General features: G+C 66.8%; 102 protein-coding genes (2 of these 102 only partly in view). 63 read left to right on the forward strand and 39 right to left on the reverse strand.

Annotated elements, in window-relative coordinates; translation table 11 throughout:
- Nucleotides 1–840: the 5' portion of a LysR substrate-binding domain-containing protein gene (locus H3H55_RS17370; protein ID WP_048246179.1), read on the reverse strand. It extends 111 nt beyond the left edge of the window; only the first 840 of its 951 coding nucleotides appear in the window; the start codon lies at nucleotides 838–840; its stop codon lies beyond the left edge, outside the window.
- A 114-nt stretch (nucleotides 841–954) separates the two neighbouring features.
- Here H3H55_RS17370 and H3H55_RS17375 point away from each other — a divergent pair, with 114 nt between their 5' ends.
- The 7 genes from H3H55_RS17375 (at nucleotide 955) to H3H55_RS17405 (ending at nucleotide 9400) form a co-directional block, all read left to right on the forward strand.
- Entirely contained in the window at nucleotides 955–2706 is a 1752-nt protein-coding gene (locus tag H3H55_RS17375) for an IlvD/Edd family dehydratase (RefSeq protein ID WP_193099540.1), read from the forward strand.
- 126 nt (nucleotides 2707–2832) lie between these two features.
- On the forward strand, nucleotides 2833–3762 hold the full coding sequence (locus H3H55_RS17380; protein WP_193099541.1) for a dihydrodipicolinate synthase family protein: 930 nt from the start codon (nucleotides 2833–2835) through the stop codon (nucleotides 3760–3762).
- 25 nt (nucleotides 3763–3787) lie between these two features.
- Nucleotides 3788–4717 (forward strand): Gfo/Idh/MocA family protein, encoded by a 930-nt coding sequence (locus H3H55_RS17385; RefSeq protein ID WP_193099542.1) that lies wholly within the window; start codon nucleotides 3788–3790, stop codon nucleotides 4715–4717.
- 75 nt (nucleotides 4718–4792) lie between these two features.
- Entirely contained in the window at nucleotides 4793–5806 is a 1014-nt protein-coding gene (locus tag H3H55_RS17390) for an arabinose ABC transporter substrate-binding protein (RefSeq protein ID WP_129516077.1), read from the forward strand.
- Between the two features lie 21 nt (nucleotides 5807–5827).
- On the forward strand, nucleotides 5828–7387 hold the full coding sequence (gene araG / locus H3H55_RS17395; protein WP_193099543.1) for an L-arabinose ABC transporter ATP-binding protein AraG: 1560 nt from the start codon (nucleotides 5828–5830) through the stop codon (nucleotides 7385–7387).
- A gap of 31 nt (nucleotides 7388–7418) precedes the next feature.
- On the forward strand, nucleotides 7419–8438 hold the full coding sequence (gene araH / locus H3H55_RS17400) for an L-arabinose ABC transporter permease AraH (RefSeq protein ID WP_048246172.1): 1020 nt from the start codon (nucleotides 7419–7421) through the stop codon (nucleotides 8436–8438).
- 59 nt (nucleotides 8439–8497) lie between these two features.
- The gene (locus H3H55_RS17405; protein WP_193099544.1) at nucleotides 8498–9400 is read left to right on the forward strand and encodes an SMP-30/gluconolactonase/LRE family protein; all 903 of its coding nucleotides are present in this window, start codon (nucleotides 8498–8500) and stop codon (nucleotides 9398–9400) included.
- Between the two features lie 90 nt (nucleotides 9401–9490).
- On the opposite strand, the gene H3H55_RS17410 is transcribed toward H3H55_RS17405, so the two are convergent.
- Nucleotides 9491–10372 (reverse strand): amidohydrolase family protein, encoded by an 882-nt coding sequence (locus H3H55_RS17410; RefSeq protein WP_413463985.1) that lies wholly within the window; start codon nucleotides 10370–10372, stop codon nucleotides 9491–9493.
- A 188-nt stretch (nucleotides 10373–10560) separates the two neighbouring features.
- On the opposite strand from H3H55_RS17410, the gene H3H55_RS17415 reads away from it, so the two are divergent.
- The 3 genes from H3H55_RS17415 (at nucleotide 10561) to H3H55_RS17425 (ending at nucleotide 14878) form a co-directional block, all read left to right on the forward strand.
- On the forward strand, nucleotides 10561–11388 hold the full coding sequence (locus H3H55_RS17415; protein ID WP_048246169.1) for a p-hydroxycinnamoyl CoA hydratase/lyase: 828 nt from the start codon (nucleotides 10561–10563) through the stop codon (nucleotides 11386–11388).
- A 42-nt stretch (nucleotides 11389–11430) separates the two neighbouring features.
- Nucleotides 11431–12882, forward strand: a complete 1452-nt coding sequence (locus H3H55_RS17420; protein ID WP_193099545.1) for an aldehyde dehydrogenase — start codon at nucleotides 11431–11433, stop codon at nucleotides 12880–12882.
- A gap of 91 nt (nucleotides 12883–12973) precedes the next feature.
- Nucleotides 12974–14878, forward strand: coding sequence for a feruloyl-CoA synthase (locus H3H55_RS17425; protein ID WP_193099546.1), 1905 nt, complete (start codon nucleotides 12974–12976; stop codon nucleotides 14876–14878).
- Between the two features lie 41 nt (nucleotides 14879–14919).
- Here H3H55_RS17425 and H3H55_RS17430 read toward each other — a convergent pair whose 3' ends face one another.
- The 3 genes from H3H55_RS17430 to H3H55_RS17440 form a co-directional block, all read right to left on the reverse strand.
- The gene (locus tag H3H55_RS17430; RefSeq protein WP_193099547.1) at nucleotides 14920–15930 is read right to left on the reverse strand and encodes a PDR/VanB family oxidoreductase; all 1011 of its coding nucleotides are present in this window, start codon (nucleotides 15928–15930) and stop codon (nucleotides 14920–14922) included.
- A 55-nt stretch (nucleotides 15931–15985) separates the two neighbouring features.
- Complete coding sequence (locus H3H55_RS17435; RefSeq protein WP_193099548.1) at nucleotides 15986–17029, reverse strand: aromatic ring-hydroxylating oxygenase subunit alpha; 1044 nt, start codon at nucleotides 17027–17029, stop codon at nucleotides 15986–15988.
- 86 nt (nucleotides 17030–17115) lie between these two features.
- The gene (locus H3H55_RS17440) at nucleotides 17116–17883 is read right to left on the reverse strand and encodes a GntR family transcriptional regulator (protein WP_129517341.1); all 768 of its coding nucleotides are present in this window, start codon (nucleotides 17881–17883) and stop codon (nucleotides 17116–17118) included.
- 256 nt (nucleotides 17884–18139) lie between these two features.
- Between H3H55_RS17440 and H3H55_RS17445 the strand changes: the two genes are divergently transcribed.
- The 4 genes from H3H55_RS17445 (at nucleotide 18140) to H3H55_RS17460 (ending at nucleotide 23083) form a co-directional block, all read left to right on the forward strand.
- Nucleotides 18140–18634, forward strand: a complete 495-nt coding sequence (locus H3H55_RS17445; protein WP_048246163.1) for a MarR family winged helix-turn-helix transcriptional regulator — start codon at nucleotides 18140–18142, stop codon at nucleotides 18632–18634.
- Between the two features lie 286 nt (nucleotides 18635–18920).
- The gene (gene mhpT / locus H3H55_RS17450; protein ID WP_193099549.1) at nucleotides 18921–20126 is read left to right on the forward strand and encodes a 3-(3-hydroxy-phenyl)propionate transporter MhpT; all 1206 of its coding nucleotides are present in this window, start codon (nucleotides 18921–18923) and stop codon (nucleotides 20124–20126) included.
- Between the two features lie 67 nt (nucleotides 20127–20193).
- Entirely contained in the window at nucleotides 20194–21333 is a 1140-nt protein-coding gene (locus H3H55_RS17455) for a porin (RefSeq protein ID WP_193099550.1), read from the forward strand.
- Nucleotides 21334–21361: 28 nt separating this feature from the next.
- Nucleotides 21362–23083: a tannase/feruloyl esterase family alpha/beta hydrolase gene (locus H3H55_RS17460; protein ID WP_193099551.1), complete on the forward strand. Its 1722-nt coding sequence runs from the start codon at nucleotides 21362–21364 to the stop codon at nucleotides 23081–23083.
- Between the two features lie 63 nt (nucleotides 23084–23146).
- Here H3H55_RS17460 and H3H55_RS17465 read toward each other — a convergent pair whose 3' ends face one another.
- Nucleotides 23147–23623, reverse strand: a complete 477-nt coding sequence (locus H3H55_RS17465) for an Lrp/AsnC family transcriptional regulator (protein WP_193099552.1) — start codon at nucleotides 23621–23623, stop codon at nucleotides 23147–23149.
- Between the two features lie 177 nt (nucleotides 23624–23800).
- On the opposite strand from H3H55_RS17465, the gene H3H55_RS17470 reads away from it, so the two are divergent.
- Nucleotides 23801–25033 carry a diaminopropionate ammonia-lyase gene (locus tag H3H55_RS17470; RefSeq protein WP_193099553.1) on the forward strand — a complete coding sequence of 411 codons (1233 nt, stop codon included), beginning with the start codon at nucleotides 23801–23803 and terminating at the stop codon, nucleotides 25031–25033.
- A gap of 29 nt (nucleotides 25034–25062) precedes the next feature.
- Nucleotides 25063–26238, forward strand: a complete 1176-nt coding sequence (locus H3H55_RS17475; RefSeq protein ID WP_129516063.1) for a M20 aminoacylase family protein — start codon at nucleotides 25063–25065, stop codon at nucleotides 26236–26238.
- Between the two features lie 57 nt (nucleotides 26239–26295).
- Here the strand turns inward: H3H55_RS17475 and H3H55_RS17480 are convergent, their stop codons facing one another.
- The gene (locus tag H3H55_RS17480; RefSeq protein ID WP_193099554.1) at nucleotides 26296–27654 is read right to left on the reverse strand and encodes an aspartate aminotransferase family protein; all 1359 of its coding nucleotides are present in this window, start codon (nucleotides 27652–27654) and stop codon (nucleotides 26296–26298) included.
- A gap of 437 nt (nucleotides 27655–28091) precedes the next feature.
- Between H3H55_RS17480 and H3H55_RS17485 the strand changes: the two genes are divergently transcribed.
- Nucleotides 28092–30089 carry a glycoside hydrolase family 28 protein gene (locus tag H3H55_RS17485; protein ID WP_193099555.1) on the forward strand — a complete coding sequence of 666 codons (1998 nt, stop codon included), beginning with the start codon at nucleotides 28092–28094 and terminating at the stop codon, nucleotides 30087–30089.
- A gap of 71 nt (nucleotides 30090–30160) precedes the next feature.
- Here H3H55_RS17485 and H3H55_RS17490 read toward each other — a convergent pair whose 3' ends face one another.
- Together H3H55_RS17490 and H3H55_RS17495 are read right to left on the reverse strand one after the other, a co-directional pair.
- Nucleotides 30161–30670 carry a GNAT family N-acetyltransferase gene (locus H3H55_RS17490; RefSeq protein WP_193099556.1) on the reverse strand — a complete coding sequence of 170 codons (510 nt, stop codon included), beginning with the start codon at nucleotides 30668–30670 and terminating at the stop codon, nucleotides 30161–30163.
- Between the two features lie 410 nt (nucleotides 30671–31080).
- Complete coding sequence (locus H3H55_RS17495) at nucleotides 31081–31728, reverse strand: glycine zipper 2TM domain-containing protein (protein WP_048246153.1); 648 nt, start codon at nucleotides 31726–31728, stop codon at nucleotides 31081–31083.
- A gap of 464 nt (nucleotides 31729–32192) precedes the next feature.
- On the opposite strand from H3H55_RS17495, the gene H3H55_RS17500 reads away from it, so the two are divergent.
- The 3 genes from H3H55_RS17500 (at nucleotide 32193) to H3H55_RS17510 (ending at nucleotide 35174) form a co-directional block, all read left to right on the forward strand.
- A complete protein-coding gene (locus H3H55_RS17500) occupies nucleotides 32193–33392 on the forward strand; it encodes an amidohydrolase family protein (protein WP_193099557.1) in 1200 nt (399 codons plus the stop codon).
- A gap of 67 nt (nucleotides 33393–33459) precedes the next feature.
- Nucleotides 33460–34644, forward strand: coding sequence for an amidohydrolase family protein (locus H3H55_RS17505; protein ID WP_193099558.1), 1185 nt, complete (start codon nucleotides 33460–33462; stop codon nucleotides 34642–34644).
- Between the two features lie 56 nt (nucleotides 34645–34700).
- Entirely contained in the window at nucleotides 34701–35174 is a 474-nt protein-coding gene (locus H3H55_RS17510) for a nuclear transport factor 2 family protein (RefSeq protein ID WP_193099559.1), read from the forward strand.
- 31 nt (nucleotides 35175–35205) lie between these two features.
- Here the strand turns inward: H3H55_RS17510 and H3H55_RS17515 are convergent, their stop codons facing one another.
- From H3H55_RS17515 to H3H55_RS17525, 3 genes are all read right to left on the reverse strand, one after another.
- Nucleotides 35206–36066, reverse strand: a complete 861-nt coding sequence (locus tag H3H55_RS17515) for a LysR family transcriptional regulator (RefSeq protein WP_129516046.1) — start codon at nucleotides 36064–36066, stop codon at nucleotides 35206–35208.
- A 126-nt stretch (nucleotides 36067–36192) separates the two neighbouring features.
- Nucleotides 36193–36882: a nucleotidyl transferase AbiEii/AbiGii toxin family protein gene (locus H3H55_RS17520; protein ID WP_193099560.1), complete on the reverse strand. Its 690-nt coding sequence runs from the start codon at nucleotides 36880–36882 to the stop codon at nucleotides 36193–36195.
- A complete protein-coding gene (locus H3H55_RS17525; protein ID WP_129516044.1) occupies nucleotides 36879–37358 on the reverse strand; it encodes a helix-turn-helix domain-containing protein in 480 nt (159 codons plus the stop codon). Before H3H55_RS17525 ends, H3H55_RS17520 begins: the two co-directional genes overlap by 4 nt.
- Before the next feature lie 465 nt (nucleotides 37359–37823).
- On the opposite strand from H3H55_RS17525, the gene H3H55_RS17530 reads away from it, so the two are divergent.
- Nucleotides 37824–38624 carry an ABC transporter substrate-binding protein gene (locus tag H3H55_RS17530; RefSeq protein ID WP_129516043.1) on the forward strand — a complete coding sequence of 267 codons (801 nt, stop codon included), beginning with the start codon at nucleotides 37824–37826 and terminating at the stop codon, nucleotides 38622–38624.
- A gap of 31 nt (nucleotides 38625–38655) precedes the next feature.
- Nucleotides 38656–39504: a phytanoyl-CoA dioxygenase family protein gene (locus H3H55_RS17535; RefSeq protein WP_193099561.1), complete on the forward strand. Its 849-nt coding sequence runs from the start codon at nucleotides 38656–38658 to the stop codon at nucleotides 39502–39504.
- 76 nt (nucleotides 39505–39580) lie between these two features.
- On the opposite strand, the gene hutC is transcribed toward H3H55_RS17535, so the two are convergent.
- Both hutC and H3H55_RS17545 read right to left on the reverse strand, forming a co-directional pair.
- On the reverse strand, nucleotides 39581–40318 hold the full coding sequence (gene hutC / locus H3H55_RS17540; protein WP_193099562.1) for a histidine utilization repressor: 738 nt from the start codon (nucleotides 40316–40318) through the stop codon (nucleotides 39581–39583).
- Nucleotides 40319–40349: 31 nt separating this feature from the next.
- The gene (locus H3H55_RS17545; RefSeq protein ID WP_193099563.1) at nucleotides 40350–40892 is read right to left on the reverse strand and encodes a helix-turn-helix domain-containing protein; all 543 of its coding nucleotides are present in this window, start codon (nucleotides 40890–40892) and stop codon (nucleotides 40350–40352) included.
- A 143-nt stretch (nucleotides 40893–41035) separates the two neighbouring features.
- Here H3H55_RS17545 and H3H55_RS17550 point away from each other — a divergent pair, with 143 nt between their 5' ends.
- Genes H3H55_RS17550 through H3H55_RS17560 form a run of 3 tightly spaced genes read left to right on the forward strand, consistent with a single transcriptional unit; the run spans nucleotide 41036 to nucleotide 43466 of the window.
- Complete coding sequence (locus H3H55_RS17550; protein WP_193099564.1) at nucleotides 41036–41818, forward strand: aldolase; 783 nt, start codon at nucleotides 41036–41038, stop codon at nucleotides 41816–41818.
- Nucleotides 41819–41868: 50 nt separating this feature from the next.
- The gene (locus H3H55_RS17555) at nucleotides 41869–42765 is read left to right on the forward strand and encodes a dihydrodipicolinate synthase family protein (RefSeq protein ID WP_193099565.1); all 897 of its coding nucleotides are present in this window, start codon (nucleotides 41869–41871) and stop codon (nucleotides 42763–42765) included.
- Nucleotides 42762–43466, forward strand: a complete 705-nt coding sequence (locus H3H55_RS17560) for an MOSC domain-containing protein (RefSeq protein WP_193099566.1) — start codon at nucleotides 42762–42764, stop codon at nucleotides 43464–43466. Before H3H55_RS17555 ends, H3H55_RS17560 begins: the two co-directional genes overlap by 4 nt.
- 13 nt (nucleotides 43467–43479) lie before the next feature.
- Here H3H55_RS17560 and H3H55_RS17565 read toward each other — a convergent pair whose 3' ends face one another.
- Nucleotides 43480–44244: an SDR family oxidoreductase gene (locus H3H55_RS17565; protein ID WP_193099567.1), complete on the reverse strand. Its 765-nt coding sequence runs from the start codon at nucleotides 44242–44244 to the stop codon at nucleotides 43480–43482.
- 398 nt (nucleotides 44245–44642) lie between these two features.
- Between H3H55_RS17565 and H3H55_RS17570 the strand changes: the two genes are divergently transcribed.
- Nucleotides 44643–45350, forward strand: a complete 708-nt coding sequence (locus H3H55_RS17570; protein ID WP_048246139.1) for a YceH family protein — start codon at nucleotides 44643–44645, stop codon at nucleotides 45348–45350.
- Between the two features lie 74 nt (nucleotides 45351–45424).
- On the opposite strand, the gene H3H55_RS17575 is transcribed toward H3H55_RS17570, so the two are convergent.
- The 3 genes from H3H55_RS17575 to H3H55_RS17585 all read right to left on the reverse strand — a co-directional run bounded on the left by H3H55_RS17575 (nucleotide 45425) and on the right by H3H55_RS17585 (nucleotide 46842).
- Complete coding sequence (locus tag H3H55_RS17575; RefSeq protein ID WP_226800273.1) at nucleotides 45425–45718, reverse strand: hypothetical protein; 294 nt, start codon at nucleotides 45716–45718, stop codon at nucleotides 45425–45427.
- Between the two features lie 118 nt (nucleotides 45719–45836).
- A complete protein-coding gene (locus tag H3H55_RS17580; RefSeq protein WP_193099568.1) occupies nucleotides 45837–46259 on the reverse strand; it encodes a hypothetical protein in 423 nt (140 codons plus the stop codon).
- 28 nt (nucleotides 46260–46287) lie between these two features.
- Complete coding sequence (locus H3H55_RS17585) at nucleotides 46288–46842, reverse strand: hypothetical protein (protein ID WP_193099569.1); 555 nt, start codon at nucleotides 46840–46842, stop codon at nucleotides 46288–46290.
- A 390-nt stretch (nucleotides 46843–47232) separates the two neighbouring features.
- Here H3H55_RS17585 and H3H55_RS17590 point away from each other — a divergent pair, with 390 nt between their 5' ends.
- From H3H55_RS17590 to H3H55_RS17620, 7 genes are all read left to right on the forward strand, one after another.
- The gene (locus tag H3H55_RS17590) at nucleotides 47233–48549 is read left to right on the forward strand and encodes a lipase family protein (RefSeq protein ID WP_193099570.1); all 1317 of its coding nucleotides are present in this window, start codon (nucleotides 47233–47235) and stop codon (nucleotides 48547–48549) included.
- Nucleotides 48550–48739: 190 nt separating this feature from the next.
- Nucleotides 48740–49870: a 3-deoxy-7-phosphoheptulonate synthase gene (locus tag H3H55_RS17595; protein WP_226800275.1), complete on the forward strand. Its 1131-nt coding sequence runs from the start codon at nucleotides 48740–48742 to the stop codon at nucleotides 49868–49870.
- A gap of 551 nt (nucleotides 49871–50421) precedes the next feature.
- On the forward strand, nucleotides 50422–50994 hold the full coding sequence (locus H3H55_RS17600; RefSeq protein ID WP_193099571.1) for a fimbrial protein: 573 nt from the start codon (nucleotides 50422–50424) through the stop codon (nucleotides 50992–50994).
- An 88-nt stretch (nucleotides 50995–51082) separates the two neighbouring features.
- Nucleotides 51083–51826: a molecular chaperone gene (locus H3H55_RS17605; protein ID WP_193099572.1), complete on the forward strand. Its 744-nt coding sequence runs from the start codon at nucleotides 51083–51085 to the stop codon at nucleotides 51824–51826.
- Nucleotides 51827–52035: 209 nt separating this feature from the next.
- Nucleotides 52036–54516, forward strand: a complete 2481-nt coding sequence (locus tag H3H55_RS17610) for a fimbria/pilus outer membrane usher protein (protein WP_226800277.1) — start codon at nucleotides 52036–52038, stop codon at nucleotides 54514–54516.
- A gap of 538 nt (nucleotides 54517–55054) precedes the next feature.
- Nucleotides 55055–56062, forward strand: a complete 1008-nt coding sequence (locus tag H3H55_RS17615) for a fimbrial protein (RefSeq protein WP_193099574.1) — start codon at nucleotides 55055–55057, stop codon at nucleotides 56060–56062.
- A gap of 447 nt (nucleotides 56063–56509) precedes the next feature.
- On the forward strand, nucleotides 56510–58600 hold the full coding sequence (locus tag H3H55_RS17620) for an ATP-binding protein (protein WP_319022293.1): 2091 nt from the start codon (nucleotides 56510–56512) through the stop codon (nucleotides 58598–58600).
- Between the two features lie 133 nt (nucleotides 58601–58733).
- Here H3H55_RS17620 and H3H55_RS17625 read toward each other — a convergent pair whose 3' ends face one another.
- Nucleotides 58734–61208, reverse strand: coding sequence for an ATP-binding protein (locus tag H3H55_RS17625; protein WP_319022294.1), 2475 nt, complete (start codon nucleotides 61206–61208; stop codon nucleotides 58734–58736).
- Between the two features lie 377 nt (nucleotides 61209–61585).
- On the opposite strand from H3H55_RS17625, the gene cblR reads away from it, so the two are divergent.
- Both cblR and H3H55_RS17635 read left to right on the forward strand, forming a co-directional pair.
- Nucleotides 61586–62293 (forward strand): cable pilus system response regulator transcription factor CblR, encoded by a 708-nt coding sequence (cblR, locus tag H3H55_RS17630; protein ID WP_193099577.1) that lies wholly within the window; start codon nucleotides 61586–61588, stop codon nucleotides 62291–62293.
- Nucleotides 62294–62625: 332 nt separating this feature from the next.
- Nucleotides 62626–63054 carry a PRC-barrel domain-containing protein gene (locus tag H3H55_RS17635; protein WP_193099578.1) on the forward strand — a complete coding sequence of 143 codons (429 nt, stop codon included), beginning with the start codon at nucleotides 62626–62628 and terminating at the stop codon, nucleotides 63052–63054.
- Nucleotides 63055–63225: 171 nt separating this feature from the next.
- On the opposite strand, the gene dapF is transcribed toward H3H55_RS17635, so the two are convergent.
- Nucleotides 63226–64056: a diaminopimelate epimerase gene (gene dapF / locus H3H55_RS17640; RefSeq protein WP_193099579.1), complete on the reverse strand. Its 831-nt coding sequence runs from the start codon at nucleotides 64054–64056 to the stop codon at nucleotides 63226–63228.
- Between the two features lie 237 nt (nucleotides 64057–64293).
- Between dapF and H3H55_RS17645 the strand changes: the two genes are divergently transcribed.
- The 5 genes from H3H55_RS17645 to trhA all read left to right on the forward strand — a co-directional run bounded on the left by H3H55_RS17645 (nucleotide 64294) and on the right by trhA (nucleotide 70322).
- Nucleotides 64294–65784 carry an alanine/glycine:cation symporter family protein gene (locus H3H55_RS17645; protein WP_193099580.1) on the forward strand — a complete coding sequence of 497 codons (1491 nt, stop codon included), beginning with the start codon at nucleotides 64294–64296 and terminating at the stop codon, nucleotides 65782–65784.
- A gap of 380 nt (nucleotides 65785–66164) precedes the next feature.
- The gene (locus H3H55_RS17650; protein WP_193099581.1) at nucleotides 66165–67034 is read left to right on the forward strand and encodes a DUF6615 family protein; all 870 of its coding nucleotides are present in this window, start codon (nucleotides 66165–66167) and stop codon (nucleotides 67032–67034) included.
- A gap of 186 nt (nucleotides 67035–67220) precedes the next feature.
- Nucleotides 67221–69299 (forward strand): carbon starvation CstA family protein, encoded by a 2079-nt coding sequence (locus tag H3H55_RS17655; RefSeq protein ID WP_048246132.1) that lies wholly within the window; start codon nucleotides 67221–67223, stop codon nucleotides 69297–69299.
- Nucleotides 69300–69311: 12 nt separating this feature from the next.
- A complete protein-coding gene (locus H3H55_RS17660; protein WP_048246131.1) occupies nucleotides 69312–69518 on the forward strand; it encodes a YbdD/YjiX family protein in 207 nt (68 codons plus the stop codon).
- A 183-nt stretch (nucleotides 69519–69701) separates the two neighbouring features.
- The gene (gene trhA, locus H3H55_RS17665; protein ID WP_129516025.1) at nucleotides 69702–70322 is read left to right on the forward strand and encodes a PAQR family membrane homeostasis protein TrhA; all 621 of its coding nucleotides are present in this window, start codon (nucleotides 69702–69704) and stop codon (nucleotides 70320–70322) included.
- Nucleotides 70323–70381: 59 nt separating this feature from the next.
- Here the strand turns inward: trhA and H3H55_RS17670 are convergent, their stop codons facing one another.
- The 3 genes from H3H55_RS17670 to H3H55_RS17680 all read right to left on the reverse strand — a co-directional run bounded on the left by H3H55_RS17670 (nucleotide 70382) and on the right by H3H55_RS17680 (nucleotide 73462).
- Complete coding sequence (locus H3H55_RS17670) at nucleotides 70382–71788, reverse strand: MFS transporter (RefSeq protein WP_193099582.1); 1407 nt, start codon at nucleotides 71786–71788, stop codon at nucleotides 70382–70384.
- Nucleotides 71785–72216 (reverse strand): nuclear transport factor 2 family protein, encoded by a 432-nt coding sequence (locus H3H55_RS17675; protein ID WP_193099583.1) that lies wholly within the window; start codon nucleotides 72214–72216, stop codon nucleotides 71785–71787. The genes H3H55_RS17670 and H3H55_RS17675 overlap by 4 nt, the downstream gene beginning before the upstream one ends.
- Before the next feature lie 109 nt (nucleotides 72217–72325).
- The gene (locus H3H55_RS17680; protein ID WP_193099584.1) at nucleotides 72326–73462 is read right to left on the reverse strand and encodes an FAD-dependent oxidoreductase; all 1137 of its coding nucleotides are present in this window, start codon (nucleotides 73460–73462) and stop codon (nucleotides 72326–72328) included.
- A 65-nt stretch (nucleotides 73463–73527) separates the two neighbouring features.
- Here H3H55_RS17680 and H3H55_RS17685 point away from each other — a divergent pair, with 65 nt between their 5' ends.
- Nucleotides 73528–73992: a MarR family winged helix-turn-helix transcriptional regulator gene (locus H3H55_RS17685; RefSeq protein WP_129516021.1), complete on the forward strand. Its 465-nt coding sequence runs from the start codon at nucleotides 73528–73530 to the stop codon at nucleotides 73990–73992.
- Nucleotides 73993–74043: 51 nt separating this feature from the next.
- Here the strand turns inward: H3H55_RS17685 and H3H55_RS17690 are convergent, their stop codons facing one another.
- Together H3H55_RS17690 and H3H55_RS17695 are read right to left on the reverse strand one after the other, a co-directional pair.
- Complete coding sequence (locus H3H55_RS17690) at nucleotides 74044–74397, reverse strand: DOPA 4,5-dioxygenase family protein (protein ID WP_193099585.1); 354 nt, start codon at nucleotides 74395–74397, stop codon at nucleotides 74044–74046.
- Nucleotides 74398–74526: 129 nt separating this feature from the next.
- Nucleotides 74527–74775, reverse strand: coding sequence for a hypothetical protein (locus H3H55_RS17695; RefSeq protein ID WP_193099586.1), 249 nt, complete (start codon nucleotides 74773–74775; stop codon nucleotides 74527–74529).
- Between the two features lie 113 nt (nucleotides 74776–74888).
- Between H3H55_RS17695 and H3H55_RS17700 the strand changes: the two genes are divergently transcribed.
- Entirely contained in the window at nucleotides 74889–75266 is a 378-nt protein-coding gene (locus H3H55_RS17700; RefSeq protein ID WP_193099587.1) for a hypothetical protein, read from the forward strand.
- Nucleotides 75267–75321: 55 nt separating this feature from the next.
- On the forward strand, nucleotides 75322–75810 hold the full coding sequence (locus H3H55_RS17705; RefSeq protein ID WP_193099588.1) for a hypothetical protein: 489 nt from the start codon (nucleotides 75322–75324) through the stop codon (nucleotides 75808–75810).
- A gap of 213 nt (nucleotides 75811–76023) precedes the next feature.
- On the opposite strand, the gene hpnH is transcribed toward H3H55_RS17705, so the two are convergent.
- Nucleotides 76024–77184, reverse strand: coding sequence for an adenosyl-hopene transferase HpnH (gene hpnH, locus H3H55_RS17710; protein ID WP_048246122.1), 1161 nt, complete (start codon nucleotides 77182–77184; stop codon nucleotides 76024–76026).
- Nucleotides 77185–77196: 12 nt separating this feature from the next.
- Nucleotides 77197–78138 carry a 4-hydroxy-3-methylbut-2-enyl diphosphate reductase gene (ispH, locus tag H3H55_RS17715; protein ID WP_048246121.1) on the reverse strand — a complete coding sequence of 314 codons (942 nt, stop codon included), beginning with the start codon at nucleotides 78136–78138 and terminating at the stop codon, nucleotides 77197–77199.
- A gap of 396 nt (nucleotides 78139–78534) precedes the next feature.
- Between ispH and H3H55_RS17720 the strand changes: the two genes are divergently transcribed.
- Entirely contained in the window at nucleotides 78535–79722 is a 1188-nt protein-coding gene (locus H3H55_RS17720; protein WP_193099589.1) for a glycosyltransferase, read from the forward strand.
- Between the two features lie 90 nt (nucleotides 79723–79812).
- Here the strand turns inward: H3H55_RS17720 and H3H55_RS17725 are convergent.
- The 3 genes from H3H55_RS17725 to hpnA all read right to left on the reverse strand — a co-directional run bounded on the left by H3H55_RS17725 (nucleotide 79813) and on the right by hpnA (nucleotide 83694).
- Nucleotides 79813–81176 (reverse strand): IS3 family transposase gene (locus tag H3H55_RS17725; protein ID WP_193097798.1). Its coding sequence is split into 2 segments (ribosomal slippage): nucleotides 79813–80714 and nucleotides 80714–81176, totalling 1365 coding nucleotides; the frame shifts between segments, so codons are not numbered across the junction.
- A gap of 112 nt (nucleotides 81177–81288) precedes the next feature.
- A complete protein-coding gene (locus H3H55_RS17730; protein WP_193099590.1) occupies nucleotides 81289–82578 on the reverse strand; it encodes a phage tail protein in 1290 nt (429 codons plus the stop codon).
- A 108-nt stretch (nucleotides 82579–82686) separates the two neighbouring features.
- A complete protein-coding gene (gene hpnA, locus H3H55_RS17735; RefSeq protein ID WP_048246118.1) occupies nucleotides 82687–83694 on the reverse strand; it encodes a hopanoid-associated sugar epimerase in 1008 nt (335 codons plus the stop codon).
- A gap of 191 nt (nucleotides 83695–83885) precedes the next feature.
- Between hpnA and H3H55_RS17740 the strand changes: the two genes are divergently transcribed.
- From H3H55_RS17740 to H3H55_RS17750, 3 genes are all read left to right on the forward strand, one after another.
- A complete protein-coding gene (locus tag H3H55_RS17740) occupies nucleotides 83886–84182 on the forward strand; it encodes an acylphosphatase (protein ID WP_034187849.1) in 297 nt (98 codons plus the stop codon).
- Nucleotides 84183–84197: 15 nt separating this feature from the next.
- On the forward strand, nucleotides 84198–85097 hold the full coding sequence (rarD, locus tag H3H55_RS17745) for an EamA family transporter RarD (RefSeq protein WP_193099591.1): 900 nt from the start codon (nucleotides 84198–84200) through the stop codon (nucleotides 85095–85097).
- A 418-nt stretch (nucleotides 85098–85515) separates the two neighbouring features.
- Nucleotides 85516–86640: an OpgC domain-containing protein gene (locus tag H3H55_RS17750; RefSeq protein WP_193099592.1), complete on the forward strand. Its 1125-nt coding sequence runs from the start codon at nucleotides 85516–85518 to the stop codon at nucleotides 86638–86640.
- A gap of 46 nt (nucleotides 86641–86686) precedes the next feature.
- Here the strand turns inward: H3H55_RS17750 and H3H55_RS17755 are convergent, their stop codons facing one another.
- Both H3H55_RS17755 and H3H55_RS17760 read right to left on the reverse strand, forming a co-directional pair.
- A complete protein-coding gene (locus H3H55_RS17755; RefSeq protein ID WP_048246115.1) occupies nucleotides 86687–86893 on the reverse strand; it encodes a hypothetical protein in 207 nt (68 codons plus the stop codon).
- 117 nt (nucleotides 86894–87010) lie between these two features.
- The gene (locus H3H55_RS17760) at nucleotides 87011–88531 is read right to left on the reverse strand and encodes a peptide MFS transporter (protein ID WP_129516012.1); all 1521 of its coding nucleotides are present in this window, start codon (nucleotides 88529–88531) and stop codon (nucleotides 87011–87013) included.
- Between the two features lie 500 nt (nucleotides 88532–89031).
- Between H3H55_RS17760 and H3H55_RS17765 the strand changes: the two genes are divergently transcribed.
- The 7 genes from H3H55_RS17765 to H3H55_RS17795 all read left to right on the forward strand — a co-directional run bounded on the left by H3H55_RS17765 (nucleotide 89032) and on the right by H3H55_RS17795 (nucleotide 96905).
- Nucleotides 89032–89613, forward strand: a complete 582-nt coding sequence (locus H3H55_RS17765) for a cupin domain-containing protein (protein WP_129516011.1) — start codon at nucleotides 89032–89034, stop codon at nucleotides 89611–89613.
- Nucleotides 89614–89792: 179 nt separating this feature from the next.
- Nucleotides 89793–91406, forward strand: coding sequence for a peptide ABC transporter substrate-binding protein (locus H3H55_RS17770; RefSeq protein WP_193099593.1), 1614 nt, complete (start codon nucleotides 89793–89795; stop codon nucleotides 91404–91406).
- Nucleotides 91407–91417: 11 nt separating this feature from the next.
- Complete coding sequence (locus H3H55_RS17775) at nucleotides 91418–92356, forward strand: ABC transporter permease subunit (RefSeq protein ID WP_048246111.1); 939 nt, start codon at nucleotides 91418–91420, stop codon at nucleotides 92354–92356.
- Between the two features lie 13 nt (nucleotides 92357–92369).
- Complete coding sequence (locus tag H3H55_RS17780; protein WP_129516008.1) at nucleotides 92370–93272, forward strand: ABC transporter permease; 903 nt, start codon at nucleotides 92370–92372, stop codon at nucleotides 93270–93272.
- Between the two features lies 1 nt (nucleotide 93273).
- Entirely contained in the window at nucleotides 93274–94266 is a 993-nt protein-coding gene (locus H3H55_RS17785; RefSeq protein ID WP_193099594.1) for an ABC transporter ATP-binding protein, read from the forward strand.
- The gene (locus H3H55_RS17790; protein ID WP_164992065.1) at nucleotides 94263–95282 is read left to right on the forward strand and encodes an ABC transporter ATP-binding protein; all 1020 of its coding nucleotides are present in this window, start codon (nucleotides 94263–94265) and stop codon (nucleotides 95280–95282) included. Before H3H55_RS17785 ends, H3H55_RS17790 begins: the two co-directional genes overlap by 4 nt.
- A 165-nt stretch (nucleotides 95283–95447) precedes the next feature.
- Nucleotides 95448–96905 (forward strand): OprD family porin, encoded by a 1458-nt coding sequence (locus H3H55_RS17795; RefSeq protein WP_129516005.1) that lies wholly within the window; start codon nucleotides 95448–95450, stop codon nucleotides 96903–96905.
- Nucleotides 96906–96960: 55 nt separating this feature from the next.
- On the opposite strand, the gene H3H55_RS17800 is transcribed toward H3H55_RS17795, so the two are convergent.
- Together H3H55_RS17800 and H3H55_RS17805 are read right to left on the reverse strand one after the other, a co-directional pair.
- Nucleotides 96961–97953: a DedA family protein/thiosulfate sulfurtransferase GlpE gene (locus H3H55_RS17800; RefSeq protein ID WP_193099595.1), complete on the reverse strand. Its 993-nt coding sequence runs from the start codon at nucleotides 97951–97953 to the stop codon at nucleotides 96961–96963.
- A 154-nt stretch (nucleotides 97954–98107) separates the two neighbouring features.
- Nucleotides 98108–98377, reverse strand: coding sequence for a hypothetical protein (locus tag H3H55_RS17805; protein ID WP_129516003.1), 270 nt, complete (start codon nucleotides 98375–98377; stop codon nucleotides 98108–98110).
- Nucleotides 98378–99199: 822 nt separating this feature from the next.
- On the opposite strand from H3H55_RS17805, the gene H3H55_RS17810 reads away from it, so the two are divergent.
- The 3 genes from H3H55_RS17810 to H3H55_RS17820 are packed head-to-tail and all read left to right on the forward strand — an operon-like array spanning nucleotide 99200 to nucleotide 101569.
- Nucleotides 99200–99700 carry a GNAT family N-acetyltransferase gene (locus H3H55_RS17810; RefSeq protein WP_193099596.1) on the forward strand — a complete coding sequence of 167 codons (501 nt, stop codon included), beginning with the start codon at nucleotides 99200–99202 and terminating at the stop codon, nucleotides 99698–99700.
- Between the two features lie 19 nt (nucleotides 99701–99719).
- Nucleotides 99720–99977, forward strand: a complete 258-nt coding sequence (locus H3H55_RS17815) for a hypothetical protein (RefSeq protein WP_193099597.1) — start codon at nucleotides 99720–99722, stop codon at nucleotides 99975–99977.
- Complete coding sequence (locus H3H55_RS17820) at nucleotides 99974–101569, forward strand: thioredoxin family protein (RefSeq protein ID WP_193099598.1); 1596 nt, start codon at nucleotides 99974–99976, stop codon at nucleotides 101567–101569. Before H3H55_RS17815 ends, H3H55_RS17820 begins: the two co-directional genes overlap by 4 nt.
- A 39-nt stretch (nucleotides 101570–101608) precedes the next feature.
- On the opposite strand, the gene H3H55_RS17825 is transcribed toward H3H55_RS17820, so the two are convergent.
- Both H3H55_RS17825 and H3H55_RS17830 read right to left on the reverse strand, forming a co-directional pair.
- Nucleotides 101609–101860: a DUF4148 domain-containing protein gene (locus H3H55_RS17825; protein WP_129516000.1), complete on the reverse strand. Its 252-nt coding sequence runs from the start codon at nucleotides 101858–101860 to the stop codon at nucleotides 101609–101611.
- Between the two features lie 371 nt (nucleotides 101861–102231).
- Nucleotides 102232–103635 (reverse strand): GntP family permease, encoded by a 1404-nt coding sequence (locus H3H55_RS17830; protein ID WP_193099599.1) that lies wholly within the window; start codon nucleotides 103633–103635, stop codon nucleotides 102232–102234.
- Between the two features lie 316 nt (nucleotides 103636–103951).
- Here H3H55_RS17830 and H3H55_RS17835 point away from each other — a divergent pair, with 316 nt between their 5' ends.
- The 5 genes from H3H55_RS17835 to H3H55_RS17850 all read left to right on the forward strand — a co-directional run bounded on the left by H3H55_RS17835 (nucleotide 103952) and on the right by H3H55_RS17850 (nucleotide 109720).
- A complete protein-coding gene (locus H3H55_RS17835; RefSeq protein ID WP_193099600.1) occupies nucleotides 103952–105439 on the forward strand; it encodes a sigma-54 interaction domain-containing protein in 1488 nt (495 codons plus the stop codon).
- A 54-nt stretch (nucleotides 105440–105493) separates the two neighbouring features.
- On the forward strand, nucleotides 105494–106021 hold the full coding sequence (locus H3H55_RS17840) for a BON domain-containing protein (RefSeq protein WP_193099601.1): 528 nt from the start codon (nucleotides 105494–105496) through the stop codon (nucleotides 106019–106021).
- Nucleotides 106022–106082: 61 nt separating this feature from the next.
- Nucleotides 106083–106355, forward strand: a complete 273-nt coding sequence (locus H3H55_RS37325; RefSeq protein ID WP_226800279.1) for a hypothetical protein — start codon at nucleotides 106083–106085, stop codon at nucleotides 106353–106355.
- Between the two features lie 103 nt (nucleotides 106356–106458).
- Nucleotides 106459–106758, forward strand: a complete 300-nt coding sequence (locus H3H55_RS17845; RefSeq protein WP_193099602.1) for an H-NS family nucleoid-associated regulatory protein — start codon at nucleotides 106459–106461, stop codon at nucleotides 106756–106758.
- 604 nt (nucleotides 106759–107362) lie between these two features.
- The gene (locus H3H55_RS17850) at nucleotides 107363–109720 is read left to right on the forward strand and encodes a GNAT family N-acetyltransferase (RefSeq protein WP_193099603.1); all 2358 of its coding nucleotides are present in this window, start codon (nucleotides 107363–107365) and stop codon (nucleotides 109718–109720) included.
- Between the two features lie 653 nt (nucleotides 109721–110373).
- Here H3H55_RS17850 and H3H55_RS17855 read toward each other — a convergent pair.
- Together H3H55_RS17855 and H3H55_RS17860 are read right to left on the reverse strand one after the other, a co-directional pair.
- Nucleotides 110374–110925, reverse strand: a complete 552-nt coding sequence (locus H3H55_RS17855; RefSeq protein WP_129515993.1) for a hypothetical protein — start codon at nucleotides 110923–110925, stop codon at nucleotides 110374–110376.
- Between the two features lie 172 nt (nucleotides 110926–111097).
- Complete coding sequence (locus H3H55_RS17860) at nucleotides 111098–111919, reverse strand: IclR family transcriptional regulator (protein WP_193099604.1); 822 nt, start codon at nucleotides 111917–111919, stop codon at nucleotides 111098–111100.
- A 665-nt stretch (nucleotides 111920–112584) separates the two neighbouring features.
- Between H3H55_RS17860 and H3H55_RS17865 the strand changes: the two genes are divergently transcribed.
- Entirely contained in the window at nucleotides 112585–113433 is an 849-nt protein-coding gene (locus tag H3H55_RS17865) for an ureidoglycolate lyase (protein ID WP_193099605.1), read from the forward strand.
- A 131-nt stretch (nucleotides 113434–113564) separates the two neighbouring features.
- Here the strand turns inward: H3H55_RS17865 and H3H55_RS17870 are convergent, their stop codons facing one another.
- Nucleotides 113565–113889, reverse strand: the 3' portion of a protein-coding gene (locus H3H55_RS17870) for a VOC family protein (RefSeq protein WP_193099606.1). Its footprint extends 59 nt past the window's final position; the window shows 325 of its 384 coding nt (coding positions 60–384); its start codon lies beyond the right edge, outside the window; its stop codon occupies nucleotides 113565–113567.

Genomic DNA, 113889 nt, shown 5'->3' on the forward strand with positions numbered 1-113889 from the left:
CATCCGGCAATCCATCTCCAGCGGCAGCACCGTGACGATCCCGTGTCGCGCGTAGTAGCGTGCGACGTCGTCCGCGAGCACCGCGATCATGTCGCTCTGTTCGAGCAGCTGCGTGATGAACAGCAGCGCTGACGTCTCGACGAGGTTCGCGGGCGGCGCGAGGCTCGCGCGCTGGAACACGAGTTCGAAACGGTGGCGCAGCACGCTGCCGGCCGGCGGCACGACCCACGCGGCGCGCTGCACGTCCGCGAGCGACAGCGGCGCCTGTGCGAGCAGCGGATGGCCGGGCCGCACGACGGCGGCTACCGACTCGCCGGTCAGCGGCTCGTAGCGCAGGCGCAGCTTGTCGTGTTCGGCGGAGAGCCGGCCGAGCACGATGTCGATCTTGTCTTGCGCGAGATGTTCGAGCAGCACGTTGCTGGTGTCGATCTCGACCGACACGTGCAGGCCCGCATGCGTGCCCTTCACGGCCGCGACGGCCGGCGGCACGAGCCGCAGGCCCGGCGACGTGATCGCACCCACCGCCACATGCCCGAGATGGCCGGCCTTCAGCGCGGCCAGTTCCTCGTGCGCCTGGTCGAGACTGCCGAGCGCCGCGCGCGCGTGGCGGATCAGCGCGTCGCCGTACAGCGTCGGTCGCATCCCGCGCGGCAGGCGCTCGAACAGCACCGCGCCGATCGATTCCTCGAGTTCGCGCAGCAGCTTCGACGCGGCCGGCTGCGTCATGTTCAGCGCGGCCGCCGCGCGATGAATGCTGCCTTCGTCGGCGAGCGCGACGACCAGCAGGAGCTGGCGGGTCTTCAGGCGGCCGCGGTTTCCCCACGGGCTGGTATCGGGCATCGTACGGGTTTATATCGATATCGGAATCGATATCGTAATCGCCTAAAACGTCATTAGCGAGTTATCAAAATTCTGCCTAGACTGCGCCGGTATCCCGTCACCACAGGACTGACGATGTCGGCAACAAAACCCAGGCTGCGCTCCGCCCAATGGTTCGGCACGAACGACAAGAACGGCTTCATGTACCGGAGCTGGATGAAGAACCAGGGCATCCCCGATCACGAGTTCGACGGCCGGCCGATCGTCGGCATCTGCAATACGTGGTCCGAACTGACGCCGTGCAACGCGCACTTCCGCAAGCTCGCCGAGCACGTGAAGCGCGGCATCTCCGAGGCGGGCGGGTTCCCGGTCGAGTTCCCGGTGTTCTCGAACGGCGAATCGAACCTGCGGCCGTCGGCGATGCTCACGCGCAACCTCGCGTCGATGGACGTCGAGGAAGCGATCCGCGGCAACCCGATCGACGCGGTCGTGCTGCTCGCCGGCTGCGACAAGACGACGCCCGCGCTGCTGATGGGCGCGGCAAGCTGCGACGTGCCGGCGATCGTCGTGTCGGGCGGCCCGATGCTGAACGGCAAGCTCGAAGGGAAGAACATCGGGTCGGGCACGGCCGTGTGGCAACTGCACGAAGCGCTGAAAGCCGGCGAGATCGACCTGCATCACTTCCTGTCGGCCGAAGCCGGGATGTCGCGCTCGGCCGGCACCTGCAATACGATGGGCACCGCGTCGACGATGGCGTGCATGGCCGAGGCGCTCGGCGTCGCGCTGCCGCACAACGCGGCGATTCCTGCCGTCGATTCGCGTCGTTACGTGCTCGCGCACATGTCGGGCATCCGCATCGTCGAGATGGCGCTCGAAGGGCTCGTGCTGTCGAAGATCCTGACGCGCGCGGCGTTCGAGAACGCGATCCGCGCGAATGCGGCGATCGGCGGCTCGACCAACGCGGTGATCCACCTGAAGGCGATCGCGGGCCGCATCGGCGTGCCGCTCGAACTCGAGGACTGGATGCGCATCGGCCGCGACACGCCGACGATCGTCGACCTGATGCCGTCGGGGCGCTTCCTGATGGAAGAGTTCTATTACGCGGGCGGGCTGCCGGCCGTGCTGCGCCGGCTGGGCGAAGGCGGGCTGCTGCCGAACCCGGACGCGCTGACGGTGAACGGCAAGTCGCTGTGGGACAACGTGCGCGAAGCGCCGAACTTCGACGACGAGGTGATCCGCCCGCTCGACCGGCCGTTGATCGCGGACGGCAGCATCCGCATCCTGCGCGGCAATCTCGCGCCGCGCGGCGCGGTGCTCAAGCCGTCGGCGGCGAGCCCCGAGCTGCTCAAGCATCGCGGCCGCGCGGTCGTGTTCGAGAACCTCGAACACTACAAGGCCACGATCAACGACGAAGCGCTCGATGTCGATGCGAGTTCCGTGCTCGTGCTGAAGAACTGCGGGCCGCGCGGTTATCCGGGGATGGCCGAGGTCGGCAACATGGGGCTGCCGCCGAAGCTGCTGCGCCAGGGCGTGAAGGACATGGTGCGGATTTCCGACGCGCGGATGAGCGGCACCGCGTACGGCACGGTCGTGCTGCACGTCGCGCCGGAAGCCGCTGCCGGCGGGCCGCTCGCGGCCGTGCGCAACGGCGACTGGATCGAACTCGACTGCGAGGCCGGCACGCTGCATCTCGACATTGCGGACGACGAACTGCAGCGCCGCCTGTCGGACGTCGATCCGACCGCGGCGCCGGGCGTGGCCGGCCAGCTCGGCAAGGGCGGCTACGCGCGGCTGTACATCGATCACGTGCTGCAGGCCGACGAGGGGTGCGACCTCGACTTCCTGGTCGGCACGCGCGGCGCGGACGTGCCGAGCCATTCGCATTGAGCGGCGTGCGGCGCGAGATGCGCCGCAAACGCGCGCCGCCGCCGTTTGCGGGCCGCGGCTCGCGCATCGTCGAACCGTGAACGCTTGACGGCCGGACACCCTCCACGCCGACGCAGGACCCGAACCATGACTTCGAGCAGCACGCCGCGCTATCGCGGCATCTTCCCCGTCGTTCCGACGACGTTTGCCGATAACGGCGAGCTCGATCTCGCGAGCCAGAAGCGCGCGGTCGATTTCATGATCGACGCGGGCTCGGACGGGCTGTGCATCCTCGCGAACTTCTCCGAGCAGTTCGCGATCACCGACGACGAACGCGACGTGCTCACGCGCACGATCCTCGAACACGTCGCGGGCCGCGTGCCGGTGATCGTCACGACGTCGCACTACAGCACGCAGGTGTGCGCGGCGCGCAGCCTGCGCGCGCAGCAGCTCGGCGCGGCGATGGTGATGACGATGCCGCCGTATCACGGCGCGACGTTCCGCGTGCCCGAAGCGCAGATCTTCGATTTCTACGCCCGCGTGTCCGACGCGATCGCGATCCCGATCATGATCCAGGACGCACCCGCGAGCGGCACCGCGCTGTCGGCGCCGTTCCTTGCGCGGATGGCGCGCGAGATCGAGCAGGTCGCCTATTTCAAGATCGAGACGCCTGGTGCGGCGAACAAGCTGCGCGAGCTGATCCGGCTCGGCGGCGACGCGATCGAGGGGCCGTGGGACGGCGAGGAGGCGATCACGCTGCTCGCCGATCTCCATGCGGGTGCGACCGGCGCGATGACGGGCGGCGCGTATCCGGACGGCATCCGGCCGATCCTCGAAGCGTGGCGCGAAGGGCGCCACGAAGACGCGTATGCGCGCTACCAGGCGTGGCTGCCGCTGATCAATCACGAGAACCGCCAGTCCGGGATCCTCACCGCGAAGGCGCTGATGCGCGAAGGCGGCGTGATCGCGTGCGAGCGGCCGCGGCATCCGATGCCGGAACTGCATCCGGACACGCGCGCGGAACTGCTCGCGATCGCGCGCCGGCTCGACCCGCTCGTGCTGCGCTGGGCGCACTGAACGGGCGCAACAGGAGGAATGCACGATGAGTGATCCGATTTCGCTGGGTGTCGTCGGGATCGGCAAGATCGCGCGTGACCAGCACCTTCCGGCGATCGCCGCCGAACCCGGCTTCAGGCTGACGGCCTGCGCGAGCCGCCACGCGGAAGTCAGCGGCGTGCACAACTATCAGGATCTGCGGGCGCTGCTGGCCGCCGAGCGCGAGCTCGACGCCGTGTCGCTGTGCGCGCCGCCGCAGGTGCGCTATGCGCAGGCGCGTGCCGCGCTCGAAGCCGGCAAGCACGTAATGCTCGAGAAGCCGCCGGGCGCGACGCTCGGCGAAGTGGCCGCGCTGGAAGCGCTGGCGCACGCACGCGGCCTCACGCTGTTCGCGACCTGGCATTCGCGCTGCGCCAGCGCGGTGGAGCCCGCCCGCGCGTGGCTCGCGACGCGCACGATCCGCGCGGTGCAGGTGCGCTGGAAGGAGGACGTGCGGCGCTGGCATCCGGGGCAGCAGTGGATCTGGGAGCCCGGCGGCCTCGGCGTGTTCGATCCGGGCATCAACGCGCTGTCGATCGTCACGCGGATCCTGCCGCGCGAGCTCGTGCTGCGCGAGGCGACGCTGTTCGTGCCGAGCGACGTGCAGACGCCGATCGCGGCCGAACTCGATTGCGCGGATACCGACGGCGTGCCGGTGCGCGCGGAATTCGACTGGCGGCACGGCCCGGTCGAGCAATGGGAGATCGCGGTCGATACGGCCGACGGCGTGCTCGCGATCAGCCGCGGCGGCGCGCAATTGTCGATTGCGGGCGAGCCGGTCGAGATCGGCCCCGAGCGCGAGTATCCGGCGCTGTATGCGCACTTCCGCGCGCTGATCGCGCGTGGCGAAAGCGACGTCGACGTGCGGCCGCTGCGGCTCGTCGCCGACGCGTTCCTGTTCGGCCGGCGCGTGCAGACCGACGCGTTCGGCCGCTGAACCTGCCGGGCGCGCGTTGCCGCGCCCGCGCACGATGAATCATTACGGCCCAGGCCGATACCAAGGAGACACAGCATGACCCGCACGATTCACACGATCCGCCGACACACGTTGCGCGCGCTGCTGGCCGCGCTCTGCATCGCGCCGCTCGGCATGCAGGGCGCCGCGCGCGCCGACGCGCCGCTGAAGATCGGCTTCCTGGTGAAGATGCCCGAGCAGGCGTGGTTCATCAACGAGCAGAACGCGGCGTCCGCGCTCGGCCAGAAGGAGAATTTCTCGGTCGTGAAGATCGGCACGCCCGACGGCGAGAAGGTGCTGGCCGCGATCGACAACCTCGGCTCGCAGGGCGCGCAGGGCTTCGTGATCTGCGCCCCCGACGTGCGCCTCGGCCCGGCGATCGCCGCGCGCGCGAAGCGCTACAACATGAAGTTCGTGACCGTCGACGACCAGCTCGTCGATTCGACCGGCAAGCCGCTCGCGAGCGTGCCGCACCTCGGGATGTCGGCGACCAAGATCGGCAACCAGGTCGGCCAGGCGATCGCCGACGAGATGAAGCGGCGCGGCTGGAAACCCGAGGAAGTCGGCGCGCTGCGGATCACCAACTACGAGCTGCCGACCGCGAAGCTGCGCACCGACGGCGCGACGCAGGCGCTGCTCGCGAACGGCTTCCGCCAGGAGAACATCTTCGACGCGCCGCAGAAGACGACCGACGACGAAGGCGGCTTCAGCGCGGCCGCACCGGTGCTCGCGCGCCATCCGAACGTGAAGAAATGGGTGGTCTACGCGCTGAACGAGGAAACCGTGCTCGGCGCGGTGCGCGCGACCGAACAGCTGCACATCCCGGCGGCCGACGTGATCGGCGTCGGCATCAACGGCGCGGGCGAAGCGTTCGCCGAGTTCCAGAAGAAGGAACCGACCGGCTTCTACGGGACGATCGCGGTCAGCTCGACGAACCACGGCAAGGACAGCACGCAGAACCTCGTCGACTGGATCCGCAACGGCAAGACGCCGGCGGCCGACACGCAGACGAGCGGCAAGCTGATGACGCGCGCCAACTGGCAGGCGGTGCGCGCCGAGCTCGGCATCTGAGCGGCGCGGGGCGAGAACGCGATGACGACGCAGACGATGACGGCCGTGTCCGGTGGCGACGACGTCACGGCCGAAACCGGTACGCCGCCGCCGGGCGGCCCGCTGCTCGCGCTCGACGGCATCACGGTGACGTTTCCGGGCGTGCGTGCGCTCGACGCCGTGTCGCTGTCGGTGCGCGCGGGCGAAGTGCACGGACTGATGGGCGAGAACGGCGCGGGGAAATCGACGCTGCTGAAGGTGCTGTCCGGCGTGAACCAGCCGCAGGCCGGCACGCTGACGCTGAACGGTACGGTGCAGCGCTTCGCGTCGACGCGCGCGGCGCTCGAGGCCGGCATCGCGATCATCTACCAGGAGCTGCATCTGGTGCCCGAGCTGACGGTCGCCGAGAACCTGATGCTCGGGCAACTGCCGAGCCGGCTCGGCGTGGTCGACGAGCGCACGCTGGCCGCGCGCGCGCTCGATGCGCTGGAACGGCTCGGCGAGCACATCGATCCGGGCATCCCCGTGAAGTACCTGTCGATCGGTCAGCGCCAGATGATCGAGATCGGCAAGGCGCTGATGCGCGACGCGCGCGTGATCGCGTTCGACGAACCGACGAGCTCGTTGTCCGCGCGCGAGACGACGCAGCTGTTCCGGATCATCCGCGCGTTGCGCGCGGAAGGCCGCGCGATTATCTACGTCACGCACCGGATGGAAGAGGTCTATGAACTGTGCGATCGCGTGACCGTGTTTCGCGACGGCCGCCGGATCGATACGTTCGATTCGGTCGCCGAACTCGACCGCGACCGGCTGATCGGCTGCATGGTCGGCCGCTCGATCGAGGACGTGTACGGCTACCGGCCGCGCGCGGCCGGCGACGTGCTGATCGAGGCGAAAGGGCTGGCGGGGCCCGGGCTGGCCGAGCCGGTGTCGTTCGCCGCGCGGCGCGGCGAGATCGTCGGGTTCTTCGGGCTCGTCGGCGCGGGCCGTTCGGAACTGATGAAGCTGCTGTACGGCGCGGTGCGCCCGAGCGCCGGGCACGTCGAACTGGGCGGGCGGCGCGTCGCGTTTGCGAGCCCGCGCGACGCGGTGCGCGCCGGCATCGCGCTGTGCCCGGAAGACCGCAAGCAGGAGGGCATCGTCGCGATCGCGTCGGTGGCCGACAACCTGAACATCAGCGCGCGCCGCCATTTCAGCCCGGCGCGCGTGCTGCTCGACACGCGGCGCGAACGCGAGCTCGCGCAGCGCTACATCGAGCGGCTCGCGATCAAGACCCGCGACGGCGATACGCCGATCGGAGCGCTGTCCGGCGGCAACCAGCAGAAGGTCGTGCTGGCGCGCTGGCTCGCCGAGCGCATCGACGTGTTCCTGATGGACGAGCCGACGCGCGGCATCGACGTCGGTGCGCGCGCGGAAATCTACAACCTGTTCTACGAACTCGCGGAAGCGGGCCGCACGGTGATCCTCGTGTCGAGCGATCTGGCCGAGGTGATCGGCGTGTCGGACCGGATCATCGTGATGAAGGAAGGACGGATCGCGGGCGAGGTGGCGAAGGCGCAGGCCACGCCCGACGCGCTGATCAAGCTCGCGCTGCCGCGTTAGCGGCTTGCTGTTCAACCGGAATGCAAATGATATGAGCCAGGCAATGCAACCCCAACGCACTTCTCCGTCCCCTGATGCCGCCGCCGTACCCGCGCGAGCGCGCGGCGGCGTATGGCAGCTGATCAACCGTTCCGGCATCGTGATGGTGTTTCTCGTGCTGTTCGCGACGCTGTCGCTGACCGTGCCGGACTTCCTCACACCGCGCAACATCCAGGGCCTGCTGCTGTCGGTCACGCTGATCGGTTCGATCGCGGTGACGATGATGTTCGTGCTCGCGCTCGGCGAGGTCGACCTGTCGGTCGCGTCGATCGTCGCGTTCTCGGGCGTCGTCGCGTCGACGCTGATCACCGCGACGCACAGCGTGCTGTTCGGTACCGCGGCCGGCGTGCTCGCGGGCGGCGCGGTCGGGCTCGTGAACGGCGTGCTGATCGCGCGCTACCGGATCAATTCGCTGATCGTCACGCTCGCGATGATGGAGGTCGTGCGCGGGCTTGCGTTCATCACGTCGAACGGCGACGCGGTGATGATCTCCGAGGAGCGTTTCTTCGAACTCGGGGCCGGCTCGTTCCTCGGCATCTCGTATCCGATCTGGAGCAACATCGTCGGCTTCGTCGTGTTCGGCTTCCTGCTGCGCAAGACGGTGTTCGGCAAGAACGTGCTGGCCGTCGGCGGCAACGGCGAGGCCGCGCTGCTCGCGGGGCTGCCGGTGATGCGCATCAAGATCGCCGTGTTCGTGCTGCAGGGGCTCGTGACGGGCTTCGCCGGCGTGATGCTCGCGTCGCGGATGAGCCTAGGCGACCCGAAGACGTCGGTCGGTCTCGAACTCGGCGTGATCTCCGCATGCGTGCTCGGCGGCGTGTCGCTGACGGGCGGCGTCGCGACGATCTCCGGCGTGCTGGTCGGCGTGCTGATCATGGGCGCGGTGCAGGATGCGATGAGCCTGCTGAACGTACCGACCTTTTACCAATATCTGATACGCGGCGGAATTCTGTTGCTCGCGGTGCTGTTCGACCAGTATCGTCGCAACCAGCGGCGCGCGATGAAGATCTGACCGGCAGCGCGGCCGCCCGCGAACGCGACGGTCATTCGCGACAGATATCGGGAGACGGCATGCAACAGAAATTTCCGGCCGCGTCGGCGACGCTGCTGGCCGACAGCCGCAACACGCTCGGCGAAGGCGCGACGTGGTGCGATGCGACGAAAGTGCTGTACTGGGTGGACATCGAAGGCGCGCAGTTGTGGCGATGCCGCGCGGACGGTTCGGACCTGACGCCGTGGGCGATGCCCGAGCGGCTCGCGTGCTTCGCGCTGACGCATGATCCGGACGTGTTGCTCGTCGGGCTCGCGACGCATCTCGCGTTCTTCGACCTGCGCAGCGGCGCGTTCACGCGGATCGTCGACGTCGAGCCCGACCTGCCGACGCGCTTGAACGACGGGCGCTGCGACCCGTCCGGCGCGTTCGTGTTCGGGATGAAGGACGAAGGCGGCGAGCCGCCGCGCGCGGTCGGCGGGTTCTACCGGCTCAATCCCGACCTCACGCTCGAACGGCTCGCGTTGCCGGCGGCGGCGATCGCGAACAGCATCGCGTTTTCGCCGGATGGTTCGAAGATGTACTTCTGCGATTCGCTGGTGCGCGAGATTTTCGTCTGCGATTACCGCACGGATGGCGACGTCGCGAACGTGCGGTCGTTCGCGCGCCTGACCGATGCGGACGGCGACCCGGACGGCTCGACGATCGATCGCGACGGCGGCCTGTGGAACGCGCAGTGGGGCGGCCGGCGGGTCGTGCGCTACGGCGCGGACGGCGTCGAGACGGAGCGCGTCGACGTGCCGACCGCGCAGCCGAGCTGCGCGGCGCTCGACGGCGACGGGCGGCTGTACGTGACGAGTGCGCGCGTCGGGTTGAGCGACGATGCGCTGGCAAGCGACGCGCATGCGGGCGGCGTGTTCGTCGCGCAGACGCGGCATGCGGGGCTGCCGACTGCACGGTTCATCCCGCGGCGCGCAACCTGAGCGCCGCGGCGCGGCAAACGCGGCATCGGCGCACCACCGCGCCGGCCGCCACGCTTCGATCGGCGCGTTCATCACTCATCACTCGGCGCGTCACGCGCGTGGCGCGTCGAGTTCCAGCCCCAGTCCCAGCAATTCCACCGCGTTGTCCTTCAGGATCAGCGGATGCACGTCGGGCCGAAACCCGGCGCCGTTGAAATCCTCCAGCCAGCGATCCGGCCGGATCAGCGGAAAATCCGATGCGAACAGCACCTTGTGCCTGAGCAGCGTGTTCGCATACTTGACCAGCTCCGGCGAGAAGTACTTCGGCGACCATCCCGACAGATCGATGTAGACGTTCGGCTTGTGCAGCGCGATCGACAGCGCCTGCTCCTGCCACGGCCACGACGGGTGCGCGATCACGATCTTCATGTCCGGAAAATCGGCGGCGACATCGTCGAGATGGATCGGTTCGGAGTACTTCAGACGCAGCCCGCCGCCGCCGCGCATACCCGATCCCATCCCCGAATGGCCGCTGTGGAACACGGCCGGCAGCCCGTGTTCGGCGATCACCTCGTAGATCGGATACGCGAGCCGGTCGTTCGGAAAGCACCCCTGCATCGTCGGGTGGAACTTGAAACCCTTCACGCCGTGTTCCTCGATCAGGCGGCGCGCCTCGCGCGCGCCGAAGCGGCCCTTGTGCGGGTCGATGCTCGCGAACGCGATCATGACGTCGGCGTTGTCCTGCGCGAACTGCGCGATCTCCTCGTTCGGAATGCGGCGCCGGCCGATGTTCGTCTCGCAGTCGACGGTGAACATCACGAAGCCGATGCGGCGCTCGCGGTAATACGCGATCGTCTCCGGAATCGTCGGCCGGCGGCCCTGCTTCAGCACCGTGCCGAAGTACTTGTCGGCCGCGTCGTCGAAGGCCTTCGCGAACAGGTCGGGCGGCTGGCAGCACGACACTTCGGCATGCACGTGCGTGTCGATGGCCATCAGGTTGCGGACGTCCAAGCGTGTCTCCTCATGTCGTGAAGGGCAGGCGCCGCGCGGCGCGAAACCGCGCGTTCGTGCCCGTTTAGGGGTTTGTCCCGAGCCGCTTCCATTCTACTTTACATATCAGGTTACCTGATAGTAAATTGGCGTCGAGTCGCGCAGGGCGGCACGGTCATTGGAGAACGAAGATGAGTTACGAAGGTCGCTGGAAGACGGTGAAGGTCGAGGTCGAGGGCGGGATCGCCTGGGTGTCGCTGAACCGCCCGGACAAGCGCAATGCGATGAGCCCGACGCTGAACACGGAGATGATCGACGTGCTGGAAGCGGTCGAGCTCGACGCCGACGCGCAGGTGCTCGTGCTGACCGGCGAGGGCGATGCATGGACGGCCGGGATGGACCTGAAGGAGTATTTCCGCGAAGTGGACGCGGGCCCGGAGATCCTGCAGGAAAAGATCCGCCGCGACGCGAGCCGCTGGCAGTGGCAGCTGCTGCGCATGTATGCAAAGCCGACGATCGCGATGGTCAACGGCTGGTGTTTCGGCGGCGGCTTCTCGCCGCTCGTCGCGTGCGATCTCGCGATCGCGGCCGACGAAGCCGTGTTCGGCCTGTCGGAGATCAACTGGGGCATCCCGCCGGGCAACCTCGTCAGCAAGGCGATGGCGGACACGGTCGGGCATCGCGAGGCGCTGTACTACATCATGACCGGCGATACCTTCACCGGGCAGCAGGCCGCGAAGATGGGGCTCGTCAACAAGAGCGTGCCGCGTGCGCAACTGCGCGACGAAGTGCGCGCGCTCGCCGCGAAACTGCTCGACAAGAATCCGGTCGTGATCCGCAATGCGAAGCACGGCTTCAAGCGCTGCCGCGAACTGACGTGGGAGCAGAACGAGGACTACCTGTACGCGAAGCTCGACCAGGCGAACTATCGCGATCCGGAAGGCGGCCGCGAGCAGGGCCTCAAGCAGTTCCTCGACGACAAGAGCATCAAGCCGGGCCTGCAGGCGTACAAGCGCTGACGCGCGACGCGGCACGCAACCGGACTGAGCGGAGACAGCGAAATGCACGAAGTGAGTTTGTTGATCGACGGCGTGTCGCGCGGCGCGTCGGATGGCGGCACGTTCGACCGGATCGATCCGGCGACGGGACAGGTGGCGTCGCGCGCCGCCGCGGCGACGCTCGCCGATGCGGATGCCGCGGTCGCGGCGGCCGCACGCGCGTTTCCCGCGTGGGCGGCGCTCGCGCCGACCGAGCGCCGCCGGCGGCTGCTCGCGGCGGCCGACCGGATGGACGCCCGCGCCGGCGAATTCATCGAGATCGGTCGTGCCGAAACCGGCGCGATGGCGAACTGGTACGGCTTCAACGTGATGCTCGCGGCGAACATGCTGCGCGAGGCCGCCGCGATGACGACGCAGATCGATGGCGCGGTGATCCCGTCCGATGTGCCGGGCAGCCTCGCGATGGCCGTGCGCCAGCCGTGCGGCGTCGTGCTCGGCATCGCGCCCTGGAACGCACCGGTGATTCTCGCGACCCGCGCGCTCGCGATGCCGCTCGCGTGCGGCAATACGGTCGTGCTGAAGGCGTCCGAAGGCTGCCCGGGCGTGCACCGGCTGATCGGTAGCGTGCTGCATGACGCGGGGCTCGGCGATGGTGTCGTCAACGTGATCACGCATGCGCCGCAGGACGCGCCGGCAATCGTCGAACGGCTGATCGCGAACCCGGCGGTGCGGCGCGTCAACTTCACCGGATCGACGCGCGTCGGCCGGATCGTCGCGACGCTCGCCGCGCAGCACCTGAAGCCGGCGTTGCTCGAACTCGGCGGCAAGGCGCCGGTGCTCGTGCTCGACGACGCGGATCTCGATGCGGCGGTCGACGCGGTCGCGTTCGGCGCGTTCTTCAACCAGGGCCAGATCTGTATGTCGACCGAACGCGTGATCGTCGACCGGCAAGTCGCCGATGCGTTCGTCGAGCGGCTCGTCGCGAAGGCGCGTACGCTGAAGGCGGGCAACCCGGCCGCACCGGGCGTCGTGCTCGGCACGCTGGAAAGCGCGGCGGCCGCGCAGCGCATCGCGGCGCTGGTCGCCGACGCGCGTGCGCACGGCGCGGCGTTGCCGCTCGGCTGCGAAGTCGACGGCGCGGTGATGCAGCCGACGATCGTCGACGGCGTCACGCGCGACATGAAGCTCTACGCGGACGAATCGTTCGGGCCGGTCGTGACCGTGCAGCGCGTCGACGGCGACGAAGCGGCGCTGGCGGCCGCGAACGACAGCGAATACGGGCTGGCTGCCGCGGTGTTCAGCCGCGACATCGCACGCGCGATGCAGGTCGCGAAACGGATCGAGTCGGGCATCTGCCACATCAACGGCCCGACCGTGCACGACGAGGCGCAGATGCCGTTCGGCGGTGTGAAGGCGAGCGGCTACGGCCGGTTCGGCAGCAAGGCGTCGATCGCCGAATTCACCGACCTGCGCTGGATCACCGTGCAGACCGCGCCGCGCCACTACCCGATCTGAGCAGGCCGCCGCGGCGCGGCACCGACAACGACACAATGAAGTTCCCGCCGCGCGCCGCGCGCGCGCCGGCGGAACCGACTGGAGACAGACCTTGGATGCGGATCCGACCCAACTGCGCGGCCTCGCCGCCGCGCAGCCCGCCCTCGCCGGCTACCGCCCCGTCGCGATCGGTGCGGCACCGCCCGACATCGCGCAACGCGACGGCTGCTGGACCTTGCGCGCATCGACCGCGCTCGGCGCGTATCCGCGCCGGCTGACCGACCGGCTCGTCAGCGGTGCGCAGGCGCACCCGGACCGCTGGCTCGTCGCGCGGCGCGGCCCCGACGGCGCATGGATCGGCATCAGCTATGCGCAGATGCTCGAACGCGCACGCGCGATCGGCCAGGCGCTGCTCGATCGCGGGCTGTCGGCCGAGCGCCCGGTCGCGATCCTGTCCGGCAACGATCTCGAACATCTGCAGGTCGCGTTCGGCGCGCTGTGGGCCGGCATTCCGTATGCACCGCTGTCGCCCGCGTATTCGCTCGTGTCGAGCGACTACGGCAAGCTGCGCCATGCGCTGGCGCTGTTGACTCCGGGGCTCGTGTTTGCCGCGGACGGCGATGCGTTTCGTGCCGCGCTCGATGCGACGGTGCCACCCGATGTCGAGCGTGTGGTCGTGTCGGCGGCGGACGGGATGCGCGGCGTCACGCGCTTCGCGTCGCTGCTCGACACCGCGCCGGGCAGCGTCGACGCCGCGCACGATGCGATCACGGGCGATACGATCGCCAAGTTCCTGTTCACGTCCGGTTCGACGCGGCTGCCGAAGGCGGTGCCGACCACGCACCGGATGCTGTGCAGCAACCAGCAGATGCTGCTCGAAACGTTTCCGCAATTCGGCATCGAGCCGCCGGTGCTGGTCGACTGGCTGCCGTGGAACCACACGTTCGGCGGCAGCCACAACGTGGGGATTGCGCTGTACAACGGCGGCACGCTGTACATCGACGACGGCAAGCCGGTCACGGGCAAGTTCGACGAGACGCTGCGCAACCTGCGCGAGATCGCGCCGACGGTGTACTTCAACGTGCCGAAAGGCTGGGAGGAGCTGACCGCCGCGCTCGAAACGGACGCGGCGCTGCGCGCGACCTTCTTCTCGCGCGTGAAGATGTATTTCTTCGCGGGCGCGGGGCTGTCGCAGGCCGCGTGGGACCGGCTCGAACGCGTGACGCTTGCGCACTGCGGCGAGCAGATCCGGATCATGGCGGGCCTCGGGATGACCGAAGCCGCGCCGTCGTGCATGTTCACCACCGGGCCGATGTCGGGCGCCGGCTACATCGGCCTGCCCGCGCCTGGCTGCGACGCGAAGCTGGTGCCGGTGGACGGCAAGCTCGAGGCGCGCTTTCGGGGGCCGAACGTGATGGCCGGCTACTGGCGCGCAAGCGGCGACGACGCGCGCGAGGTGTTCGACGACGAAGGCTACTACCGCAGCGGCGACGCGGTGCGCTTCGTCGACCCGCGGCGTCCGGAGATCGGGCTGATGTTCGACGGCCGGATCGCCGAGGATTTCAAGCTGTCGACGGGGACCTTCGTGAGCGTCGGGCCGATGCGTGCGCGGATCGTGTCGAACGGCGCGCCGTACGTGCAGGACGCGGTCGTGACCGGGATGAACCGCGACGACGTCGGCGCGATGATCTTTCCGCGCGTCGACGATTGCCGCCGCCTCGCGGGCGCGGGGCCGGACGCCGATGTGCGCGCCGTGCTGCAGGCGCCTGCCGTGCGCGCGTTCTTTGCGGACCTGCTGCAGCGGTTGAATCGCGACGCGACCGGCAGCGCGACGGTCATCACGCGGCTGTGCCTGCTCGACACGCCGCCGTCGCTCGATCTCGGCGAAATCACCGACAAGGGTTCGATCAACCAGCGCGCGGTGCTGACGCAGCGCGCGGCCGTGATCGAAGCGATGTATGCGCGCGACGCGGCCGATGCGGGCGTGATCGTCGCCGGCGCGACGCGCGGCGCATAAGGCGCGCACGCTGCGGCGCGTCTACCGCGCCGCACGCACTTTCACAGATCCAGCACCAGCAGCGGCGTGACCGCACGCGAACAGCACGGCAGCATCTGATCGTTGGCCGCGCGTTCGTCGTCGGTCAGGTAGACGTCCCGATGATCGGGCGTGCCGGACAGCACGCGCGTGAGGCAGGTGCCGCACACGCCTTGCTCGCACGATACCGGCACGTCGATTCCGCAGCCACGCAGCGCGTCGACGATCGTCGTGCCGGCCGGCACGTCGACGACGCGGCCCGATTGCGCGAGCGAGACCTGGAACGCGTGGTCGGCTCCGTCTTCGCCCGGGGCAACCGCGGCGTCCGAGCCGGCCGCGCCTAAGCCGGTCGCACCTATGCCGGCCGCACCTAAGCCGGCCGCGCCGAAATACTCCCGATGCACGTTCGCAGGATCCCAGCCGGCTTGCGCGGCCGCCGCGAGCACGGCGCCGATGAACCCGCCTGGGCCGCACACGTACAGGTGCGTGTGCGCATCCGGCTTCGCGAGCACGTGCGGGAAATCGATGCGCCGGCCGTCCGGCGCGTCGTCGAACCAGAGCCGCGTGCGGGCCTTGAGCCCGGGCGTGTCGAGCCGGTCGAGGAACGCGGCGCGCGCCGGTTCGCGCGCGCAGTAATGCAGCTCGAACGACTGGCCGGCCTCGATCAGGTGCGCGGCCATGCTGAGCAGCGGCGTGATCCCGATGCCGCCGGCGAGCAGCACGGTGTGCGCGGCCCGCGGGTCGAGCGCGAAGTGGTTGCGCGGCGCGCTGATGTCGAGCGTCGTGCCGGGCTCGCATGCGTGCATCGCGAGCGAGCCGCCGCGCGACGCGGGCTCGCGCAGCACGCCGAGCCGGTAGACGCCCGTCTCCGACGGGCTGTTGCACAGCGAATACTGGCGGACGAAGCCGCCGACGTGGACGTCGATATGCGCGCCGGCCGTAAACGGCGGCAGCGGTGTGCCGTCTGCCGGCGCGAGTTCGAACGCGCAGATGTCGGTCGCGACGGGAAGCTTGCGGATGAGCGTGACTTTCATGGGAATGGTGGGGTAGGGGCGCCGCACCGCCATGCGGCGGCGATGCGGCACGCGGTCAGCACGGCAGCGCGACGGCGCGCTCCTGGTCGATCAGCCGGTCGAGCACGCGTCGCGACTGCACGCCGCCCGCGTCGATGTTCAGCTTCAGCAGCGGCCGGTCCGGCCAGCGCAGCAGGTTGCGCTGCTGCGCCTCGAGCATGTCGAGATCCTCGGCGAAGATCGCGCCCTGTCCGGTGCGGATCGTCTCCGTCAACGCGCGGTCGTCCACCGCGAAACTGCGCGCCATCCCCCAGAAGTACCAGATCGACGTCTCGGTTTCCGGCGTGATGAAATCGACGACGATGCTCGACACCTTGTCGCGCGGGTCCGCGTGATAACCGCCCTTGCCCGCGTGCGCGACGCCCACCTCGATCATCACGTGACTCGGCGGCGTGAAATGGCAGATCTGCCAGCGATCGCAGCGCACGTCGTCGGCGAGCCCGTTGCCGCGCAGCGCGGCGGCCCAGAACGGCGGCGGCACGATGCCTTCCATGAAGCGGCTGGTCGTGACCGTGTCGCCGTTCACTTTCGTCGCGGGCGGCGCTTCCTCGATCTCCGGCTGCCCGATGCTCGATGCATGCACGTAGGTCTCGTGCGTGAGGTCCATCAGGTTGTCGATCATCAGCCGGTAATCGCAGTCGATGTGATAGAGACCGCCGCCATACGCCCAGCCCGGATCGTCGGCCCAGTGCAGCCGGTGAATCGTCGCGGGGTCGGCCTGGGCCGGGTCGCCCGGCCACACCCACACGAAGCCGTGCCGCTCGACGGCCGGATAGCGTCGGATCGCCGGAATGCCGCCGACGCGCTGGCACGGCATGCTCGTGCACTTGCCGTCCGCGCCCATCGTCAGCCCGTGATAGCCGCACACGAGCCGGCCGTCGCGCACGGTGCCGAGCGACAGCGGCGCGCCGCGGTGCGGGCAGAAATCCTCGAGCGCGGTGACCGCGCCGTCCGCGTCGCGAAAGAACACCATGCGTTCGCCGCAAATCTGCCGCCCCAGCGGCTTGCCGGCGAATTCGTCCGGCGTGCAAGCCACATACCACGTGTTTTTCAGGAACATGCGTCTCCTCCATGGCGTGTGCGCACGCCGTGTGTGTCGTCGGATGAGCGGCGCGTCGTGCGCCGCGCGAAGGTGCCGCGTGCCGGTCAGCCGGCGTCGCGGCGAATCAGGTTGCCGCCCTTGAGCTTCGTCATCGCGCGCTGGCTGTCGAGCACGCGCCGCAGGTTGTCGTGCGCGATCTGCGCGTGTTCGCGCATCAGCGCTTCCGCGCGCGCGCCCTGGCGACGTTCGATCGCGTCGAGCACCGCGCGATGCTGGGCTTGCGCGACGATCAGCGTTTCGTGCGCGCGCGGATCGAGCGACTGCACGACGACGAACGCGCTCGCGGACGCGAACGGCAACGTCGCGACCTTGTCGATCTGCCGCGCGACGACGTCGCTGCCGGCCGCGGCCGCGAGCAGCCGGTGGAAGCGGGCATTCGCGTCGACGTAGCGCGAGAACGTGTCGTCGGTCAGCGGGCCGGCGAGCAGGACGTCGATCTCGTCGGCGCACGCGCGCAGGTCGCGCAGCATCGACGGCGGCACGCCACGTTCGGCCGCGAACCGCGCGGCGAGCCCTTCGAGCGTGCCGCGCAGTTCGATCGCATCGCCGATCTCGCGCGCCGAAAACGCGCGTACCGCAAACCCGCCGGTCGCGATCGGCTCGATCAGCCCTTCTTCCTGGAGCCGGATTAGCGCCGCCCGAACCGGCGTGCGCGACACGCCGAGCCGCTCGACGACCCACAGTTCGGAAATGCGTGCGCCGGGCGCGAGTTCTCCGCCGACGATGAGCTCGCGCAGGCCGAGCAGCGTGCGGACCGTTTGCGACGGGGAAGCGGCGCGGGTGTCGGAAGTCGAAGCGTCGAGGTCGGTCATGGCGGATATCGGGGGCTGTGCCGCGTTGCCGGTGCCGGCGTGCGGGGTTATCAGGTTACTTGATAAAATTGTATACATCGCCGCCGCGCGTTCAAGCTGAATCGTGCAAATCAACGGGTAAACCACGATCGAAATCGCCGAGTCGGGTTCGTGCTGTATACAGCGTGCCAGTCACCGCGATTCGGGCGATGCGAGCCTGTCCGCCATGCGGGCCGCGTGAGGTAAGATGGCCCGCGACATTCCTCCCGACACGTTCATGAGTTCGACACCCGTCAAACCGGCCGGCGCGAAACGCGCTGCCCGTGCTACCGAGGCCAGGCCGCCCGTGCGTGCCCAGCAGCGGCTGACCTACCTGATCGGCAATCTCGATCGGCTGCTGCGCCGCCAGATGAGCGATGCGCTCGCACCGCTCGGCGTGACGCTCGCGCAATACACGGCGCTGTCGGTGCTCGAAGCGCGCGGCGCGTTGTCCAATGCGCAGCTCGCGGTGCGCTCGTTCATCACGCCGCAATCCGCGAACGAGGTGATGGTCGCGATGGCGGCACGCGGCTTCGTCACGCGCGAGGCCGATCCGAATCATGGCCGCGTGATCCTGCTGCGCCTGACCGACGAAGGCTCGGCGATCCTGCGCGAATGCGAACGGGTGCTGCGCCCGCTCGAGCGCCGGATGCTCGGCGACGACCTCACCGCCGCCGACGCCGTGCAGGTCCAGCGCACGCTCGAACTGTTCGTGCGCAACCTGCGCGACTGAGGCGCGTTTTCGCGACATTCGACGTTGTGCACGGCCTTGCCCGGCCGGCTTCCGCGCACATTGCGGGTTAACACCGGCGCACCGCGCACTTGAAATATCAGGTTACCTGTTATTAAATCGTCCCGTCCCTCGATGGGATGACGGTCCGCACGATCGGCTGGTCGCGCGGATTTTATTTCGGACAATGAATCAGGCTACCTGATAAATTCTGGCGCATGGTCCGATCACGACAAAGACACCGCGCATGCGTTCCGGCATGACGCGCAGTACAAGGTTTGGAGACGACATGGACACTTCCGTTGCCGAGAGGCCGGCCGTCGCGACGACGCTCGGCCTGTGTTTCGCGATCGCGCTGCTAGAGGGGCTCGACCTGCAGTCGGTCGGCGTCGCCGCGCCGCGCATGGCGCACGAGTTCGGGCTCACGGTTTCGCAGATGGGGCTCGCGTTCAGCGCGGGCACGTTCGGCCTGTTGCCGGGCGCGATGCTCGGCGGCTGGCTCGCCGACCGGATCGGCCGCAAGCACGTGCTGATCGCGTCGGTGTGCCTGTTCGGGCTGCTGTCGATCGCGACCGCGCAGGTGTCGAGCTTTGCGATGCTGGTCGTCGTGCGCGCGCTGACCGGGCTCGGCCTCGGCGGTGCGATGCCGAACCTGATCGCGCTGTCTTCCGAAGCGGCCGACGCGCGCTCGCGCAGCAGCGCGGTCGCCGTGATGTATTGCGGTATTCCGTTCGGCGGCGTGATCGCGTCGCTGATCGGTGTGCTGCTGGCCGGCGACACCGAGTGGCGGCACATCTTCTACGTCGGCGGCATCGGGCCGCTGCTGCTCGCCCCGCTGCTGCTCGCGCTGCTGCCGGAATCGCGCGCGTTCCTCGACGTCAGCGCATCGGGCGCCGCGCGCCCAAGCGTCGGGCACACGCTGTTCGGCGGCGCGCGCACGGGCACCACGCTCGCGCTCTGGCTCAGCTATTTCTGCACGCTGATCGTGCTGTATTTCCTGCTGAACTGGCTGCCGTCGCTGATGGCGGCGAAGGGGCTCGCGCGCAGCCAGGCCGGGATCGTGCAGATCTTCTTCAACATCGGCAGCGGCCTCGGCGTGCTCGGCATCGGCATGTCGATGGACCGGATGCGGCCGTCGCGGGTCGTCGGCGGCATGTACGCGGGGATCGTGCTGTCGCTCGCCGCGCTCGCGATCGCGCCCGGGATCGTCTGGCTGTCCGCCGCGGCGTTCGCGGCCGGGATGTTCGTCGTCGGCGGCCAGTCGGTGCTGTATGCGCTGGCCGCGATGTACTACCCGACCGCGATGCGCGGCACCGGCGTCGGCTCCGCGGTGGCGGTGGGCCGGCTCGGCTCGGTGGTCGGGCCGCTCGCGGCCGCCGAGCTGCTCGCGATGGGCCGCAGCGCGTCGGTCGTGATCGGCGCGAGCATCCCCGTCACGCTGGTCGCCGCCATCGCGGCGCTGGTGCTGATCCGCAGGCCGCAGGCACACGACTGAGTTTCTTTACTTTCAACCACGAGCGCCGGCAGAGCGCGATATCGACGCAGGTCTGGAGACACTAACCATGAAGCACACCAAAGCCTTGCTGGCGGCCGGCGCATGCGCGCTGGCCGCGACCAGCGCGCACGCGCAATCGAGCGTGACGCTGTACGGGATCATCGACACGGGCGTCGAGTTCGTGTCGCACGCGAACGCTGCGGGCGACCACGTGGTGCGCATGCCGGCCGTGACGGGCGAGCTGCCGTCGCGCTGGGGGCTGCGCGGCGCGGAGGATCTCGGCGGCGGTTATCAGGCGGTATTCACGCTCGAAAGCGGCTTCAACGTGCGCGGCGGCGATCTGGGGCAGGGCGGGCGGCTGTTCGGGCGGCAGGCGTTCGTCGGGCTGAAGGGCGGCTTCGGCACGCTCGCGTTCGGCCGCCAGTACACGATGACCTACCTCGCGTTGCAGGGCGCGGACATCATCGGCCCCGACATCTACGGGCTCGGCTCGTTCGACGCGTACGTGCCGAACGGCCGCGCCGACAACGCGGTGACCTACCTCGGCACCTATCGCGGCGTGACGCTCGGCGCCGCCTATTCGTTCGGCCGCGACAGCGCGGGCACCGGCAACTCGCCGGGGCAGGGCACGTGCGCGGGGCAGGTGCCGGGCCACGCGGTCGAGTGCCGCGACTGGTCGGCGATGCTCAAGTACGACAGCGCGTATTTCGGCGCGGCGGCGTCCTACGAGGAGCAGCGCGGCGGCACCGGCGCGGCCGCGAACTTCTTCGACGGCGTCGCGCCGGTCGCGTTCACGAGCAGCGCGGGCAAGGACGCACGGATTCACGTGAGCGCGTATGCACAGGCGGCGGGCGCGCGGATCGGCGCGGGCTGGATCGGGCGGCGCGTGTCGACCGGTTCGCCGGCCGAGCCGGGCGCGCATTCCGACCTGTTCTTCGTCGGGGCGTCGTATGCGGTCAAGCCCGATTTCGTCGTCGATGGCGAAGGCTACCGGATCGTCAACAGCGCACACGACACGCGCGCGACGATGGCGACGCTGCGCGCGACCTATCTGCTGACGAAGCGCACGTCGGTCTACGCGCAAAGCTCGTATCTGTGGAACAGCGCGCACGCACGCTACGCGGTCAGCGGCGGCGGCCCCGGCACGACGCCGGGCGAAGGGATGGGGCAGCTCGGCGCGATGGTCGGCGTCAAGCACATGTTCTGAACCGGCAGCCTGAACAACGGGAGATATCTTGAACAGAAAATCTGCATTCCTCTGCATTGCGCCGCTGTCCGCCGCGATGCTCGCCGGTTGCGGCGGCGACGATTCGGTCAGCTCCGCGCCCACGCACCTGAGCGCGGCGACGCCGGCCGCGATGGCGCAGACCTGCGACGCACTCGCCGCGAAGCTTGCGTATGCGAACACGTCGTTCACGTCGGTGACGACCGCGGCCGCCGGCGTGTTGACGGTGGCCGGCCAGCCGATCGCCGAGCACTGCGTGATCGAAGGGAACATGAACCAGCGCGTGAGCGCGGTGGACGGCCAGACCTATGCGATCGGCTTCGAGATGCGCTTGCCGAAGGCGTGGAACGGCCGCTTCTTCTACCAGGCGAACGGCGGGCTCGACGGCAACGTCGTGACCGCGACCGGCGAGATCGGCGGCGGCGGGCCGCTGACCGATGCGCTGAACCAGGGTTTCGCGGTGATCAGCTCGGATTCCGGGCACAGCGCCGCGCAGAACCCGCTGTTCGGCCTCGATCCGCAGGCGCGGCTCGACTACGGCTACGGCGCCGTCGATGCGCTGACGCCGATGGCCAAGCAGGTGATCCGGCTGGCCTACGGCAAGGCGCCCGATCGCAGCTATTTCGGCGGCTGCTCGAACGGCGGGCGTCACGCGATGGTCACGGCCGTGCGCAACCCGGGCGACTACGACGGCATCATCGCCGGCGATCCGGGCTTCCATTTGCCGAAGGCGGCGATCGGCGAGATGTACGGCGCGCAGCAGTTCGCGAAGATCGCGTCGGCAACGGGATCGAACGGGCTGCCGGACATCCGCAGCGGCTTCACCGATGCCGAGCGCCAGTTCGTCGGCGCGAAGATCCTCGACAAATGCGATGCGCTCGACGGCGTGGCCGACGGGATGGTGCAGGACGTCGCCGCGTGCCAGGCGCACTTCAGCGTCGAGACGGACATCCCGACCTGCGCGAACGGCACGCGCACCGGCGCTTGCCTGACGACCGCGCAGAAAACCGCGCTCGAGAACGTGTTCGCGGGGGCGCACAACAGCGCGGGCACGGCGCTCTATGCGAGCTTTCCGTACGATCCGGGCGTGGCCGGCGGCGGCTGGGCCGCGTGGAAGCAATCGAATTCCATCACGCTCGATCCGGTCGCGATGGCGTTCACGTTCATGTCGCCGCCGAAAAGCACCGCGACGCTCGCGAACCTGCCCGGTTTCGCGCTCGGCTTCGACATGGACAACGATGCGCCGGCGATCTTCGCGACGAGCGGCGTGTACACGCAATCCGCGTGGTCGTTCATGACGCCGCCCGACGAGACGAACCTGGCCGCGCTGAAGTCGCGCGGCGCGAAGCTGCTCGTCTATCACGGCACCGGCGACCCGGTGTTCTCGTTCAACGACACGAGCGACTGGTACCAGCGGGTCGCGCAGGCGAACGGCGGCGATGCGTCGAGCTTCGCGCGCTTCTACCCGGTGCCCGGGATGAACCACTGCGCGGGCGGGCCGGCGGCCGATCAGTTCGACATGCTGACGCCGCTCGTCGCGTGGGTCGAGCAGGGGCAGGCGCCCGCCGCGATCGTGGCCGCCGCGCGCGATGCGACCAACGCTGTGCCGAATGCGGACGTGCCCACGTCGTGGGGAGCGGGGCGCACGCGTCCGCTGTGCCCGTATCCGCAGGTGGCGCGCTACAACGGCTCGGGCGACGTAAATTCGGCGGCGAGCTTCAGTTGCCGCTAACGTAGCCGTGGATGGGAGGCGGCCGGCGCGTGCGGTTGTGCGCCGACCGCTTCATTGCCGCACTCATTCGCCGGGTTCGACCGGCACCTCGAGCCCGACCTTCACGCGGCTCATGCTCACCAGCGTCTTGAACCGCTTCACGTTGTTGTTCGCGAAGAACAGCTCGCGCGTGAGCGCGTTGTACTGATCCATGTTGCGCACCGCGAGGATCAGCACGAAATCCCATTCCCCCGTCACGTAGTAGCACTGCTGGATCTGCGGGCACCGCTCGAAGGACCGCTTCATCGCGTCGAGCTGGTCGATCTGCTCGCTCTCGACCTCGACGTTCACGACGATCGTCAGCGGATGATCGACCTTGTCCGGCGCGACCACGGCCGTGTAGCGCTCGATCACGCCGTCTTCAGCAAGACGCCGCAGGCGCCGGTTCACGGCGGCGGTCGACAGGTTGACGCGCACGCCGAGCTCGGCCTGCGGCGTCTGCGCGTCGCGCTGGATTTCCATCAGCAGCTTGCGATCGAACGCATCGAGCGGGGTGGACATGATGGTCTGGAACCTCGAAAGAATGAGAAATTTTTGCGTTGGAGCGACAGATTTGGCGATTTAATTGATCGGCATGCGCAATATTATTTTCCAACCGGCGGCGCGTGCAACCCGCGCTTGCCCGATCCGACCCACCCGACGGACCGCTCGCGCGGTCCGGCTCCGGAGCCTTTCGCCATGCTGATCGCCAACCCCCGCGCATCGCGCGCCGCCTATCCCAACGCGTTGCGCCGCGTGATGAACATCGCGTCGGCCGACGAAAGCGGCGCGTGGCTCGCGCACTGGCCGCTCGTCGGCAACGCGCGCACGCCGCTGCGCGCGCTGCCGGATCTCGCCGCGCGACTCGGCGTTGCGAGCGTCAGCGTGAAGGACGAGTCGTGCCGCTCGCCGCTCGGCAGCTTCAAGGCGCTCGGCGCGCCGATCGCGCTGGTGCGGCTCGTGAAGCGCCTGCGGCGCACCCACGATCTCGATCCGCAAGGGCTGATCACCGGCCGCTACGCATCGCTGCTGGCCGACCTGACGGTGATCAGCGCGACCGACGGCAATCACGGCCGCGCGCTGGCGGCCGCCGCGCGCGCGATCGGCTGCGGCTGCGTGATCGTGCTGCACGCGAATGTCGACGCCGAACGCGAGCGCGCGATCTCGGCGTACGGCGCACGGATCGTGCGCATCGCGGGGAACTACGACGAGTCGGTCGTCTGCGCGGCGCAGCTTGCGCAGGCGAACGGCTGGTATGTCGTGTCGGATACGTCGTACGACGGTTACGAGGCGATTCCGCGCGACGTGATGCAGGGCTACGGCGTGATCGCCGCCGAGGCCGCCGCGCAGGCGGCGCAGGACGATGGGCGGCCGTTCACGCACGTGTTCCTGCAGGGCGGCGTGGGCGGTCTCGCCGCGGGCGTCGCGAGTTACCTGTGGGAGCGCGATGGCGCGCAGCGGCCGCATTTCATCGTCGTCGAGCCACGCCAGGCCGATTGCCTGTACCAGAGCGCGCTCGCGGGGCGCGCGACCAAAGCGAGCGGCAGCGTCGATTCGGTGATGGCCGGGCTCGCTTGCGGCGAGGCGTCGCCGCTCGCGTGGGATTTCCTCGAGATGTGCATCGACCACTTCATGCTGATCGACGACGACGATGCGATGCAGGCAATGCGCGGCCTCGCGGCCGGCAGCGAGCGCGACGTGCCGCTCGTCGCCGGTGAATCGGGTGCGGCGGGCGTCGCGGGGCTGGCCGTGCTGATGCGCGACCCTGCGAGCGCGCGGCAGGCGGGGCTCGACGCGCATTCGCGCGTGCTGGCGATCAATACGGAAGGCGCGACGGCGCCGTCCGTGTACCGGAACTGCGTCGGCGAAACGGCCGATGCGGTGCTCGCGCGGCAGCGCAACTGGCTGAACCGCGCGGCGGTAGCGGCCTGAACGACACAACGACCGACGAGGCAAGCGCAATGGACACAACGGAAGAAAGCACGCTGCAGGGGCAACTGAAGGCCTGGCGCCGGCATCTGCACCAGTTTCCGGAGACGGGTTTCGAAGAGGTGAACACGTCGGACTACGTCGCGCGCATCCTGACGACGCTCGGGCTCGACGTGCATCGCGGGATCGGCGGCACGGGGCTCGTCGCGAACCTGACGGCGGGTACCGGCCGGCGCGCGATCGGCATCCGCGCGGACATGGACGCGCTGAACATCGCCGAACACGCGCCGGGCCGCGAACACGCGTCGCGCACGCCCGGCAAGATGCATGCGTGCGGGCACGACGGCCACATGTCGATGGTGCTCGGCGCGGCGCAGTTGCTGGCAGAGCGCAAGGATTTCGACGGCACGGTGCGCTTCATCTTCCAGCCGGCCGAGGAGCATGGCCGCGGCGCGAAGGCGATGATGGCCGACGGGCTGTTCGAGCGCTTTCCGGTGGACGCGATCTTCGGCGCGCACAACATGCCGGGCATGCGTGCGGGCACGTTCTCGACGCGCGCGGGTGGCATCATGGCGAGCGAAGACAATTTCGTGATCCGAATCGACGGGCGCGGCACGCATGCGGCGCGTCCGCACATGGGCATCGATCCGATCGTGATCGGCTCGCAGATCGTGCTCGCGTTGCAGACGATCGTGTCGCGCAATCTCGATCCGGGTCAGCAGGCCGTGATTTCGTGCACGGAGTTCATCACCGACGGGCTGCGCAACGTGCTGCCGTCGACCGTGACGATCAAGGGCGACACGCGCAGCTATTCGCGCGACGTGCAGGCGCTGCTGGAAACGCGGATGCGCGAGATCAGCGAAGGGATCTGCCGAACGCACGGCGCGACCTGCACGTTCGACTACACGCACGAGTTCGCGCCGACGGTGAATTCGCCGGAATGGGTCGGCACGGCCGTGCAGGCCGCGGCGCAGATCGCGGGCGCCGACGCGGTGAACGCCGACGTGCAGCCGATGATGATCTCGGAGGATTTCGGCGCGTTCCTGCAGGCCGTGCCCGGCAATTTCGTGTTCATCGGCAACGGCGAAGCGGCCGAGCGCGGCGGCGTGCCGCTGCATAACGCGACGTACGATTTCAACGACGCGATCCTGCCGGTCGGCGCGCGTTATTTCGCAGAGGTGGCGCGGCGCGCGTTGCGGGCCGCGTAGCAGGCAGCGCGGTGGGTGCACGCCAGCCGTGGCCGCCGCGCCGCACCGCGCATCACTTCACACCAGCTCGCCCAGACACGCGTCGAATTGCGTGACGAGTTGGTCGACATCCTCGGCCGTCGTCTGTGGGCACACGAGCATCATGTTGTGGAACGGCGTGATCAGCACGCCGCGATTCAGCAGGTACAAGTGCACGATGTGTTCGAGTTCGCTGTCGAGTTGCGCGCCGGCAAGCGTGCCGTTGCGCGGCGGCGTGGGTGCGAACTGAAACTCGGTGCGCGCGCCGATGCGCGTCACGCACCACGGCAGCCCGTGTTTCGCGATCGCCTGTTCGAGCCCGGCGGCCAGCCGCGCGGCCAGTTCGAACATGTGCGCATACGCGGCGTCGGTCGCGACTTCGGCCAGCGTCGCGCGCATCGCATGCATCGCGAGCATGTTCGCGGTGAGCGTCGTGCCGATCCCCGAATGGCCGGGCGGCGCGTTCAGCTTCGCCTGCTTCGCGCGTTCCGCGAATTCGGCGCTGAAGCCGTACACCGCGCACGGCACGCCGCCCGCGATCGGCTTGCCGACCACCAGCAGGTCCGGTTCGAGATCGTGCGCAACCGCGTAGCCGCCCGGGCCGCTGCTGATCGTGTGCGTCTCGTCGATCACGAGCAGCGTGCCGTAGCGGCGCGTCAGTGCGCGTGCCGCCTCCCAGAAGCCCGGCTCGGGCAACACCATCCCGATGTTCGTCATCGCGGGCTCGGCGAGCACGCACGCGACATCGCCATCCTTCAGCGCCGCTTCGAGCGCATCCAGATCGTTGAATTCGACCACGCGCGTGTTCGCGAGCAAGTCGTACGACTGCCCGAGCAGGCTGTCGCGCTGCACCGGGCGGCCGTCGATGAGATCGACGAACACGTCGTCGACCGTGCCGTGATAACAACCGTTGAACACGACGATCGTGTTGCGGCCGGTCGCCGCGCGGGCCCAGCGCAGCACGAAGCGGTTCGCGTCGCTCGCGCTCAGCGCGAACTGCCAGACCGGCAGCCGGAAGCGGCGCGCGAGTTCGCGCGACACCCACGCGGCGTCCTCGCTCGGCAGCATCGTCGTGTAGCCGCGCGTGGCCTGCTCGACGAGTGCGCGTGCGACCGGTTCGGGCGCATGGCCGAACATCGCGCCGGTATCGCCGAGGCAGAAGTCCACGTAGCGATGGCCGTCGACGTCGGTGAAGGTCGCACCGCGCGCTTCCTTCACGTACAGCGAGAACGGGGTCGACCAGTCCTGCATCCAGTGCAACGGCACGCCGAACAGCAGGTGCTCGGACGCTTCCGCGGACAGCGCGCGGGAGGTCGGCATGGCTTCGGTGAAGGCGCGGCGTTCGCGGTCGAACAGCGCGCGGGCGCGGATGAGGTCGACTCCGTGGCGGGAAGGCAAGTGGGGCTCCGGGGCTGTGAAGATGGGGGAAACGATAGCGCGGGCGACGGGGGGCTGAACAGGGGCGGAATTACGGAGGCGAGTGGGTAGCGGGCAGGTGTGGAGGTTCGATCCGACTGCGACGGCACGACGCGAACTGGCGCAGGGGGGGCGATCGTGGCGGATGGCGAGCAGCGACATCGCTCCGGCAAGCGTCGTCGATTACGGATTTCAGTTGAAGTTTTTGCGTATAAACATACGACAACATATCTCTAAAGATGCGCTCGCAGATGTGAGTGTGCGCACACATTCAATGTAAGAAACCGGTAAAAACAGGGTAAACGACAAATACGTGTCCGGCTTCGATCGCGTCTAGACTGCGCGATGTAGTACGACGACGTATAAATAACGCTCCGCCGCCCGGCGCGTCGATACCCTCATACACTGAAGGAGTGCCCATGGCCGCAAACAGCCGCCGTCCGTTTTCGTTTGTCCGATCGCCCTCGTCGAAGCGGGTGTCGCGCCGCGCATTCATCGGCTGGACCGGTGCACTCGCCGGCGGCGCCGTGCTCGGCGGACCGTTCGCGGCCACCCGGGCGTTCGCGGGAGGCAACATGTCCAACGCGTCGGCGGTCGATCTCGTGTGGGGCGAACATGGCGCGGCGGCGCGCATCGCCGCGTCGCTCGCGCACGTGTCGCGGCTCGCGCTGCGCGGACGCGACTTCGACGTGACGCACTACGGCGCGCGCCCGTGCGCGACGGTCGCGCAGACGTCGCCGTACAACGTCGCGAAGTCGCCGGTGAGCCCAGGTTCCGAACTGACGACCGCGCCCGGCGCATTCGATTCACGCCCGGCGTTTCTCGCGGCGATCGACGCGTGCCGCTGCGAGGGCGGCGGCCGGGTCGTCGTGCCGTCCGGCAACTGGTATTGCGCAGGGCCGATCGTGCTGCAGAGCAACGTGACCTTCCACCTGAGCGCGAACTGCACGATCTACTTCAGCCCGAACCCGGCCGACTACGCGAAGGACGGCCCGGTCGATTGCGGCGCAAACGGCCGCCTGTACTACAGCCGCTGGCAGGCGAACGATTGCCTGAACTACGGCGCGCCCGTCTACGCGCGCAACGCGACGAACATCGCGCTGACGGGCGAGGGCCCGACCTCGGTGCTCAACGGGCAGGCGATGACGTCGTTCTCCGGCAGCGGCGCCGGCAGCGTCTGCTGGTGGACCTACAAGGGCTCGTCGGGCGCGTACGGCGCAGCCGCGGGCGTGCCGAGCCAGGCGTATGCGAATCCGAACAACGTCGACCTGCGGATCGTTGCGCCCGCGATTCCCGACGCGCTCTACGCGCTGCTCACGTCGCCGGTCACGCCGTGGCAGCAGGACCAGAACTACCTGCCCGCGCTGTCCGAGGCCGGCGTGCCGGTCGAGAAACGCATCTTCGGCCTCGGCCACTACCTGCGGCCGTGCATGGTCGAGTTCATCGGCTGCACCAACGTGCTGATGGCGAACTACCAGACGCAGAACACGCCGTTCTGGCAGCACCATCCGACCGCATCGCGCCATGTCGTGATTCGCGGCGTGACGACGAACAGCATCGGCCCGAACAACGACGGCTTCGATCCGGACGCGTGCACCGACGTGCTGTGCGAGGACTGCACGTTCAATACCGGCGACGACTGCATCGCGATCAAGTCGGGCAAGGACCGCGACACCGAATACGGCCCCGCGAAGCGGCACCTGATCCGCAACTGCACGATGAACAGCGGGCACGGCGGCATCACGCTCGGCAGCGAGATGGGCGGCGGCGTCGAGCAGATCTACGCGACCAACCTGTCGATGCTGAACGCGAACTGGCAGACCAACCCGCTGAACATCGCGATCCGCGTGAAGACCAACATGAATCGCGGCGGCTACGTGAAGGACTTCCACGTGAAGGGTGTCACGCTGCCGAACGGCCTGACGCAGAAGGGCGGCGGCTACGGTAGCGCACTGCTCGCGGGCAGCCCGATCAACGCGACCGTGCCGCTCGGCGTCGTCACGTCGTCGGCCGGCAACCCGTCGGCCGCGCAGGGCGGCATCATCACGTTCGACTGCGACTACCAGCCCGCGAACGACGCAGTGCGCACGCGCCCGCCGGTCGTGCAGAACGTGACGATCTCGGGTGTGAAGGCGAGCAACGTGACGCTGAACGGCGTGACCGCGTCGTGCTTCCAGGCGATCGTCGCGCAGGGGCCGGTCGCGTTCGACTACAACGGCACGCCGCCCGCGCCCGCCGTGCAGCCGATCTCCGGCGTGACGATCAGCGATTGCGACTTCGGCACGCCGGTTGCGTCAGGCACGCCGACGGTCACGTCGCCGGGGCCGATCTATGCGTTCAACGTGAACGCGATGACGCTCACGAACGTGACGATCGCCGGGCAGGTCGTCAACACGACGGTCACCGACAAGCGGTGACGTGATGTGAAGGGAGCAGGGCGTGCGCGTGCGTCGATCGATGCGCGCGCACGCAAACCGGATCGAACGCGTCAGGCCAGCGTCTTGACCATGTGGTGTTCGTCGTAGAAGCGGCCGTCGACGAACAGCGAGCGCGGCTCCGTGCCGAACCGGACGAACCCCTGCGACGCATACAGCCGCTCGGCGTTGGCGTTGACCTCGTTCACGCACAGCATCAGTTGCTTGCATTGCCACGCTTGCGCCGCGTGTGCGGTCGCGCTTTCGAGCAGCGTTTGTGCGATGCCTTGCCCGCGATACGCGGGATCGACGAACACGCCCCAGATCGTCGCCTTGTGCGCGATCTTCACGCGCGCATCGCGGCGCACGCCGGTGATGCCGACGAGCGTGTCGCCATCGAACGCGCCGAACACCGCTCGCTCGCGGGTCGGCGTGATGCGCGTCGCGAATTCGTCGACCGGTACCTGCGATTCTTCGTCGAGTGTCGGCAGGAAAGACGTGGGCGCGGTGTCGACCGCACGCAGGCGGACGGTCTGGAAACGGGCGGCGTCGGCCGCGTCGAGCAGGCGGGTCGTGATCGTCATCGGGGGTATTCCGGTTTGGGGGACGTGCATGCCGGCGCGGGCCGTTGCGGCCGCGGGATGCATCGTGCTTATCCTAATAGGAATCCGGATGTCGCGTGGCGGCGTTCGATGTGTGTTGCATCCCGGCCGCGTCGCTCGTCCGAGTGGGATCGCGTTTCGCGGTAGGTGCGCGTGTGACGGCAACGCGGCAGCTCTGAGCGGGCGAGCGGTGCGACGAACGTACGAAACGTCGCGCTGGAAGCGGGCACGCAGGCAGAGGAATGACAGAGTACCGGCGGCGCGTGATGCGCGCCGCGTCGGCACGAAGGATGAGGGTGACGTAAAGCAGATGCGCCGTCGTGCCGTACCCGCACACGACATCACACGCGCAACGTGCGTCCGCTCAGGTTAGAGGGCGCACCGAACCGGTATCAATAGCGCGACAGCTGATTGCCGTTGATCTGCACGCGATCGCCCGGACGGAGGTTGCCCGGCGACTGCACGTCGAACGAACGCGTCGAGCCGTCGCTGACCTGCACGTCGATCCGATAGCTGCTCGGCGGTTGCGCGGCGCCCATCTGCTGACCGATCTGGTTGCCCGCGACCGCGCCGCCGAGCGCACCGATCACGGTGGCCGCATCGCGGCCGTGACCGCGGCCGACCTGGTTGCCGAGCACGCCGCCGATCAGCGCACCGACGACGGTGCCGGCGACGCCCGACGGGCCGACCGAGCCGTTGACCGGCTGGATGTTCGCGACCGTGCCGTACTGCGTGCCGTAGCCGTTGCCGTATTGCTGTTGCTGATTGCCGTACTGGTCATACGGCTGCGACCCGTATTGCGGCTGGTTGCCGTACTGGTCGTACGGTTGCGGCGCCTGGTTCGGATAGGCCGGTTGCTGCTGCACGTAGCCCGGCTGCGAATACGCGGGCTGCGCATAACCGGGCGTCGCGTATTGCTGCTGCGGATAACCCGGCTGCGCACCGTAATAACCCGGCGCGACGCAGGCGGTCAGCGGAAGCGCCGCCACGGCGACGAGCGAGGCGAACAGAACGGTCTTCGTGGAAGGCATGCGCATCATGATGTTTCCTGCATCGGCAACGTGTCCGCCGAAGGATTCCGGGACGGGTGGCGAACTCGGCGTGAGTATAAGGAATGGCCGGATGCGCGTCCGGTGCGGCCGGGTAACAACGTGTAAAGTCTGTTGCCGCGTAAATCGCCGGCCGGGCGGCGCGCGCAAGCGTGGGCCGGCAACGGCGCGAGGCGGCCTCCGGGCGCTTGAATTCCGGTGATGCCGCCGCTGCTCGGCCATCGGCATTTCCGCCGTTTCCACCTCAATCCAGCCCCATCGCCGCGCGACGAACGGCGGGCGCGCGCGCCGTGCATCGCGAAATCGAATGCGCGGCATCGCGACATTTAATTGGCCTCGGGCGGCGGCGTCCGATATCGTGGCCGGATTCCCTGCCAACGGTCGCGCCGCGCCGGCTGCGGTTCCTTCCCCTGTCCGCGCCGGTGTCGCGCAGCGACCGCCCCACATTCCGAGCCATGACCGATCGTATCTTCATCAACGCCGTCGATGCCGGCGGCCAGCCCATCAACCTCGTCGTCCGCGACGGCCGCTTCACCGCGATCGGTGCCGATTGCGCGGCTGCGCCCGGCACGGAGACGATCGACCTCGACGGGCGCGTGGTGCTGCCCGGTTTCGTCGACGGTCACATCCATCTCGACAAGAGTTTCGTCGGCGATCGCTGGGTGCCGCACGAATCGGTCGGTTCGCTGCGCGAGCGGCTCGCGGTCGAGAAGCGCCAGCTCGCGGCCGCACCGCCGATCGTCGAGCGCGCGAACGCGCTGATCGCGCAGGCCGCGGCCTTCGGCACGGTCGCGATGCGCAGCCACGTCGACGTCGATGCGACGACCGGCCTGTCGAACCTGCAGGCCGTGATGGCCGCGCGCGAGCAATGGCACGGGATCGTCGACATCGAACTCGTTGCGTTTCCGCAGGCCGGCGTCGTGACGTGCCCGGGCACCGCCGAGATCCTCGACGCAGCCGTGCGCGAAGGCGCGGACGTGGTCGGCGGGATCGACCCGACGACACTCGACGGCGACGCGGACGCACAGCTCGACATCGTGTTCGGCATCGCCGAGAAGCGCGGCGCGAAGATCGACATCCATCTGCACGAACCGGGCGAGACCGGCATCGCGCAACTGCTGCGGATCGCGGCGCGCACGCGCGCGGCGGGGCTCGGCGGGCGCGTGAACGTGAGCCATGCGTATGCGCTCGGCGAAGTCGGCTACGACGACGTTCAACGCACGGCGGCGGCGCTGGCCGAAGCCGGCGTGTCGATCCTGACGAACGCGCCGGGCGACTGCGCGTTTCCGCCGGTGCGGCAGCTGCGCGACGCGGGCGTGCACGTGTTCGCCGGCAACGACAACATTCGTGACGCGTGGTGGCCGTACGGCAACGGCGACATGCTGCAGCGCGCGATGATGGTCGGCTACCGGTCGGGCTTCTACACCGACGAAGCGCTCGGCATCGCGCTCGACATGGCGACGCATGCCGGCGCACGCGTGCTTGGCAAGGAGAACTACGGAATCGCGATCGGTTGCGATGCGACGTTCGTCGCGGTGCGCGCACCGAATGCGGCGGCGGCCGTCGCGGGCGTGCCGGCCGAACGCTGGGTGTTCCGCCGCGGCGAAAGCGATACCGGCGCGCCGTTCGCCCCCGCGCTGCGCTTCACGCGCTGACCGACCTGACCGCGGGCACGGCACGCGCCGCGCCCGCTTCGCACTGACCGACCACACCGGAACCGACATGACGAACCTGCTGATCCGCAACGTCCGCACGAGCGCCGACACCGCGCTCGACATCCTGATCGAAGGCGATCGCATCGCGCGCGTCGGCCCGTCGCTCGACGCGCCCGCCGGCTGTGCGATCGAGGACGGCGCGGGTGCGCTTGCGCTGCCCGGCCTCGTCGAAGGCCACACGCACCTCGACAAGACGCACTGGGGGATGCCGTGGTATCGCAACCAGGTCGGGCCGCGCCTCGTCGACCGCATCGAGAACGAACGGCACTATCGCGCGACGAGCGGCCATGACGCCGGCGTCGCGTCGCTCTCGCTGGCGCGCGCCTTCCTCGCGGCCGGCACGACGCGCATCCGCACGCACGTCGACGTCGATACCGAAGCCGGGCTGCGGCATCTGCACGGCGTGCTCGCGACGCGCGAGACGCTGCTCGGGCAGGTCGAGATCCAGATCGTCGCGTTTCCGCAATCGGGCGTGCTCAAGCGGCCGGGCACCGACGCGCTGCTGTCCGACGCGTTGGCCGCCGGCGCCGACCTGCTCGGTGGGCTCGACCCGTGCGCGATCGAGGGCGATCCGGTCGAAGCGGTGGACGTGCTGTTCGCGATCGCCGAACGCCACGGCCGCGGGCTCGACATCCACCTGCACGAGCGCGGGTCGATGGGCGCGTATTCGCTCGACCTGATCCTGCAGCGCACGGCCGCGCACGGCATGCAGGGGAAGGTCACGATCAGCCACGGGTTCTGTCTCGGCGATATCGCCGAACGCGAGCGCGATGCGCTGCTCGCGCGGATGGCCGAACTCGGCGTCGCGATCGTCACGACCGCGCCGGCAGCGGTGCCGGTGCCGCCGGTGGCCGCGTGCCGCGCGGCGGGCGTGACCGTCATCGGCGGCAACGACGGCGTGCGCGACACGTGGACGCCGTACGGTTCGCCCGACATGCTCGAACGCGCGATGCTGATCGGCATGCGCAACGATTTCCGCCGCGACGATGCGCTCGAAGTCGCGCTCGACTGCGTGACGCACAGCGCGGCGCGCGGTTGCGGGTTCGACGCTTACGGGCTGCAGCCGGGCAGCCGCGCGGACGTCGTGCTCGTCGATGCGCTGACGTTTGCCGAGGCGGTCGTCGCGCGGCCGGTGCGGCGTTTCGTCGTGTCGTCGGGGAAGATCGTCGCGCGCGACGGCGCGCTGGTCTGAGCGCTGCGTCGCCCCGGTATGATCCGGCTTTCAGCCGAATTTCCCGGGAGACGACGATGCGACGCACGACAGCGGCACGGGCCGCACGATGGATGGCGGCGGCCCTGTTCGCCGTGACGGCCGCGCATGCGGCGGCGGCCGGCCCGAGCGACGCGCAGCAGGAAGCCAATCGGCGGACGGTGCTCGCGTTCTACGAAAAAGGCCTGAACGAGAAAGACGCGGACTCCGCGCTCGCGTATGTCGGCGACCGCTACGTGCAGCACAACCCGAACGCGGCCGACGGCCGCGACGGCTTCCGCAAGTTCGTCGCGTTCCTGCGCGACAAATATCCGCAGTCGCACAGCGAGATCAAACGCTCGTTCGTCGACGGCGACTACGTGATCCTGCACGTGCATGCGGTGCGTGAACCCGGCACGCGCGGCAGCGCGATCATGGACATCTTCCGGCTGGAGAACGGCAAGATCGTCGAGCACTGGGACGTCAACCAGCCGGTGCCCGAGCAGGCCGCGAACGGGAACACGATGTTCTGAGTCGTTCCGGGGTGTGCAGTCCGTCGCCCGATTACTCTTCGTGCTCCAGCATCGCCGCGAGCGTCCTCGTCAGTTCGCTGACCATCGGGTCGGCCGTCGGTCGATGCAGGATCGCGATGTCCATGTGCTCGATCGGCGCGAAACCCTGCTTCGCGGTCAGCACCGTGTGCTCGTCGGTCACCACGCGCGCAGGCAGCACGCTGATGCCGAGCCCATCGGCGACGGCGGCCTGGATGCCGCTCAGGCTCGACGTCGTGAAGCTGATCCGCCAGCGGCGGCCGCGCTCCTCGATCGCCTTGATCATGTCGTCGCGATAGAGCCCGCGCGGCGGAAACACGACGATCGGCACCGGGTCGAGATCGATCGACGGGTGCTGCGCGCTGTCGATCCAGCGCAGCTTCTCGGGCCAGCGCACGACGGCCTCGCGGCTGTCGCGCCGCTGCTTGATCAGCACGAGGTCGAGCTCGCCGCGATCGTACGCCGCGCTGATGTCGCGGCTCAGCCCGCACATCACTTCGAGCTTGACCTGCGGATGCTCGCGATTGAACGCGGCGAGCGCATGGGTCGTGCGGCCCGCCGCGAAATCGTCGGGCACGCCGAGCCGGATCGTCAGCGCGACCGTCGCGCCCGACAGCGCTTCCAGCATCTCGTCGTTCAGCGCGAGCATGCGCCGCGCATAGCTGAGCACCGTCACGCCCGCGTCGGTCGGCCGCACGTCGCGCGTGCCGCGGTCGAGCAGCCGATGTCCGGCGATTTCCTCGAGCCGGCGCACCTTCTGGCTGACCGTCGACTGCGTCGAGTGCAGACGCGCGGAGGCCGTCGTGAAGCTGCCGCAGTCGGCGACCATCACGAGCGCACGCAGCAGGTCGAGGTCGAACAGGGGTCTATTCATTTATGCACTTTTTCGGATTCGAGCATTTCATTTCCAAATGCGTGCGACGATTTTTAACATGACCGGGGGCTGTGGGCAATTGCGGTTTCGCCGGACCTGAGCGGCGTTGCGCGGGCGCGGTAGGTTTCAGCGGGGGCGCGACTTGCGTTCGGGTGGACTACCGGGAAGCTGCCCGAGAAACGCGTCGGCCAGTTTCACGCAATAGTCGAACGACGGCGTGTAGCCGAGTGTCCGGATGTCTTCGAAGCGCGACTTTACGAAGGCACGATGTTCGTTGAGCAGATGCAAAAATGTATCGCGATGCCGAACGAGAAATGCACCGGCATCCATCAGGCTCTCCGGTTCCCGCTCGATGACCAGACACAGATCGAACAGGTCCCGCGCGGTCGGGCGATCCCCACGGTGCCACATTTTCTTGGCGACGATTTCGGCGGAAGTCTCGACCTTGACGACGTGATCCATCAGCATCCATTCGTCGTAGCCGGGCGACATCAGATTTCGGGAGACCACGAAGTCAATTTCGCCGTCGGGCAGCACCAGTTTCACGAAACCGGCGTGTTCCTCGTAGTCCGTCGTGATGTCGGATGCGGCGTCGCTGATGCGGGGATTCACGTACCCGAGATACTGCGGGTCGGGTACGAAGATGTCGACGTCCTTGCTGACGCGATGGCCGTGGCGCAGCATGAGAACCGTGCCGCCGCCGAACGTCCAGAACGGATTCGACTTGCCGTGATTTCGTATCTCGTCGACCAGCGTCAACGCGTGACGGAAAAGGCCCTGCCACGGGCCGTCGGGTAACACGGATGGTGCGGTCATGCCCATACCTCCCGATACAGACGGAGATCCTTCGACCATGCGGCAAGGTTTTTCCAGATGGTCCGAAGCGGCGTGCCCGAGCGCTCGGCAGCTTCCTCTGCTGCCTTCACGACGACAGGCAGCGGCACCTCGTCGAGGATGACGGAGAACTGCGATTCGTATCCTTCCGGAATGTGTCCGGTGGTCAACGCATCGGCCAGCAGTCGTTCGGTCAATTCGCCCTTGTAGCTGACGTTCGCGCTCACGACGGCCTTGTAGAGACCGTTTTGCGCCTGCCGCGGGAGTGCCAGGAGTTCGATGCCGAGCACGCTGAGCAACGGGATCAGCTTGTTGATGCCGAGATCCTTGACCTTGCCGGCTTCGAGCTGGTTCACGGTGAGGCGAGACAATCCGGCGAGCCTCGCAAGCTGGGCCTGCGTGAGGTCGAGCTCCGACCTCCGTTTTGCAACGGCCTGGCCGATTTCATAGAGCTGCATGCCGACCTCCCGACGCTGCTTAAGCGATCTTGAATGTAAGGTATATCTTACATCTCAAGGCGAGTTTTCGTCTCTGAGATTTTCTAATCCGGTATAGGTCGCATCATCAATACAGCCGAAGCCGTATCGGACAAGACTTCGCGCTGCCCGCCTGTATAGACATCGCCATCCTGCCGATATCGGTAAAAACACGCTCTGTGGCAGGCGCGCGTCGCACAGGGTAAACACCCGAAATCTCGACAATACAGCCGAAATTCAAGCCCCACCCCTTCCTTCTCGCCCCCGCCCGGCCTCAATTCACCTCACCCCCGTTCCCGCCACTTGCGCTCAAAAATTGAGCGGTCTAGACTGCAGCGCAGTTTCATCGAAGTCCCGTCTTCCGCGCACCGCGCTGGCATCCCGGCGCGGCGCCATCCACCGGACGCCGGCGGTCGCCCGCCACGTCGAGACTTTCAAGGACCCGCCATGAACCGCACTGCAAAGCTCCTCGTTACCGCGCTGGCGTTCGCGCCGCTCGTGTCGTTCGCGCAGGACACGTCGACGATCCGCTGGGGCATCGATCCCACGTATCCGCCGTTCGAGGCGAAGCAGCCCGACGGTTCGCTCGCCGGCTTCGACATCGACCTGCGCAATGCGATCTGCGAGGAACTGCATGCAAAGTGCGTGTGGGTCGAACAGGGTTTCGACGGGATGATTCCGGCGCTGCGCGCGCGCAAGTTCGACGTGATCATGTCCGCGATGACGGCCACCGACGAGCGGCTCAAGCAGATCGACTTCTCGAACAAGCTGTACGCGTCGCCGGGCGCGCTGGTCGCGCCGGCCGGCTCGAAGCTGCTGCCGACCGCGGCGTCGCTCGCGGGCAAGCGCATCGGGATCGACCAGGGCACGACGCAGGAGGCGTACGCGAAGGCCGAATGGGCGACCAAGGGCGTGACGATCGTCTCGTACCAGAACCAGGACCAGGTGTACCAGGATCTCGTCAACGGCCGCCTCGACGCGACCTTCCAGGACAAGACGCAGGCCGGCTACTCGTTCCTGAAGACGCCGCGCGGCAAGGGTTACGCGTTCGCGGGCCCCGACGTGACCGACGTGCGCATCACCGGTTATGGCGTCGCGATGGGGCTGCGCAAGGGCGACGCCGACATGAAGAAGCGGCTGAACGACGCGATCGTCGCGATCCGCGCGAACGGCACGTACCAGAAGATCGCCGCGAAATACTTCGACTTCGATATCTACGGCGCGAAGCAGCTGACCGCCGCACCGTGACCCCGTGATTCATTCATTCGACAGGCACACCATGACGAGCATCCAGGATCGCGTCGCGAAAGCCGTGACGCCCGAACTGATCGCCGCGTTCCGCGAGGAAGGCGCGGTCTGCATCAAGGGCATTTTCTCGCCCGACGAAGTGGCCGCGCTCCGGGCCGGCATCGACGCGAATCTCGCGCAGCCGAGCGAGCGCGCGAAAGTCGCGAGCCGGCCCGACGATCCGGGCTGGTTCTTCGAGGATTTCTGCAACTGGCAGCACAACGACGCGTATCGCGACTTCATCGTGCGCTCGCCGGCGCCGTCGGTGGCCGCCGCGCTGATGGGCACGGAGCACGTACGGCTGCATCACGACCATCTGCTCGTGAAGGAGCCCGGCACGCGGCAGCGCACGCCGTGGCACCAGGACCAGCCGTACTACAACATCGAAGGCGACGACAACGTCAGCATGTGGATTCCGGTCGATCCGGTGCCGCTCGAATCGACACTGGAATTCGTCGCGGGCTCGCATCTCGGGCCGTGGCTGATGCCGCGCACGTTCATGGACAAGGAAGCGAAGTGGTTCCCGGAAGGCAGCCTCGCGGACCTGCCCGATATCGAAGCCGATCGCGTGGCGTTCCCGATCCGCCACTGGGCGCTCGAGCCCGGCGACATGGTGTGCTTCCGGATGCTCACGCTGCATGCGTCGGGCGGCACGCAGAACCGCCGGCGCGCTTTCTCGATCCGCTTCGTCGGCGACGATATCCGTCACGCGCCGCGCCGCTGGAAAACGTCGCCCGAGTTCCCAGGGCTCGCGGATCAACTGCCCGACGGCGCGCCGCTCGACCACCCGTTGTTTCCGGTCGTGTGGTCGCGCGGCGCGGGGCAGGCCGGCGCGATCTGACTGGCGCGGGTCAGAAACACGACGGCCGTTTCGTGATGAAACGGCCGCCGTGCGCCGTGATGCACGCGATGAAGATTCAGGTCGGGTGGCGCCCGGCGCCCGGCTTGAAGCGCGAGCCGAGCCGGTAGCGGTTGCCCGGATGCAGGAAATGCACGAACGTGACGGGCAGCCCGTTCGTCCAGGTGCGGCGCGTGAGCGTGAGGCACGGCTCGTCGGCGCGCATGTCGAGCAGCCGCGCCTGCTCGCCGGTCGGCAGCGACGCATCGACGACGTGCTCGATCTCCAGTTCGTAGTGCGACACGTTGTTGTACAGGTATTCGGACGGCGGCTCGATCTGGAAATCCTGGTCGATGAAACCGGGCGCGGCGGCCGGATTCACGTAGCGGTCCTCGAGCTGGATCGGGCGGCCGTTTTCCTCATGCACGCAGACCACATGAAACACCGGCGTGTTGACCGGCAGGCCGAACGCGGCCGCGACGTCGAACGATGCGGGCTCGCTCGACTGGCTCAGCACGCGGCAGCGATATTCGTGCCCGCGCGCGCGGATTTCGTCGCGAATGTGCGCGATCATCAGCAGGTTCGACTGCGGCTTCACCTCGGCGACGAAGGTGCCGACGCCCGCGATGCGTTTCAGCACGCCTTCCTCGGTCAGCTCGCGCAGCGCGCGGTTGACCGTCATGCGCGCAACGCCGAACTGCGCGGCGAGATCGAGCTCGGACGGAATGCGATCCCCGGGGCGCCAGTCGCCCGATTCGACGTTCTGGCGAACGAGCGTCTTGATCTGCTGGAACGGTGCGGTGGCCTTCGTGACCATCGGGGGATCCTTGCGCGAAGAAGTGACGAGTCTAGTCGTCGTGACTGACGATGACCAGGATCTCCGCCTGCGCGGCGCCGAGGCTGCGCGTGCGGTGCGGGATGAGTGCGTTGAAATAGACTGAATCGCCGGTCTTGAGTTGCACCGTCTCGTTCGGAAATTCGATTTCGACGCGCCCTTTGTGCACGAACAGGAATTCCTCGCCTTCGTGCTCGCGGAACGTCGACGCGACGAATTCGTGCGGCGGATGCACGATGAACGGCAGCATCTTCTTCGGTGCGACGCCGGCCGCGATGCTTTCGAAGCGGTGCGCGTGGCTGTCGGCCGCCGCGCCCATGGCCGTGCGCTCGCCGGCGCGCGTGACCGTGATCAGCTCGCGATTGTGACTTTCCGAGAACAACTGCTCGACATCGACGTTCAGTGCCTTCGACAGCTTCAGCGCGACCGCGATCGACGGCACGCTCAGGCCGCGCTCGACTTTCGACAGATAGCTCTTGGTGAGGCCGGTCTCGTCGGCCAGCACGTCGAGCGTCCAGCCCTTCTGTTTTCTGAGCAGCTTCAGGCGAATCGTCATGGGGCGCCGGGTGTCCTTCGAAAAACCGATTGTAACGCATGACACACTGTGTCATATAATGGATCATGTGTCACAGCCCGGCGCGAATCCTCGCGCAACGGCTGCGGACGATGCGACACATCCGACCCATTCAGGAGGCGAACATGGCGGAAACGCTGAAGTTGACGAAGGAGGCGCTGGTAGCGCTGGCGGAGCGGCGTCTCGACAACGAGGTGAGCGACAGCGGCTGGTCCGCGCGGCAGAAGGTCGCGCTCACGTGCCGGATCCTGTTCGACGCCGGTCACGACTCCGGCCTGGCCGGGCAGATCACCTGCCGCGCGGGCGCCGCCGGCACGTACTACACGCAGCGGCTCGGGTTCGGTTTCGACGAGATTTCGGCCGCGAACCTGCTGCGCGTCAACGAGGATCTCGACGTCGTCGATGGCGAAGGCATCCCGAATCCGGCCAACCGGTTCCACACGTGGATCTATCGCGAGCGCCCGGACGTGAACTGCATCATCCACACGCATCCGGCGCACGTCGCGGCGCTGTCGATGCTCGAGCAGCCGCTCGTCGTGTCGCACATGGACACCTGCCCGCTCTACGACGATTGCGCGTTCCTGAAGGACTGGCCCGGCGTGCCGGTCGGCAACGAGGAAGGCGAGATCATCTCGAAGGCGCTGGGCGACAAGCGCGCGATCCTGCTGTCGCATCACGGCCAGCTCGTGGTCGGCAAGACGATCGAGGAAGCGTGCATGCTCGCGCTGCTGATCGAGCGGGCCGCGAAGCTGCAGCTGCTCGCGATGTCGGCCGGCGAGATTCGGCCGGTTCCGCCGGCGCTGGCGCAGGAAGCGCACGACTGGATCTCGACGCCGAAGCGCGACGCCGTGACGTTCGCGTACTACGCGCGCCGCGCATTGCGCACGCATCAAGACTGCATCGCATGAGCGCGCGGATCGCTTCCGCCACGTCCGCCCATCATTGAGGAATACGCATCGTGTCTATCCTGTTGCAAGGCATCATTGCCTACCCGGTCACGCCGTTCTCCGCCGACGGCGGTGTCGACCTGAACGCGCTCGACGCGCTGATCGAGCGCCTGATCGCCGACGGCGTCCACGCGATCGCGCCGCTGGGCAGTACCGGCGAGAGCGCCTACCTGTCCGACGACGAATGGGAGGCGGTCGCCACCGCATCGATTCGCGCGGTGCGCCGGCGCGTGCCGACCGTCGTCGGCATCTCCGATCTCACCACGGCCGGTGCGGTGCGCCGCGCGCGCTTCGCCGAACAGGCCGGCGCCGATGCGGTGATGGTGCTGCCGGTGTCGTACTGGAAGCTCGGCAACGACGAGATCGTCGCGCACTATCGCGCGATCGGCGACGCCATCGGCATTCCCGTGATGCTGTACAACAACCCGGCGACGAGCGGCGTCGACATGTCGCCCGACCTGATCGCGACGATCTGCAGGACCGTCGACAACGTGACGATGGTCAAGGAGAGCACCGGCGACATCGGGCGGATGCACCGGCTCGCGCAGTTGAGCGATGGCACGATTCCGTTCTACAACGGCAGCAATCCGATGGCGCTCGCCGCGCTGGCCGCGGGCGCGGCCGGATGGTGCACGGCCGCGCCGAACCTGAACGCGGCGTTGCCGCTCGCGCTGGTCGACGCGATGCGCGCGGGCGACCTGGCGCGCGCCCGGGCGGTTTTTCACGCGCAATTGCCGTTGCTGCAGTTCATCGTCAACGGCGGGTTGCCGGTGACCGTGAAGGCCGGGTTGCGGCTGCGCGGCTTCGACGCCGGTGAACCGCGCAAGCCGCTGCTGCCGCTCGGCGACGCACGCACGCGCGAGCTCGAACGCCTGCTTGCGGCACTGCCGGACCGTGTGACGGCATGAGCGATGGCACACGACCGGCGATCGCGGCCGCCATCGGCGCGGTGCGGATCGGCACGAGCCGGCCGCTGGCCGGCACGCCGCACGCGAGCGCGATCGACAAGCACGCGGTCGATTCGCGTCTGTGGCTGGGCGCGCTCGGCTTCGCCGGCGACGAGCAGGCCGACGCGCGGCATCATGGCGGCCCCGACAAGGCGGTTCACCACTATGCGCACGATCACTATGCGTGGTGGTCCGAGGAGATCGGCGCACGCGACGTGCTCGCGCAGCCCGGCGCGTTCGGCGAGAACCTGTCGACGCATGGCGTGACCGAGCACGACGTGTGCGTTGGCGATGTGCTGACGCTGGGCGGCGCCGTGCTTCAGGTGTCGCAGTCGCGGCAGCCGTGCTGGAAGCTCAACGCACGCTTCGATCATCCGCGGATGGCCGCGCTCGTGCAGCAAAGCGGCCGGACCGGCTGGTACTACCGCGTGCTGTACGAAGGGTGGGTGGCGCCGGGCGATGTGCTGGCGCTGGATGCGCGCCCGTATCCGCAATGGCCGCTGTCGACGGTGCTCGATGTGCTGTACCGGCGCACGCTCGACATGGCCGCGCTCGATGCGCTGTGTGACGTGCCGATATTGCCGCCCGGCTGGCGCAAGATGCTGGAAAAGCGCCGGACCGAGCGGCAGGTCGAAGACTGGACGAAGCGGCTGGAAGGATGACGTGCCGCGTGGCTCAGTTGCCCGGCAGTTCCCGCACGTCGGCCGTCGGCACCGAGCCGAACGCATCGCTCAGCGCATAAGCGATCAGTTGTCGCGCGGCCGCCTCGGGCGTCGCGAGCGCGCCGCTCGACTTCAACTGGTCGAATTTGTCGCGCATCGGGAAGTTGTCTTCGCTGGTCGAGCGGATCGTCGCCTGCATGCCGGTGTCCACGACGCCCGGTGCGACGCTGCAGATCCGCAGCGCGCGGTTCGCGTCGAGTGCGACTGCGCGGGCATGGTGATCGAGCGCGGCCTTGGTCGCGCAGTAGATGCTCCAGCCCGCGTACGCGTTGCGCGCCGCGCCGCTCGACAGGTGCAGGATCCGGCATTCGGTGGTGGCGGCTGCCGCTTGCGCGAGCGCGGCCGACAGCATCAGCGGCGCCGCGACGTTCAGGCCGACCGCGCGCGCGACGATCGCCGGGTCCTGCGCGGCGAGCGGGCCGATCGGGTCGACGATGCCCGCGTTGTTGAACAGCAGCACGATCGACGCGCCGTCGACGAAGCGGCGCAGCGTATCGCCTGCCAGCCAGGTCGCGACGGCCGATGCGTCCGACAGGTCGAGTTCGACTTCGGCGAAACGGTCGCCGGCTTGCGATGCGAGCGACGGATGGCGACTGCGCGACACGCCGAGCACGGCGATGCCGTCCAGCAGCAATTGTTCGGCGAGCGATGCGCCGAGGCCGCGAGTATGTCCGGTGACGATGGCGCGCACGTGCGGCGCGGATGAGGATGCAGTCATGGCAGTGAACCGGTGAAGAGGTAAAGGGTGTCGACGCGCGGCGCGCATGCGCGGCGGCGGCGGTGCGTGCGGGACGGATGATGCGTGGTATTGGCGTGCGAAGACGATCGCGCACGGCGCCGCGAATGTCCGGGTGAACGCGTATCGTAGCGCCGGCCTGCGCGTCGCGCAAACGCCGCCGTATGCGCGAAGGGCGATTCCGCGGTGCGGTGCACATGCATCGCCGTGCGGCACCGGCAGCCGATACGTTGGACGAAAGCCGGATGCGGCAAGTGCGCGCGCCGGTGCGGCAAGCGGCGCCGGGCCGCGCGTCGCGAGCTATCATATGGCTCGCCCGTGCGCGATGCCGGACGGGCCGCGACTGTTTCCCTCCACCTGCTGCACGCTGCGACGCCATCATGAACACCACGCCGGATCTGCCCACGCCACGCGCCCTTCGCGAACTCACGCCTCTCGAGGCCCGCATTCTCGGTGTGCTCGTCGAGAAACAGCACACGGTGCCGGACACCTACCCGCTGTCGCTGAATGCGCTGACCGCGGGCTGCAACCAGAAGACCGCGCGCGCGCCGGTGATGAACGTCAGCGAGGATGAAGTCACGACCGCGCTCGACGGGCTGAAGCACCTGAGCCTCGTGATGGAGGGCAGCAGCAGCCGTGTGCCGCGTTTCGAGCACAACATGAACCGCGTGCTTGGCATCCCGAGCCAGGCGATCGCGCTGCTGACGATCCTGCTGCTGCGTGGCCCGCAGACGGCCGCCGAACTGCGCCTGAACAGCGCGCGCCTGCACGGTTTCGCGGATATCTCGTCGGTCGAGGCCTTCCTCGACGAACTCGCGGCGCGCACGCAGGCGCTCGTCATCCGGCTGCCGCGTGCGCCGGGTGCACGCGAGAATCGCTGGATGCACCTGATGTGCGGCGAGGTGAACGTGGCCGACTTCGCGAGCGCGGATGCAGGCGGTGCGGACACCGTGCCGCCTTCCGAATTCGAGGCGCTGAAGGCCGAACAGAAGCGCCTCGCGGATGAAGTGGCGCGACTGAATGCGCTGGTTCAGCGGATGGCCAGCGAACTCGGCATCGATGTCGACGCGCCGGGCGACGCGTCCTGACGCAATGACCGCGGTGCGTGCGCATCGCGCGGCGTCGTTGCTGCGCGATGCGGATACCGCAACGCCCCGCCGCGTTACTTCAGCTTGACGCCCGGTACGAGATAACGCGCGCCGCCAGGCGTCAGGATCGGCGCGAGCGCGGCAAACGGCGTGTCGAGCTGCGGCCCGAGACACGCGCCCATCGCGTGGCCGATACCGGACACGGCGAACGACAGCTTGCCGGGCGCATCGAGTTCGAACGCAAGATACTGGGGAAACACGTCGGCGCACGACAGCGAATTGCCTTCGCCGTCCGTCGGCCGTCCACCCGGCTCGGCCTTGTCACGCCGCTGCGCGATGAAGCGCGTCAGTGCGGCGCTCGTTTCCATGTTGCCGTCCTTGCCCGGCTGCCTTGCAGCGTTCCCTCGTAGACCGTGCGCGGTGCGGCCTCCGACCCACCGGCGCGCAGCGCGATCAGCATCCATGCGATCCGGATCAACGGGCGCATCACCAGCGGCACCCGGTCTGTTCGGATGCGTCGACATCCAGCGCCCTGCCGAACGCGGTTTTCTTGCCGGTGCGCGCGTTGGTGTAGGTCATCGAATAGATGTTGGCACCCTGGGACATCATTTCGTATCGCCCGTTGATCTTGCCGTCGACCATTTCGACCCAGGTTGTCGTGAACTGGTGCGGGCGATCTTCGGCGAGCTCTTCGTCTTCCTCGTGTTCGATCACCAGCGGGAGGGCCGTTTTGGATTTCGCGTAACGGACCATGCCGCCCGACCATTTGACCGCATCGTCGTAGTAGGTGCGCATCTCGAAGCGCACGGGTTTGTCGCCATCGGTTGTGAAGCAGAGCACGTCGGTGGAAACCTTGGCGAGTGCCGGCAACGACATGCAGAGCAGTACGGCGGCGAGGGTTTTTTTCATGATGGTGTGTGAGCAATGAAGTGGCATTTCAACCGATGCTGATTCGCGTGGCGCCCGCATCGACGAGCCGGAACAGCAGATCCTCGACGGCCGTCTCGGGCGCGGAGCCGAGATCCGCGTTGACGCGCCACCCCTGTTCCGTGCGAACCGGTTCCGACAGGTAGTGAACGATGCCATGCAGGCCGTCTTCGGCCGGCGCATTCTCGTCGTCGACATCGAACCACGCGAGGAACCACGTCTTGAATGCGTCGACCGCCGTGCTTTCGTCGAGACCGTCGGCCTCGATCGACGCCCAGTCCCATACGAACGGCTGGATCGACACGGCCGCCGTTTCGAGGTCGAACGCGAACGGCGCGAAATCCAGTTGCGTGGTCGAATCGACCATCGCGGGCCGGCCGGCTGCTTCGCCTTCGGCCGCGATGGTGTCGGCCCGGCACGGCAGCGCGAGCGGCCCTTCGGTGGCCAGCGTGCCGTCATCCCGCCGGTAGGCCGGTTCGACGATCACCGCCGGTTGCGCGGCCGCTTTCGCGAGCAGGTCGACATAAGGTTGGCGGATGGCGCGGAGCAGTTCGGATACGGTCATCGTGGCGTGTCGGTTGAGCAGGAAACGATCGGTCACGGGCGGGCGGTGTGTTGCGCGACGGGCCGCTTCGGTACCGGACAGCCGTGATCGTACGGCACTTCGGCCGCGCGCGGACAGTCGGCCGAACGGCCGGGGCGACCGCATCGCGCGGTGGCGGATTTAGGCGTTTACCTTCAAACAATGGAAAACGCCCATCGAACGCGTTCTCGTTGTGCTTCAATTAATCCGGTTTGTAGTCCTACTAAAACGACATATTCAGGACAGGCCGGATTATTCATTCACAGGAGACATTCAATGGCTTGGAAACGGTTTTGAAGCGGCAATCACGATGGTTTGCAATACCGCCGAACTTCCTTCGATGAAAGCAGGTTATCCCAGGGGCCCCCACCCATGTCCTCCAAACGTTTCATGACCGTCGCGGCTGCCTTGTCCGCCGCGCTGGCCATCGCCGCACCGCCGGCCAGCGCCGGCGCGCCGACCGTGTCCGATCCGTTCTATACGTACACCGGTTCGACGCCATTGGCATCGATTCCACCGGGCACCGTGCTCAACACGCGTAACGTCACCTATCACGTGGCCGGCATTCCGACCGCGGTCACCGCGCAGCAGTTGCTGTATCGCACCAACAACGCGCAGAACCAGCCGGTCGTCAACGTGACTTCCGTGATCCGGAGCGCGGTCAGCAACGGCCAGGCCATCTCGTACCAGTCGGCCTACGATTCGCTGAACCCGTACGACGAGCCGTCGCAGGTGATCGCCGGCGACCGCGACGTGACCAAGGTCATCAACATCGGCACGTTGCTCTACAGCGCGGAATCGGTTCCGCTGTCGACGCTGCTGCTGCTGGGCTACAACATCATCGTGCCCGATACGGAAGGGCAGACGGCGGACTTCGCTGCCGGCCCCGAATACGGGATGACGACGCTCGATTCGATTCGCGCGGCGCTCAACACGCCGTCGACCGGCCTGAATCCGTCGAGCAAGGTCGCGATGATCGGTTATTCCGGCGGGGCGATCGCGACGAACTGGGCTGCGCAACTCGCGCCGAGCTATGCGCCCGACATCAACAAGCAGCTCGTCGGCGCGGCGGAAGGCGGCGTGCTGGTCGACCCCGCGCACAACCTGCGCTATGTCGACGGCAGCATCGTCTGGGGCGGCGTCGCGGCGGCCGCGCTCGCCGGGCTGGCGCGCGGCTACAACTTCGACCTGACGCCCTATCTCAGCGACACCGGCGTCGCCGTGTTCAAGGACATCCAGAATCAGTCGCTCGCGTACATCCTGCCGAAGTACACGGGGCTGCACTGGGCAACGCTGCTCAAGCCGCAATACGCGAACGACATCAACAGCATTCCGGTGTATGTGACGTATGCGAACAAGGTGAATGCCGGGCTGGCCGCGTCGCCGACGATCCCGATGTTTATCGGCCAGGGCACGGCCGGCGCGCTGGATGGCACGTTCAGCAGCCAGGTGGGCGACGGCGTGATGATGGCCTACGATGTGCGCGCCCTGGCGCAGAAGTTCTGCTCGAGCGGCGTGCCTGTCGTGTACACCGAATATCCGCTTGAACATGCCGGAGCGATCGTGCCGTGGGTGGCCGGCATGCTGCCGTGGCTCTACGACCGCTTCAACGGCAAGGCCGCGCCGAGCAATTGCTGGCTGACGGCGCTCCTGCCGAGCAATTCGCTGGCGCCCGAGACGCTGCACTAGCCGCAACGGGCAACATCGCGAATGGCCGGGCGATCCTCCGCGGGTCGCCTTTTTTCATTCCGCGTTTTGACGCCGGTCGCGTTGCTGTGACCTTGGCCGCTTGCCTTCCCCCGCCGCAAGCCTCTGCCGTCTCTCCCGGGTGCCATAATCGAGCCTGCACATCATTCCAGACGTCCCCCGGAGAAACACCATGCAGAACCTCGACAATCCTTCCCACGATCGCGAGGTAGGCAGCGCCGACGCGACGCAGGACACCACGCGCATCGACGACGTCCGCATCGGCGCCGTGCGACCGCTGATTTCGCCCGCGCTGCTGCTGGACGAGCTGCCGGTGCCGGCCGCCACGCAGACGCTCGTCGAGGATACGCGCCGCGCGATCGGCGACATCCTGCACGGCCGCGACGACCGGCTGCTGCTCGTCGTCGGTCCGTGCTCGATCCACGACCACGATCAGGCGCTCGACTACGCACGCCGCCTGAAGGCCGCCGCCGATGCGCTGAAGGACGACCTGCTGATCACGATGCGCGTCTACTTCGAGAAGCCGCGCACGACGGTCGGCTGGAAGGGCTACATCAACGATCCGCGCCTCGACGGCAGCTTCCGCATCAACGAAGGGCTGCGCGCCGCGCGGCAACTGCTGCTCGACATCAACGCGCTCGGCTTGCCGGCCTCGACCGAATTCCTCGACCTGCTGAGCCCGCAGTACATCGCCGACCTGATCGCGTGGGGCGCGATCGGCGCACGCACGACCGAGAGCCAGAGTCACCGCCAGCTCGCGTCGGGCCTGAGCTGCCCGATCGGCTTCAAGAACGGCACCGACGGCGGCGTGCAGGTCGCGTCGGACGCGATCGTCGCCGCGGCCGCGAGCCATGCGTTCATGGGGATGACGAAGATGGGGATGGCCGCGATCTTCGAGACGCGGGGCAACGACGACGCGCACGTGATCCTGCGCGGCGGCAAGAACGGCCCGAACTACGACGCCGAACATGTCGAGGCGTGCTGCTCGGTGTTGCGCAAGGCCGGGTTGCGCGAGCAGGTGATGGTCGACTGCTCGCACGCGAACTCGAACAAGTCGCACGAGCGGCAGATCGATGTCGGGCAGGATCTCGCGCGGCAACTGTCGCAGGGCGAGCACAGGATCGTCGGCGTGATGGTCGAGAGCCATCTCGAAGCCGGGCGCCAGGACCTGAAGCCGGGTGTGCCGCTGCAGTACGGCGTGTCGATCACCGATGCGTGCCTGAGCTGGACGCAGACGGAGCCGGTGCTCGACGTGCTGGCGGAGGCGGTGCGGCATCGCAGGGTTTATTCGCGGAATGCGTGAGGTAACGACGGCGGGTTAGCGCCCGCCGTCGTCATATCCGGCACGCCAACGAAGATTGGCGCCGAGCAGGTTGTTTCGTCCCATCGGATGCGCGCTCGCCCGTGTTCCCGGCTCCATACCACTTCGCATCGCGCGCTGGCATTCTGCTCGCGCGTTTTCTCGCGTCGATTTCACGGTGGCCATGCTCGTTGGCCTGGTGGCGGCGCGCCATTCAGAAGCCGCTCTCCTCGACGTGTATGCCACGCCGCGCATGGCCTCGTGATGCGTCAATGCGCTCGTACGGCACACGCAATGCGTGCCGCCTCGACAGACAAGCTCGACACGTAGTAATGCCGGCCTTTAGTACAAGTACGAGTTTTTAGGGCAATTCTTATTTTCGGCCGCAACAAAAATATACAGAATTCCTTCGATTGATTCGACGCCCCATAACTCGATGAACCACATCGCCAGTGGCAAAGATCAATGAAGGATTTGCACGGAATGCCAATCCTTGTATTTCAATCGAGGCGCCCTGTTTTTGCGAGGCGCCGCAATCCAAGGTGGGTCAACCTATGAACACGAAAATGATTCTCGCTGGTGCCGTGATGACGGCACTCTCCTCTGTTGTGATGGCCGACACGGTCGACGGTACGATCAATTTCGAGGGCAAGATCGTAAGCGATACGTGCAAGGTCAGTTCGCTCACGGGCGATGCCGGTACCATCAACGTTGCCATGGGCACGATCGCAACCGATCAGATCGGCACTGTGGCAGCGCCGAAGATGATGGTGAACGGATCCGGTTCGGCCAACATCGACATCGTCTGCAAGCAAGGCGCAAAGGTGGGCATGAAGTTCGCCGGCCAGGCTTCCGAGTTGAGCGCGGACAAGAAGTCGATTCGTGTGAACAACGGTGCGACTTCGGCGGGTTTTGCCCAGGGTGTGAGCGTCGCTGTCTATGAGGGCACGGGCGATGGCGCGAAGGCATTCGACCTGAGCAACGGCGATCTGCTTGCGACGACCGACCTGAAGGAGGCGGGCAAAGTTAACGTTCGTTTCTCCGCAGCGTACGTCGCTCAAGATCCGTCGAAGGTCACGGCTGGTGTCGCGAACGCGAGCCTGCCGTTCACGCTGAGCTACGAGTAAGTCCGATATCGGCCCATCGCGCCGAGTTCAATAGGCAGGAGGAGGGCTTCCCTTCCCCCTGCCGCGTTATTTCGCAGATCTTCCCGATATGAAAACACGATACCTCGCCGCAGGCGTGGCGCTTGCGTGCGCGCTCGTCATGTCCGCGACTCATGCCGCGATTTCATTGAGTGCGACGCGCGTCATTTTCGATGGCAAGCACAAGGAAGCGTCCGTCGTCGTCAACAACGACGGCGCAGACGTGCTGATCCAGTCCTGGCTCGACCCGCTCGACGCTGCCGATGGCCAAGCGCTGCCGTTCGCAGTGACGCCGCCGCTTGCCAAAGTGCCCGCAAGTCGGCAGCAATTGCTTCGCGTGCTGTATGAGGGCGTCGGTGTGCCTACCGACCGGGAATCCGCATTCTGGCTGAACGTGCAGGAAATTCCGCAGGCCGCCGTTGGCGACACCGTCCTGCAACTGGCCGTGCGCCAGCGGATCAAGGTCTTCTTCCGGCCGAGCGGCTTGAAGAGCGACCCGCAACAGGCGCCGGCAGGCTTGCAGTGGCGCCTCGACCGCGAATCCGGCAAGGCGGTGCTGCGGATACGGAACCCTGGCCTGTACCACGTTACCGTCGTCGATGCGAAGTGGCATTCGGGTGACAAGGACGTGCCCGTCATCGACGCAAAGATGGTTGCGCCCGGTGGTGCGGCGAGCCTCTCCGTCACCTTGCCGGCGAGCGGCGCCGCGCCCGAGTTGCGCTACGACATCGTCAACGATTTCGGCGGCCGCGAGCACTACCGCGTCACGCTGCCGGTTGGTCAGTCCGCCTCGCCGATTGCCGTCGACAAGTGAGCGACGACCGGGCGATGAAGGTCGCCGTTGCGCCTTCCGCACGGGCAAACCGGTGCATGAAATGGTTTGCGTTGGTCCGCCCCCCTGATTCGAGAACCGCCAGAGCGTAATCCCCGATGCCTAACCGATCGACTCAATTGCTGCCGTGCAGCTCGGACGGGTCGCCTGTATCCGCCGCGCTTCCGCGCGCAACGCCGCTCTATCTTGCGATGTGCCTGACTGTATTCGGCAAGGCCCATGCGGAAACGGCGGAGACGGTCGTCGCGCAGGCCACGCCGATGACGCCGGCCTTCAATACCAGCTTCCTGCGCGGCAGCGGCCACCCGGCTGATTTATCGGCCGTGCTGACGAGCGACAGCAGCGTGCCGCCCGGCACGTACCGCGTCGAAGTGCAGGCCAACGGCGATCTCGTCACGCGTCGCGATATCGTGTTTCGCTTCGACGAGGCGAAGGGCAAGGTCGAACCGTGCCTGACCGCGGAGACGCTTCAGGAGTTCGGGATCAACCTGCACGAGTTGCCGAGTGCGCCCGACACGGCCGATCCGGCGTGTCTCGATGTTGCTCGATTGATGGATCAGGCTGCGGTCGATTTCGACGCTGGCCGGCTGCGGCTCGACTTGAGCATTCCGCAAGCGTTCCTTTCCCGTACGGCGCGCGGCTATGTCGATCCGGCGCTGTGGGATGCGGGCGTTGCGGCCGGGTACGTGAACTATCAGTTCAACGGCAACTACGGCCACGGTGGCTTTTCGGGCGACAGCCGCAGCTACTTTCTCGGCCTGCAAAACGGCATCAACATCGGTCCGTGGCGATTGCGCAACGAGTCGACGCTAAGTGGCGGCACGGGCGGCAAGCTGCAGTTCAAAAGCAATCGCACGCTTATCGAGCGCGACATCACGTCGCTAAAGTCGCAACTCGGGATCGGTGAGCAATACACCGATTCGACGCTTTTCGACAGCGTGCGCATTCGCGGCGTGAAGATCGGTTCCGACGACGCGATGCTGCCGGACAGCGAACGCGGCTATGCGCCGGTGATTCGCGGGCAGGCGTTTAGCAACGCGGTGGTGGAAGTGCGTCAGAGCGACTACATGCTGTATCGCACCAACGTGCCGCCCGGCCCTTTCGAGCTGACCGACATTTTTCCGTCGGGCTCCAACGGCGACCTGGAAATCACTGTGATCGAGGCGGACGGCAGCAGGCACGTCACCCGTCAGGCGTTCTCGAGCCTGCCGCTGATGCTGCGCAAGGGCCGGATGAAGTACAGCTTCTCGGCGGGTCAATATCAGGGCGGCCAGGGTTCGTCGCTCGTGCTGGCCACCGGCTCGGTGGTCTATGGCTTGACCGACAACAGTACGCTGGCCGGGGGCTTCCTGATGTCCAAGGATTATCAGGCGTTCAACCTCGGCGTCGGCACCAATACGCCGATCGGTGCGCTGTCGCTCGACGTCACGCAGTCGCTCAGCCGTGCGCAGGGCGCGCGCCGGGCCGGTCAGAGTGTGCGCGTGCTGTATGCGAAGACGTTCACGCGTACCAACACGAATTTCACGTTGGCCGCATACCGATATTCGACGGACGGGTATCGGACGTTCAGCGATCACGTCAACGACGTTGACATGGCGAGCGGCATTCAGGCCGCGCGCAGCCGCTCGCGGATCGATCTGACGACGAGCCAGGATCTCGGCCCGGAGCGGAAATACGGCAGCGTCTATCTGAACGTCAGCCAGCAGACATACTGGAATCAATCCGGATCGAGCCGTAGCGTGAGCGTGGGCTACGGGAACAACTGGAAGCGGCTGGGCTACAACCTGAGCTTCACGCAATCACGCGATTCGCGATACGGCGAATCGGGATCGAATACGCGACTGATGGCGACGTTGTCGATTCCGCTCGGCAACAAGGCGCGTTCGCCGCGCTTGTACACCAACGTTACGCGGGATGGTAGCGGCACAGCCAACGTGCAGGCCGGCTTGAGCGGCAGCTTTAACGAGCGTACGTCGTATGCGGCGCAATCAGGCTACGCGAACGAGGGGCGCGGCGCGATGGCCGGGGCGAGTGTGACACACAACACCGACGTCGGCCAGCTGTCGGCCAGCTACAACTACGCGCGCGATTATCAGTCCGCGAGTGTGGGTGCGACGGGCGCGGTCGTCGTGCATCGCGGTGGCGTCAACCTGAGCCGCATGCTCGGCGATACCTTCGCGTTGATGAAGGTGGAAGGTACAAAGGGCGTGGACGTGCGGACCGAAGATGGCGTGAGCATCGCCCGAAACGGTTACATGGTGATTTCTTATGCGCAGCCTTATCGCGTGAATACGCTGCGCCCGGATACGCGCAACCTAGGCGCGGATATCGAACTTATCGACACGGCTAAGAAGGTCGTCCCGCGTCGTGGCGCCGTGGTGGAGGCAGTGTTCAAGGCGAACGGCGGGCGGCGCGTGCAGTTCAACGTGGTGCAGGCGAACGGCCGGCCGGTGCCGTTCGGCGCCAGCGTGGAAGACGCGAAGACCGGCAAATCGCTCGGTATCGTCGACCCGGGCGGTAACGCGCTCGTCCTGCTCGAGCAGGGGCACGGAGCGGTGACAGTCAAGTGGAAGGGCGACCGGTGTCAGGCGTCGTATGCGCTGCCCAAGATCGACGTCGGCAGGCACTACGTGAGGCAGGTGCTTCGCTGTGGCCCGGCGCAGCTTCCCTGAACGCTTGTGGGCAAGACGTGCTTGATCTTGCCTTGAATCGCGGGAGTGGGACATGCCACGACTACGTCGCGCTTGTCGTACGAAAACGGTAGGCAACTCAATCAACGAATGGATTTCCGAAGATGGGATTTTTCAATTTCATGGATTACCCGAGACTGGGCTCTCCGCTCATCTGCGCAGTTTCCACGTTGACCGGGACAGCCGCGGCGGATGACGTAATTGGCCTCCCCGAGACCACTATTTCAAACAAGTGTCGCGCCGGCTTTCCTTTCGACTCGGGGCGATCTTCGCTGCCACGGTGTTGGATCCCGCCCGTGTGCCGACTGAGCCGCGGCCTTCTGGTCGTCCTGCATGAAAGCGCAGAAGGAGTCGGGTCGTTCCTATGGACTTGGCGTTGCAATTTCCATGGTGATCGCGTGCGCGTTGGCGCATCGTGCGACGGTGGCGTGTTCCAACATTCTCAGGACGAGGCGGTGCGCAAATACAGACATCGCTTCATGTTTTCTCACGTTGCCGGGCAAAAATGAGGAGGGCGGGCATGCACACATGGTACACAAGGCTGGCGACAGGGCTATTGTTGATCGCGGCAAAGGGGGCATTTGCCTTCACCTGCACGACGGTCACCAAAAACACCACCATTCAGCCGAAGTCGATGGTAATTCAGCGTGACCTGCCGGTGGGTTCGCTCATTGCGAGGGTCGAGTCGGATGTCGTGGATACATTCACATGTTCCAATACCGAGCCCAAGTTGACTCACCAGGAAATGGGGGTCAAGGGATTTGGGACCTACGCAGGCACCTTCGACGGCAAGCGTGTCTGGAAGACCAATATTGACGGAATTGGCTATGCGATCGGCATACTCCCGGTGAGTCAGTGCGACGGTAACGAACACTGGGTCGACGGAAACAACCCGCAGAATGCAGACCACATCGTCGTCTGCAACGTGAACGGCATGTTTGACGTGCGGCCAATGCGAGCCAAGGCGCTGATCAGCTTCTATAAGACGGACTCAACTACCGGTACGGGCTCGGTGTCAGCGGAGTGGGTCGGCTCCTTCATCCTGAAGAATGGCCAGAGTCCGACTGACTGGTTCAAGCCAGAATCCAAGATCAGCATCGCTTCGTTCGATGTGGAAGCGCTTTCGTGCACGGTAAGTAACAAATTGATTCCGGTAGATTTGGGCGAAGTACCCATCGGTGCGTTCAAGGGACCAGATACGTCGCCCTCTGCCGGGACAAAAGCGTTCAGCATCCCGATCAACTGTGCAAAGGACACCAGCGTCAATCTCCAACTGGACGGTGCCGCGTACGACGCAGCTCGAGGGATGCTCAAGCTGGATGCCGGGGCTTCGAGTGCCAGCGGTGTGGCGATCCAGTTGCTCTATGACGACAGGCCGGTGGAATTGGCCAAGCGTTTCAAGTGGCAGACGATACATTCCGATGGCGACTACGCGATTTCCCTCAAGGCACGCTACGTACAGACGGACCGCAACGTCAAGCCAGGCGTCGCCAATGGCAGCGCAACGTTTACGCTTACCTATCAATAATTCGGCTGTTCGGTTCCATAAAGCCCGAACGTCGTTGCTACGAATTCTGTCATGCGACGACGAAATTTCTTTAAGCGGGATTGAAAGCGAAAATTGACGGATTGGTCAGGAGGTCGATGCGATGGTTAGCTCGGAGTCGTCACTTTAGGACAAATCTTATATTCCAATTTTGCATGATTAGTAAGAATGCCTAATCAGGCTATGTGCTGCGTAGTTGGCGTGCCCGGCACGGTGACATGTTTCCGGCGTGCCGCAAGTCAATCGGACGCCGCCCGGAATTTGGCTTGAGCGAGGTGCGGCGGCCCTTCGATGCGTAAGCCAGTGTCGCCTTGTGGCGCCTACACAGTCAGTTACATCCGCGCTCCCGTCAAACGCGCATTGATTATGAAAGCAAGGTTCTCTGGAAATCGCCCGATCTGGCGCATGCTGTGTCGAATGTGGATTATCGTGCTGCTCACCACATCGATCGGTGCGGGCGCCGCGACCGCCTGCGAGAAGCCGGTGTTCACCGACGAGGAGCTTCGGTGGATCGCCGCGCACCCCGTCGTTCATATCGCGGTCGAAGCGAACTGGTATCCGATCGAGTACATGCGCAATCGCAAGCATGGCGGCCTGGTCGCCGGCTATCTGAACGTGATCTCGAAGATGACCGGACTCACGTTCCAAACCGTGCCGGGCACGGAATGGGGCCATGCATACGATGCGATCGCCGCCGGCAAGGTCGATCTTCTGCCGGGCGTGTGGCGCGAGCTGGTTCCGGACCGGGTGGGCGCGGGCGCGCTCGTGAGTTCGCCGTATCTGGTCGGGCGGCTGACCGCCGTGACGCGCAACAATTCCGCGATGATTTTCGGTCTGCAGCGGCTCACAGGTCGGCGCGTCGCTATCAAGGGGCGCGGCGCGGTCGAATTCTTCACGCGGCACAGCGGAGTGAAGCTCGACGTGCTGACGTTCGACACCGAGGAGCTCGCGCTTGCCGCGGTCGCCAACGGCGATGCCGACGCCGCACTCGGCATCGATGTCACGATCCTGCCGATCGTCCGCCGGCAGTTCACCGGCCAGCTCTACATGTCCGGCATGCTGGCAGATCGACCTGTGTCGCTCGCGATGCTCACGCGCGCCGATCTGCCGATTCTCGCGTCGATCATCGACAAGTCGCTCGCGGCGATTCCCGCAAGCGAGGCGGCGGCGATCACGCGTGACTGGGTCGAACTGGGCGACTACGGCAAGCCGACGATCCGCTCGATCCTGCATTATCGTGCGCCGGTGGTGCTAGCAATCGTCGTGGCGTTGCTGACGTTCGCGGTGCTGGCATACATGATGTGGAAATCCCGCGCGGCCGCCATTCGCAGCAAGCGCGACAAGGCCATGTTCCTCGCCTTCGTCAGCCATGAGATTCGTACACCGATGCAGACGGTCCTGTCGTCGCTCGAGTTCCTGCAGCGTTCTCGGCTTTCCGTGCAGCAGGCCGGCCGCGTGGAGGCGGCCACCTCGGCTTCAGGGACGCTGCTGACACTGCTCGACGATATCCTCGAATACTCGCGTCTCGAGTCGCGCAAGGTCGCGCCGTTGCCGCAAACGATCGAGCTCGAGTCGTGGGCCCGGCAAACCGTCGACATGGTGCGCTGGCGTGCCGAGCGAAAGGCACTCGCGTTGACGCTCGATGTTGCGAGCCCGCCGGCATTACATGTCGTGATCGATCCCGTGCGCGTGCGCCAGGTCGTGCTGAACCTGCTCGTCAACGCGATCAATTTCACGACGGCCGGCGTCGTTGCGCTACACGTCCGCTATCTTGGCGCGCGCCACGGACGCAACGGCATCCTGTGCTTCGAGGTGCGCGATACCGGTATCGGCATTGTGCCCGACCGCCTCGGGCATGTTTTCGATGCGTACTGGCAGGCGGATCATTCTTCGCAGGAGGGCGTCGGCGGCAGTGGGCTCGGGCTTGCCATCTGCAGCGAGCTCGTCGGATTGATGCACGGCACGATCACCGTCGACAGCGTGCCGCATGTAGAGACGGTGTTCACGGTGCAGTTGCCGGTCGCTGCGATCGAGGGTGTGCCTGCGCCACGGCAAGCCGGCCCGGCTTCCGCGTGGGAGGAATCATCAGCCGTGCGGGCGAGCGACGATACGCCGCGCATCCTGATCGTCGACGATCACGAAGCGGTCCGGGCCGCGTTGCAGGATCAATGCGAGGAACTTGGCTGCATCGGCGTGCTTGCCGGAACGGGCGACGTTGCACTGCAACGGCTCGCTGACACGCACATCGACATGGTGCTGATGGATTGCAATCTACCGGACATCGACGGCTATACGCTCGCGCAGATGATCCGGCAGGACGAAGCGGCGCGCAAGGTCACGCATGTTCCGATCGTCGCGATCTCGGCCGTTACCGGCGACGCGCACAAGATGCGCTGCTTCGACAGCGGGATGGATGGTGTGCTGAGCAAGCCGCTGCGGCTCGACGCGATGAGGCAGATGATCGCGATGTGGTGCCCGACGTTCGAGGGCGTCGCGACCGATGAATCGTCGGCCGCGTGATGTCGTCGCAAGCCGCTTTCAACGCGTATGGCGCCCACGCGTCGCTTGCAGACGGGCGCTTGTATCGTCGTCGGGCATCGCGCGCTGCTGAATCGGATGGCCGGCGCGTTGCCTGTCCTGGTGTGCATCTCGTCTATGCGTCCGCGCCACCCGGCTCGCGTTCGCCGGAGCCCGGCTGGCCGGTTTCGGCACGATGCCGGCGCCACAACTCGCGATGGAGCGCTTCGACCTCCGATGAAATCCCGCCGGACATGGCGGGCAGTCGGTGCTCGAGTTCGGCGGCCAGCTCGCTCGTTGCGGTATGGCCGGCAATCGCAGCGGCGCCTTTGATCCGGTGCGCCGCGTGGCATGCGCGATCGGTATCGCCGCTCGACAGCGCATCGGCGAGCACGGCCAGATCGGCATCGACACTTTGCCGGTAGATCGCGCGAAAGTCCGGCTTTGCCGGTTGCGTTTCCTGTATCGATGGCTTGGTCATATCGATATCGCCGGCTGGACACCACAAGTCGATCATCTGGCGCAGCGCGTCGAGCCGCAGCGGCTTGCCGAGCACGCCGTCCATGTCGCTGTCGAAGCAGCGTGCGCGATGCGCATCGTCCGTCGATGCGGAGATCGCGATGATCGGCGTGCGCGCCTGCTTGCGCAGTTGTTCGCTGGCGCGCATGCGTTGCGCGACCGTGTAGCCGTCGATGTCGGGCAGGTCGCAGTCGAGCAGCACCATGTCGTACTGTGTGCGCTCGAACTGCTCGAGCGCCTGCTCGCCGTTGCCGGCAACCATCGAGCGGCATGCGAGCGCATCGAGCTGATGCCCGATCGCATGCTGGACGGCCTCGTGGTCGTCCACGACGAGAATCGCCGGTCCCGCGCGGGTACGCAACGGCACGTCGGTTTCCGGTGGTTTGGCCCCGGGCAGCGAGGATAGGGGCTCGGGCGGGGGCGATTCGGGGCTGTCTGGCGTTACCGCTTGAGCGGCACGCCGCGCAGGCAGAATTACCATGAAGATCGTCCCCTTGTCGGGACTGCTGCTGACGGTAATGATGCCCTTCATCAAGTCGACGAGTTCGCGGCAGATCGACAGTCCCAGCCCGCTGCCGTTTACTCGACGGCTTCCCGGTTGCTCGACGCGCTGGTAGGGAGCGAATATGCCGCGCTGACGTTCGGGCGGGATGCCGATCCCGGTATCGCGGACCTCGATCACGAGCGAACCGGCTCGGCCCGGCTTGTCGTCGAGATAGTCGACACGCAACGTGATTGAACCTGCAGACGTGAACTTGATCGCGTTGACGAGCAGGTTCAGTACGATCTGTCGTGTGCGTAGCGGATCGATCAGCACACACAGACCGGCCGGGCATGCGAGTTCGACCGCAAAGCTCAGGCCTTTCTCGTCGACCCGCCACCGCACCATGTCGGCGCTGCGCTGTGCCCACGGCTCGACTTGTGTGGGCTCGGGCGCGAGCGCGACGTTGTGCGATTCGAGCCGCGAGTATTCGAGCACGTCGTCGAGCAGTGTCAGCAGCGATTCCGACGCGGCGATTGCCGCGTCCGCACGGCTTGCCTGCTTCGGCGCCAATTCCGAGCACTGCAACAGTTCCAGCGACGACAGGATCGTATGCATCGGCGTACGGATCTCGTGGCTGATGAACGCGAGGAACATGGCCTTGTCGCGCTCGCTGCGGATTGCTGCGACGCGTGCGCGCCACGAAACGAATGCGATGGCCGCCAGTGCGAGCAGGGTCGCACCGGCCGCCGTGGCCTGCCAGCGGTGATAGTAGAGGATCGATCGGAGCGTTGGCTTGCCGTAGTCGGCCGATTCGATCCACTGACGCGGGATTTCCTCGCTCGAGCGTGCGGGGATCGCCGCCAGGGACTTGTCGAGAATCGACGCGAGCAGCGGCATGTCGCTGCGTGTCGCCATGGCCAACGCGTACGGGCGGTCCGGCAGGCCGCCGGATACGAACAGTTCCCCTTCGAACTGGCGGCGCAGCAGCGGCAGGATCGACATGTCGGGGCCCACGGCGACGTCCGCTTTCCCGTCGGCGACAGCTGCGAGCGCGTCACGCTCGTTGTCGTACGTCATCAGGGTCACGGGTATGCCGCTTTGCCGAATCGCGTATTCGAGTCCGCCGTTGCCCTTGATCGCGATTCGTCGACCGGCCAGATTCCGGAAATTGACGAACTGGTTCAGGCGCTCCGATGCGACGACGAGCATCGTGCCGACGAAGTACGGCTGGCTGATGAGCGTGCCGTTGCGGAACTGCGACGCATCGGTAGTCTTCGACACGTCGGGCACCATGTCGACCTTTCCGGACATCAGTGCGTCGTACGTGTCGGACCACGACACGTCGTCGACATATTCGAAGCGCAGCCCGCTGGCACGCGAAACGGCGTCGAGATACGACGGCACGATGCCGACGATTTTCCCGCGCTCCCGAAATTCGAACGGCCGCCAGTTCCGGTCGACCCGCGTCCGCACCACCGGATGCGCGGCAATCCACGCCCTTTCTTCCGCCGTGAACTGAGGCGTGTTGCTTGCCCATCCGAGCGCGGGCATCAGCCAGACGATCACGCCGGCGAGGGTGGCACGTCGCTTCAAACTCACCTTGCTCACGTTCCTTTCACCAGGTTGTTGGCCGGGTTGCCACGGGACCGCCTGCGGATTCGTATCGGACGCTGCGATGATCGCCGCAACACCGGAAAACGAGGCCGTCATCATAGGTCGTGCATGGTGGAAACGCAACGCGGTGCGGCGACTGGCAATTCATGCGGAAAAGCCCGATGGACACGCATGCATGTGCCGAATCCGAACGGTGCCGGAGGGTCGACGGCACCCGGAAACATGTTCGTCGGTATCCGCCCGGTTTAGCCAGAAGGGTTAAAAAGTATCCGAAAAGCCGGTAAGCTAATCGGGATAACCATGGACGGTATGCCGCGAAAAGAACGAATCCAACCGTCCAGCGCGGTACCACAACAGGGAAAGGGGTAACAATGAGGCCAGCGCACCAGCCGATCCGCATCGTGATTCTGGACGACCATGCCGTCGTCCAGCACGGGATCGCCAGTTACCTGACGGAAAAGACCGGCATTGAAGTGGCGGCAAGCTTCGCGAAGTCGCGCGATCTGATCCGCTGGCTCGAAGCGAATCATGCGGATGTCGTGCTGCTCGACTACACGCTCGGCCCCGGTGAGATCGACGGCCTCAATCTCGTCAAGCTCGTCAATACCCGCTTCCCGGATTGCCGGATCCTGATGACGTCGAGCAGCGATACGCCCGCGACCGTCAACATGACGATGCGTGCAGGCGCGCTCGGTTTTTTCGGCAAGAGCGAGAATCTCGGCGAACTCGCGAATGCGATCCGTGTCGTGGCAAGTGGCCGCTCCTATATCAGTGCCGAACTCGCGGACCGGATCATGTCGGGCGCGACGACCGATCCGCGCGTGGCCGAGCCAAAGCCGGCGAGCGATGAAGATACGCCGTCGTCCGATTCCGGCTCGTCCATGAATTTGCGGCTCAGCCCGCGCGAGCACGAAGTGCTGCGCTGCTTTCTTGCCGGCATGTCCGTGTCGGGTATCGCATCGAAGTTCTCCCGAAGTCCCAAGACGATCAGCGCGCAAAAACAATCGGCGTTTCGCAAGCTTGGTATCCGCAGCGATGCCGAGCTGTTCGCGTCCCGTAAGCTGATCGAGGAAAGCTGAACCGCGTTTATTCGTCGGCGTCAGCGTATGTTGATGCTCCCGACGTGACGCATGACATACGAGTCGCACTCCATCTCGACACGGGTATTGATCTTTATCCGGTTCGACGGGCTTCAAGATGCAACCTGAGCGCACCGTACGACGAATGCCGCTAACATGGTGTGGTGCTGCGCTTTGCGAACCGGCCATGCCGGCTCGTCACACGCACACGCAGCGGCGGTGCGGCCGACCGCCGCTCCATCGAGGAAGCGCGGCGGGACCACCGATCATGACCTTGCCCGCACCGCTTCGCTCCCGGCATCAACAACAACCGAACCGGAGTGCATCACAGCATGCCTTTCTACAAAACCCTCATCGCAGCAACCGTCCTCGCATCGAGCGTCAGCGCACACGCGCAGATCGCCGGCGCACAGCCGCTCAGCGTGACCGTCGAACAATCGCAGGCGCTGCTCGAAGGCTGGAGCGTGAAGAAGAGCGTGCTCGGCAAGGCCGTCTACAACGACCAGAACCAGAAGGTCGGCACCGTGCGCGACCTGATCGTCGCGCCGGACGGCTCGGTGTCGGCGGCGATCGTGTCGGCCGGCGGTTTCCTCGGTGTGGCCGCACATGACGTCGCGGTGCCGATCGCGTCGCTCGATGTGCGCAACGGCAACATCTACCTGCCGGGCGCGACGAAGGATGCGCTGAAGGCAACGCCCGCGTTCCAGTACGCGAAGGTGCCGTCGCCGCCGAAGCCGAAGAAGCTCGACGACAAGCACTGATCGCCGATGCATGGCAACCCGGCGCGCCGCGCCGGGTCTGACGAACCGCGGGCCGTCGATGGCCCCGCGAGTTTGCGCGAACGTCGAAGGCCCGGCGCCGCATCATGGCGCCGAACGCATTGCCTCGACGATCGATGACGATTCCGCTGCGCATCGCGCGCCTGGCGGCGATCAGGTCTCCGACCGTTCCTCGTCCACCCACACCGCGCTGAACCCGAACTCGACCGGCCCGCTCAGGAACACGCTGCCCGCGCCGTCCCATTGAACGGTGACGTCGCCGCCGTCGCATTCGACCCGCACCGTCGCGTCGAGCAGCCCGCGCCGGATGCCGTTGACCACCGCGCCGCACGAACACGATCCCGAACCGAGCGGCACGCCGCCGCCGCGTTCCCAGATGCGCAGGCGGATATGCGTGCGGCTGACGACCCGCACGAAATGCACGTTGGTTTTCAGCGGAAACAGCGGATGCGTTTCGAGCGCCGGGCCGAGCGCCTCGACGTCGATCGTATCGGGATCGTCGACGAAGAACGTGCAGTGCGGATTGCCCATGCTGCACGCGGCCGGTGCGCCCGGCAGCGGGAGGGCGAGTGTGTCGGCTTCTTCCGCGATGGGCACATCCTGCCAATCGACCCGCGGTGCGCCCATCTCGACCGTGATCAGCCCGTGCGCATCGTGCGAACAGAGCAGGCGTCCGCGATTCGTGCGCAGCACGACCGATGCCGCACCGGTTTCCTGCATCAGCTTCCATGCGACGCCGCGCGTCGCGCTGCCGCACGTATCGAGCGTCGAGCCGTCGGGGTTCCAGAATGCGACGCGGGCCGCTGCATCGTCGCAGTCCGACAGCACCGCGAGCTGGTTGAAGCCGATGCCGTTATGCCGGTCACCCATGCGCCGCACGAGGTCGCGGTTGATCGTGAGCGCTTGCTCCGGATCCTGGCCGCGCAGGTCGACGATGACGAAGTCGTCGCCATTCGCGTTCATCTTCTGAAATCGGATCGGCATGGCGGTTCCGGAGTCGATGCAGGCGAACACTGTACGTGGCTTGCCGGAGCCGATCAATCGACGTGATTCGGCGCGGATGCGCCGCTTGGGGCTCACCCCGATTCCGAAGCGAACCGTAAGGCATGTAATATAAATGAAAGATTCGTTTCGGATCTGTCCGCAGTCGGCTATCCCGTGCGTTCGCGTAGCGGATCCGACCCCCGCCACGCGTCACCCGGTTCTCAACAGAAACGCCTTATGGAACAACTCGTCGATTCGATCAACGGTGTCATCTGGAGCCCCGCGCTCATCTTTCTCTGTCTGGCCGCGGGGCTGTACTTCTCGCTGCGCACGCGCTTCGCGCAGGTTCGCCACTTCATCGAGATGCTGCGCCTGATGCGTGGCAGCAAGGCATCGGCGGAGGGCGTGTCGTCGTTCCAGGCACTGGCGCTGTCGCTGTCGGGGCGCGTCGGCACGGGCAACATCGCGGGTGTCGCGACGGCCATCACGTTCGGCGGTCCCGGCGCGATGTTCTGGATGTGGCTGGTCGCGTTCCTCGGCGCAAGCACCGCGTTCGTCGAATCGACGCTGTCGCAGATCTACAAGGTACGGCGCGAAGGCCAGTATCGCGGCGGTCCCGCGTATTACATCGAGAAGGGGCTCGGCATCCGCTGGTACGCGGTGGCGTTCGCGATCGCCACCGTGCTCGCGTGCGGGCTGCTGCTGCCCGGCGTGCAGGCGAACGGGATCTCGTCCGCGATCGAGAATTCGTTCGGCATCGCAAAGCCCGTCACCGGTGCGGTGCTCGTGCTGCTGCTCGGGCTCATCATCTTCGGCGGCGTGAAGCGGATCGCGCGCGTTGCGGAAATCGTCGTGCCGTTCATGGCGCTCGGCTACATCCTGATCGCATGCGTGGTGATCGCGCTCGACATCGAACGGCTGCCGGGCGTCGTCGCGCTGGTGTTCGAGAGCGCGTTCGGCTTCCAGGCCGGCTTCGGCGCGGTGCTCGGCATGGCGATCCAGTGGGGCGTGAAGCGCGGCGTCTATTCGAACGAGGCGGGGCAGGGCACGGGCCCGCACGCGTCGGCGGCCGCCGAAGTGAAGCACCCGGCGCAGCAGGGGCTCGTGCAGGCGTTCTCGGTCTACGTCGATACGCTGTTCGTGTGTTCGGCGACGGGCTTCATGATCCTCATCACGGGCGCCTACAACGTGGTCGCACCGAACGGCCGCGCGCTGTTCTCGGGCGCGGCCGGCATCGAGGCGGGCCCCGGTTATACGCAGATGGCAGTCGAATCGGTGCTGCCCGGCTTCGGCGCGGCATTCGTCGCGATGGCGCTGTTCTTCTTCGCGTTCACGACCATCCTCGCGTACTACTACATCGCGGAGACCAACGTCGCGTACCTGAGCCGCGCGCGCAGCAGCGCCGCCGGCACGTTCGTGCTGCGCGCGGTGATCCTGCTCGCGACGCTGTACGGCGCGGTGAAGAGCGCAAGCGTCGTGTGGGCGCTCGGCGACATCGGCGTCGGGTTGATGGCGTGGCTGAACATCGTCGCGATCCTGCTGCTGCAGAAGCCGGCGCTCAAGGCGTTGCGCGACTACGAGGCGCAGAAGCGCGCGGGGCGCGAGCCGTCGTTCGATCCGGCCGCGCTCGGGATCGCGAACGCGACGTTCTGGGAGAAGCGGGAGGCGGGGCAGGACGCGCGCGATGGTCGGGCGGCGATCGTCGAGGCGTCGGAACGGCAGTCGTAGGTCCGCATAGCGCGGACACGGGCCAACCGCCGGGGGCGGTTGTGCACGTTGCGATATCGATTCATGCGAAACGGCCGGCACATCTGTTGCCGGCCGTTTCTCATTTCGCCGGGCTGCCAAGCCGGGGCGTTTCTTTTCCGTTCCGTACGAACGACGAAACCGGGCCTACGCAATATCGGCGTGTCTGAAAACAGCGCGCTCGATTCATTGCTTTTTTCCGATAACGAGATACGATAAAACGCCATCGATATTGATCCGATCGGATTGCGGGGCTGGCGGGGCGCCTCTCGTCTATTTGAAAGCGAGCGGAAATGATTGGGCCGGTTCGTGGAAAACCGTGCGGCGCGGACAACAATTCAATAATTGAAAAACAAGACCTCATGCTATCAAGACACTTCGAAGATCTCTCCGAGGGCGTATGGGACCGGCTGGCCGATTCGCTCGCGCTGAACATTTCACAAGGCGAAGAAACCATTACGGACAATCTTCTCCTGGATCTCGCGCGGCTCAAACATCCCGGTCTGTCGATGATCAAGACGCCCAAAAACCTCGAATCGGACAAAGGCACCGATTGGGAGTGGTGGATCGGCAATGATAATGACGGTTGGCTCAGATATGCGGTCCAGGCCAAGAAGCTGAATCTCCACGAGCTTCGATACGACACGCTTCGTCACGTCATCCCCGGAAAGCCGGCGGAATTCGATGTATCCGGGAATCTTGTGTCCGCCGCGGTGGCGCCCGCGCTTCAGCACGACGTGCTCAGAGACTACGCAACGGGAAACGGTGCCATTCCGCTGTATGCGTTTTACAACCACGCCATGTATCCGGATTACCAGGATTACTGGCAATGCCCGAATCCGCTTCGGTACAAACTGCTCGGAATATCGGTCACGCCGCTGTCGGTGGTCCAGCACGCGCTGGCGACGCGCGGCGAGCGTTCATTCGAGCGAATGCATGAAAAGCCGCAGACCATTCCGATCAGATGCTTGCTCGAATGCCCGAGGATAGCCGCGATATATCGTGGCGACGCAGGCGCGTCATTCGAGAAGTTCGGTGTTGAGGCACACGTTTACGGACGAGAGGACCTGCCGGTGCTCGACTTCGATGCGATAGCGCCGGACATGCCGCGCGATTACGCGCTCGGTGCGTTTCCTGCCCATGTGTATAACCACGACATCGCGATCTATCCGAAGCGAATCATGTTTGTGAATACGCGGCGATTCGACGATCAGCACATTGGGCGCAAATGATGGAGCTACGTAATTCTACGTAGCCCCGCGTACGTAGTTATCCGCTTGTAAGCCGCCCCCGTCGCACGGAATACTACGGCCCATCGCCTTGGCCTCCGCGAGACCGGGGCGCGACGCATCGACGTCACGCGTGTGCGGCCACTTCGCCGCATGCCAACTAAAACACATTGGAGACCAGGAGACGCTATGAATCGGGCTTCCAGCACCTTGCTCTGGATCGCGGTCGCGCTGCTCGGCGCGTTCTCGTTCGGAACGATCGCACTCGCGCACGGCGAGCGCGTCAGTGCCCTCTGGATCGTGATCGCCGCAGTCTGCGTGTATCTGATCGCGTATCGCTTCTACAGCCGTTTCATCGCCAGCAAGGTGATGCAGCTCGACGGGCTGCGGATGACGCCGGCGGTCAAGTACAACGACGGCCTCGACTACGTGCCGACCAACAAGTACGTGCTGTTCGGCCATCACTTTGCCGCGATCGCTGGCGCGGGGCCGCTCGTCGGGCCCGTGCTCGCCGCGCAGATGGGCTACACGCCCGGCATGCTGTGGATCCTGGCCGGCGTCGTGTTCGCCGGCGCGGTGCAGGACTTCATCGTGCTGTTCATCTCGACGCGCCGCGACGGCCGCTCGCTCGGCGACCTCGTCAAGATGGAGCTCGGCACGGTGCCCGGCGTGATCGCGCTGTTCGGCGCGTTCCTGATCATGGTGATCATCCTCGCGGTGCTCGCGCTGATCGTCGTGAAGGCGCTGACCAATTCGCCGTGGGGCACGTTCACCGTCGCCGCGACGATTCCGATCGCGCTGTTCATGGGCGTCTATACGCGCTACATCCGTCCGGGCCGCATCGGCGAAGTGTCGGTCATCGGCTTCTTCGGGCTGATGGCGGCGATCGCGTTCGGCCAGAACGTGGCCGCGTCGCCGACGCTCGCCGCATGGTTCACGTTCAGCGGCACGCAACTCACGTGGATCCTGATCGGCTATGGCTTCGTCGCCTCGGTGCTGCCGGTGTGGCTGCTGCTCGCGCCGCGCGACTACCTGTCGACGTTCCTGAAGATCGGCACGATCCTCGGCCTCGCGATCGGCATCCTGGTCGTCGCGCCGGAACTGAAGATGCCCGCGCTGACGAAGTTCGTCGACGGCACGGGCCCGGTGTGGGCCGGCAACCTGTTCCCGTTCCTGTTCATCACGATCGCATGCGGCGCGGTGTCGGGCTTCCACGCGCTGATCTCGTCGGGTACGACGCCGAAGCTGATCGACAACGAAACCAACGCACGCTTCATCGGTTACGGCGCGATGCTGATGGAATCGTTCGTCGCGATCATGGCGCTGGTCGCCGCGTGCGTGATCGAACCGGGCATCTACTTCGCGATGAATGCGCCGGCCGCCGTGCTCGGCTCGACGCCGGAAGCCGTCGCGAACACCGTCACGCAATGGGGCTTCGTGCTGACGCCGGACATGCTGACGCAGACCGCGAAGGCCGTCGGCGAAACGACGATCATTGCGCGCGCGGGCGGCGCGCCGACGCTGGCCGTCGGCATGGCGCACATCCTGCACCAGGTGATCGGCGGCGAAGCGATGATGGCGTTCTGGTATCACTTCGCGATCCTGTTCGAGGCGCTGTTCATCCTGACGGCGGTCGACGCCGGCACGCGCGCAGGCCGCTTCATGCTGCAGGATCTGCTCGGCACGTTCCACCCGGCGCTCAAGCGCACCGAGTCGCTGCCCGCGAACCTGGTCGCCACCGGGCTGTGCGTGGCCGCATGGGGCTACTTCCTGTATCAGGGCGTGGTCGATCCGCTCGGCGGCATCAACACGCTGTGGCCGCTGTTCGGCATCTCGAACCAGATGCTCGCCGCGATCGCGCTGGTGCTCGGCACCGTCGTGCTGTTCAAGATGAAGCGCGAGCGTTATGCATGGGTGACGATGGTGCCGACGGCGTGGCTGCTGATCTGCACGCTGACGGCCGGCTGGCAGAAGATTTTCGACGCGAACCCGAAGGTCAGCTTCCTCGCGCACGCCGCGAAGCTGCAGGCCGCGGTGGACGAGGGCAAGGTGCTTGCGCCGGCGAAGTCGATCGCGCAGATGAAGCGGATCATCTTCAACGACTACATCGATGCGGCGCTGGCCGGGCTGTTCATCTTCGTCGTCGTGAGCATCGCGGTGTACGGCGTGATCGCCGTGCTGCGCGCGCGTCGCGAGTCGAAGCCGACCGTGCGCGAGACGCCGTACGAAGCGATGCCGGCCGCGCAGGCGCTCGGCAGCGGACGTTAAGGGGAGGCCGCGATGTTCAGCGATCTTGGCGGCGACCTGCGCAGCGCGGGGCGTTACCTCGGGCAGGCGTTGCGGCTGATGGTCGGCCTGCCCGACTACGATACCTACGTCGCGCACATGCGCGCGACCCATCCGGACCGCGAGCCGATGACGTACGAGGAATTTTTCCGCGAGCGTCAGAATGCGCGGTACGGGTCGGGGGCCGGAAAGTGTTGCTGAACCGGGCCGGTGAAACGGTTCGGTGATCGACAAGGAAGCGCCGCGATGGATTTCGCGGCGCTTTTTCTTTGGGGGCGGGCGGCGCGCATCGTCGCGCCGTTTGCCGGCGCGCAGCACGGCACATTCCGGCCGCCGGTATCATAAGGGTTCATTTTTCCCGATGGACCCGCAGGAGAACACGTCGTGCATGTCGGTGAGCGTTTCAACAGCATTTCCCATCTCGTCGGCGCGGTGCTGTCGGTGGCAGGCCTCGTGGCGCTCGTGACGATGGGCGCGCTCGAAGGCGATCCGTACAAGGTGGTGAGCTTCAGCGTGTACGGCGCGATGCTGATCCTGCTCTATGCGATCTCGACGCTGTATCACAGCGTGCGCAATCCGCGCCTGAAAGCGATCCTGCAGAAATGCGACCATTCGGCGATCTACCTGCTGATCGCCGGCAGCTACACGCCGTTCACGCTGGTCACGTTGCGCGGCCCGTGGGGCTGGTCGCTGTTCGGCGTGAGCTGGGGGCTGGCCGCGCTGGGCATTGTGCAGGAACTGACGCTCGGGCGGCGCACGCGCCTGCTGTCGATGATCCTGTACGTGCTGATGGGCTGGCTGGCGCTCGTCGCGGTGCGCCCGCTGATCCATGCGTTGCCGCCGGTGGGCACCGCGTGGCTCGTCGCCGGCGGCGTCATCTACAGCGCGGGGATCTACTTCTTCATCAACGACGAACGCATCCGCCACGGGCACGGCATCTGGCACCTTTTCGTGCTGGCCGGCAGCCTGTGCCAGTTCGTCAGCGTCGCGATGTATGTCGCGTGAGCGGAACGCGGCGTTGACTTCGTGACGCGGTTCAACGGGCGCGTCTGCCGAAGCATCGGCTAACGGCGCGCGGCGGTCCGCAGGCGCACGGCCGGTTCGCCGGTTGCCGGCGTCGCCCGCGCCGTGATCCACCATATTGCCGCGGCGAGTGCCGACAATCCGGTCGCCATGGCCAGCGTCGCCCGCATCGCGGCCGGAAACGGCTGCAGCGTCGCGATGCACGCGCCGAAGATCGCCACACCGAGCGCCGACCCGCTCTGCCGCGCCGCGTTCAGCGCGGCCGCCGCAATGCCGGCGCGGCGCCGGTCGACGGTCCCGAGCGCCGGCGACGTCGCGGCCGGCGAGATGAATCCCGATGCGAAGCCGATCGCGAGCATCGGCGCGACGGCGAGCCACGCAGGCGTGGTCGCACCCACGCCCGTCATGCCGAGCGCGCCGGCCGCATAGAGCCCGAACGCCGCGCACATCGTGCCGCGTGCGCCGAAGCGCGCCACGAGCCGGCCCGAGCACAGCCCGCCGAGCGCGACCATCGCGGTCATCGGCAGGAACGCGAGCCCCGTGTCGAGCGGGCTCGCGCCGCGAATCTGCCGATAGAACAGGCTGAGCACGAACAGCAAGCCGTAGAACACGAACGCCGACACCATCGACACGAACGTCGACCCCGCGAACAGCCGGTTGCGGAAGAACGCGAGCGGCAGCATCGGCTCGCGGCGCCGCGCTTCGATCGCGATGAACGCGATCCACGCAGCGAGGCTCGTCACGGCGCCGCCGACGATCGGCGCCGAGCGCCAGCCGAGCGACGGGCCTTCGATCAGCGTGCCGATCAGCGCCGCGATCGCGACGATGCCCGCCGTCTGGCCGCTCCAGTCGAAATGCCGCGATGCGTCGACGGCGGCGCGCGTGATCGTGCGGCCGAGCCAGATGCCGGCGAGCCCGAGCGGCAGGTTCACGAAGAAGATGCTGCGCCACCCGAACAGATGGATCAGCAGGCCGCCGATCAGCGGGCCCGACGCCATCGCGATGCCGCCGCAGCCCATCCAGATGCTGATCGCCGACGTACGCGCGGCCGGTTCGGGGAACGCGCGGTTGATCAGCGCGAGCGAGCAGGGCACCAGCATCGCGCTGCCGACGCCTTGCAACGCGCGGGCGATCGCGAGCGCCGGGAGGGTTGGCGCGACGCCGCACAGTACCGACGCGGCGACGAACACGGTCAGCCCCGCGACATAGACGGTGCGGTCGCCGAGCCGGTCGCCGAGCGTGCCGCCCGTCATCAGCAGGCTGGCGAACGCGAGCGTGTATGCGTTCACGATCCACTGCAGGCCGGCCACGCGGCTGCCGAACGTGTGCGCGATGTCGGTGAGCCCGACGTTGACGATGGACGCGTCGAGCAGCACGAGCGTGTAGCTCACGCAGGTCGCGGCGAGCACGCGACGGGCCACGGCCCGGTTCGGCACGGCGGCCGTCATGCGCGGTCGGGCGCCGGCGTGGCGGCCTGCAGAGCGAGGAAGCCGACCCATCCCCAATACACGCGATGATGAACGATCAGCCCGTCGCGGAGATCCATCACCTCGACGAGATCGACCTGGTCGCCTTCCGGCGTTTCGCGCGGATATTCCCACGTGAGCTGGCGGCCATTCGAGAAGAACAATCCGGTCCGGTACCAGCGTCCGAGCTTGTTGCCCGGATTGCGCAGGCCGGCCGCGAAGAACTCGCCGATCGCGGCCTTGCCGCGCAGCACGCCGGAGCCGTGCGCGGGCAGCGCGACGACGACAAGCGGCGTTTCGAGCACCGCGTCGTCGGCATACAGCGACATCAGCGCATCGAGGTCGCGTGCGACGACGGCGGCGTGCCAGTCTTCATGGATGCGCCGGGCATCGGCGTCGGCGTGTGTCATGGTGGGTTCCCTGCAGCGTCGATAACGGAACCCACTGTATGGGCGCGGCGCCGCGAGACGTTTCACGTCAGCCCGAAACGTGGATGTCGATGCGCGGCGCGCGTACCGCTCAAGCCGCGTGCAGGTCGCGGTACCGCGCGAGGGTCAGTGCCTCGGCATCGTGCGAAAGCTGGGTCGCGGCGGCATCGGCGGCCTCCCGCGCCGATTCGGTCACGCGCGCGAACATCCGTTGCTCGAAGGCGGCGACCGCCGCGTCGCGGTCGGCATCGGCGATGAGGCCGGCCGCGAGTTCAACCGCGTCGCGCATCGCGTTGTTCACGCCTTCGCCGCCGAACGGCGACATCACGTGCGCGGCGTCGCCGATCAGCGTGACGCCGCGGCGATGCGCCCAGCAGTGACCGACCGGCAGCGCGAAGATCGGCCGCTCGGCGAAGCGGTCGCCGCTGGCGCGGAACAGGTCGTGGATGGTGTCGGCGAAGCCGTCGAATTCGGCGATCAGCGCGGCGCGCATCGCATCGGGTGCCGCGAAGTCGAAACGCCGCGCGACCCAGTCGAGCGGTACGCGAAAGATCGCATATCCGCGCACGTGCGCGTGTCCGTTGCGTTGCGCGATGATCGCCTTGCCGTTGCCGTGCACGCCGATCTTGCCGCGGCCGACGAGCCGCGACAGCGCGGGATGTTGCCGATCGATGTCGTCGATGCCGAATTCGATGAACGTGAGGCCGCTGTACTGCGGCTGATACGGCGACAGCAGCGGACGGATGCGCGACCACGCGCCGTCGGCGCCGACCACGAGATCGAACGGGCCTTCCGTCCCGTGCTCGAACGCCAGCATTGCCCGCCCGCCGGGCAGCATGCCGACGTCGCGCACCGTGCGGCCCCAGCGCACGCAGTCCGGCGGCAATGCGTCGAGCAGCAGCGCGCGCAACGCGGTCCGGTCGACCTCGGGCCGGTTGCCGCCCGCGCCGTCGTCGTCGAACAGCACACAGCCCGAGCGATCGAGCAGGCGCGAGCCCTGATCCTCGTAGCGCGCGACGGCCAGGAACGCGTCGGCCAGGCCGGCCTGCTCGAGCGCCAGCAGGCCCGACTCCTCGTGCAGGTCCAGCGTGCCGCCCTGCGGGCGCTCGAGCGGGTGCGCGTCGCGTTCGTACACGATCGCGTCGATTCCGCCGAGCGTCAGCAGGCGGGCGAGCGTCAGGCCGCCGGGCCCGCCGCCGACGATGGCAACACGAAAGCGCGTATTCATGGTTCGCTCACGATCTGATAACATAGGTGCCTATATAAAAACATAGCCTCCTATGGAATGTCAACATGAGCGACGCTGACACGAAGACGAATCCGTTGCCGCTGGTCGGCATCACTTACCGGCTGTTCACGCGCGTGGTCGACCGGCCGCTGCGCGACCTGGGCTTCGCGGTGAGCCAGTTGCCGGTGCTGGTGTCGTTGAAGAAGGCGGGCGCGCTGTCGCAGACGGAGCTCGCGCGGCGCGCGCAGGTCGAGCAGCCGAGCATGGCGCAGTTGCTGAACCGGATGGAGCGCGATGGTCTCGTGCTGCGGGTGCCCGACCCGGACGACCGGCGCAGCCGGCTGATTTCGCTGACCGATTCGGCGTCGAAGGGGCTCGCCAGCGGGCGGGCCGTGATGGAAGGTGCGAGCGAGCAGGCGCTCGCGGGGTTGAGCGACGCGGAGCGCGATCAGCTTGCGGCGTTGCTCGGACGCGTGAATGCGAATCTCGAACGGATGGTCGGCAACGCGCGCGCGAACGACATCGACTGATCGCGGGCGGCGGTTGCATCGCCGTCGCCGAAAGCCGCTTTGCTCCGGCGCTTATCCGGCCAGCGCGTCGAGATTCAACGCATACGACTTCCCGATCCATACCGCGCAGTCGCGATGGTCGCCCAGATCGTCGCCGGTATTCGGATGCAGGAAGATGTCGAGCGCGCCGTGGTTCAGCACGAGCCACGGCACGATCTCGTCGAATCGCGCGGCGTCGAACGCGATCTGGTACGACCATGCCGGATGCGGGCCGACGGGGCGTTCGTGAAAGCGGCCGAGCTCGATGACCGCGCCGAACCGTTCGTCGACGACCTGGCGAAACGCCCAGGCCGCGTCGCGGCTGGCCGCATCGAAATAAACGTGCGCGTGCCAACTGTCGATGGCGGTGGTGTCGAGGGCAGCCATGGAAGGACTCGATAAAAAAGGGGAATGCATGAGGCGCCGTTCGAAACGGCCGATGCGTGATTATCGCGCGTCCTTGCCGCGCGCGTCGTGTCGCAATCCGGCAATCCGAAACGAATGATTTGTCCTGTATCAGAAGAACGATTTATCCGATGTAACCGTACCCGTGATATCCGCATGCGCGATATCACGCCGGAAGCCGCGCCGGCAGGTGCGCTGGCCGGCATGGCACAGGCAACACGTCATTTCGGAAATTGAAAAAGCGGTGTGCGCGCCGCTTCGGATCGCCGGAAAAAATGCGATCAGGGCGTTGAATGAAATAAAGAAATTCCAGTTCGGCGGGATTGGCGAATCACGCGGCTCGCGTACCGAATGACGCACCCGAAATTATCAATTGCAGAATCGGCTATTCAAGCGGAATGCGGCGCGACATACGATGGTTTCAACGCATCGACGCCCACGATCGATGCGGGGACAACCATCTGGAGGCCATTATGCGATCCCTCGTTCCCGTTGCCGTGCTTTCCTGCGCACTCGTTGCGCTGCCCGCCGTCAGCTTTGCGCAGTCGGCCGGTGCCGACTGGACACCGAATGCCGCGCGGCTGAGCTGGTCGGCGGCGCGCGCCGAAACCGACGCGCAACTGATGCAGATGACGCGTGCCGGCTATCGCGCGACGACGGCCGGCAACCAGGACTATCCGCTCGCGATGCAGCGTGCGCTCGAGCGTGTCCGGAATCCGGTGCCCGACCGGTCGCGCGAGGAGCGGGCCGCGATGGAAGCGCGCGCCGCGCGCGATGCGCAGGGCGGCCATCCGGTCAAGGCGTTCTTCGTGAAGACCGCGTACTACCTGAAGGGCGAGAACACGTTCTGATGCAGGAGACGAGCATGCGTTGCCAGAACCGATTCACCGCAAGCGGGCGCGACTCATGAAGGCCACCCGGAAAAACCGTCGCCACGTGCCGCTGACGCGCGAGTGGCTGCTGCCGCTGCCGCCCGCGCATGTACGCGACATCTCGCTGAAATGCCACATGGCGCTCGTCGCGCTGCGCGGCGAGCACGGCAACGAGGCGCTGCTGATGCGGTTGCGCACGAGTGTCTACCTGGTGTTCCTGGCGCTCGACGATGCGGTGTGCCCGGAGGCGAGCATCGATCTGTGCGTCAACGCGGAGCGCGCGCTCGATGCGAGCGTGGCACGCGCGGCGCAAAGCGGCGCATGGGCGCTGCGCGACGACGAGTGTGCGGTGCTCGAACGCGTGCTCGCGGCAAACGACACCTGCGTCGCGACGCTCACGCGGCATCGGTTGGCCGAGCTGTGGAGTCACGTCTGCACGTTCGCGTCGAGCGGCCAGCCGGCGCTCGTGGCGGGCGCGGCGGAGAAGATGCGCCCGCACGCGGCCGAATCGCTGGCCGCGTAGCGTCGCGCCGGTTTCGCAGGGAGGATGGAGGAGACAGGGCCGGCCGCACCGGCGCGGGCGAGCAATCGCGCGACTTCGACGATTGCACGACCGTCGCGGCAACACGGCAACGGCGATACACGGCCCAAAACAAAAGCGCCACGGAGCGAACTCCGTGGCGCTTCATTCATGCTCGCGTGCGCGGAGGCTGGGCCCCCGCGTGGCGAAACGCGCTTAAGCGGCCGTTGCCGGCTTCGCCGGCTTCTGCAGCTTGCCCTTGCCGGCGCGCTGGATTTCCTCGAGCTTGATCTCGACGTGGCGCGAGAACACGTACTCGGCCGGACGCTGCTTCGCGATCGAGATGTCCGGTGCGAACGCGCCGTCGGTCTTGATGCCCTTGCGGCTCACTTTCAGCGCCTTCAGCGGGTGCGCGATCGTGTCCATCACGGCGGTGGCCTCGAAGCCGCAGTGGACCATGCAGTCCGCGCACTTCTCGTAGTTGCCGACGCCGTAGTTGTCCCACTCGGTCGTTTCCATCAGTTCCTTGAAGGTCTTCACGTAACCTTCGCCGACCAGGTAGCACGGCTTCTGCCAGCCGAACACCGTACGCGCCGGGTTGCCCCACGGCGTGCACTTGTACGTCTGGTTGCCGGCCAGGAAGTCGAGGAACAGCGACGACTGGCTGAACGACCAGCGCTTGCCGCCTTCGCCGCGCTTCAGGATCTCGCGGAACAGGTTCTTCGTCTTGTCGCGGTTCAGGAAGTGCTGCTGATCCGGCGCGCGCTCGTACGCGTAGCCCGGCGACACCGTGATGCCGTCGACGCCGATCGGCCCCAGCGTGTCGAAGAACTTCGCGACGCGCTCGGGCACTGCATCGTTGAACAGCGTGCAGTTGATGTTCACGCGGAAGCCGCGGCGCTTCGCTTCCTTGATCGCCGCGACAGCCTTGTCGTACACGCCTTCCTGCGACACCGAGTGATCGTGCGCCTGCTGGTCGCCGTCGAGGTGGACCGACCAGACGAAATACGGGCTCGGCTCGTAGTCGTCCATCTTCTTTTCCATCAGCAGCGCGTTCGTGCACAGGTACACGAACTTCTTGCGCTTCATGATGCCCTTGACGATTTCCGGCATCTCCTTGTGGAGCAGCGGTTCGCCACCGGCGATCGACACGACGGGCGCGCCGCACTCGTCGACGGCCTGCAGGCATTCCTCGATGGACAGACGCTGGTTCAGGATCGGATCCGGATAATCGATCTTGCCGCAGCCGTTGCACGCGAGGTTGCAGCGGAACAGCGGCTCGAGCATCAGCGCGAGCGGATAGCGTTTGTTGCCGGACAGGTGCTGGCGCACGATGTATGCGCCGACACGGACTTGCTGGAGCAGCGGAATAGACAAGGGATGTCCTCCTTAAACTTCGCGGGCGACAGCTTGCGTGAGCTTCGCCGGCAGCTTGAATTCGACTTTTTCCTCACGGCCCGCCATCGTCGCGACATCGACGGGCCCCAGCGCGCGCAGCGCGCCGATTACATCCTCGACCATCTCTTCGGGCGCCGACGCGCCGGCTGTCAGGCCGACCGTCTGCACACCCGTGAACCATTCGGCTTTCACTTCCGAGCCGTCGGCGACGAGATAACTCGGCACACCGCTTTCGGTGCCGATCTCGCGCAGGCGGTTCGAGTTCGAGCTGTTCGTCGCGCCGACGACGAGCAGCACGTCAACCTGTTCGCTCAGCTCGCGTACGGCGGCCTGGCGATTCTGCGTTGCGTAGCAGATGTCACGCGTGTCCGGGCCGACGATGTCGGTGAACCGGCGCTGCAGCGCTTCGATGATGCCGCGCGTATCGTCGACCGACAGCGTGGTCTGCGTGATGTACGCGACCGGCGTATCGACCGGCAGCGTCAGCGTATCGACTTCCGCTTCGCTCTGCACGAGGATCACCTCGGCCGGAATCTGGCCGATCGTACCCTCGACTTCCGGGTGGCCCGCATGACCGATCAGGATCAGCCGGCGGCCCGCCGCGACATACTGGCGGCCCTGCACGTGCACCTTCGTGACGAGCGGACAGGTCGCGTCGAGCACGTCGAGCCCGCGCGTTTCCGCGTCGCGCTCGACCGTCTGGGCGACACCGTGCGCGCTGAAGATCGCGACAGCGCCGTGCGGCACCTCGTCGAGTTCCTCAACGAATCGTGCCCCTTTATTTCGCAGATTTTCAACGACATGCCGGTTATGAACGATCTCATGACGTACATAGACCGGCGCGCCGTGCTGTTGCAGCGCGCGATCGACGATCTCGATCGCACGGACAACCCCCGCACAAAAGCCGCGGGGCTGGGCAAGGATGACTCGCATAAGTGAGCGAACTCCGACGACAGACGCCGGGGTTCGAGGAGCTGGCACAGCTCGATCGCCCCGGCTTGAAGTTATGAAGGCAGGAACGAACCGGCTACGCCAGGCCCCGGAACCCCGAATTAATCGCGCATTTTAACCCTATCGGGAAGTCCTTGCTCTGGTGCCGTGTCGGCCGTGTTGCAATTGCGGGATAGCCGCGTCGGCGCTGGCGCGCGCGGAACCCAGTAAACTACGCGGTTTCGCGGGCAGCCGCTCCGGCTGCCCGGCGTCGCGCTCATTTCAAGGCTATTCGATGACCGTCGATTCTTATGCGTATTGCCCGGCCGCCCGTGCGGCTGCAGGCGCTTTGTTCCTGACCCCTATTAAACCTGCCGACGTCCGGCCGGAGGCGTGCCGATGATGCTGGTGCTCGCATTCCTGGTGTCCGGCCTGTCGCTGATGATCTGGATCGTGCTGCTCGTCGCGCGCGGCGGCTTCTGGCGCGCGGTGCCCGCGCGGCCGCTGCCGCCCGACGCGCGCGGCGCCGCGGCCGAGGCCGGCTGGCCGGCCGTCGTCGCGGTCGTGCCGGCGCGCAACGAGGCCGACGTGATCGCCCGTGCGGCGACTTCGCTGCTCGAGCAGGAATATCCCGGCGATTTTCATCTGATCATTGTCGACGACCACAGCGACGACGGCACCGCCGATGCGGCCCGCGCGGCCGCGCTCGCGATCAACCGCGCCGACCGGCTGACGGTGCTGGCCGCGAAGCCGCTGCCGGCCGGCTGGTCGGGCAAGGTGTGGGCGCAGTCGCAGGGGATCGCCGCGGTGCAGACGCTCGGCCTGCCGGCCGACTACCTGCTGCTGACGGATGCCGACATCGGCCATCCGCCCGATGCCGTCGCGCAGCTCGTCACGCGCGCACAGGCCGAGAACCGCGATCTCGTGTCGCTGATGGTGCGGCTGCGCTGCGATTCGTTCTGGGAAAAGGCGCTGATCCCGGCGTTCGTGTTCTTCTTCGCGAAGCTGTATCCGTTCTCGTGGATCAACAACCCGCGCAACCGGACGGCCGGCGCGGCCGGCGGCTGCATGCTCGTGAAGCGCACGGCGCTCGAGGAAGCGGGCGGCATCGAGTCGATCCGCGGCGCGCTGATCGACGACTGCAGCCTGGCCGCGCAGATCAAGCATCGCGGCGACGGCCGTCATCCGATCCGGCTCGACCTGGCCGACCGCAGCGTGTCGCTGCGCCCGTACGACAGCTGGCGCGACATCTGGAACATGATCGCGCGCACCGCGTTCACGCAGCTGCATTATTCGCCGCTGCTGCTGGCCGGCACGCTGCTCGGGATGACGATCATCTATCTCGTGCCGCCCGTCGCGGCGCTCGCGTACGGCGCGCGCGCGTGGCCGGCGTGGCTCGCGTGGGCGTCGATGTGCGCCGCGTATGCGCCGATGCTGCGCTACTACCGGCGCTCGCCGCTGTGGGCGCCCGCGCTGCCGCTCGTCGCGCTGTTCTACGTCGGCGCGACGTTCGCGTCCGCGTGGCGCTACTGGCGCGGCAAGGGCGGCCAGTGGAAGGCGCGCGTGCAGGCGCCGGTGGATCGCTGAGCGTTTCGCGCGCCGCCGGCGCGCGTTCCGGCAGCCGGTAAGCAAACAGCCCGATCGTGAACTGACCCCACGAAGTTGGACAGTTGAAGGCTAGGCGCCCAAGGACTGAGTTCTGTATTGCACGGGACTCAGTCCTTTTAGTTTGAGCTTGATGCGTTCGTGGTTGTAGTAATGGATGTAGCGTTCCAGCGTCTCGCGTAATTGCTCCACGCAAGTGAAGCGCTGCCGCTTGAAGCACTCAGACTTGAGCGTGCCGAAGAAGCTTTCCATCGCGGCGTTGTCGAGGCAATTGCCCTTGCGCGACATGCTCTGGGTCAGCTTGCGTCGCTCCAACTCCCGGCGGAACTCCGGCATCCGGTAGTGCCAGCCCTGATCCGAATGCAGCAACGGCTTGTCCTTGCGTCGGAGTTTGGTCAGCGCCTGCTTCAACATGCCGCTGACCAGCTCGAAGCTTGGGCGTCGCTCCATCTGGTAAGCCACGATCTCGCCGTTGTACAGGTCCATCACCGGCGACAGATACAGCTTCTGCCCGTTGACCTTGAATTCGGTCACATCCGTCACCCACTTCTGATGAGGGCCTGCAGCCTCGAACTGGCGTTGCAGCAGGTTCGGCGCGGCCTTGCCAAGCTCCCCTCGCCACGAGCGGTATTTCTTCGGGCGCACCCAGGACTTCAACTGCAATTGCTGCATCAGCCTTTGCACCGCCTTGTGGTTGACGAGATGACCGGCCTGTCGGATCGCAGCCGTGACGCGCCGATAGCCGTAGCGGCCCTGGTGGCGTTCGAACACCGTCCGGATCTGTGCTTTCAGATCGGCGTGACGGTCCTCAGCCTCCAGCGTCCTGAGTTGGTAATAGAACGTGCTGCGTGCCAATCCAGCCGCCTTCAGGAGTGCCGCCACCGAATGGCGCTGCCTGAGCTCATGCACTATTTGCGTTTTTTCTTTTGCGCTGCTTGCTTCTTCGCTTGCAGCAGCGCATCGAGCTTTTTTAGGTACGCCACCTCCGCGCGCAGATACTCGTTTTCCTTGAGCAATTCCTCGCGCGTGCGCTCGTCCGGCGCACCGGCTTCAGTGGGTTTCGGGGGAAGTGAAGTGGCCATCTTTCTGGGGCGCCCTCGGCGGCGAGGGGACAGTGCATCGATACCGCCGTCATGATACAGGCGCGCCCAGGTTGCCACGTGCCCCGCGCTTCGAATGTCGAACAACGCGGCCGCCTGACCATATGACAGTCCGTCACGCTGGATGCGTTGCAGCACCGATAACTTGAATTGGGCGTCGTAGTGACCGACCTTCCTGCGCAGTCCGGCTACGCCATGCTCCCGGTAGCTCGCCACCCAGCGCCGGATGACCGTGCGTCCAACCCCATAATGCGCCGCGAGTGTGCGTGTGCTCGCGCCTCCATTCAGATATTCCTGAACGACCTGTAGCCGAAACGGCTCGTCATACTTCGCCATGAAAAACACCCCAAAGGTTGGATCGGTCTCCAACTTTTGGGGTGCAGTTCATCGGTGGAAACCGGTCGGGCTGTTTCGTTTTCGGCGGCGCTGCTGACTCGCCGGCCGGCGCTTACCGCTGGGTCAGCATCATGTACATCTGCACCACGACGTCCGGCGAGAACGTGAACGGCACCCAGCCGTAGCCCGTGTGGCGGGCGACTAGCAGGCGATCTCCGTTCGACTGCTTCTGCACGGCCATCATCGGGTTCTTCGTCGTCACGAAACGCCAGCCGGCCGGGATGCCGGGCGGCGGCTCCGGCTGCATCGACGCGCGCGCATGCGCGAGCTCCTCGATCAACTGGCCCAGTTGCTCCGGATGCAGCGTGATCGATGCGCCGTTGATGGTCAGCGTCAGTTCGTTCTGCGTCGGACGCGACACGTGCAGCGTCGACTTGTCCGCCGGGGCGGCGGCGTCGGTTTCAACCACGGTGTCGGCTTGTGCCGTCGCGACGATCGCGGTTTCGGCGTCGGCCGCTTCCACCACAGCCGGCGCGGACGCGTTCACGGCCGGCTCCGCCGCCGGCGTGTCCACCGGTTCGACGCTGTCGGTGGCAACGGCCGTTGCGGCAGCCGCGGTCGTCGCGGCTTCCTTGACGACGGCCTCGACCAGCGCCTCGGCGTCCGCGATGGCCTTCGCATGGTGCTGCGCGGCGGCTTCGGCTTGCGCGATTGCTTCGGTATGGCGTTGCGTGACGGCCTCGGCCTGCGCGGTGGCGTCGGCGTGGCGTTGCGCGGCGGCTTCGGCCTGCGCGATCGCTTCGGCGTGGCGCCGCGTGACGGCTTCGGCCTCGGCGGTCGCGTCGGCGTGACGCTGCGCGGCGGCCAGCGTTTCGGCGATCGCCTGCGTGTGTTGCTGCGCGAGCGCTTCGGCTTCCGCGATCGCGGAAGCGTGGCGCTGCGCGGCCGCATCGGCTTCGGTCGCGGCGGCGTGATGACGCTGCGCGGCGGCCTCCGCTTCGGCGATCGCGGCCGCGTGACGTTGCGACGCGGCTTCCGCATCCGCGTGACGTTGCGCGAGCGCTTCGGTCAACGCGGTGGCTTCCGCATGGCGCTGCACGGCGGCTTCGGCTTGCGCGGTGGCATCTGTATGACGGTGGGCGGCGGCTTCGGCGGCGGCGGTCGCGTCGGCGTGGCGCTGCTGCGCGGCTTCGGCGTCGGCCGCTGCGGCCGTGTGGCGCTGCGCGGCGGCCTGCGCTTCGGCTTCCGCGGCGGCGTGACGTTCTGCGGCGGCCCGGGCTTCCGTTGCTGCTGCGCGCGCGAAGGCTTCCGCGCTGCGTGCCGCCTGCTGCGCGGCGTGGTGATCGTGGAGCAGCTGATCGACGCCCGTGTTGAGCGAATCGATCTGATCGTTCAGGTTCATGCGTGTCTTCTCTGCGTAAGACCCGCGATTTTACCCGCTGCGCCGGTGCGGGGCCGTGCGCGACGTGTAACAAAGTGCGCAATGCGGCGCGAAGCGCGCCGCTTTGTGTTACTTCAGGTAGCCCGCCGAGCCGAACCAGTCGAGTGCATCGCGCAGTCCTTCGCGGTACGGACGCGCACGGTAGCCGAGCTCGCGCTCGGCTTTCGCGGACGTGAAATACATCTTGTTCTTCGACATCCGCAGTCCGTCCACGGTGACAAACGGTTCCTTCTTCGTGAACTTCGCGACCGCTTCGGCGCCGACCGCGAGCGGGTAGAGCGGCCAGCGCGGCAGCGCGATCGTCGGTGCCTTGCGGCCCGTCATCTGCGCGATGTCGGCGAGCATCTGCTGCAGCGGCAGGTTTTCGCCGCCGAGGATGTAGCGCTCGCCGATCCGGCCGCGCTCGAGCGCGAGGAAGTGGCCGTGCGCGACGTCGTCGACGTGCACGAGGTTCAGCCCCGTGTCGACGAATGCGGGAATCTTGCCGAGCGCGGCTTCCACGATGATGCGACCGGTCGGGGTCGGCTTCACGTCGCGCGGGCCGATCGGCGTCGACGGATTGACGATCACGGCCGGCAGCCCTTCGTCGGCGATCATCCGCTCGACCGCGCGTTCCGCCAGCACCTTGCTGCGCTTGTAGACGCCGATCGCCTGCTCGGGCGTGAGCGGCCGGTTCTCGTCGGACGGATCGCCGGCGCTCGTCACCTTGAGCGTCGCGACGCTGCTCGTGTAGACGATCCGCTCGACGCCTTCCGCGCGTGCCGCGCGCATCGTCGCGACCGCGCCCTCGAGGTTCGCGCGCTCGATCTCGTCGGGGTCGGGCGCCCACAGCCGGTAGTCGGCTGCCACGTGCAGCAGGTAGCGCACGCCGCGCAGCGCGGCGCGCATCGATGCCTCGTCGCGCATGTCGCCGGTGACGATCTCCGCGTCGAGATCCGCGACGTTCGTGCGCGGGCTGGTCGGACGCACGAGGACGCGCACCGCATAGCCTTTCTGCTGCGCAATGCGTGCGACGGCCGAGCCGACGAAACCGGACGCGCCGGTGACGAGAACGAGATCGCGGGAGGTATCAGTCATGCGTTTCCTTCAGGGCCGCGCGAGAGCGGCGCGGCGGTTGAGCGTCGGCGAGATTGTACGTGGTCGGCGCGCGCGGCGACGCCAGGCCAGGGCCGGCGCAAGCCCGTTATCGGCGTGAACCGGCCACGGCGTGTATGAAGCGGCCGACGCGACTACAATGCCGGGCTTGAATGCAACGGGAGGGCGACGCGATGAGCCGCAATGAACTGGACGAACGGATCGAGACCTACTACGTGCGGGTGCGCGGCGTCGTGCAGGGCGTCGGCTTCCGTCATGCGACGGTGCGCGAAGCGCATGCGCTGAAGCTGCGCGGCTGGGTCGCGAATCTCGAGGACGGCAGCGTCGAGGCGATGATCCAGGGGCCCGGCGCGCAGATCGACCGGATGCTCGCGTGGCTGCGTCACGGGCCGCCGGCCGCGCGCGTGACCGAGGTGACGTTCGAGGAACGCCGCACCGAACGGCGCTTCGAGCGCTTCCAGCAGCAGTAAGGCGGTCCGAACGATATGACGGGGTATCCGGAAGCCGGGCGCGGCCTCATGCTGTCGGTGATGGCATCGACGTTGTTCGCGCTGATGTCGGCTTACGCGAAACTGCTCGCGCCGCTCACGGGGCTCGACATCTTCGCGTGGCGCGTATTGTGGACCGCGCCGGGCGCGCTCGCGCTGATCGCGCTGCGCGGCCGCTGGCCGGCGCTCGTCGAACTCGTCCGGCGCAGCGTGCGCGACTGGCGCTTGCTGATCGCGCTGCCCGTGAGCGCGGCGCTGCTCGGCGTGCAGCTGTGGCTGTTCCTGTGGGCGCCGCTGCACGGGCGCATGCTCGAAGTGTCGCTCGGCTATTTCCTGCTGCCGCTGACGATGGTGCTCGTCGGCCGCTTCTACTATCACGAGCGGCTCGACCCGCTGCAATGGGCGGCGGTCGCGTTTGCCGCGCTCGGCGTCGCGCACGAAGTGTGGGCGACGCGCGCGTTCGCATGGCCGACGCTCGTCGTCGCGCTCGGTTATCCGCCGTACTTCGTGCTGCGCCGGCGGATCAACGCCGATTCGCTCGCCGCGTTCGCGGTCGAGATCGCGCTGCTGTGTCCGATCGCATTCGCGATGGTCGCGACGAGCACGACGCGCGTCGCCAGCCATCCGCTGCTGTGGGCCGTGCTGCTGCCGGGGCTTGGCGTGCTCAGCACGCTCGCGCTCGCGAGCTACCTGAAGGCGAGCCGGATGCTGCCGATGGCGCTGTTCGGGATTCTCGGCTACGTCGAGCCCGTGCTGCTCGTCGCGGTGTCGCTGCTGCTGCTCGGCGAGACGCTGAGCGTCGCGAAGCTCGCGACGTACGGGCCGATCTGGGTCGCCGTCGCGCTGACCGCGTGGCACAGCGCGATGCTGATGCGGCGTCTGCCCACGCGCGGATAAGCGCCGATCGCGATGCGGCGGCCGCACGGAACGTGCCGCGCATCGCGTCTCGCTCGACGGTCGAGCAACCGTCGAGCAACGACCGAACAGCAGTCGAACGCACCGATGCTGACCGCAAACTGGCGTCGCACTGACGTCGAACTGGCGGCACTGCCCGCTTCGCATCCTCCTCCTCTGCGTTGTAATCGAACAGAAGATTCGGTTGCACTTTGTTACTTAGGGTCTCTCCGGATCGGCCATTAGACTGACCTGACCGACTTCCCTTCGTATGCAGCTTTCCGATGAACGGTCATTCCCGTGCCTGGCCGGCCGGGTCGGCGCGATGCGAGCATACGCGTATCGCCGCTGACCGCGCTCGCCTGCTTCTTCCCGATCCCTTCCCCGGTGCCTGTTGCACCATCGTTGCGCAGGTGCGCTCATGTCGTTGAGCCTGCCGTCTTCCGCCACGCTGCAGCCATCGCGCGGCGGCCGCCTGATCGAAGTCGATTTCTTCCGCGGGCTCGTGCTGCTGATGATCGTCGTCGATCACATCGGCGCGAGCGTGCTGTCGCGCGTGACGCTGCACGCGTTCGCGCTGTGCGACGCGGCCGAGGTGTTCGTGTTTCTCGGCGGCTTCGCGACCGCGAGCGCGTACGGCGCGATCGCCGAACGGCACGGCGCGCGTGCCGCGCAGCGCCGGTTCGTGCGCCGTGCGATGCAGATCTACCGCGCGTTTCTCGCGACGTCGACGCTGATGCTCGTCGTGTCGGCCGTGCTCGACCACTACGGGATCGATGCGCCGAACCTCGCACTCGACGACGTCAGCGTGATGCTCGCGTCGCCGCTCACGGGCCTCGCCGAGCTGCTGACGTTCCAGCGCCAGCCGTATCTCGCATCGGTGCTGCCGATGTACGTGCTGTTCGCGCTCGCGTCGCCGGTGCTCGTGCCGTTCGCGCGCCGTCATCCGTGGCTGCTCGTCGCGCTCAGCGCCGCGTCGTGGATGACGGCGGGCTGGCTCGGCCCCGAGCTGCTGGACACCGACGGATTCCGCTGGAGTTTCAACCCGTTCGCCTGGCAACTGATGTTCGTGGCAGGCGTGCTCGCGCGCTGCCAGCCGTTCTACCGGCGCATCGCGCTCGGGCGGTGGGGCGCCGCAGCGACCGGCGTCGCGTGCGCGGTCGTGCTCGGTTGCGCGAGCTACAAGCTGTTCTCGGGGCTGCCGATGCCCGAAGGCATCTTCAAGCGCGATCTCGCGCTGCCGCGCGTCGTGAGCTTCGCGGGCGTCGCATGGCTGATGGCCGATTGCGTGCGCGTCGGCTGGATCGCGCGGATCGCGCAGGCCGTGCGTCCCGTCGTCGCCGTCGGCCAGCGCGGGCTGATCTGCTTCGTCGCGGGCGCGGCGATCTCGCTCGTGATCGATTCGCTGCTGCATCCGGTCGCGCACAGCGCCGATCTGCGGCATGTCGGCGTGGGCCTCGTGGCCGACGCGTGCGCGCTCGGGCTGATGATGGCCGTGGCCGGTTCGGGAACGTGGATCGCGCGGTGGCGCGGCGCGGCCGCGTGAGCGGCATGGGAGACGGCGCGTGCGGCACGGAACGTGTCGCGCGGCGTCAGTGAGGTGAGCCGATACGGGAGCGGGGCGTGGAGGTGGCGTCGTCGGATTCGGCGTCGTCGCGTTCGTCCTGAGCCGGATCGTCGCGTTCCGCGAGTACCGCGTCGGCCTCGGCTGCGGCCCGGGCGGCGCGCAGCGCGGTGCAGCGCTGCGCGTGCCGGATGTCCGACAGTATCCTCAGGATCCTCGTGGTCTTGCTTTTCATGATCTTCTCCCGCCAGTGCGCATCGCGACGGAGCGGATGCGTTTCCACCAGTGTAGGACGCGTTCGCGTGCCCGGCGGGAGAATGTGGCGTGCATGCCGCACGCCGAGGGATAGTACTTACTGGGCCGACGCGATGGCCTGCGCCTGCAGTGCTTCTTCGCGGCGCTCTTCCGCACAACGTTGGTGCTGGCGCGACAGGCGGTTCATCAGCGGCAGCAGCAGCAGCGCGAGCAGCATGCCGATCGCGGCGAGCCAGCCGAGCTTCTCGAACAGCGACAGGTAGAGCGGCAGCGATTCGGTGGCCGGCAGGTCATGCGACGGCATCTGCGCGAAGTTCGCGACGACGCTGCCGAGATACTGCGACACACCCGTCGCGACGAAATACGCACCCATCATGAAGCCGCTCATGCGCGCCGGCACGTAGCGGGCGATCATCGCGAGGCCGAGGCCGCTCACCAGCAGTTCGCCGAGCGAGTAGAGGCCGTAGCCCCACACCATGAACCACGACGACACACGGCCGTCGACCGCGTAGCGGCCGCTGATCGTGAACACCAGGTAGCCCGCGGCGACCGCGCCGAAGCCGAGCGCGTACTTCGCGGCGACCGGCAGGTCACGCCCACCCTTCGCGACCGCGTTGTAGACCCACACGAGCACCGGGCTCAGCAGCATGATCCAGATCGGGTTCAGCGCCTGGAACTGCGCGGCGCTCCACGTGAACAGCGTCGTGCCGAACAGGATGAAGCGCGGATCGACGTTGCGCAGCGCGAACAGCGTCAGCGACGTCGACATCTGCACGTAGAAGATGAAGAACAGGATGACCTGGCCGATCAGCACGAGTGCCGCGATCAGGCCTGCTCGCTCCGAGCGCTCCGACTTCGCGATCATGTACGCGAAGATCGCGAGGATCGCGAACGCTGCCGTCCACACGCTGGCCACCGCGAGTTGCTTGTGCTGCAGCACGTACAGCGTGATCAGCGCGAGCGCGACGCCGCCCAGCGCGACCGCGCCGAGACGCTTCCAGCGGATCGGCTGGTCGTCCGGCACCGAGCCGACGTGCGCGAGCGTGCGGTGCATCAGCATGAAGTTGAGGATCGCGAGCAGCATGCCGCCGCAGCAGACCGCGAACGCGGCGTGCCAGCCCCAGTGATCCTTGATCCACGGCGTCGCGAGCATCGACACGGTCGAGCCGATGTTGACCGCCATGTAGTAGATCGTGAACGCGCTGTCGATACGCGCGTCGTCGCCTTCATAGATGCGGCGCACGAGGTTCGCCGCGTTGGCCTTGAACAGGCCGTTGCCGACGACGATCACGCCGAGCGACGCATACATGTACGTCAGGTGTTCGTTCGGTACCGCGAGCATCAGGTAGCCGGCGGACAGCACGGACGCGCCGATGATCATCGTGCGGCGGGCGCCGAGCACCTTGTCGCCGATCCAGCCGCCGATCGACGGCGCCGCATAGACGAGTGCGGTGAACGCACCCCAGGTCAGGTTCGCATGGCTGTCGGTGAAACCGAGCCGGTCGACCATGAAGAGGACCAGAAGCGCGGCCATACCGTAGTAGCCGAAACGCTCCCACATTTCGATGAGGAAGACCGTCGTGAACGATCGGGTTTGTGAAACAGGTGAATGCATCATCAATCTCGTTTGAAACGGACGGCACGGATCACGCGTCGTCTTGGGGTCGAACTGGCGCCGGTGCGCAATGTGCCGGGTAGGTCTTGCGCTGGCGATGGAACAGTCGGGCGGATTAGCCCGGGCCGGGGTCTGACGCCGCATGGTAGGGCGGCGAGTGGCCCCGACCGGCGCGCGAATGGTAACGTTCGCCGGTCCGGTGCGTCAGGTATGCGCCACTCAGGGAAACTCCCGATGTGGCGGCAGCTTTCAGGAACATTCGTCTCATCATCTATTTGTAAGCTTTCGTGCCGGCCCTCCGAAGATTCCCGGAGAGCCGCTTGCAGCTTGCCTGTGAAGCCGGCGAGTCTGGCAAGATAGCGCGTCGTTTCTCTCGCTTCGCGCCCCGTTTAGTGCACCGGGCTCAACTCCGAAGGCGTGCGCGAACCCGAAGACTAAGCTATATCGATCTAACTTAGTTATTTTCCATCAAACATTTTTTGACGATCACTTTTCGGCCTGCTATGGTTCCCCCCACTGAAAACTCGCGGTCCGCAGACGCTGCCGCCGCACTGGGCAGCAAGATTCGCGCGTTGCGCCAACGACTCAAGCGCACGCTCGACGACACCGCTACCGCCGCGGGGATTTCGAAGCCGTTTCTGTCTCAAGTCGAGCGCGGGCTCGCGTCGCCGTCATTGACGTCGCTGGCCGGTATCGCGCACGCGCTCGGTGTGACGGTGCAGTACTTCGTGGATACGCCGAGCGAGGAACGCTCGGTCTGCCGAGGCGAGCAGCTGCGCTTCTTCGGGTTTGCCGATTCGGCGAACCTGTTCGCGCGGCTGACGAACGTATCCGAAGGGCGACAGCTCGAGGCGATCCTCGTGAGGTTGCCGCCGGGGCAGAAACGGTCGGAGGTGACGACCCATGCAGGAGAGGAGTTCCTGTATGTGATTGAAGGGGAAGTGTCGCTGACGCTGGAAGGCAAGACGTTCGTCCTGCAGGCCGGCGACAGTTCGCACTATCAGTCGACGGTCCCGCACAGCTGGGCCAACACCGCGAAGGTCGAGTCGGTGGTGGTCTGGGTCGGTACACCGCGGCTGTTCTAACGCACGGGTATTCCTTCGTTTCCAAGACGGGATGCCTGTCGAAAGAAACGTAAGGAATACTAAAATGCTATACGAGAATCACGGGCCTCCTCAATCGCTGCCCCCGTCAGCGTCTCACGCGTAAGCCGCGGCATTCGCCGCGCGACGCTCACCGAACAAACCTTCTCAAGACTGCCACGATGAAATCCTTGCATGCCATGTCGGCCGTGCTGGCCGCGCTCGCCCTGACGACGCCCGCCGCTCACGCCGTTACCGTTCCGTCGAACGTCGCGCTCGCGCCTCAACAGGACCTGACGCGACAGGTGCCCGCCGAAGTCGAGTCGCTCGACCCCGCGCACATCGAATCGTGGACCGGCAATACGATCGGCCTCGACCTGTTCGAAGGGCTCGCCCGCATCGATGCGGCCGGCCAGGTCGTGCCGGGCGTCGCGCTGTCGTGGGAACGCAAGACGCCGCAGACGTGGATCTTCAAGCTTCGCCACGACGCGAAGTGGAGCAACGGCCAGCCGGTGACGGCCGCCGATTTCGTCTATGCATGGCAGCGCCTCGTCGATCCGAAGACGGGCTCGAAATACACGATCCTCGTCGAGTTCGTGAAGAACTCGAAGGACATCATCGCGGGCAAGGCCGCGCCGTCGACGCTCGGCGTGCGCGCCGTCGATCCGTACACGCTCGAGGTGACGACCGACGTGCCGGTCGCGTTCTTCCCGGAACTGACCGCGATGGTGCCGCTCGCGCCGGTGAACAAGGACACGGTGACGAAGCTCGGCGACGCGTGGACGCGCCCGGGCAATATCGTCAGCAACGGCCCGTTCCAGCTGGCCGACTGGCAGCCGAACAACCGCATCGTGATCACCAAGGACGCGAAGTACTGGAACGCGCCGAAGGTCGTGATCAACAAGGTCACGTATCTGCCGATCGAGAGCGACGAGACCGCGATGCGCATGTACCAGGCCGGCCAGATCGACTACAGCTACTCGATCCCGTCGGGCATCTTCCAGCAGGTCAGCAAGCAGTTCGGCGGCGAACTGCGCCAGGGCCTGCAGCTCGCGACCTATTACTACTACCTGAACAACAACGATCCGGCGCTGAAGGACAAGCGCGTGCGCCAGGCGCTGTCGATGGTGCTCGATCGCGAGGTGCTGACCTCGAAGCTCACGCAGGCCGGCGAGAAGCCGATGTACGGCCTGATGCCGAGCGGCACGAAGGGCGTGCAGCCGTTCACGCCGGACTGGGCGTCGTGGCCGATGGCCAAGCGCGTCGACTACGCGAAGAACCTGCTGAAGCAGGCCGGCTACTCGGATGCGAAGCCGCTGTCGTTCACGCTGACCTACAACACCAACGACCTGCACAAGAAGGTCGCGCTGTTCGCCGCGTCGGAATGGCGCACGAAGCTCGGCGTCAACACCAAGCTCGAGAACGTCGAGTTCAAGGTGCTGATGAAGGAGCGGCATGACGGCAAGGTGCAGATCGCGCGCGACGGCTGGTTCGCCGACTACAACGACGCGATGACGTTCTTCGACCTGCTCCGTTGCGGCAGCGCGCAGAACACCGTCGGCTACTGCAACAAGCAGGCCGACGCGCTGGTCGACGAAGGCAACCAGAAGCTCGACGACAAGGCGCGTGCCACGCTGCTCACGCAGGCGCACGACCTCGCGCTGAACGACACGCCGATGGTGCCGCTGTTCCAGTACTCGGCCGACCGTCTCGTGAAGCCCTATGTGGGCGGCTACTCGCTGAAGAACGTGATCGACATGCGTGCTTCGCAGGACATGTACCTGATCAAGCACTGAGCGGAGCGATCATGCTGGCCTACGCACTGAGGCGCACGTTGTGGGCGGTGCCGACGATCCTCGCGGTCGTCACCGTCTGCTACCTGCTGCTGCACTTCACACCCGGCGGTCCGTTCGATACGGAGAAGCAGCTTTCCGCGGCGACGCTCGCGAACCTGAACGCGAAGTACCACCTCGACCAGCCGCTGTGGAAGCAGTACCTGATGTATCTCGACGCGCTGCTGCACGGCGACCTCGGTCCGTCGTTCCGCTACGTCGACTGGTCCGTGAACGATCTCGTGCGCAAGGCGTTGCCGGTGAGTCTCGGCGTAGGCGGCGTGTCGATCCCGATCTCGATCGGGCTCGGCGTGCTGCTCGGCACGGTCGCGGCGGTCCGCCGCGACAGCTTCATCGACCGCATCGTGATGCTGATCGGCAACATCGGCAACGTCGTGCCGCCGTTCGTGCTCGGCCCGGTGCTGGTGTGGATCTTCGCGATCCTGCTGAAGACCTCGGCCGGCAACGGCTGGCTGCCGGCGGGCGGCTGGGGCGACGGCGGCTGGGAGTACCGGCTGCTGCCGATCGTGCTGCTGACCTTCATCAACATGTCGCTGCTCGCGCGCGTGATGCGCGGCTCGATGATCGAGACGCTGTCGAGCAACTACATCCGCACCGCGCGCGCGAAGGGCCTGCCGGGCTCGACGATCGTGCTGCGCCACGCGCTGAAGCCCGCGCTGATGCCGGTCGTGTCGCTGTTCGGCACGGTCTGCATCTCGTCGATCACGGCGGCCGTCGTCACCGAATCGGTGTTCGCGCTGCCGGGCCTCGGGCAGCTCGTCGTGAACGGCGCGATCAACCGCGACTACACGCTCGTGCTCGGCCTCGTCGTGCTGACCACCGTCTGCGCCGTGCTGTTCAACCTGCTGGTCGACCTCGCGTACGCGTGGCTCGATCCGCGCATCCGTTATTGAGCGAGGCACCGCGATGACCCCGACTACTCCCGTCGTCGGCCTGCCCGTGCAGACCGACTCGCCGCCGCGTTCGCGCTCGCCGCTCGCGCTTGCGATGGCGCGCTTCCTTCACAACCGCGCGGCCGTGTTCAGCCTCGTGCTGCTCGCGCTGATCACGCTCGCGTGTTTCGTCGGCCCGTGGCTGCTCGCGGCCGATCCCGCCGCAAGCGACTGGGGTTCGATCAGCCTGCCGCCGACCTGGGCGAACCAGCACTGGTTCGGCACCGACGAGCTCGGCCGCGACCTGCTGGTGCGCACGCTGATCGGCGGCCGCGTATCGATCGAGGTCGGCCTGCTCGGCACGCTCGTGTCGGGCCTGTTCGGCGTCGCGTGGGGCGCGACCGCGGGCTTCGCGGGCGGCCGCGTCGACTCCGTGATGATGCGCGTCGTCGACATGATGTACGCGATCCCGTACCTGCTGATCGCGATCCTGATGATGACCCTGTTCGGCCGCTCGTTCATGCTGGTCGTGCTGACCATCAGCGCGTTCTCGTGGATCGACATGGCGCGGGTCGTGCGCGGCCAGACGCTGTCGCTGCGCAGCCGCGAATTCGTCGATGCGGCGCGCGCGATCGGCGTGACGCCCACGTCGATCGTGCTGCGCCACATCGTGCCGAACCTGCTCGGCGTGGTCGTCGTGTACGCGACGGTCTCGGTGCCGGGCATCGTGCTGACCGAATCGGTGCTGTCGTTCCTCGGCCTCGGCGTGCAGGAGCCGATGACGAGCTGGGGCGTGCTGATCCAGGACGGCGCGCAGAAACTGGAATCGATGCCGTGGCTGCTGCTGGCCCCGGCCGTCATGCTGTGCGTGACGCTCTACTGCGTGAACTTCGTTGGCGACGGCCTGCGTGACGCGCTCGACCCGAAGGATCGTTGAGATGGGTGCACTACTAGAAGTCGACAACCTCGGCGTGCGCTTCACGCGCAAGGACGCGCCGCCGATCGACGCCGTGAGCGGCGTGTCGTTCTCGCTCGAAGCCGGCAAGACGCTCGGCATCGTCGGCGAATCGGGCTCGGGCAAGAGCCAGACCGTGATGGCGCTGCTCGGCCTGCTGGCCGGCAACGGCACGACGACCGGCACCGCACACTACCGCGGCGACAACCTGCTCGAGATGGATACGCGCGCGCTGAACCGGGTGCGCGGCGACCGCATCGCGATGATCTTCCAGGATCCGATGACGTCGCTCAATCCGTTCCTGACGATCGAGCGGCAGATGACCGAGACGCTGCAGCTGCATCGCAAGCTGTCGCGCAAGGAAGCGACCAAGCGTGCGATCGAGGCGCTCGAATCGGTGCGCATTCCCGACGCGGCGCGGCGCATCCGCATGTATCCGCACGAGTTCTCCGGCGGCATGCGCCAGCGCGTGATGATCGCGATGGCGCTGCTGTCCGAGCCGGAAATCCTGATCGCCGACGAGCCGACCACCGCGCTCGACGTGACGGTGCAGGCGCAGATCATCGACCTGCTGCGCGAGCTGAATCGCGAACGCGGCACCGCGATCGTGCTGATCACGCACGACATGGGCGTGGTCGCCGGCCTCGCGGACGACGTGATGGTCATGTATGCGGGCCGCACCGTCGAATACGCGCCGGCCGAATCGATCTTCGCGACGCCGTCGCATCCGTACACGATCGGCCTGCTCAACGCGCTGCCGCGCCTGACCGACGCGCACGATGCGCCGCTCGTCGCGATTCCCGGCAATCCGCCGATGCCCGGCACCGCGCCGGCCGGCTGCGCGTTCGCGAAGCGCTGCACGTATGCGGAAGAACGCTGTGGCGCCGCGCGCCCGGCGCTCGAAACCTATGGCGCCGTGGGCGCGGTGCGCGCATGCCACCGCCCCGTCGCCGATCTGGCGGGAGGTCTGCGATGAGCGTCAATGAACGCCGCAATGCCGGCGCGACGGACGACACGCTGCTGTCCGTCGAGGATCTGAAGGTGCATTTCCGCGTGCCGCTCGGCGGTTATCCGTGGTCGCCGAAGGGCACGCTGCGCGCGGTCGATGGTGTGTCGTTCGACGTGAAGCGCGGCGAAACGGTCGGGCTCGTCGGCGAATCGGGCTGCGGGAAGTCGACGCTCGCGCGTGCGCTGATCGGCCTCGTGCCGATGACGGCCGGCACCGTGAAATGGCGCGGCGAAGCCGTCACGCCCGATCACTTGCGCGGCAACGCGATGCGTCGCGAAGTGCAGATGATCTTCCAGGATCCGCTCGCGTCGCTCGATCCGCGCATGACGATCGAGCAGGTCGTTGCCGAACCGCTCGTCACGCACCAGGCCGGCCTCGGCCGCACCGAAGTGCGCCGCCGCGTGGTCGCGATGCTCGAACGCGTCGGCCTGAACGCGCATCACCTGCTGCGCTACCCGCACGAATTTTCCGGCGGGCAGTGCCAGCGCGTCGGCATCGCACGCGCGCTGATCGGCGAGCCGAAGCTCGTGATCTGCGATGAACCCGTGTCGGCGCTCGACGTGTCGATCCAGGCGCAGATCGTGAACCTGCTGCGCGATCTTCAACGCGAACTGTCGTTGTCCTATCTGTTCGTTGCACACGATCTCGCCGTGGTGAAGGCGATCAGCCAGCGTGTGCTCGTGATGTATCTCGGCCGCGTGATGGAGTTCGGCACGCGGCATGACGTGTACGGCGTGCCGCAGCACCCGTACACGAAGGCGCTGCTCGATGCGGCGCCGACGCCGGAGCCGGCGCGCGAGCGTGCTCGCCGTCCGATGCTGCTGGCGGGCGAGATGCCCTCGCCGCTCAACCCGCCGTCCGGCTGCGCGTTCCGCACGCGCTGCCCGGTCGCGATCGATGCGTGCGCGCAGGACGTGCCGCTGCCGGAAGTGCGGCAGGGGTCGGCGGCGCGTGTCGCGTGCATTCGTGCGGGTGCGGCGTGATTTGAAGTAGCTCGGCAAACAAAACCAAGGCTGGTCAACAGGGGCAGGGGCGGCGCGAATGATCTTCGCGCCGCGGGTACAGGCGCGTCCTTAACCGGGCGCGCCGGGGGGCCGGGAGCGGATCGCGACCGGCGTGGACGATATCAACACAAGACGAGAAATACGATGAAAAAACAGAAGACGATCGGGACGGCATCGAAGATGCTGCTTGCATGGGGACTGCCGGCACTCGCCGGTGTCTCGCTGACGGGCGTGGCGCACGCCGACGACGCGGCCCCCGCGCCGCTGCAGGTCGCGCAGGCCGCACCGGCCAACGGCACGGGCGCACCGACGCAGAACGCCATTGTCAACGCCGAAGCGACCCAGGCCGTCACGCCGCCCGATGAGCCGTCGGCCCAGTCGAAGTCGAAGGGCTTCATTGCCGACAGCCATCTCGACTTCCTGTTCCGCAACTATTCGGACGTGCTCGACAGCAAGGGCGGCCCGCATCGCCACGCATGGGTGCAGGGCGCGATGGCGAACTTCGAGTCGGGCTATACGACGGGCCTGATCGGAATCGGTTTCGACGCATCGCTGTATGCGGCGCTGAAGCTCGACGGCGGCCAGGGCGCCGGCAGCATGGTGCACATCGCGAAGGGCGGCGGCGGCAGCAACCAGCTCGCGTGGGCCTACCCGGGCATCTACGACATCAAGGCGCGCATCTCGAACACGGTGATCAAGTACGGTCTGCAGGCCGTCGACAACCCGTTCATGGAGCAGCACGACAACCGTGCGCTGCCGCCGACGTTCCTCGGCACGACGATCGTCAGCAATGAATTCAAGAACGTGATGCTCGAGGCCGGCAGCTTCACGAAGACCAACGCGCGCGGTCACACGACGCTGACCAACCTGACGACGCAATACGGCGGCACGCGCATCAATCGCCTGTCGTATGTCGGCGGCACGTGGGACTACTCGCCGAACGGCGAAGTCGCGCTGTACGCGAACCAGGCCGACGACGTGTGGCACCAGTACTACGCGTCGGTGAAGCACAGCATCGGCAGCCCGCAGACGATCAAGTGGACGGGCTTCGGCAACGTCTACTCGACGCACGACACGGGCGATGCGCTGCAGGGCAAGATCGACAACAACGCATACAGCCTGTCGGTGGCCGCGCAGCACGGCCCGCACGAGCTGCTGCTCGGCTTCCAGCAGGTGCTCGGCGACCAGTTCTTCGATTACCTGAACGAAACGAACGGCATCTTCCTGACCAACTCGATGGACGTCGACTACAACGCGCCGCACGAAAAGTCGCTGCAGCTGCGTTACACGTTCTACGGCAAGGAAGCGGGCCTGCCGGGCTTCAAGGCGATGGTCTGGGGCGTGACGGGCTGGGGTGCGGACGGCAGCGCGGGCGCGGCGAACGACCCGACCAAGTCGAGCATCTACTGGAGCAACGGCGCGCCGGTGCAGGGCCGTCACCACGAGTTCGGCTTCATCCCGTCGTACACGTTCCAGAGCGGCAAGCTGAAGGACACGAAGGTCACGTTCATCGCAATGTGGCACAACGGCTCGGCACACTACTCGGACGCGACGAACCGCGAGTACCGTCTGGTCGTGAACCTGCCGCTGCACGCGTTCTGATCGAAGGGGGACGCATGGTCCCCCGCATTGCGCGGCCGGCCTGTGATCGGTGCGATCAGGCCGGTCGGTGCAACCCCGCGACCGGATCGTTCGCGGCGGGCATCTCTTCCACGAGCGACGTCAGCTGGCGGCCCGTATCGCGCCAGGCATCGAGGCCGCCGCGCAGCGCGAGCGCATCGGTGAAGCCTGCGTCGAGCAGGCGCTTCGCCATCAGCGCGGCCGTCACTTCGTTCGGGCACGAGCAGTACACGACGAACTTCTGCGAGAACGGATAGCGCGCGACGATGTCGGCAATCTGCCGCTCGTCGGCGAACTGCGCACCGGGAATCGTGAACGGGTCGAGCTTGCGGTGCTCGGGCGAGCGCACGTCGAGCACCACCGGCGCGGCGGCGTCGCGCAGCAGATCGTCGAGTTCGTCGACACCGATCCGCGCGTGGGCGAGCTGGCGGATCAGCGCGCGGCGGCGCATCCAGCGGATCGCCGCATACACGGCCAGCAGCGCGACGATCACCACCAGCACCGCGCGGCCGAGGCGGCTCGCGCCGGCGAACAGCCAGTCGATCTGCCGGTAGAACACGATTCCGGCCACCAGCCCGACGATCGTCCACAGCGCGGCGCCGAGCGCGTCGTAACCGGCGAACGTGCGATAGCGCGTGCCGAGCGCGCCGGCCATTGGCACCGACACGAGCGACAGCCCGGGAATGAAACGGGCGACCGCGAGCACGCGCACGCCGTAGCGGCCGAAGAAGCGTTCGGTCTTTCTCACGCAGGTATCGCGCGACAGCGACAGCCGGCAGATCGTCTTCAGCGTCGCACCGCCGTAACGCCGTCCGGCGACGTACCAGACGGTGTCGCCGATCAGTGCACCGAACACCGACAGCGCCACCACCGTCAAGAGCTGCGAGCCGATCATTTCCGGGTGCATCCCGGCCATCGCGCCGAACAGCACGAGCGTCGGCATCGCGGGCACCGGCAGGCCGATGGCCGCCGCGAGCACGTTGGCGAAGACGAGAAGCGGCCCGTACTGGGCGACGAGGTCACGGAGCATGACGGCTGGCCGAAAAGGGAATGCGTGAGCAGGAAACGCAGATGGGCCGATTATCGGCCATTTTCAAGACAGCGGCGGGTATGACGCAAAGCGCCTGACGGCGGCAGGGAGATGTCGGTGAGCCGGCGCGCTGTGCGCGGCTCACCGTTTGAATTCAGGAGGTGGTACGGGCGAGCGATGCGGCGCCGTGGTTTTCGCCGGGCAGCTCGGCGCCGTGCGAACGGATCGCCGCGATGAGTTCGGCCGGCGTGATCTCGTAGCGGATCTCGCGGTGGATGCCGGGCTTGCGTTCGTCGATCTCGATCAGCAGCACGCTCTTGCCGTCGCCGGTGGATTCGAGCCGGAGCGAGCGCAATTCGCGGCCGTCGGCCGGGTCGTGTTCGGTGAGCAGGGTCATTGCCCCGGATGAGCCGGTAGTGCGCATCGAACCTATCCTCGTATCGTGGATGCCGTAGCGGCAAAGATGTCTTTGTTGAACACAGCTTGACGCAGTTTAACGCGAACGGGCGGCAATACGGAGCATTTTCGTGGGGCGAAATGAGGGTTACACCACCGATCCTTCTGATGTTTGACCCGTGCTGGGCGGGCGTTTCAGCCGGATCGGGCGCGGCCGCGGCCGGCGCCCGGACGGCGTTCGACCGGCGTTCGCGGTCGGCTGCGACTCGCGCGGCAACGTGCGTCGCAGCGGCGGCGTCAGAGGCGGTCGGCACGCGTTGTCGAGTCGATCCTCTAGTGTCATCCGGGTGGTCGCCGGCGATCGCCGGCCGGGCCGAGTACCAACAGGTCATATTTACCGCCATTGGCGGCGTGCGCGGCTTGTCACAGACGTGCAACACGGCGGCGGCGCGGCACGTGTTCGTTCAGCATGACCGTGCCGGTGGCTGCATCGGTGCGCGCGCTTGCGATGCACGGGCCGGGACATCGATACGCATCGGCCCGGCGCAAGCCGGAATGAGTGGACGACACGACATCGAAAGTCGTGCACGTGACGTTGTGTGCGCAACGATTTGGCGGGGCGTGATGCGTGGCGGCGGAGGGTAAGGAATTTCCGATCGCCGCGTGTGGAATCGGTCAGGTTTTTCCGGGTCGCGGCGGGCGCGAGATTGTGTGTCGTTGCGGATACAACGGCATCACGCGACAACGCGACCCCCATGTTTCAAATGCGTGAAATCGGCTAAGCTCGAAACGTTGCTGCGCGTGTGCGCAGTCCGCGCGATCGGCGCGACTTTTCGGAACCGGCCCACCCATGACCGACATCAAGATCCGGCACAGCGAGACGCACGACGTCGACGCGATCCGGCAGATCGCCGCGCATCCCGCGGTGTACATGAACACGCTGCAGTATCCGTTTCCGTCGCTCGAGAAATGGCGGAAGCGGCTCGACAACGCGCACGAGCGCGGCGCGAGCCTCGTCGCCGAAATCGACGGCACGGTGGTCGGCCATCTTGGCCTGGAATCGGAGCCGAATCCGCGCCGGCGCCATGCGGCGGGGCTCGGCATGATGGTCGATGCGGCGCATCACGGGCGCGGCGTCGGCGGCCGGCTGCTCGCGGCCGCGATCGATCTCGCGGAAAACTGGCTGAACGTCACGCGTCTCGAGTTGACCGTGTTCACCGACAACCGCACGGCGATCGCGCTCTATGAAAAGCACGGTTTCCGGATCGAAGGCGAATCGCCGGGCTACGCGCTGCGCGACGGCGTGCATGCGTCCGTGTATCACATGGCGCGGATCAAGGAACGGCAATGAAGGGCCGGCCGACGCGTATGTGACGGCACGCGCGGCCACGGTGCCGCGCGTCATATCCATTCGAGAATTCGTTTGTTTCCCGCTGGCTGCGTCAATCGTATCGTTGAATGATTTGCCGGTCGCTTCGGCCGGTATTCGTTTGTCCGTATCGATGCGTGCGGCGTACCGCACGTCGGCGCGTTTCATCGTCATCGCCTCCTGGCCATTGCTTGATGGCCATCGTTTCGCGCGCCGCACCTTCCCGCAACCGTCTCTTTCAACGGAACCGCTTCGATGAAAACCGCTCTCCGGAATCTGACTGCCGCCTGCCTGTTCGCCGCCGCGGGTGCGGCGTTTGCCGCTGCCGCGCCTTCGAGTACCGCGGTATCGAGCGCATCGCCCGACGGTGCGCATCTGCCGCCCGGCATCGCATGGCAGCACGGTGACGTCGATGCCGCGTTCGCGCTCGCGAAGCGCACCGGCAAGCCGCTGCTGCTCTACTGGGGCGCGGTATGGTGCCCGTCGTGCAACCAGGTGAAGTCGACCATCTTCAGCCAGCAGGCCTTCAAGACCCGCTCGTCGTTCTTCGTGCCCGTGTATCTCGACGGCGATACCGAAAGCGCGCAGAAGCTCGGCGAGCGTTTCAAGGTGCACGGCTATCCGACGATGATCCTGTTCCGCCCCGACGGCACCGAAGTGACGCGGCTGCCGGGCGAAGCCGATCTCGATCGCTACATGCAGGCGCTGTCGCTCGGGATGACGGCCGCGCATCCGGTGCGGCAGACGCTCGCGAACGCGCTGAAGAACGGCGCGTCGCTGACACCGGACGAATGGCGTCTGCTGGCCGACTACTCGTGGGACACCGACGGCGCGCTGCCGGTGCCGGCCGATCGCGTCGCCGAGACGCTGCAGTCGCTCGCGCAACGCGCGCGGGCGGCCGGCGCGAAGGCCGATTCGGCGCGATTCGCGCTGAAGTCGGCGGTCGTCGCGGCGTCGGACGATCCGGCGCAGGCCGGCACGCTCGACAAGGCGGCGCTAGCCGATTCGCTGCGCACGGTGTTGCGCGATCCCGCGTTGTCGCGGGCCGATTCGGATGTGCTGGTCGCGGCGCCCGCGCGCGTGGTCGCGTATCTCGGCGGCGACGACGCGCAGCGCGCGAAGTTGCGCGGCGCCTACGACACGGCGCTCGCGCGTCTGTCGACCGATACCACGCTGTCGTCGATCGACCGGCTGATGGCGCTGCACGGCCGCGTGCTGCTCGCGCGCGGCGACGCGGGCAAGGGTGCGCCGCTTGCCGCGCCGGCGCTGGCCGACACGGTGCGCAAGCAGATCGCAGCGTCGGTGCAGGGCGCCGCGAATGCGTACGAGCGGCAGGCGCTCGTCAGCGAAGGCGCGGACACGCTCACCGATGCGGGGCTGTACGACGAGTCGGATGCGTTGCTGAAGGCCGAATTGCCGCGTTCGTCCACGCCGTATTACTTCATGTCGGGGCTGGCTGCGAATGCGAAGGCGCGCGGCGACAAGGCCGCGGCACTCGACTGGTATCGCAAGGCATACGAGTCGGCGAGCGGGCCGGCGACGAAGCTGCGCTGGGGCGCGACCTATTTTGCGAATGCAGTGCAACTGGCGCCGGACGATTCGGCGCGCATCGAAGGGATTGCCGCGAGTGTGCTCGCCCAGGCCGACAAGACCCGCGATGCGTTCTACGGCGCGAACCTGCGCGCTTTGACCAAGGTCGTCACGCAGTTGAACCACTGGCGCAGCGGCGGCGCGCACGATGCGTCGGTCAGGTCGGTCGTGAAGCAGTTCGACGGCGTATGCGGGAAGCTGCCCGCGGGCGATCCGCAGGCAGCGGCCTGCGCGAAGCTGATCCAGCCCGTGAAGGCGTAACGACGCACGTAGGCATCGTCGAGCGGGCCGGACGACGGATTACTGGCCCGACTCCGACGACGCGCCGCGATCGCTGCCGTAGCCGGCGTCGTGCTGACGGGCAATCTTCGCTTCGGCGGACACGATGCTGGCCGGGTAGAACCAGTCGCTCGACTGGAAGCCGGCCTGCTTGAGCGCCTTCACTTCGGCGTGGACCTGCGCGCGCGTCAGCGGCTGGTTCGACTGCGCTTGCGCGGCGAGCGGGGCCGATACGGCCAGGGCAATGGCAACGGCGTGAATCAGGCGCTTCATGATCAGGACCTCCAGGATTCCGGTGAATCGCGGCGCTTTGTTCGTTGAAGCGCCGGGTGACGTTGGAACCAGTGTAGGCCGGGGCGGGCGCGCGAAAAATGCGATCGCGCCCAACGCAGTGTTTTGTTGCGGGCAACAATGCGTGGGCGGTGGCGGGCGGTGCTGGATGGCGGCGCGGTGGCCCGGGCGTCAGGCAAGGGCGCGGTGGCGTGGATTCGGCCGGAGCCGGCGAGCGGGGAATTGAAATCGGACCGGATGCGAAATCCGGAATCCGTTCCGGTTCGCATGCGGTCCGATCGTGAAACGCAGGTCGGGCTTGAAGCGGCCTGCCGCGTCGAGGCGGCGTACCGAACGCCGCCTCATGCAGCGGCTTACACGAGCCCCGTCGTGTAGTACACGGCGATCACGAAGAACACCGCGAGCGTCTTGATGACGGTGACCGCGAAGATGTCGCGATACGACTCGCGGTGCGTGAGGCCCGTGACCGCGAGCAGCGTGATGACCGCGCCGTTGTGCGGCAGCGTGTCCATGCCGCCGCTCGCCATCGCGACGACCCGGTGCAGCACGTCCATCGGAATGTTGGCTGCCTGCGCGCCCTTGATGAACAGGTCCGACATTGCGGCGAGCGCGATGCTCATGCCGCCCGACGCCGAGCCCGTGATGCCGGCGAGCGAGCTGACCGACACGGCCGCGTTGACGAGCGGGTTCGGGATGCTCTTCAGTGCGTCGCCGACGACGAGGAAGCCCGGCAGCGCGGCGATCACGCCGCCGAAGCCGTATTCCGACGCGGTGTTCATCGCGGCGAGCAGCGCGCCGGCGACGGCGGCTTTCGAGCCGGCCGCGAAGCGGTCGCTGACGCGCCGGAACGCGGTCAGGACGACCAGCACGATACCGAGCAGCAGCGCGGCCTCGACCGACCAGATCGCGACGACCGTCTTGATCGACGTCGTCACCGGCGTGTGCACGCCCGGCAGCACGTCCGGCGCGACCGTGTACGACGCGGTGCCGTACCACTGCGGGATCAGCTTCGTGAACAGGAAGTTCGACACGCCGACGAGGATCAGCGGCAGGATCGCGAGCGCCGGGTGCGGCAGCGACGTCGCCTCGACGCGTTCCGGCTCGTTGACGAGCGCCGTGCCGTAGCCTTCGCCCTTCGCCATCGCCGAACGGCGGCGCCATTCGAGATACGTGAGGCCGACGACGATGATGAACAGCGAGCCGATCGTGCCGAGCGCGGGCGCGGCCCACGCGGTCGTCTTGAAGAACGTGGTCGGGATGATGTTCTGGATCTGCGGCGTACCGGGCAGCGAATCCATCGTGAACGAGAACGCGCCGAGTGCGATCGCGCCGGGCATCAGCCGCTTCGGGATGTTGCTCTGGCGATAGAGTTCGGCCGCGAACGGATAGACCGCGAACACCACGACGAACAGCGAGACACCGCCATAGGTGAGCAGCGCACACACCGCGACGATCACCGCATTCGCGCGCGAGCGGCCGATGTAGCGGATCGCCGCGTGGACGATCGACTCCGAGAACCCGGACAGTTCGATGACCTTGCCGAACACCGCGCCGAGCATGAAGACCGGGAAATACAGTTTGACGAAGCCGACCATCTTGTCCATGAAGATGCCGGAGAAGACCGGTGCGACGGCGGCGGGTTCGGTGAGGAGCACCGCGCCGAGTGCGGCGATGGGCGCGAACAGGATCACGCTGTAGCCGCGATACGCGGCGTACATCAGGAACGCCAGCGCGGCGAGGACGATCACGAAGGACAAGGGAGTCTCCTAATGGCTTTGGTTGTTGTTCGATCGCGCGACGCGCCGCGGACCGGCTCAGGTTCGTGCATGTTTCGTGCCATCGGCCGGATTGCGCCGCCGGACATGGGTCCGCCGGAGGCTGGCGGGCCCGCGCCGGCCTATGTCTGACGATTCTACATAAAACGTCTCGATCCGGAGACGAGATGGCCGTCCGGCCAGCCCGTGAAATCGCACAGGGCTTTCCCGGGCAACGCATTGCGGCGTGTCTCCGGAGTGAGATAATCCGTCTCGATCCGGAGACATCCGGTGCAGCGTACACGGAGACGACGACACGATGATGAACGACTGGGTCCGCCTGCCCGTCAACTACGGCGACGTGCTGCGGCGTGCCGCCGAGTCGCTGTTCCGGACCTTCGAGGATTCGAGCGCGGGTACGGTGGTCGTCGATCGCGACGCGCGTGTCGTGTGGATGAACGAGCGTTACGCGGCGCGCTTCGGTTTCGCCGATCCGCAGCAGGCGGTCGGCCTCGACTGCGAGGCCGTGATTCCGAACAGCCTGATGCGCGAGGTCGTGTCGACCGGGCAGCCGATCCTGCTCGACATCATGGAGACGGGCCGCGAACCGCTCGTCGTCACGCGCCTGCCGCTGAAGAACGAGGCCGGCGAGACGGTCGGCGCGATCGGCTTCGCGCTGTTCGACCAGTTGAAGACGCTCACGCCGATCTTCTCCCGCTACGCACAGCTTCAGCAGCAACTGATCGCGACGCAGCGTTCGCTCGCGCAGGCACGCCGTGCGAAATACACGTTCGCGAGCTTCGTCGGCACGAGTGCCGCGAGCCTCGAAACCAAGCGTCAGGCGCGGCGGGCCGCGCAGGTCGATTCGCCGGTGCTGCTGCTCGGCGAGACGGGTACCGGCAAGGAACTGCTCGCGCATGCGATCCACGCGGCGTCGGCGCGGGCGCTCCAGCCGCTCGTGACCGTCAACGTCGCCGCGATTCCCGACACGCTGCTCGAAACCGAATTCTTCGGCGCGGCGCCCGGCGCGTACACGGGCGCCGACCGCAAGGGGCGCATCGGCAAGTTCGAGCTGGCCGATCGCGGCACGCTGTTTCTCGACGAGATCGGCGACATGCCGCTGCCGTTGCAGGGCAAGCTGCTGCGCGTGCTGCAGGACAAGGAGTTCGAGCCGGTCGGCTCGAACCGGATCGTGCGCGCGGACGTCCGGATCATCGCCGCGACGTCGGCCGACCTGCCGGCGCTCGTGGAGGCCGGGCGTTTTCGCGCGGATCTCTATTACCGGCTGAACGTGCTGACGATCCACGCGCCGCCGTTGCGCGACCGGGCGTCCGACATCGCGGCGCTCGTCTACGCGACGCTCGAGGAACTGGCCGCCCAGCACGGGCGCGCCGCGCACTGCGAGCTGACCGACGATGCGCTGCGGATGCTGTGCGCGTATCCGTGGCCCGGCAACGTGCGCGAGTTGCGCAACACGCTCGAACGCGCGCTGATGCTGTCGGACCGTTCGGTGATCGATGCGCGTGCGCTCGCGCCGTTCCTCGGGCCCGTGCGCGTATCGACGGACGGCGCGTTGCCGGCGCAGCGGGTTGCCACCTCGCCGGGTGAGCGGCGCGCGGGGGATGTAGCTGGTGCGGCCGGTGCGCCGGCCGCTTCGTATGCCGATGCGTTGGCGGCGTGGGAGCGCCAGTTCCTGACCGATGCGCTGGCGGCCTGTGACGGGAAGGTCGTGGAGGCGGCCGCGCGCATCGGGATCGGCCGCGCGACGCTGTACAAGAAGCTGGCGGCGCTGGGAATCGACCGGTAGGCCGATCGGCGATGCCGATGCGGCCGAACGTAAAGCCTCGAACAGGAGATCACGATGAAGCGGATCGGCATCGCAGGATGGCTGACCATGTTGCTGGCGACCTCCGCGCTCGCGCAGTCGGGCAACGCCGACGCGCCCGAGGCGCGGCGCAACTGGTACAACGATCCGTTCGTCGCGCTGTCGCAGGACCTGGCCGAATGCCCGTTGCCGCTCGGCCCGTGGATGACCCGGGCCGAGATGACGGACGACGCGCATTACCGCGCCGAACGTGGCACCACCTGCTGGCTCGCCCACCGCTGCACGAAGCCGAACTCGTATATGTATGACGCGCCGATCGCCGACGCCGCGAAGGCACACTTCGCCGGCTCCGATCGCCTGCGCGGCACGAGCCTGTGGATCACCGTGCAGCGGCGTTTCATTTACGTCGAAGGATGCGCGGATCCGGCGTTCGATCGCCAGGCACTGCAGCGCGAACTCGAGGCGCTTCCGGACGTCGAGCAGGTGTTCGTTCGCATCACCGACGATCCGCGCCGGAGCCTGCCGTACAAGGCGCGCGGGCAACCGGAGCGCACGCCGAACTGACGGCTGGCGGGCCGCGCATGGCATACTCGCGACATTCAAAAAAAGGTTGACGGGAACAACAATGAAACACATGCTTGCGTCGGTCTGTCGGCGGCCTCGGGCGGCCGTAGTGTTGGCTCTGGTTGCGGGGCTCGGCGGGTGCGGCGGCTCGGCGCCGCTGTTCACTTCGGACGGGCGTCCGACTACGCAGGTGCAATGCACCGGCAGCGACTGGAGCAATTGCACGGACAATGCCCGCGCCATCTGCAACGGGGATTTCGAAGTGCTTCAGCAATCGAGTGATGACGCCACGCGAAAGCTTCTCTTCGCATGCAAGAAGAAAAGCGGTTACTGATCCTGAAATGACCGGCCGAGGAGACCTCGATCGGGCGAAGTGCTTTTCTGTTTGCTTAGAGTCACCTATTTTTTACGAATAACACTCACGGAGTCCCATCCATATGGCGACCTACAGGCAACTGAGCGCGCAGCTCGAACGGCTTCAGCAAAAGATCGACAAGGAACGCGAAAAAGCGATTTCCGATGCGATTGCCGATATCCGCGCGAAAATCGAGGAATACGACATTACGCCGGAAGAGCTCGGTTTTCGTCCGGCAGGTAGCGCCGCTGCTGCCGCGAAGCCGAAGCGTACGCTGCCGCCGAAATACCTGAACCCGAAGACGGGTGAAACCTGGAGTGGCCGCGGGCGGTCGCCGACATGGCTCGGCAAGAACCGCGCGCGTTTCCTGATCAAGGACTGACTCCCGAAAATCCTCACCTTTCGTGCGTCGACCAACGGTGCGAACGGCCATGCGGCCGTCGCACCGTTTTGTTTTTGCGCAGTCGCCGCGCGATTCCCGCCGACGAATCGACGTGTAATGCCACGCGATTAACGGATCGCGTTTTGCGAATTCGCCGCGATTCGACTGCCTATAGCGGCGAATTCCGGTAAACAACCGTGCAATTGCGCAGCGCATGCGCATTGGTATTCGCGATTTCCGCGGTGCACGCGTGCCGTGGATTCTCATCACCTTTCGCGTGTTTGCGCGTTGCGTCGTGCAATTCCCGAAAATACTCACCATGGCTCCTGTAAAGCCTCACCTTTGAGGAAGCGGCCGCAGCGTTGTGCCGCGTTGCTTGCGTTGTACGTGCCGTGCGAACGTGCGCGGCCGGCGTGCGGCGATGCCCTGCCGCACTGGTGTTGCAGGTCCATGGTGCGAGCGTTGACGCGCGTCGGATAGTCGGCCGTACGGCATATAGGCAGCCGCATGCGCTTCGCCTATGCTTGGGGTTCGCGTCGATCGGCGCGGGGCCTGTCCGGCCGCAAGCCGATCGGGTCGTCTTTCGTTACCGCAGGGAGCCGATGTGACCGTTCGCCATCTCGATGCGTTGTTCCAGCCCAAGTCCGTTGCGGTCGTCGGCGCGTCGTCGCGCGCGGGCAGTATCGGCGCGATGGTGTGGTCGCGCGTGCTCGACGGCGCGTTCCAGGGGCCCGTGTGGCCCGTCAACCCGAAGTATCGCGAGCTGAACGGGCATGCGGTCGTCTCCGATGTCGACAGGCTGCCGGCACCGCCGTCGATTGCCGTGATCTGCACGCCGCCCGCGACCTGGGCCGGCATCGTGCGCAAGCTTGGTGAGCTCGGCACGCGCGTCGCGGTGATCGTCGGCGAGGCGCGCACGGATGCCGATCGCGTCGCGCTCGATCGCACGCTCAAGGCGGCGAAGCCGTTCGTGCTCCGTATCGTCGGGCCCGGCAGCCTCGGCGTGCTGTCGCCCGCACGGCATGCGCATTTCGGCGCGCCGGCCTATACGGCGCGATCGGGCGGCGTCGCGTGGGTGTCGCAATCGAATGCGCTGACGAACGCGGTGCTCGGCTGGGCCGATGCGCGCGGTCTCGGTTTTTCGCATGTCGTCGCGCTCGGCAGCGAATCCGACGTCGATGCGGGCGACGTGCTCGACTATCTGGCGAGCGATCCCGGTACGCGCGCGATCCTGCTCGAACTCGATACCGTGCGCGCCGCGCGCAAGTTCATGTCGGCCGCGCGCGCGGCCGCACGCAACAAGCCGGTGCTCGCGTTGCGCACCGGGCGCGCCGATCCCGGCGACGCGCTCTATACGGCGGCGTTCCAGCGCGCCGGGATGGTGCGCGTCGATGCGCTCGACGATCTGCTCGACGAGATCGAGACGCTCGGCGTCGGCCGCGTCACGGCGCGCGGCGCGGCGACGCTCGTGACGAGCGATGCGGGCGTCGCGAAACTCGCGGTCGATGCGGTTGCCGAGGTGCGCGACGTGCTGACCGGCTGGTCGCCGGCCGCTACGTCGGCCGTGTCGGCCGCGCTGCCGCATCTCGCGGCGCCCGGCAATCCGCTGACGCTGGGCGACGATGCGCGCCCCGAGCACTTTGCCGCGGCGATCAAGGCGCTCGCGCCGTTCCCGCAAACGGGCACGCTGTTCGTCGTCCATTCGACTTCCCACAGCGCGCCGGCCGATTCGGTTGCGCGCACGCTGATCGAATCGCGGCAGTTCGCGCATCGCGGCATCCTCGCGTGTTTCTTCGGCGCGGTCGATGCGGCGACGCGCGATGCGCTGCACGCGAACGGCATTCCCGTGCACACGACGCCGCAGCGGCTCGCGCGCGCGTATGCGCGTCTCGTCGACTACAACCTCGGGCGGCAACTGCTGATGCAGACGCCCGAGGGCACACCGCTGCAGCCGGCCGAGTGCGTTGCAACCGCGCAGGCCGACGCGCGTCGGATGGTCGAAGCCGGCCAGCACGAACTGGCCGGCGAAGCCGCGCTGCGCTGGCTGGCCCATTTCGGTCTGCAGGGCGAGCAGGCTGACGTGCCGGCCGGCGAGAAAGTCGTCGATGTCGGGGTCGAGATGTACGACGATTCGAACTTCGGTCCGGTGTTTCGTTATGCGGTGCCGCCTGCGGACGGCGTATCCGCGCCGTTCGTCGTCTACGGGCTGCCGCCGCTGAACACCGTGCTCGCGCGTGCGGTGATGGAGCGCTCGCCGTATGCGCGCAGCACGCCCGTCGAGCCCACGCTCGACGCGCTGACGGCGTTGTCGCAGGTCGTCTGCGACGTGCGCGAAGTCGTCGCGATGTCCGTCACGCTGCGCGTGCTGTCCGACCGCGCGCGGGTGATCGCGCCGCGCATCACGGTAGCTGCAGGGCGCAGCCGGCTGGCGATCATGCCGTATCCGCGCCACCTTGAACAAACGCTCGAGTGGCGCGGCGAGACGGTGACGATCCGTCCGATCCGTCCGGAAGACGAGGCCGCGCACAACGAACTGCTCGGCGCGATGACGCCGGAGGATCTGCGGATGCGTTTCTTCGGCGCGGTGCGCAGCTTCGATCATTCGCAAGTGGCGCGCATGACGCAGATCGACTACGACCGCGAGATGGCCTTCATCGTGTCGTACACCGATGTGTCGGGGCGGGACCATACGCTCGCGGTGGCGCGCGCGGTTGCCGATCCCGACAACGAGACGGCCGAGTTCGCGATCGCGGTGCGGCCCGATCAGAAAGGCAAGGGGCTTGGCCGGCTGATGATGGCCCGCATCATCGACTACGCGCGATCGCGCGGAACCGCATGGATGATCGGTGAAGCGCTACGCGAGAATTCGGCGATGATCTCGCTTGCGAAGGCGTGCGGTTTTGCGGTGTCGACGACGGAGGAGCCCGGCGTCGTGGGCTTCAGGATGAAGTTGCAGCCGTAGCGACTGTCGGGTGCCCGAAGCGCGGAGCTGTCGCATTGAAGTCGATGGTCCCGATACCTGGCGTATCGCGAACGTGTACCGTCAGGAATGCAGATTATTCGAGTTCGCTTCCTGTGCGAAACACTTCAAACGCATCGAACCTGTTCGCCATCGAGATATCGCTACGCTCATGGCGCCGGGAAACGCCTGCCACGTGCCCCGACATTCGTCCCGCGCGTCCGTTTCACACAAGGAGTTCACACGTATTTGCCACCGCAATCCAGCGTCGCAAATTCGAAATCGCGACAAAGGTGAGACTTTTCGGGAGCCGCGAGTGAGCTTCTTCGGGAACGTGTGGTGAGGCGATACGGGAGCGTTCGGTGAGCCTTCCCGGGAGCGGCCGGTGAGCACCTGCGGGAGGCGCCGGTGAGCCTTTCCGGGACTCATTGGTGAGGGCCTGCGGGAGGTGTCGGTGAGGACATTCGGGAGGCCTCGGTGAGGGTCTCCAGGAGCGTTGGGTGAGCTTTTTCGGGAGGCGTGGGTGAGCGCTTGCGGGACACCAAGGTGAGGCTTTTCGGGAGCATGCGGATGCATGGTTTCCGCGAGCGCGGCGCCGGCCAATGCCGGCGTCACGCGGAGGTGCGGGCACGCATGAACCGTGCCCGTGATCACATTCAGGCAGCGAGTTTCGACGCCGCGTCGTTCACCAGGTCGCGCGAAATCGCGAGTTCCTCGAGGTGCGGATCGGCATAGACGGCGCCGGTTTCGCGCTCGAGGCGGGCGATCGTCAGTGCGCAACGTGCGATGTCCTTCGGCATCGCGATGAAGCGCTTGACCGACTCGCCGGACGTGAACGCGTCGAACAGCGCGCCGCGCACGTCGTCCGGAAGCGTCTTGGTCCACTGGTACGGCTTGCCGTTGAACGTGATCGACGGCGGCAGCGCACGTTCCTTCTTGGTTGCCGTGATCAGCCCATAGGTGCGTGCAGCGTCGCCGATCTGCTCGGGCGAGAAGAGCTCGTCGGGCGTGATGTCGAACTGCTCGATGTAGTTCTCGATTGCCTGCATCGCGGCGGCACGATCGTCGCGCTTCTTCTGCGCGCGCGCGACGATATCGCGCAGCTCGTCCGCCTCTTCGGGCGTGATCGTGAAGCTTGCCTGCTTCTGCTGAAGTTCGGAGAAACGCTGGAATTCTTGATCGTTCAGAAGTTTGGCCATGACATCCATCGGACACGACGGCCGCGACAACGGCCGCCGTAGTTTTTGAGAGGGCCGCTATTTTAGCGTAGCGCCGGAAGCGCACGATATGGCACCGTGTATCGCGCATCGCACGGGGGGCGTGCGCGATCTCGGCCGGCGCGGCCGCGGTTGCACGCGGCGCGCTTCGGTGAACCCGGGCTCAGCAGGTTTCAGTGCGGCACATCGACAGATGGGCGGCCGTGTCGCGCAGCCCTTCGACGACCGTGTCGACGGACGACGCCATGTGCGCATCGATCCGGCGCATGTATGGGCAGGTCAGCACCCCGATCGCGTGGCCGGACGGCCCGAGGATCGGTGCGGTCAGGTCGGTCACGCCGTATGCCTGGCGGCTGTCCTGGCGCAGGTAGCCGGACTGCCGGATGGACAGGCATGCATTCGTGAGTTCCTGCTCGTTCAGTGGCGCTTCGCCCTTGATGTTGCGATGCTCGGTCAGCATGTGCGCGCGCTGCTCGGAGCCCTGGAAGGCCAGCATCACGCGCCCCGACGCCGTATCGGCGAGCCCGACGCGCGAGCCGAGCCGGACCGACACCCCCCACGGGCCGGGCCCGTCGACCTGCGCGATCACGAGCAGGTTGCCGCGATCGTAGACGGACAGGTGGCACGACTGTTCGGCGGCGTCGGCGAAGCGCTGCATCAGCGGCAGTGCCTCGGCAATCAGCCGGTTCATCGGCGGATGCCGGTGCGCGAGCGCGAACAGCTTGAGGCTGAGCGTGTAGCGGTCGCCGCCGGTCGAGCGCATCACGTAGCGGCGTGCGACGAGGCGTTCGAGCATCCGGTAGATTTCGCTCGCGTTGCGGCCGAGTTCCTTCGTGATTTCGGTGCGGGTGAGTCCTTCCTTCTGTTCCGACAGGAGTTCGAGAATGTCGAGGCCCTTGTCGAGCGCGGGTGCGCGATAGCGGTCGATTGCGGCCATCGATTCCCGAGCGTCGCAGCCGGGAAGCGGGTCGTTGGTTGTCTGCATTTTAGGTGTGAGGTTGGGGGATTACCGTCGATCGGTTGGCGACGCACGCTGGCCGGTTCTGCACGCGCATAAATCGGGCCCGCGTATGGCAATGAAAGCCATTCGTACGAGCTTAGCAATAAACATTCAGTGTGCAATGCAGCGTCTTTTTACCGATCATTACCGGACAAGAACGGATTGGCAAACGTTCTCGATGACAGGGGCACCCCGAATAGCCAGTATTCATGTGCCGATGGCAGGCGATGCCGGTATTCGTGACGGATCAGGCCGCGTGAGCGCGTCCGATGCTGCGCCGCAACGTCCGCGGGCGCACCAATAGTCGGTATCCGTCGCGCGTCATTTCACGGTGCGCGGCCGATGGTACAAAGACGTGCGGGCCAGCGACGGCGTGGCCGCGCGTGAAGCCGGCCCGCACAGGCCGGACCATGTCGCGGGGTGCCGGGCCGTCGTCGCCGATGCGCAGACCGGCGGCCGCCCGTTCGATGCGTGCCGTACTTGCGTGCGGCGCCTCGATCGCTGCGCCCGCGCGACCCTCGCACGTTGAACCCCATCCTGGATGCGGCGCCGACGCGCGCAATCGACGATCGACAATCAGTCCGGCGCGCGGCCGCGAATGGCCGCGTCGGCCGGTATCCTGTCCCATTCGACAACAGAGGTTGAGCACGATGAAACTGCTTCGCTATGGCCCGTCCGGCCAGGAAAAGCCCGGCATCCTCGACGCAGACGGCCGGATTCGCGACCTGTCCGCGCATGTGCCGGATCTTGCCGGCGATGCGCTGTCCGACGCGGGTCTCGCGCGGCTGCGTGCGATCGATCCGGCCACGCTGCCGCTCGTGTCCGGCGAACCGCGCATCGGCGCATGTGTCGGGCATGTCGGCAAGTTCATCGGCATCGGCCTGAACTATGCCGATCACGCGGCCGAAGCCGGCATGCCGGTCCCGAAGGAGCCGGTCGTGTTCGGCAAGTGGACGAGTTCGATCTGCGGCCCGAACGACGGCATCGACATCCCGAAGGGTTCGGTCAAGACGGACTGGGAAGTCGAGTTGGCCGTCGTGATCGGCGCGACCTGCAAGGACGTCGACGAAGCGCACGCGCTCGACTACGTCGCGGGCTACTGCGTCGTCAACGACGTGTCCGAGCGCGAATGGCAGATCGAGCGCGGCGGCCAGTGGGACAAGGGCAAGGGCTTCGACACGTTCGGCCCGATCGGTCCGTGGCTCGTCACGCGCGACGAAGTGCCCGATCCGCAGCGTCTCGACCTGTGGCTCGAAGTCGACGGCCACCGCTATCAGAACGGCAACACGCGCACGATGGTGTTCACCGTCGCGCAGCTGATCGCCTATCTGTCGAGCTGCATGCGCCTGCAGCCGGGCGACGTGATCACGACCGGCACGCCGCCGGGCGTCGGCATGGGCATCAAGCCGTCGCCGGTGTTCCTGAAGGCCGGTCAGGTGGTGCGCCTCGGCATCGAAGGGCTCGGCGAGCAGTTGCAGCGCACGCGCGGCGCGCAATAAGCGAGCATGCCGCGATCCTGCTGAACGACCGCCTGCGGCGGTCGTCGGCAACCGGACGGCGATGATCCAAAAGCAAGGGCCCGATTCCGCGCAACGCGGAATCGGGCCCTTGGCGTTTGTACGCGAACGGGTCACACGATGTTGTCCAGTTCGCAATGCGCTTCCAGCCGGTATCCGTCGGGATCGACGACGAACGCCGCGTAGTAGCCGGGGCCGTAGTGCTCGCGTTTGCCGGGCCCGCCGTTGTCCTGGCCGCCGTGCTCGAGCGCGGCGCGGTAGAACGCGTCGACCTCGACGGGCGACGCGGCCTTGAACGACAGGTGCAGCCCCGAATCGGGATCGGCGACGACGGGGCGGGCGGCATGCTGCAGCCAGAGCACAGGTTCGGCCGTGCCGTATCCGATCGAGCCGTCGTCGCTGTACAGCCGCTTGTAGCCGAGTGCGCCGAGCGTGCTG

Origin of the sequence: Burkholderia sp. Z1, from assembly GCF_014893795.1 — a bacterium.
Classification (GTDB): domain Bacteria; phylum Pseudomonadota; class Gammaproteobacteria; order Burkholderiales; family Burkholderiaceae; genus Burkholderia; species Burkholderia theae.

Excerpts from the sequence above, each read along its gene's own strand:
- H3H55_RS17820 (WP_193099598.1), top strand. The coding sequence starts at position 99,974 with ATGAAAACCGCTCTCCGGAATCTGACTGCCGCCTGCCTGTTCGCCGCC.
- H3H55_RS17375 (WP_193099540.1), top strand. The coding sequence starts at position 955 with ATGTCGGCAACAAAACCCAGGCTGCGCTCCGCCCAATGGTTCGGCACG.
- H3H55_RS37325 (WP_226800279.1), top strand. The coding sequence starts at position 106,083 with ATGAAACACATGCTTGCGTCGGTCTGTCGGCGGCCTCGGGCGGCCGTA.
- H3H55_RS17570 (WP_048246139.1), top strand. The coding sequence starts at position 44,643 with ATGAACACCACGCCGGATCTGCCCACGCCACGCGCCCTTCGCGAACTC.
- rarD (WP_193099591.1), top strand. The coding sequence starts at position 84,198 with ATGACGGGGTATCCGGAAGCCGGGCGCGGCCTCATGCTGTCGGTGATG.
- H3H55_RS17800 (WP_193099595.1), bottom strand. The coding sequence starts at position 97,953 with ATGCTCCGTGACCTCGTCGCCCAGTACGGGCCGCTTCTCGTCTTCGCC.
- H3H55_RS17865 (WP_193099605.1), top strand. The coding sequence starts at position 112,585 with ATGAAACTGCTTCGCTATGGCCCGTCCGGCCAGGAAAAGCCCGGCATC.
- H3H55_RS17835 (WP_193099600.1), top strand. The coding sequence starts at position 103,952 with ATGATGAACGACTGGGTCCGCCTGCCCGTCAACTACGGCGACGTGCTG.
- hpnA (WP_048246118.1), bottom strand. The coding sequence starts at position 83,694 with ATGACTGATACCTCCCGCGATCTCGTTCTCGTCACCGGCGCGTCCGGT.
- H3H55_RS17510 (WP_193099559.1), top strand. The coding sequence starts at position 34,701 with ATGCGACGCACGACAGCGGCACGGGCCGCACGATGGATGGCGGCGGCC.
- dapF (WP_193099579.1), bottom strand. The coding sequence starts at position 64,056 with ATGCCGATCCGATTTCAGAAGATGAACGCGAATGGCGACGACTTCGTC.
- H3H55_RS17840 (WP_193099601.1), top strand. The coding sequence starts at position 105,494 with ATGAAGCGGATCGGCATCGCAGGATGGCTGACCATGTTGCTGGCGACC.
- H3H55_RS17585 (WP_193099569.1), bottom strand. The coding sequence starts at position 46,842 with ATGACCGTATCCGAACTGCTCCGCGCCATCCGCCAACCTTATGTCGAC.
- H3H55_RS17530 (WP_129516043.1), top strand. The coding sequence starts at position 37,824 with ATGAACCGCACTGCAAAGCTCCTCGTTACCGCGCTGGCGTTCGCGCCG.
- H3H55_RS17470 (WP_193099553.1), top strand. The coding sequence starts at position 23,801 with ATGCTGATCGCCAACCCCCGCGCATCGCGCGCCGCCTATCCCAACGCG.
- H3H55_RS17755 (WP_048246115.1), bottom strand. The coding sequence starts at position 86,893 with ATGAAAAGCAAGACCACGAGGATCCTGAGGATACTGTCGGACATCCGG.
- H3H55_RS17430 (WP_193099547.1), bottom strand. The coding sequence starts at position 15,930 with ATGAAAGTCACGCTCATCCGCAAGCTTCCCGTCGCGACCGACATCTGC.
- H3H55_RS17655 (WP_048246132.1), top strand. The coding sequence starts at position 67,221 with ATGAATCGGGCTTCCAGCACCTTGCTCTGGATCGCGGTCGCGCTGCTC.
- H3H55_RS17525 (WP_129516044.1), bottom strand. The coding sequence starts at position 37,358 with ATGCAGCTCTATGAAATCGGCCAGGCCGTTGCAAAACGGAGGTCGGAG.
- H3H55_RS17590 (WP_193099570.1), top strand. The coding sequence starts at position 47,233 with ATGTCCTCCAAACGTTTCATGACCGTCGCGGCTGCCTTGTCCGCCGCG.
- H3H55_RS17580 (WP_193099568.1), bottom strand. The coding sequence starts at position 46,259 with ATGAAAAAAACCCTCGCCGCCGTACTGCTCTGCATGTCGTTGCCGGCA.
- H3H55_RS17605 (WP_193099572.1), top strand. The coding sequence starts at position 51,083 with ATGAAAACACGATACCTCGCCGCAGGCGTGGCGCTTGCGTGCGCGCTC.
- H3H55_RS17860 (WP_193099604.1), bottom strand. The coding sequence starts at position 111,919 with ATGCAGACAACCAACGACCCGCTTCCCGGCTGCGACGCTCGGGAATCG.
- H3H55_RS17575 (WP_226800273.1), bottom strand. The coding sequence starts at position 45,718 with ATGGAAACGAGCGCCGCACTGACGCGCTTCATCGCGCAGCGGCGTGAC.
- H3H55_RS17440 (WP_129517341.1), bottom strand. The coding sequence starts at position 17,883 with ATGACCGACCTCGACGCTTCGACTTCCGACACCCGCGCCGCTTCCCCG.
- H3H55_RS17845 (WP_193099602.1), top strand. The coding sequence starts at position 106,459 with ATGGCGACCTACAGGCAACTGAGCGCGCAGCTCGAACGGCTTCAGCAA.
- H3H55_RS17380 (WP_193099541.1), top strand. The coding sequence starts at position 2,833 with ATGACTTCGAGCAGCACGCCGCGCTATCGCGGCATCTTCCCCGTCGTT.
- H3H55_RS17740 (WP_034187849.1), top strand. The coding sequence starts at position 83,886 with ATGAGCCGCAATGAACTGGACGAACGGATCGAGACCTACTACGTGCGG.
- araG (WP_193099543.1), top strand. The coding sequence starts at position 5,828 with ATGACGACGCAGACGATGACGGCCGTGTCCGGTGGCGACGACGTCACG.
- H3H55_RS17435 (WP_193099548.1), bottom strand. The coding sequence starts at position 17,029 with ATGTTCCTGAAAAACACGTGGTATGTGGCTTGCACGCCGGACGAATTC.
- H3H55_RS17680 (WP_193099584.1), bottom strand. The coding sequence starts at position 73,462 with ATGAATACGCGCTTTCGTGTTGCCATCGTCGGCGGCGGGCCCGGCGGC.
- H3H55_RS17520 (WP_193099560.1), bottom strand. The coding sequence starts at position 36,882 with ATGACCGCACCATCCGTGTTACCCGACGGCCCGTGGCAGGGCCTTTTC.
- H3H55_RS17660 (WP_048246131.1), top strand. The coding sequence starts at position 69,312 with ATGTTCAGCGATCTTGGCGGCGACCTGCGCAGCGCGGGGCGTTACCTC.
- H3H55_RS17475 (WP_129516063.1), top strand. The coding sequence starts at position 25,063 with ATGGACACAACGGAAGAAAGCACGCTGCAGGGGCAACTGAAGGCCTGG.
- H3H55_RS17535 (WP_193099561.1), top strand. The coding sequence starts at position 38,656 with ATGACGAGCATCCAGGATCGCGTCGCGAAAGCCGTGACGCCCGAACTG.
- H3H55_RS17770 (WP_193099593.1), top strand. The coding sequence starts at position 89,793 with ATGAAATCCTTGCATGCCATGTCGGCCGTGCTGGCCGCGCTCGCCCTG.
- H3H55_RS17405 (WP_193099544.1), top strand. The coding sequence starts at position 8,498 with ATGCAACAGAAATTTCCGGCCGCGTCGGCGACGCTGCTGGCCGACAGC.
- H3H55_RS17615 (WP_193099574.1), top strand. The coding sequence starts at position 55,055 with ATGCACACATGGTACACAAGGCTGGCGACAGGGCTATTGTTGATCGCG.
- cblR (WP_193099577.1), top strand. The coding sequence starts at position 61,586 with ATGAGGCCAGCGCACCAGCCGATCCGCATCGTGATTCTGGACGACCAT.
- H3H55_RS17810 (WP_193099596.1), top strand. The coding sequence starts at position 99,200 with ATGACCGACATCAAGATCCGGCACAGCGAGACGCACGACGTCGACGCG.
- hutC (WP_193099562.1), bottom strand. The coding sequence starts at position 40,318 with ATGGTCACGAAGGCCACCGCACCGTTCCAGCAGATCAAGACGCTCGTT.
- H3H55_RS17385 (WP_193099542.1), top strand. The coding sequence starts at position 3,788 with ATGAGTGATCCGATTTCGCTGGGTGTCGTCGGGATCGGCAAGATCGCG.
- H3H55_RS17410 (WP_413463985.1), bottom strand. The coding sequence starts at position 10,372 with ATGGCCATCGACACGCACGTGCATGCCGAAGTGTCGTGCTGCCAGCCG.
- H3H55_RS17780 (WP_129516008.1), top strand. The coding sequence starts at position 92,370 with ATGACCCCGACTACTCCCGTCGTCGGCCTGCCCGTGCAGACCGACTCG.
- H3H55_RS17705 (WP_193099588.1), top strand. The coding sequence starts at position 75,322 with ATGAAGGCCACCCGGAAAAACCGTCGCCACGTGCCGCTGACGCGCGAG.
- H3H55_RS17560 (WP_193099566.1), top strand. The coding sequence starts at position 42,762 with ATGAGCGATGGCACACGACCGGCGATCGCGGCCGCCATCGGCGCGGTG.
- H3H55_RS17610 (WP_226800277.1), top strand. The coding sequence starts at position 52,036 with ATGTGCCTGACTGTATTCGGCAAGGCCCATGCGGAAACGGCGGAGACG.
- H3H55_RS17750 (WP_193099592.1), top strand. The coding sequence starts at position 85,516 with ATGTCGTTGAGCCTGCCGTCTTCCGCCACGCTGCAGCCATCGCGCGGC.
- H3H55_RS17690 (WP_193099585.1), bottom strand. The coding sequence starts at position 74,397 with ATGGCTGCCCTCGACACCACCGCCATCGACAGTTGGCACGCGCACGTT.
- H3H55_RS17700 (WP_193099587.1), top strand. The coding sequence starts at position 74,889 with ATGCGATCCCTCGTTCCCGTTGCCGTGCTTTCCTGCGCACTCGTTGCG.
- H3H55_RS17420 (WP_193099545.1), top strand. The coding sequence starts at position 11,431 with ATGCACGAAGTGAGTTTGTTGATCGACGGCGTGTCGCGCGGCGCGTCG.
- H3H55_RS17790 (WP_164992065.1), top strand. The coding sequence starts at position 94,263 with ATGAGCGTCAATGAACGCCGCAATGCCGGCGCGACGGACGACACGCTG.
- araH (WP_048246172.1), top strand. The coding sequence starts at position 7,419 with ATGAGCCAGGCAATGCAACCCCAACGCACTTCTCCGTCCCCTGATGCC.
- H3H55_RS17775 (WP_048246111.1), top strand. The coding sequence starts at position 91,418 with ATGCTGGCCTACGCACTGAGGCGCACGTTGTGGGCGGTGCCGACGATC.
- H3H55_RS17490 (WP_193099556.1), bottom strand. The coding sequence starts at position 30,670 with ATGACGATCACGACCCGCCTGCTCGACGCGGCCGACGCCGCCCGTTTC.
- H3H55_RS17485 (WP_193099555.1), top strand. The coding sequence starts at position 28,092 with ATGGCCGCAAACAGCCGCCGTCCGTTTTCGTTTGTCCGATCGCCCTCG.
- H3H55_RS17635 (WP_193099578.1), top strand. The coding sequence starts at position 62,626 with ATGCCTTTCTACAAAACCCTCATCGCAGCAACCGTCCTCGCATCGAGC.
- H3H55_RS17565 (WP_193099567.1), bottom strand. The coding sequence starts at position 44,244 with ATGACTGCATCCTCATCCGCGCCGCACGTGCGCGCCATCGTCACCGGA.
- H3H55_RS17550 (WP_193099564.1), top strand. The coding sequence starts at position 41,036 with ATGGCGGAAACGCTGAAGTTGACGAAGGAGGCGCTGGTAGCGCTGGCG.
- H3H55_RS17730 (WP_193099590.1), bottom strand. The coding sequence starts at position 82,578 with ATGAACCTGAACGATCAGATCGATTCGCTCAACACGGGCGTCGATCAG.
- H3H55_RS17495 (WP_048246153.1), bottom strand. The coding sequence starts at position 31,728 with ATGATGCGCATGCCTTCCACGAAGACCGTTCTGTTCGCCTCGCTCGTC.
- H3H55_RS17515 (WP_129516046.1), bottom strand. The coding sequence starts at position 36,066 with ATGAATAGACCCCTGTTCGACCTCGACCTGCTGCGTGCGCTCGTGATG.
- H3H55_RS17445 (WP_048246163.1), top strand. The coding sequence starts at position 18,140 with ATGAGTTCGACACCCGTCAAACCGGCCGGCGCGAAACGCGCTGCCCGT.
- H3H55_RS17415 (WP_048246169.1), top strand. The coding sequence starts at position 10,561 with ATGAGTTACGAAGGTCGCTGGAAGACGGTGAAGGTCGAGGTCGAGGGC.
- H3H55_RS17765 (WP_129516011.1), top strand. The coding sequence starts at position 89,032 with ATGGTTCCCCCCACTGAAAACTCGCGGTCCGCAGACGCTGCCGCCGCA.
- H3H55_RS17720 (WP_193099589.1), top strand. The coding sequence starts at position 78,535 with ATGATGCTGGTGCTCGCATTCCTGGTGTCCGGCCTGTCGCTGATGATC.
- H3H55_RS17455 (WP_193099550.1), top strand. The coding sequence starts at position 20,194 with ATGAAGCACACCAAAGCCTTGCTGGCGGCCGGCGCATGCGCGCTGGCC.
- H3H55_RS17855 (WP_129515993.1), bottom strand. The coding sequence starts at position 110,925 with ATGGATGTCATGGCCAAACTTCTGAACGATCAAGAATTCCAGCGTTTC.
- H3H55_RS17795 (WP_129516005.1), top strand. The coding sequence starts at position 95,448 with ATGAAAAAACAGAAGACGATCGGGACGGCATCGAAGATGCTGCTTGCA.
- H3H55_RS17825 (WP_129516000.1), bottom strand. The coding sequence starts at position 101,860 with ATGAAGCGCCTGATTCACGCCGTTGCCATTGCCCTGGCCGTATCGGCC.
- H3H55_RS17600 (WP_193099571.1), top strand. The coding sequence starts at position 50,422 with ATGAACACGAAAATGATTCTCGCTGGTGCCGTGATGACGGCACTCTCC.
- H3H55_RS17595 (WP_226800275.1), top strand. The coding sequence starts at position 48,740 with ATGCAGAACCTCGACAATCCTTCCCACGATCGCGAGGTAGGCAGCGCC.
- mhpT (WP_193099549.1), top strand. The coding sequence starts at position 18,921 with ATGGACACTTCCGTTGCCGAGAGGCCGGCCGTCGCGACGACGCTCGGC.
- H3H55_RS17760 (WP_129516012.1), bottom strand. The coding sequence starts at position 88,531 with ATGATGCATTCACCTGTTTCACAAACCCGATCGTTCACGACGGTCTTC.
- H3H55_RS17650 (WP_193099581.1), top strand. The coding sequence starts at position 66,165 with ATGCTATCAAGACACTTCGAAGATCTCTCCGAGGGCGTATGGGACCGG.
- H3H55_RS17390 (WP_129516077.1), top strand. The coding sequence starts at position 4,793 with ATGACCCGCACGATTCACACGATCCGCCGACACACGTTGCGCGCGCTG.
- H3H55_RS17675 (WP_193099583.1), bottom strand. The coding sequence starts at position 72,216 with ATGACACACGCCGACGCCGATGCCCGGCGCATCCATGAAGACTGGCAC.
- H3H55_RS17545 (WP_193099563.1), bottom strand. The coding sequence starts at position 40,892 with ATGACGATTCGCCTGAAGCTGCTCAGAAAACAGAAGGGCTGGACGCTC.
- H3H55_RS17670 (WP_193099582.1), bottom strand. The coding sequence starts at position 71,788 with ATGACGGCCGCCGTGCCGAACCGGGCCGTGGCCCGTCGCGTGCTCGCC.
- H3H55_RS17505 (WP_193099558.1), top strand. The coding sequence starts at position 33,460 with ATGACGAACCTGCTGATCCGCAACGTCCGCACGAGCGCCGACACCGCG.
- H3H55_RS17500 (WP_193099557.1), top strand. The coding sequence starts at position 32,193 with ATGACCGATCGTATCTTCATCAACGCCGTCGATGCCGGCGGCCAGCCC.
- ispH (WP_048246121.1), bottom strand. The coding sequence starts at position 78,138 with ATGCGAGTCATCCTTGCCCAGCCCCGCGGCTTTTGTGCGGGGGTTGTC.
- H3H55_RS17785 (WP_193099594.1), top strand. The coding sequence starts at position 93,274 with ATGGGTGCACTACTAGAAGTCGACAACCTCGGCGTGCGCTTCACGCGC.
- H3H55_RS17465 (WP_193099552.1), bottom strand. The coding sequence starts at position 23,623 with ATGTCCACCCCGCTCGATGCGTTCGATCGCAAGCTGCTGATGGAAATC.
- H3H55_RS17685 (WP_129516021.1), top strand. The coding sequence starts at position 73,528 with ATGAGCGACGCTGACACGAAGACGAATCCGTTGCCGCTGGTCGGCATC.
- H3H55_RS17805 (WP_129516003.1), bottom strand. The coding sequence starts at position 98,377 with ATGCGCACTACCGGCTCATCCGGGGCAATGACCCTGCTCACCGAACAC.
- H3H55_RS17645 (WP_193099580.1), top strand. The coding sequence starts at position 64,294 with ATGGAACAACTCGTCGATTCGATCAACGGTGTCATCTGGAGCCCCGCG.